The sequence below is a fragment of the Haloferax sp. Atlit-4N genome (assembly GCF_003383025.1).
GTDB classification, from domain to species: Archaea; Halobacteriota; Halobacteria; order Halobacteriales; family Haloferacaceae; genus Haloferax; species Haloferax gibbonsii.
Map to the genome: position 1 here is coordinate 53,971 of NZ_PSYY01000002.1, position 108,932 is coordinate 162,902.

General features: G+C 66.9%; 114 protein-coding genes and 7 tRNA genes (2 of these 121 only partly in view). 74 read left to right on the forward strand and 47 right to left on the reverse strand.

What is annotated here, in order from left to right:
- Window positions 1–1,007 carry the 5' portion of a hypothetical protein gene (locus tag C5C07_RS09385; RefSeq protein ID WP_115804975.1) on the reverse strand. Its footprint begins 343 nt before the window's first position, so 1,007 of the gene's 1,350 nt are visible here — the first part of the coding sequence; it begins with the start codon at window positions 1,005–1,007; the stop codon falls past the left edge of the window.
- Between the two features lie 108 nt (window positions 1,008–1,115).
- Between C5C07_RS09385 and rqcH the strand changes: the two genes are divergently transcribed.
- The 6 genes from rqcH (at window position 1,116) to C5C07_RS09415 (ending at window position 7,281) form a co-directional block, all read left to right on the forward strand.
- Window positions 1,116–3,224 (forward strand): ribosome rescue protein RqcH, encoded by a 2,109-nt coding sequence (gene rqcH / locus C5C07_RS09390; RefSeq protein WP_115804976.1) that lies wholly within the window; start codon window positions 1,116–1,118, stop codon window positions 3,222–3,224.
- Between the two features lie 186 nt (window positions 3,225–3,410).
- Window positions 3,411–4,118, forward strand: a complete 708-nt coding sequence (locus C5C07_RS09395; protein ID WP_115804977.1) for a DUF4013 domain-containing protein — start codon at window positions 3,411–3,413, stop codon at window positions 4,116–4,118.
- Between the two features lie 67 nt (window positions 4,119–4,185).
- Entirely contained in the window at window positions 4,186–4,890 is a 705-nt protein-coding gene (locus tag C5C07_RS09400; protein ID WP_115804978.1) for a DUF4013 domain-containing protein, read from the forward strand.
- Between the two features lie 107 nt (window positions 4,891–4,997).
- Window positions 4,998–6,068, forward strand: coding sequence for an mRNA surveillance protein pelota (locus C5C07_RS09405; protein WP_004974363.1), 1,071 nt, complete (start codon window positions 4,998–5,000; stop codon window positions 6,066–6,068).
- Window positions 6,069–6,130: 62 nt separating this feature from the next.
- Window positions 6,131–6,562 (forward strand): hypothetical protein, encoded by a 432-nt coding sequence (locus tag C5C07_RS09410; protein ID WP_004974364.1) that lies wholly within the window; start codon window positions 6,131–6,133, stop codon window positions 6,560–6,562.
- A gap of 167 nt (window positions 6,563–6,729) precedes the next feature.
- Complete coding sequence (locus C5C07_RS09415) at window positions 6,730–7,281, forward strand: hypothetical protein (RefSeq protein ID WP_115804979.1); 552 nt, start codon at window positions 6,730–6,732, stop codon at window positions 7,279–7,281.
- A 98-nt stretch (window positions 7,282–7,379) separates the two neighbouring features.
- On the opposite strand, the gene C5C07_RS09420 is transcribed toward C5C07_RS09415, so the two are convergent.
- Together C5C07_RS09420 and C5C07_RS09425 are read right to left on the reverse strand one after the other, a co-directional pair.
- The gene (locus tag C5C07_RS09420; protein ID WP_050459811.1) at window positions 7,380–8,378 is read right to left on the reverse strand and encodes an ornithine cyclodeaminase family protein; all 999 of its coding nucleotides are present in this window, start codon (window positions 8,376–8,378) and stop codon (window positions 7,380–7,382) included.
- 72 nt (window positions 8,379–8,450) lie between these two features.
- Complete coding sequence (locus C5C07_RS09425) at window positions 8,451–8,699, reverse strand: hypothetical protein (protein WP_049905039.1); 249 nt, start codon at window positions 8,697–8,699, stop codon at window positions 8,451–8,453.
- Window positions 8,700–8,927: 228 nt separating this feature from the next.
- Here C5C07_RS09425 and C5C07_RS09430 point away from each other — a divergent pair, with 228 nt between their 5' ends.
- Window positions 8,928–10,280: an MFS transporter gene (locus C5C07_RS09430; RefSeq protein WP_004974373.1), complete on the forward strand. Its 1,353-nt coding sequence runs from the start codon at window positions 8,928–8,930 to the stop codon at window positions 10,278–10,280.
- Between the two features lie 61 nt (window positions 10,281–10,341).
- On the opposite strand, the gene C5C07_RS09435 is transcribed toward C5C07_RS09430, so the two are convergent.
- Window positions 10,342–10,758 carry a DUF3054 domain-containing protein gene (locus C5C07_RS09435; RefSeq protein ID WP_115804980.1) on the reverse strand — a complete coding sequence of 139 codons (417 nt, stop codon included), beginning with the start codon at window positions 10,756–10,758 and terminating at the stop codon, window positions 10,342–10,344.
- Window positions 10,759–10,779: 21 nt separating this feature from the next.
- Window positions 10,780–11,361, reverse strand: coding sequence for a class I SAM-dependent methyltransferase (locus tag C5C07_RS09440; protein WP_050459949.1), 582 nt, complete (start codon window positions 11,359–11,361; stop codon window positions 10,780–10,782).
- A gap of 58 nt (window positions 11,362–11,419) precedes the next feature.
- Here C5C07_RS09440 and C5C07_RS09445 point away from each other — a divergent pair, with 58 nt between their 5' ends.
- The 3 genes from C5C07_RS09445 (at window position 11,420) to C5C07_RS09455 (ending at window position 14,476) form a co-directional block, all read left to right on the forward strand.
- Window positions 11,420–12,040, forward strand: a complete 621-nt coding sequence (locus C5C07_RS09445; protein ID WP_115804981.1) for a GNAT family N-acetyltransferase — start codon at window positions 11,420–11,422, stop codon at window positions 12,038–12,040.
- Window positions 12,041–12,067: 27 nt separating this feature from the next.
- Complete coding sequence (gene fen, locus C5C07_RS09450) at window positions 12,068–13,048, forward strand: flap endonuclease-1 (RefSeq protein ID WP_115804982.1); 981 nt, start codon at window positions 12,068–12,070, stop codon at window positions 13,046–13,048.
- Between the two features lie 66 nt (window positions 13,049–13,114).
- Window positions 13,115–14,476 (forward strand): transcriptional initiation protein Tat, encoded by a 1,362-nt coding sequence (locus C5C07_RS09455; protein WP_115804983.1) that lies wholly within the window; start codon window positions 13,115–13,117, stop codon window positions 14,474–14,476.
- A gap of 9 nt (window positions 14,477–14,485) precedes the next feature.
- Here the strand turns inward: C5C07_RS09455 and C5C07_RS09460 are convergent, their stop codons facing one another.
- The gene (locus tag C5C07_RS09460; protein WP_115804984.1) at window positions 14,486–15,838 is read right to left on the reverse strand and encodes an aspartate aminotransferase family protein; all 1,353 of its coding nucleotides are present in this window, start codon (window positions 15,836–15,838) and stop codon (window positions 14,486–14,488) included.
- Between the two features lie 220 nt (window positions 15,839–16,058).
- Here C5C07_RS09460 and C5C07_RS09465 point away from each other — a divergent pair, with 220 nt between their 5' ends.
- Window positions 16,059–17,324 carry an AI-2E family transporter gene (locus C5C07_RS09465; protein ID WP_115805455.1) on the forward strand — a complete coding sequence of 422 codons (1,266 nt, stop codon included), beginning with the start codon at window positions 16,059–16,061 and terminating at the stop codon, window positions 17,322–17,324.
- Between the two features lie 14 nt (window positions 17,325–17,338).
- On the opposite strand, the gene C5C07_RS09470 is transcribed toward C5C07_RS09465, so the two are convergent.
- The gene (locus C5C07_RS09470; RefSeq protein WP_004044685.1) at window positions 17,339–17,626 is read right to left on the reverse strand and encodes a PadR family transcriptional regulator; all 288 of its coding nucleotides are present in this window, start codon (window positions 17,624–17,626) and stop codon (window positions 17,339–17,341) included.
- Window positions 17,627–18,322: 696 nt separating this feature from the next.
- Window positions 18,323–18,469 carry a hypothetical protein gene (locus tag C5C07_RS21675; RefSeq protein ID WP_004974390.1) on the reverse strand — a complete coding sequence of 49 codons (147 nt, stop codon included), beginning with the start codon at window positions 18,467–18,469 and terminating at the stop codon, window positions 18,323–18,325.
- Window positions 18,470–18,611: 142 nt separating this feature from the next.
- Here C5C07_RS21675 and C5C07_RS09475 point away from each other — a divergent pair, with 142 nt between their 5' ends.
- Together C5C07_RS09475 and C5C07_RS09480 are read left to right on the forward strand one after the other, a co-directional pair.
- Window positions 18,612–19,322 (forward strand): hypothetical protein, encoded by a 711-nt coding sequence (locus C5C07_RS09475; RefSeq protein WP_050459805.1) that lies wholly within the window; start codon window positions 18,612–18,614, stop codon window positions 19,320–19,322.
- Between the two features lie 42 nt (window positions 19,323–19,364).
- Window positions 19,365–19,598: a hypothetical protein gene (locus C5C07_RS09480; RefSeq protein WP_004974397.1), complete on the forward strand. Its 234-nt coding sequence runs from the start codon at window positions 19,365–19,367 to the stop codon at window positions 19,596–19,598.
- A 24-nt stretch (window positions 19,599–19,622) separates the two neighbouring features.
- Here the strand turns inward: C5C07_RS09480 and C5C07_RS09485 are convergent, their stop codons facing one another.
- The 5 genes from C5C07_RS09485 to glyA form a co-directional block, all read right to left on the reverse strand.
- Window positions 19,623–20,135, reverse strand: a complete 513-nt coding sequence (locus tag C5C07_RS09485; protein ID WP_004974399.1) for an NUDIX hydrolase — start codon at window positions 20,133–20,135, stop codon at window positions 19,623–19,625.
- Window positions 20,136–20,144: 9 nt separating this feature from the next.
- On the reverse strand, window positions 20,145–21,038 hold the full coding sequence (gene folD, locus C5C07_RS09490) for a bifunctional methylenetetrahydrofolate dehydrogenase/methenyltetrahydrofolate cyclohydrolase FolD (protein WP_004974400.1): 894 nt from the start codon (window positions 21,036–21,038) through the stop codon (window positions 20,145–20,147).
- Between the two features lie 99 nt (window positions 21,039–21,137).
- A complete protein-coding gene (locus C5C07_RS09495; protein WP_004974402.1) occupies window positions 21,138–21,707 on the reverse strand; it encodes a VIT1/CCC1 transporter family protein in 570 nt (189 codons plus the stop codon).
- Window positions 21,707–22,006 (reverse strand): DUF211 domain-containing protein, encoded by a 300-nt coding sequence (locus tag C5C07_RS09500; protein ID WP_004974404.1) that lies wholly within the window; start codon window positions 22,004–22,006, stop codon window positions 21,707–21,709. Before C5C07_RS09500 ends, C5C07_RS09495 begins: the two co-directional genes overlap by 1 nt.
- A gap of 95 nt (window positions 22,007–22,101) precedes the next feature.
- Entirely contained in the window at window positions 22,102–23,349 is a 1,248-nt protein-coding gene (glyA, locus tag C5C07_RS09505) for a serine hydroxymethyltransferase (protein ID WP_004974406.1), read from the reverse strand.
- Window positions 23,350–23,715: 366 nt separating this feature from the next.
- Here glyA and tbsP point away from each other — a divergent pair, with 366 nt between their 5' ends.
- Window positions 23,716–24,543 (forward strand): transcriptional regulator TbsP, encoded by an 828-nt coding sequence (gene tbsP, locus C5C07_RS09510; RefSeq protein WP_049905040.1) that lies wholly within the window; start codon window positions 23,716–23,718, stop codon window positions 24,541–24,543.
- 49 nt (window positions 24,544–24,592) lie between these two features.
- Window positions 24,593–26,281 (forward strand): YcaO-like family protein, encoded by a 1,689-nt coding sequence (locus tag C5C07_RS09515; protein ID WP_004974409.1) that lies wholly within the window; start codon window positions 24,593–24,595, stop codon window positions 26,279–26,281.
- Window positions 26,282–26,498: 217 nt separating this feature from the next.
- On the opposite strand, the gene C5C07_RS09520 is transcribed toward C5C07_RS09515, so the two are convergent.
- The 3 genes from C5C07_RS09520 to C5C07_RS09530 form a co-directional block, all read right to left on the reverse strand.
- Entirely contained in the window at window positions 26,499–27,617 is a 1,119-nt protein-coding gene (locus C5C07_RS09520) for a DUF63 family protein (RefSeq protein WP_004974411.1), read from the reverse strand.
- A 152-nt stretch (window positions 27,618–27,769) separates the two neighbouring features.
- Window positions 27,770–28,240, reverse strand: a complete 471-nt coding sequence (locus C5C07_RS09525) for an Lrp/AsnC family transcriptional regulator (RefSeq protein ID WP_004974414.1) — start codon at window positions 28,238–28,240, stop codon at window positions 27,770–27,772.
- A gap of 93 nt (window positions 28,241–28,333) precedes the next feature.
- Window positions 28,334–29,131 carry an inositol monophosphatase gene (locus C5C07_RS09530; protein WP_115804985.1) on the reverse strand — a complete coding sequence of 266 codons (798 nt, stop codon included), beginning with the start codon at window positions 29,129–29,131 and terminating at the stop codon, window positions 28,334–28,336.
- A gap of 91 nt (window positions 29,132–29,222) precedes the next feature.
- On the opposite strand from C5C07_RS09530, the gene C5C07_RS09535 reads away from it, so the two are divergent.
- The gene (locus C5C07_RS09535) at window positions 29,223–29,492 is read left to right on the forward strand and encodes a hypothetical protein (protein WP_050459798.1); all 270 of its coding nucleotides are present in this window, start codon (window positions 29,223–29,225) and stop codon (window positions 29,490–29,492) included.
- 762 nt (window positions 29,493–30,254) lie between these two features.
- On the opposite strand, the gene C5C07_RS09540 is transcribed toward C5C07_RS09535, so the two are convergent.
- The 3 genes from C5C07_RS09540 to C5C07_RS09550 all read right to left on the reverse strand — a co-directional run bounded on the left by C5C07_RS09540 (window position 30,255) and on the right by C5C07_RS09550 (window position 31,300).
- Window positions 30,255–30,338, reverse strand: a tRNA-Leu gene (locus tag C5C07_RS09540).
- 45 nt (window positions 30,339–30,383) lie between these two features.
- Window positions 30,384–31,043: a sulfite exporter TauE/SafE family protein gene (locus C5C07_RS09545; RefSeq protein ID WP_115804986.1), complete on the reverse strand. Its 660-nt coding sequence runs from the start codon at window positions 31,041–31,043 to the stop codon at window positions 30,384–30,386.
- Between the two features lie 68 nt (window positions 31,044–31,111).
- The gene (locus tag C5C07_RS09550) at window positions 31,112–31,300 is read right to left on the reverse strand and encodes a hypothetical protein (RefSeq protein ID WP_049905042.1); all 189 of its coding nucleotides are present in this window, start codon (window positions 31,298–31,300) and stop codon (window positions 31,112–31,114) included.
- Between the two features lie 89 nt (window positions 31,301–31,389).
- On the opposite strand from C5C07_RS09550, the gene C5C07_RS09555 reads away from it, so the two are divergent.
- Together C5C07_RS09555 and C5C07_RS09560 are read left to right on the forward strand one after the other, a co-directional pair.
- Window positions 31,390–31,875 (forward strand): DUF309 domain-containing protein, encoded by a 486-nt coding sequence (locus C5C07_RS09555; protein WP_115804987.1) that lies wholly within the window; start codon window positions 31,390–31,392, stop codon window positions 31,873–31,875.
- A 120-nt stretch (window positions 31,876–31,995) separates the two neighbouring features.
- Window positions 31,996–32,856 (forward strand): succinylglutamate desuccinylase/aspartoacylase family protein, encoded by an 861-nt coding sequence (locus C5C07_RS09560; protein ID WP_004974426.1) that lies wholly within the window; start codon window positions 31,996–31,998, stop codon window positions 32,854–32,856.
- 26 nt (window positions 32,857–32,882) lie between these two features.
- On the opposite strand, the gene C5C07_RS09565 is transcribed toward C5C07_RS09560, so the two are convergent.
- The 3 genes from C5C07_RS09565 to C5C07_RS09575 are packed head-to-tail and all read right to left on the reverse strand — an operon-like array spanning window position 32,883 to window position 34,418.
- On the reverse strand, window positions 32,883–33,530 hold the full coding sequence (locus tag C5C07_RS09565) for an HAD family hydrolase (protein WP_115804988.1): 648 nt from the start codon (window positions 33,528–33,530) through the stop codon (window positions 32,883–32,885).
- 33 nt (window positions 33,531–33,563) lie between these two features.
- Window positions 33,564–34,013 carry a UPF0179 family protein gene (locus C5C07_RS09570; protein ID WP_004974429.1) on the reverse strand — a complete coding sequence of 150 codons (450 nt, stop codon included), beginning with the start codon at window positions 34,011–34,013 and terminating at the stop codon, window positions 33,564–33,566.
- 24 nt (window positions 34,014–34,037) lie between these two features.
- Entirely contained in the window at window positions 34,038–34,418 is a 381-nt protein-coding gene (locus C5C07_RS09575; RefSeq protein ID WP_004974432.1) for a DUF5820 family protein, read from the reverse strand.
- A gap of 533 nt (window positions 34,419–34,951) precedes the next feature.
- Here C5C07_RS09575 and C5C07_RS09580 point away from each other — a divergent pair.
- The 6 genes from C5C07_RS09580 (at window position 34,952) to C5C07_RS09605 (ending at window position 44,758) form a co-directional block, all read left to right on the forward strand.
- Window positions 34,952–37,024, forward strand: a complete 2,073-nt coding sequence (locus tag C5C07_RS09580) for a PrkA family serine protein kinase (protein ID WP_004974434.1) — start codon at window positions 34,952–34,954, stop codon at window positions 37,022–37,024.
- Window positions 37,021–39,300 (forward strand): PrkA family serine protein kinase, encoded by a 2,280-nt coding sequence (locus C5C07_RS09585; protein ID WP_004974435.1) that lies wholly within the window; start codon window positions 37,021–37,023, stop codon window positions 39,298–39,300. The genes C5C07_RS09580 and C5C07_RS09585 overlap by 4 nt, the downstream gene beginning before the upstream one ends.
- On the forward strand, window positions 39,291–40,610 hold the full coding sequence (locus C5C07_RS09590) for a YeaH/YhbH family protein (RefSeq protein WP_004974438.1): 1,320 nt from the start codon (window positions 39,291–39,293) through the stop codon (window positions 40,608–40,610). Before C5C07_RS09585 ends, C5C07_RS09590 begins: the two co-directional genes overlap by 10 nt.
- Window positions 40,607–42,616, forward strand: coding sequence for a SpoVR family protein (locus C5C07_RS09595; RefSeq protein ID WP_004974440.1), 2,010 nt, complete (start codon window positions 40,607–40,609; stop codon window positions 42,614–42,616). The genes C5C07_RS09590 and C5C07_RS09595 overlap by 4 nt, the downstream gene beginning before the upstream one ends.
- 8 nt (window positions 42,617–42,624) lie before the next feature.
- Window positions 42,625–43,167: a hypothetical protein gene (locus tag C5C07_RS09600; protein WP_004974441.1), complete on the forward strand. Its 543-nt coding sequence runs from the start codon at window positions 42,625–42,627 to the stop codon at window positions 43,165–43,167.
- A 76-nt stretch (window positions 43,168–43,243) separates the two neighbouring features.
- Window positions 43,244–44,758, forward strand: a complete 1,515-nt coding sequence (locus tag C5C07_RS09605) for a DASH family cryptochrome (RefSeq protein WP_115804989.1) — start codon at window positions 43,244–43,246, stop codon at window positions 44,756–44,758.
- A 37-nt stretch (window positions 44,759–44,795) separates the two neighbouring features.
- Here the strand turns inward: C5C07_RS09605 and C5C07_RS09610 are convergent, their stop codons facing one another.
- The 6 genes from C5C07_RS09610 to C5C07_RS09635 form a co-directional block, all read right to left on the reverse strand.
- Window positions 44,796–45,227 (reverse strand): disulfide bond formation protein B, encoded by a 432-nt coding sequence (locus C5C07_RS09610; RefSeq protein WP_050459793.1) that lies wholly within the window; start codon window positions 45,225–45,227, stop codon window positions 44,796–44,798.
- A gap of 429 nt (window positions 45,228–45,656) precedes the next feature.
- A complete protein-coding gene (locus C5C07_RS09615) occupies window positions 45,657–47,018 on the reverse strand; it encodes an MgtC/SapB family protein (protein WP_049905049.1) in 1,362 nt (453 codons plus the stop codon).
- A gap of 351 nt (window positions 47,019–47,369) precedes the next feature.
- Window positions 47,370–47,444 (reverse strand) — tRNA-Glu (locus C5C07_RS09620).
- A gap of 86 nt (window positions 47,445–47,530) precedes the next feature.
- Window positions 47,531–49,507, reverse strand: coding sequence for a 3-hydroxyacyl-CoA dehydrogenase/enoyl-CoA hydratase family protein (locus C5C07_RS09625; protein ID WP_004974449.1), 1,977 nt, complete (start codon window positions 49,505–49,507; stop codon window positions 47,531–47,533).
- Between the two features lie 141 nt (window positions 49,508–49,648).
- A complete protein-coding gene (locus tag C5C07_RS09630) occupies window positions 49,649–50,230 on the reverse strand; it encodes a DNA-3-methyladenine glycosylase (RefSeq protein ID WP_115804990.1) in 582 nt (193 codons plus the stop codon).
- Window positions 50,231–50,363: 133 nt separating this feature from the next.
- The gene (locus C5C07_RS09635; RefSeq protein ID WP_004974451.1) at window positions 50,364–51,725 is read right to left on the reverse strand and encodes a RimK/LysX family protein; all 1,362 of its coding nucleotides are present in this window, start codon (window positions 51,723–51,725) and stop codon (window positions 50,364–50,366) included.
- A 131-nt stretch (window positions 51,726–51,856) separates the two neighbouring features.
- Here C5C07_RS09635 and C5C07_RS09640 point away from each other — a divergent pair, with 131 nt between their 5' ends.
- From C5C07_RS09640 to C5C07_RS09670, 8 genes are all read left to right on the forward strand, one after another.
- Window positions 51,857–52,882: a succinylglutamate desuccinylase/aspartoacylase family protein gene (locus tag C5C07_RS09640; protein ID WP_115804991.1), complete on the forward strand. Its 1,026-nt coding sequence runs from the start codon at window positions 51,857–51,859 to the stop codon at window positions 52,880–52,882.
- A gap of 110 nt (window positions 52,883–52,992) precedes the next feature.
- Window positions 52,993–53,388, forward strand: a complete 396-nt coding sequence (gene sdhC, locus C5C07_RS09645) for a succinate dehydrogenase, cytochrome b556 subunit (protein WP_004974453.1) — start codon at window positions 52,993–52,995, stop codon at window positions 53,386–53,388.
- On the forward strand, window positions 53,388–53,759 hold the full coding sequence (locus C5C07_RS09650) for a succinate dehydrogenase hydrophobic membrane anchor subunit (RefSeq protein ID WP_004974454.1): 372 nt from the start codon (window positions 53,388–53,390) through the stop codon (window positions 53,757–53,759). The genes sdhC and C5C07_RS09650 overlap by 1 nt, the downstream gene beginning before the upstream one ends.
- Window positions 53,759–54,640 carry a succinate dehydrogenase/fumarate reductase iron-sulfur subunit gene (locus C5C07_RS09655; RefSeq protein WP_004974456.1) on the forward strand — a complete coding sequence of 294 codons (882 nt, stop codon included), beginning with the start codon at window positions 53,759–53,761 and terminating at the stop codon, window positions 54,638–54,640. The genes C5C07_RS09650 and C5C07_RS09655 overlap by 1 nt, the downstream gene beginning before the upstream one ends.
- A 55-nt stretch (window positions 54,641–54,695) precedes the next feature.
- Entirely contained in the window at window positions 54,696–56,543 is a 1,848-nt protein-coding gene (locus C5C07_RS09660) for an FAD-binding protein (protein WP_004974458.1), read from the forward strand.
- Window positions 56,544–56,691: 148 nt separating this feature from the next.
- A tRNA-OTHER gene (locus C5C07_RS21280) sits at window positions 56,692–56,789 on the forward strand.
- Window positions 56,790–57,023: 234 nt separating this feature from the next.
- Complete coding sequence (locus tag C5C07_RS09665) at window positions 57,024–57,242, forward strand: helix-turn-helix domain-containing protein (protein ID WP_008094913.1); 219 nt, start codon at window positions 57,024–57,026, stop codon at window positions 57,240–57,242.
- Window positions 57,243–57,688: 446 nt separating this feature from the next.
- On the forward strand, window positions 57,689–58,108 hold the full coding sequence (locus C5C07_RS09670) for a hypothetical protein (RefSeq protein WP_004974462.1): 420 nt from the start codon (window positions 57,689–57,691) through the stop codon (window positions 58,106–58,108).
- A gap of 93 nt (window positions 58,109–58,201) precedes the next feature.
- Here C5C07_RS09670 and C5C07_RS09675 read toward each other — a convergent pair.
- Window positions 58,202–58,275, reverse strand: a tRNA-Thr gene (locus C5C07_RS09675).
- A gap of 11 nt (window positions 58,276–58,286) precedes the next feature.
- Entirely contained in the window at window positions 58,287–58,832 is a 546-nt protein-coding gene (locus C5C07_RS09680) for a GNAT family N-acetyltransferase (protein WP_115804992.1), read from the reverse strand.
- Window positions 58,833–59,160: 328 nt separating this feature from the next.
- Here C5C07_RS09680 and C5C07_RS09685 point away from each other — a divergent pair, with 328 nt between their 5' ends.
- From C5C07_RS09685 to C5C07_RS09700, 4 genes are read left to right on the forward strand one after another with little or no spacing between them, the layout of a single operon-like run.
- Complete coding sequence (locus tag C5C07_RS09685) at window positions 59,161–60,099, forward strand: branched-chain amino acid ABC transporter permease (protein ID WP_004974466.1); 939 nt, start codon at window positions 59,161–59,163, stop codon at window positions 60,097–60,099.
- On the forward strand, window positions 60,096–61,463 hold the full coding sequence (locus C5C07_RS09690; RefSeq protein WP_115804993.1) for a branched-chain amino acid ABC transporter permease: 1,368 nt from the start codon (window positions 60,096–60,098) through the stop codon (window positions 61,461–61,463). Before C5C07_RS09685 ends, C5C07_RS09690 begins: the two co-directional genes overlap by 4 nt.
- Entirely contained in the window at window positions 61,456–62,319 is an 864-nt protein-coding gene (locus C5C07_RS09695) for an ABC transporter ATP-binding protein (protein WP_004974475.1), read from the forward strand. Before C5C07_RS09690 ends, C5C07_RS09695 begins: the two co-directional genes overlap by 8 nt.
- Window positions 62,316–63,077 carry an ABC transporter ATP-binding protein gene (locus tag C5C07_RS09700; RefSeq protein WP_115804994.1) on the forward strand — a complete coding sequence of 254 codons (762 nt, stop codon included), beginning with the start codon at window positions 62,316–62,318 and terminating at the stop codon, window positions 63,075–63,077. Before C5C07_RS09695 ends, C5C07_RS09700 begins: the two co-directional genes overlap by 4 nt.
- A gap of 249 nt (window positions 63,078–63,326) precedes the next feature.
- Here the strand turns inward: C5C07_RS09700 and C5C07_RS09705 are convergent, their stop codons facing one another.
- Entirely contained in the window at window positions 63,327–64,640 is a 1,314-nt protein-coding gene (locus tag C5C07_RS09705) for an ABC transporter substrate-binding protein (RefSeq protein ID WP_049905047.1), read from the reverse strand.
- Between the two features lie 187 nt (window positions 64,641–64,827).
- Here C5C07_RS09705 and udk point away from each other — a divergent pair, with 187 nt between their 5' ends.
- Window positions 64,828–65,523, forward strand: coding sequence for a uridine kinase (gene udk, locus C5C07_RS09710; protein WP_004974480.1), 696 nt, complete (start codon window positions 64,828–64,830; stop codon window positions 65,521–65,523).
- A 36-nt stretch (window positions 65,524–65,559) separates the two neighbouring features.
- On the opposite strand, the gene C5C07_RS09715 is transcribed toward udk, so the two are convergent.
- Window positions 65,560–65,880, reverse strand: a complete 321-nt coding sequence (locus C5C07_RS09715; protein ID WP_004974481.1) for a DUF5785 family protein — start codon at window positions 65,878–65,880, stop codon at window positions 65,560–65,562.
- Between the two features lie 151 nt (window positions 65,881–66,031).
- On the opposite strand from C5C07_RS09715, the gene C5C07_RS09720 reads away from it, so the two are divergent.
- Window positions 66,032–66,763: a GNAT family N-acetyltransferase gene (locus C5C07_RS09720; protein ID WP_004974483.1), complete on the forward strand. Its 732-nt coding sequence runs from the start codon at window positions 66,032–66,034 to the stop codon at window positions 66,761–66,763.
- A gap of 199 nt (window positions 66,764–66,962) precedes the next feature.
- Here the strand turns inward: C5C07_RS09720 and C5C07_RS09725 are convergent.
- The 5 genes from C5C07_RS09725 to C5C07_RS09745 all read right to left on the reverse strand — a co-directional run bounded on the left by C5C07_RS09725 (window position 66,963) and on the right by C5C07_RS09745 (window position 70,183).
- Window positions 66,963–67,046 (reverse strand) — tRNA-Ser (locus C5C07_RS09725).
- A gap of 46 nt (window positions 67,047–67,092) precedes the next feature.
- Window positions 67,093–67,848, reverse strand: a complete 756-nt coding sequence (locus tag C5C07_RS09730; RefSeq protein WP_004974484.1) for a hypothetical protein — start codon at window positions 67,846–67,848, stop codon at window positions 67,093–67,095.
- 96 nt (window positions 67,849–67,944) lie between these two features.
- A complete protein-coding gene (locus C5C07_RS09735) occupies window positions 67,945–68,580 on the reverse strand; it encodes a uracil-DNA glycosylase family protein (RefSeq protein ID WP_115804995.1) in 636 nt (211 codons plus the stop codon).
- Between the two features lie 248 nt (window positions 68,581–68,828).
- Window positions 68,829–69,146 carry a hypothetical protein gene (locus tag C5C07_RS09740; protein WP_115804996.1) on the reverse strand — a complete coding sequence of 106 codons (318 nt, stop codon included), beginning with the start codon at window positions 69,144–69,146 and terminating at the stop codon, window positions 68,829–68,831.
- Entirely contained in the window at window positions 69,143–70,183 is a 1,041-nt protein-coding gene (locus tag C5C07_RS09745; protein ID WP_004974495.1) for an Mrp/NBP35 family ATP-binding protein, read from the reverse strand. Before C5C07_RS09745 ends, C5C07_RS09740 begins: the two co-directional genes overlap by 4 nt.
- A 220-nt stretch (window positions 70,184–70,403) precedes the next feature.
- Here C5C07_RS09745 and C5C07_RS09750 point away from each other — a divergent pair, with 220 nt between their 5' ends.
- The 7 genes from C5C07_RS09750 (at window position 70,404) to C5C07_RS09780 (ending at window position 79,390) form a co-directional block, all read left to right on the forward strand.
- Window positions 70,404–71,669 carry a PQQ-binding-like beta-propeller repeat protein gene (locus C5C07_RS09750; RefSeq protein WP_233510332.1) on the forward strand — a complete coding sequence of 422 codons (1,266 nt, stop codon included), beginning with the start codon at window positions 70,404–70,406 and terminating at the stop codon, window positions 71,667–71,669.
- A 76-nt stretch (window positions 71,670–71,745) separates the two neighbouring features.
- Window positions 71,746–72,708, forward strand: a complete 963-nt coding sequence (gene moaA, locus C5C07_RS09755) for a GTP 3',8-cyclase MoaA (protein WP_050459785.1) — start codon at window positions 71,746–71,748, stop codon at window positions 72,706–72,708.
- A 54-nt stretch (window positions 72,709–72,762) separates the two neighbouring features.
- Window positions 72,763–73,647, forward strand: coding sequence for a universal stress protein (locus C5C07_RS09760; protein WP_115804998.1), 885 nt, complete (start codon window positions 72,763–72,765; stop codon window positions 73,645–73,647).
- Between the two features lie 175 nt (window positions 73,648–73,822).
- A complete protein-coding gene (locus C5C07_RS09765) occupies window positions 73,823–75,448 on the forward strand; it encodes a COG1361 S-layer family protein (protein WP_115804999.1) in 1,626 nt (541 codons plus the stop codon).
- A 21-nt stretch (window positions 75,449–75,469) separates the two neighbouring features.
- Complete coding sequence (locus tag C5C07_RS09770) at window positions 75,470–77,947, forward strand: RND family transporter (protein ID WP_050459782.1); 2,478 nt, start codon at window positions 75,470–75,472, stop codon at window positions 77,945–77,947.
- A 238-nt stretch (window positions 77,948–78,185) separates the two neighbouring features.
- On the forward strand, window positions 78,186–78,653 hold the full coding sequence (locus C5C07_RS09775; protein ID WP_115805000.1) for a zinc ribbon domain-containing protein: 468 nt from the start codon (window positions 78,186–78,188) through the stop codon (window positions 78,651–78,653).
- A 20-nt stretch (window positions 78,654–78,673) separates the two neighbouring features.
- A complete protein-coding gene (locus tag C5C07_RS09780; protein WP_115805001.1) occupies window positions 78,674–79,390 on the forward strand; it encodes a TetR/AcrR family transcriptional regulator in 717 nt (238 codons plus the stop codon).
- A gap of 30 nt (window positions 79,391–79,420) precedes the next feature.
- Here the strand turns inward: C5C07_RS09780 and C5C07_RS09785 are convergent, their stop codons facing one another.
- Window positions 79,421–79,771: a co-chaperone YbbN gene (locus C5C07_RS09785; RefSeq protein ID WP_050459779.1), complete on the reverse strand. Its 351-nt coding sequence runs from the start codon at window positions 79,769–79,771 to the stop codon at window positions 79,421–79,423.
- Between the two features lie 206 nt (window positions 79,772–79,977).
- Between C5C07_RS09785 and C5C07_RS09790 the strand changes: the two genes are divergently transcribed.
- From C5C07_RS09790 to C5C07_RS09855, 14 genes are all read left to right on the forward strand, one after another.
- Window positions 79,978–80,062 (forward strand) — tRNA-Ser (locus C5C07_RS09790).
- Window positions 80,063–80,085: 23 nt separating this feature from the next.
- Window positions 80,086–80,589 carry a 30S ribosomal protein S13 gene (locus tag C5C07_RS09795; RefSeq protein ID WP_004969358.1) on the forward strand — a complete coding sequence of 168 codons (504 nt, stop codon included), beginning with the start codon at window positions 80,086–80,088 and terminating at the stop codon, window positions 80,587–80,589.
- Window positions 80,586–81,113, forward strand: a complete 528-nt coding sequence (locus C5C07_RS09800) for a 30S ribosomal protein S4 (RefSeq protein ID WP_004974516.1) — start codon at window positions 80,586–80,588, stop codon at window positions 81,111–81,113. The genes C5C07_RS09795 and C5C07_RS09800 overlap by 4 nt, the downstream gene beginning before the upstream one ends.
- Complete coding sequence (locus C5C07_RS09805; protein WP_004043027.1) at window positions 81,110–81,502, forward strand: 30S ribosomal protein S11; 393 nt, start codon at window positions 81,110–81,112, stop codon at window positions 81,500–81,502. Before C5C07_RS09800 ends, C5C07_RS09805 begins: the two co-directional genes overlap by 4 nt.
- 6 nt (window positions 81,503–81,508) lie before the next feature.
- Entirely contained in the window at window positions 81,509–82,288 is a 780-nt protein-coding gene (locus C5C07_RS09810) for a DNA-directed RNA polymerase subunit D (protein WP_004974519.1), read from the forward strand.
- A 144-nt stretch (window positions 82,289–82,432) separates the two neighbouring features.
- Window positions 82,433–82,517 (forward strand) — tRNA-Leu (locus C5C07_RS09815).
- A 26-nt stretch (window positions 82,518–82,543) separates the two neighbouring features.
- Window positions 82,544–82,894, forward strand: coding sequence for a 50S ribosomal protein L18e (locus C5C07_RS09820; RefSeq protein ID WP_004043025.1), 351 nt, complete (start codon window positions 82,544–82,546; stop codon window positions 82,892–82,894).
- The gene (locus tag C5C07_RS09825; RefSeq protein ID WP_004974520.1) at window positions 82,891–83,328 is read left to right on the forward strand and encodes a 50S ribosomal protein L13; all 438 of its coding nucleotides are present in this window, start codon (window positions 82,891–82,893) and stop codon (window positions 83,326–83,328) included. The genes C5C07_RS09820 and C5C07_RS09825 overlap by 4 nt, the downstream gene beginning before the upstream one ends.
- Complete coding sequence (locus tag C5C07_RS09830) at window positions 83,322–83,720, forward strand: 30S ribosomal protein S9 (protein WP_004043023.1); 399 nt, start codon at window positions 83,322–83,324, stop codon at window positions 83,718–83,720. Before C5C07_RS09825 ends, C5C07_RS09830 begins: the two co-directional genes overlap by 7 nt.
- Window positions 83,721–83,732: 12 nt before the next feature.
- Complete coding sequence (locus C5C07_RS09835; RefSeq protein ID WP_004061330.1) at window positions 83,733–83,927, forward strand: DNA-directed RNA polymerase subunit N; 195 nt, start codon at window positions 83,733–83,735, stop codon at window positions 83,925–83,927.
- Window positions 83,924–84,100, forward strand: a complete 177-nt coding sequence (locus C5C07_RS09840) for a DNA-directed RNA polymerase subunit K (RefSeq protein WP_004043021.1) — start codon at window positions 83,924–83,926, stop codon at window positions 84,098–84,100. Before C5C07_RS09835 ends, C5C07_RS09840 begins: the two co-directional genes overlap by 4 nt.
- 4 nt (window positions 84,101–84,104) lie before the next feature.
- Window positions 84,105–85,304 carry a phosphopyruvate hydratase gene (gene eno / locus C5C07_RS09845; RefSeq protein ID WP_115805002.1) on the forward strand — a complete coding sequence of 400 codons (1,200 nt, stop codon included), beginning with the start codon at window positions 84,105–84,107 and terminating at the stop codon, window positions 85,302–85,304.
- Window positions 85,301–86,083, forward strand: a complete 783-nt coding sequence (rpsB, locus tag C5C07_RS09850) for a 30S ribosomal protein S2 (protein ID WP_004974538.1) — start codon at window positions 85,301–85,303, stop codon at window positions 86,081–86,083. Before eno ends, rpsB begins: the two co-directional genes overlap by 4 nt.
- A 156-nt stretch (window positions 86,084–86,239) precedes the next feature.
- Window positions 86,240–87,400, forward strand: a complete 1,161-nt coding sequence (locus C5C07_RS09855) for a rhodanese-like domain-containing protein (protein WP_115805003.1) — start codon at window positions 86,240–86,242, stop codon at window positions 87,398–87,400.
- 57 nt (window positions 87,401–87,457) lie between these two features.
- Here C5C07_RS09855 and C5C07_RS09860 read toward each other — a convergent pair whose 3' ends face one another.
- The gene (locus C5C07_RS09860) at window positions 87,458–88,276 is read right to left on the reverse strand and encodes a VOC family protein (RefSeq protein ID WP_004974542.1); all 819 of its coding nucleotides are present in this window, start codon (window positions 88,274–88,276) and stop codon (window positions 87,458–87,460) included.
- A 110-nt stretch (window positions 88,277–88,386) separates the two neighbouring features.
- Between C5C07_RS09860 and C5C07_RS09865 the strand changes: the two genes are divergently transcribed.
- Window positions 88,387–89,349, forward strand: coding sequence for a zinc-dependent metalloprotease (locus C5C07_RS09865; RefSeq protein ID WP_004974543.1), 963 nt, complete (start codon window positions 88,387–88,389; stop codon window positions 89,347–89,349).
- A gap of 264 nt (window positions 89,350–89,613) precedes the next feature.
- Here the strand turns inward: C5C07_RS09865 and C5C07_RS09870 are convergent, their stop codons facing one another.
- A complete protein-coding gene (locus tag C5C07_RS09870; protein WP_004974550.1) occupies window positions 89,614–89,841 on the reverse strand; it encodes a hypothetical protein in 228 nt (75 codons plus the stop codon).
- Window positions 89,842–89,941: 100 nt separating this feature from the next.
- Window positions 89,942–90,517: a hypothetical protein gene (locus C5C07_RS09875; protein ID WP_050459777.1), complete on the reverse strand. Its 576-nt coding sequence runs from the start codon at window positions 90,515–90,517 to the stop codon at window positions 89,942–89,944.
- 121 nt (window positions 90,518–90,638) lie between these two features.
- Between C5C07_RS09875 and C5C07_RS09880 the strand changes: the two genes are divergently transcribed.
- Entirely contained in the window at window positions 90,639–93,293 is a 2,655-nt protein-coding gene (locus C5C07_RS09880) for an ATP-dependent helicase (RefSeq protein WP_115805004.1), read from the forward strand.
- A 63-nt stretch (window positions 93,294–93,356) separates the two neighbouring features.
- On the opposite strand, the gene C5C07_RS09885 is transcribed toward C5C07_RS09880, so the two are convergent.
- Window positions 93,357–96,113: an ATP-dependent helicase gene (locus tag C5C07_RS09885; RefSeq protein WP_115805005.1), complete on the reverse strand. Its 2,757-nt coding sequence runs from the start codon at window positions 96,111–96,113 to the stop codon at window positions 93,357–93,359.
- Between the two features lie 94 nt (window positions 96,114–96,207).
- Between C5C07_RS09885 and C5C07_RS09890 the strand changes: the two genes are divergently transcribed.
- Window positions 96,208–96,954, forward strand: a complete 747-nt coding sequence (locus C5C07_RS09890; protein ID WP_004974559.1) for an MBL fold metallo-hydrolase — start codon at window positions 96,208–96,210, stop codon at window positions 96,952–96,954.
- A 12-nt stretch (window positions 96,955–96,966) separates the two neighbouring features.
- Here C5C07_RS09890 and C5C07_RS09895 read toward each other — a convergent pair whose 3' ends face one another.
- From C5C07_RS09895 to C5C07_RS09905, 3 genes are all read right to left on the reverse strand, one after another.
- Entirely contained in the window at window positions 96,967–97,713 is a 747-nt protein-coding gene (locus C5C07_RS09895) for an isopentenyl phosphate kinase (protein ID WP_115805006.1), read from the reverse strand.
- On the reverse strand, window positions 97,710–98,798 hold the full coding sequence (mvk, locus tag C5C07_RS09900) for a mevalonate kinase (protein WP_115805007.1): 1,089 nt from the start codon (window positions 98,796–98,798) through the stop codon (window positions 97,710–97,712). Before mvk ends, C5C07_RS09895 begins: the two co-directional genes overlap by 4 nt.
- Before the next feature lie 108 nt (window positions 98,799–98,906).
- Entirely contained in the window at window positions 98,907–99,251 is a 345-nt protein-coding gene (locus tag C5C07_RS09905; RefSeq protein WP_050459771.1) for a hypothetical protein, read from the reverse strand.
- 150 nt (window positions 99,252–99,401) lie between these two features.
- Here C5C07_RS09905 and C5C07_RS09910 point away from each other — a divergent pair, with 150 nt between their 5' ends.
- From C5C07_RS09910 to C5C07_RS09945, 8 genes are all read left to right on the forward strand, one after another.
- Complete coding sequence (locus C5C07_RS09910) at window positions 99,402–100,466, forward strand: M42 family peptidase (RefSeq protein WP_004974569.1); 1,065 nt, start codon at window positions 99,402–99,404, stop codon at window positions 100,464–100,466.
- Between the two features lie 94 nt (window positions 100,467–100,560).
- The gene (locus tag C5C07_RS09915) at window positions 100,561–101,040 is read left to right on the forward strand and encodes a 50S ribosomal protein L11 (protein ID WP_050459770.1); all 480 of its coding nucleotides are present in this window, start codon (window positions 100,561–100,563) and stop codon (window positions 101,038–101,040) included.
- Between the two features lie 305 nt (window positions 101,041–101,345).
- A complete protein-coding gene (locus C5C07_RS09920; RefSeq protein WP_004969375.1) occupies window positions 101,346–101,984 on the forward strand; it encodes a 50S ribosomal protein L1 in 639 nt (212 codons plus the stop codon).
- Window positions 101,981–103,030: a 50S ribosomal protein L10 gene (locus C5C07_RS09925; RefSeq protein WP_004974571.1), complete on the forward strand. Its 1,050-nt coding sequence runs from the start codon at window positions 101,981–101,983 to the stop codon at window positions 103,028–103,030. Before C5C07_RS09920 ends, C5C07_RS09925 begins: the two co-directional genes overlap by 4 nt.
- A gap of 21 nt (window positions 103,031–103,051) precedes the next feature.
- Entirely contained in the window at window positions 103,052–103,390 is a 339-nt protein-coding gene (gene rpl12p / locus C5C07_RS09930) for a 50S ribosomal protein P1 (RefSeq protein ID WP_004974573.1), read from the forward strand.
- Window positions 103,391–103,571: 181 nt separating this feature from the next.
- Window positions 103,572–104,855: a tripartite tricarboxylate transporter permease gene (locus C5C07_RS09935; RefSeq protein WP_115805008.1), complete on the forward strand. Its 1,284-nt coding sequence runs from the start codon at window positions 103,572–103,574 to the stop codon at window positions 104,853–104,855.
- A gap of 83 nt (window positions 104,856–104,938) precedes the next feature.
- Complete coding sequence (locus C5C07_RS09940; RefSeq protein ID WP_004042997.1) at window positions 104,939–105,118, forward strand: HVO_2753 family zinc finger protein; 180 nt, start codon at window positions 104,939–104,941, stop codon at window positions 105,116–105,118.
- 2 nt (window positions 105,119–105,120) lie between these two features.
- Window positions 105,121–105,387: an elongation factor 1-beta gene (locus C5C07_RS09945; RefSeq protein WP_004969379.1), complete on the forward strand. Its 267-nt coding sequence runs from the start codon at window positions 105,121–105,123 to the stop codon at window positions 105,385–105,387.
- Between the two features lie 57 nt (window positions 105,388–105,444).
- Here C5C07_RS09945 and C5C07_RS09950 read toward each other — a convergent pair whose 3' ends face one another.
- Together C5C07_RS09950 and C5C07_RS09955 are read right to left on the reverse strand one after the other, a co-directional pair.
- On the reverse strand, window positions 105,445–105,702 hold the full coding sequence (locus C5C07_RS09950) for a hypothetical protein (protein WP_004974577.1): 258 nt from the start codon (window positions 105,700–105,702) through the stop codon (window positions 105,445–105,447).
- A gap of 116 nt (window positions 105,703–105,818) precedes the next feature.
- Window positions 105,819–106,979: a cystathionine gamma-synthase gene (locus tag C5C07_RS09955; RefSeq protein WP_115805009.1), complete on the reverse strand. Its 1,161-nt coding sequence runs from the start codon at window positions 106,977–106,979 to the stop codon at window positions 105,819–105,821.
- A gap of 123 nt (window positions 106,980–107,102) precedes the next feature.
- Here C5C07_RS09955 and C5C07_RS09960 point away from each other — a divergent pair, with 123 nt between their 5' ends.
- The 4 genes in view from C5C07_RS09960 to C5C07_RS09975 are tightly spaced (at most 53 nt apart) and all read left to right on the forward strand, a layout consistent with a single transcriptional unit that may run on beyond the window.
- Window positions 107,103–107,393 carry a 50S ribosomal protein L21e gene (locus C5C07_RS09960; RefSeq protein ID WP_004974579.1) on the forward strand — a complete coding sequence of 97 codons (291 nt, stop codon included), beginning with the start codon at window positions 107,103–107,105 and terminating at the stop codon, window positions 107,391–107,393.
- 3 nt (window positions 107,394–107,396) lie between these two features.
- On the forward strand, window positions 107,397–107,753 hold the full coding sequence (locus C5C07_RS09965) for an RNA polymerase Rpb4 family protein (protein WP_004042989.1): 357 nt from the start codon (window positions 107,397–107,399) through the stop codon (window positions 107,751–107,753).
- Between the two features lie 53 nt (window positions 107,754–107,806).
- Window positions 107,807–108,400, forward strand: coding sequence for a DUF655 domain-containing protein (locus C5C07_RS09970; RefSeq protein ID WP_004974581.1), 594 nt, complete (start codon window positions 107,807–107,809; stop codon window positions 108,398–108,400).
- 42 nt (window positions 108,401–108,442) lie between these two features.
- On the forward strand, window positions 108,443–108,932 hold the 5' portion of the coding sequence (locus tag C5C07_RS09975) for a 16S ribosomal RNA methyltransferase A (protein ID WP_050459766.1). Its footprint extends 374 nt past the window's final position; 490 of the gene's 864 nt are visible here — the first part of the coding sequence; its start codon is at window positions 108,443–108,445; its stop codon lies beyond the right edge, outside the window.

Sequence of the window (108,932 nt, forward strand, 5' to 3'; positions counted from 1 at the left end):
AGCGCGACCTGCGGCCCGACGGTCGCGGCGACGAGACGACGGAATCCGAGCGCTTTGGGGCGGACCGCCGAGACGACGCCGAGCGCGACGAGTTGGAGTGCGAGGAGCCACGCCATCGCGGCGACGCTCCCGGAGAACGCCCGGACGGCGAGGAGACAGAGGCCCCACAGGACGCCGAGTCCCGCGACGACGGGGCCGAACCGCCGCGCCCCCCGGTCGCCGTCGAACCGGCGGTCGAAGTGCCGGATGAGGAGGACGCCGACGGTGAGCACGAGCGTCGGGACGAACGCGACCCACGCGAGGTTCGTGAGGATACCGGGTCCCGAGTCGGCGGCGAGACTGGCGTAGGCCGCGGCCGTGGTCGCGAGTCCCGCGTCGGGGCCGAACGTGAGGTACGTCTGGCTTCCGACGCTGGACGGGTCCCCGTCGTCGGCGCTCCAGACGGCGGCCGTCTCGTTGGTCCGAGTCCCGGGGGGCGCGGTGAGGAGCGCCGACCCCTCGGGACCGCTCACGGCGAATCGGTCGGCGTCGACGTAGACGGTGCCTCTGACCCCGTCGACGTGGAAGTAGTCCACGACTAGCACGTCGCCGTAGCCGCGGTACGCCATCCCGGGCACCTCGAAAGTCACGACCGCGGTGTCGCCGTCCATCCGGGTTTCGAGGCGTCTGCGGTCGTCGGTGAACACGCGGTGTTCTTCGAAGGTCCGGCTGACGACGCGGTCGAGTCGGTCGGGGTTCTCGCGGAACGTCGCGGCCGACTCGTCGTCGAGTTCGACGCGGGCGGTCCACGTCCCGACGCCGTCGTCGTCGACGCGGACCCGGAGCGCGCTCGATTCGACGGTGAGCGGGACGCCCGCGGCGTCGGCCGTCTCCTCGAACGCCTCGCCGCAGACGCCGCAGACGGCTTCGGGCGGCGGTCGCGCCTCGGCGGGGACGCTCCCGACGGGGAGCGCGGCCAGCGCGACGAGGAGGGCGAGGGCGGCGAGAGCGAGGGTACGGGGGCGCATTCACCGAATACATTCCGGTTGGTTGATAAGTATCTTATCCCCGATCCGGGCGGCCGTCGCACCCGCGGAAACGACACCCCTTTTCGTTCGCCGCCAAAAAGCGAGTCCATGGACCCGAAGCGGGAACTCACGAGCGTCGACCTCGCGGCCCTCGTCACCGAGTTGAACCGGTACGAGGGCGCGAAGGTCGACAAGGCGTACCTCTACGGCGACGACCTGCTTCGCCTCAAGATGCGGGACTTCGACCGCGGTCGGCTCGAACTCCTCCTCGAGGTGGGCGAGATAAAGCGCGCGCACCTCGCCGCACAGGAGCACGTTCCGGACGCCCCCGGTCGGCCGCCGAACTTCGCGATGATGCTCAGAAACCGGCTCAACGGGGCCGACTTCGCGGGCGTCGAGCAGTACGAGTTCGACCGCATCCTCACGTTCACGTTCGAGCGCGGCGACGAGAACACGAAAATCGTCGTCGAACTGTTCGGACAGGGCAACATCGCGGTGCTCGACGAGACGGGCGAAGTCGTCCGCAGTCTGGAGACGGTGCGGCTCAAGTCGCGGACGGTCGCGCCTGGGTCGCAGTACGAGTACCCCGCCTCGCGGCTCGACCCCCTTACCGTCAGCCGCGACGCCCTCGGCCGGAACATGGAGCAGTCCGACACCGACGTGGTGCGGACGCTCGCCACTCAGTTGAACCTCGGCGGCCTCTACGCCGAAGAGCTGTGTACCCGCGCCGGCGTCGAGAAGACGCTCGATATCGCCGACGCGACCGCCGAGGACTACGACGCCGTCTACGACGCCATCGTCGACCTCCGCCAACAGGTGCGCTCCGGGGAGTTCGACCCGCGGCTCTACCTCGGCGACGACGGCGAGGTCGTGGACGTGACGCCCTTCCCGCTGCGCGAACACCAGAACGCCGGACTCGACGAGGAGGCCTACGACACGTTCAACGACGCGCTCGACGAGTACTTCTTCCGGCTCGATTTGACCGCCGACGAGCAGGAAGCCACGTCGAACCGGCCGGATTTCGAGGAGGAAATCGCCAAACAGCAGCGCATCATCGACCAGCAGGAGGGCGCGATAGAGGGCTTCGAACAGCAGGCCGAAGACGAGCGCGAGCGCGCCGAGCTGCTGTACGCCAACTACGACCTCGTCGACGACGTGCTGTCGACCGTCCGCGGCGCGCGCGAGGAGGGCGTCCCGTGGGACGACATCGCCGCGAGGCTTGAGGAGGGTGCCGAACAGGGCATCCCCGAGGCCGAGGCCGTCACGAACGTCGACGGCGCGAACGGCACGGTCACCATCGAACTCGACGACGCGACCGTCACCCTCGAGGTGTCGATGGGCGTCGAGAAGAACGCCGACCGCCTCTACACCGAGGCCAAGCGCATCGAGGAGAAAAAGGAGGGCGCGTTGGCCGCCATCGAGGACACCCGCGAGGAGCTCGCGGCGGTGAAGAAGCGCCGCGACGAGTGGGAGGCCGACGACGACGAGGACGACGAGGAAGACGAGGACGAAGAGCCGGAGGAGACCGACTGGCTCGCGCTCGATTCGGTCCCCGTCAAGTCCACGGAACACTGGTTCGAGCGGTTCCGCTGGTTCCACACTTCGAGCGGCTACCTCGTCGTCGGCGGCCGCAACGCCGACCAAAACGAGGAGCTGGTGAAGAAGTACATGAGCAAGCACGACCGCTTTTTCCACACGCAGGCCCACGGCGGGCCGGTCACGCTCCTGAAGGCGACGGGGCCGAGCGAGCCCGCGCAGGCGGTCGACTTCTCCGACGAGACGCTCCGCGAGGCCGCGCAGTTCGCCGTCTCGTACTCCTCCATCTGGAAGGAGGGCCGCTTCGCCGACGACGCCTACATGGTCGAGCCCTCGCAGGTGTCGAAGACGCCCGAGTCGGGCGAGTACATCGAGAAGGGGAGCTTCGTCATCCGCGGCGACCGCGAGTACTTCGAGGACGTGGCCGCGAAAGTCGCGGTCGGCATCCAGTGCGAGGACGAGACGCGCGCCATCGGCGGTCCGCCGTCGGCAATCGAGGCGCGCGCGGAGACGACGCTGACGCTCACGCCGGGGCAGTACGCCCAGAACGACGCCGCGAAACTGTGTTATCGCCGGCTCCGCGAGCGCTTCGCCGACAAGTCGTTCGTCAGAAAAATCGCATCACCCGACCAGATTCAGGAGTTCCTCCCGCCGGGCGGCAGCGACATCGTCGACGAGTGAACGTCGACGCCGTCCCTCGGTAATCAGACGCTAGACGGCTTAATATTCAATTATTCGGTCGCGTCGGGTACAAGATTATATACTTTCTCGTCGTAATGTTGCTTCGAGCGCGCGTGTCAACCCGCGAATCTCACATTCGGCCGAACGGCCGGTGGGTGGGTGGGTGGTGGCGCTCGGTGAATCCCAATGCTTTCAGAATCACTCAATTACCTTCGAAACGGCGAGGACTGGGTAAAGACGGTCCTCATCGGCGGCGTCCTCGGCCTGTTGAGCTTCCTCATCGTCCCGACGTTCCTCGTCATCGGCTATCTCCTTCGGGTCGTTCGCGCGACCATGAAGGGCGACGAGGTGCCCCCGGAGTTCGACGACTGGGGTGACATGGCGGTAGACGGCGTGAAAGGCTTCGCTATCGCGTTCGTCTACGCGCTCGTCCCGGCCATCATCGCGGGCGTGTTCGGCTTCGCCGGCATCGTCGGCGCGGCGGCCGGCGGCTCCGACGCCGCGGGCGCGCTTGGCGGCATCGTGGCGCTCGTGGGCCTCCTGCTCGCGTTCGTCCTCGGCCTGCTCGCCGCGTACCTCATCCCGGCGGCGCTGTCGAACTACGCCGAGACCGACCGCATGGGCGCGGCGTTCGACTTCGGCACGCTCCGGCCCATCCTGACCTCGGGCAAGTACGCCACCGCGTGGCTCACGGCCTTCGCGGTGCTGTTCGCGTCGTCCATCGTGGTCGGCGTCCTCAACGTCATCCCGCTTCTCGGCTTCGTCGTCGGGGCGTTCGTGACGTTCTACGCGGCCGTCGCCGCCTACTACATCATCGGCAAGACGTGGGGCGAACTCCACGACATCGAGATGATGGACGAAGGCGAGACGCCGGGCGAACAGCCCGCCGTCTGAACTGTCAGCGAAAACCCGATTTTTCGACGGAATATCTAAGCCGCTAGCGGCGCGACACCCCAACGGTATGCTCTCCGACGCGCTGTGGTTTCTCAAGCGAAGCGACGACTGGGTTGCGACGACGATTATCGGCGGGGTTCTCTCGCTGCTTTCGGTTCTGGTACTCCCGGCGATTATCCTGCAGGGCTACTTCGTCAGGGCGATGCAGGCGGCCGCGAACGGCGAGCGGGCCGCTCCCTCGTTCACCGACTGGGGCGGCCTGTTCGTCGACGGCCTGAAACTGTTCGTGGTGACGTTCGTCTGGGCGTTGGTGGCGGTTATCCCGGCGATGCTCCTCTCGGTCATCATCGGCATCGGCACCTTCACCGTCTCCGAGGCGGCGACGGGGAGCGCTGCGGCGTCCTCCGCGGGCGGCGTCGGACTCGGCATCGTCTCGGTCGTCCTCGGGCTCCTCGTGTTCGCGCTCAGCCTGCTCGCGGCCTACCTCGCACCGGCCGCCGGGGCGAACTTCGCCATCGAGGGGAACCTCGGTGCCGGCTTCGACGTGCGCACGATTCTCTCGGGCGCGCTCACCGGCGAGTACGCCGTCGCGTGGTTGCTCGCGCTCGTCGTCGCGGTCGTGCTCGGCTTCATCGGCGGTCTTCTCTCGGCCATTGTCGTCGGGTTCTTCGTCCTGTTCTACGTGCAGGTGATGACGTACTACCTGTGGGCCCGCGGCTTCGCCGACGCCACCGGCAAGGGCCAACAGTCGACGCAGTCGACCGGATGGTAAGCGGCGCAGGGCGGTAGGCGGCGACCGCGCTGGCATCCGCGACGCCGACTCGCGCCGGGTGACCGCGATAGCAGGACTCTTTTCCGTTCCCCGACGACCGGACGTGTATGCGCATTTCGAGCCGCGGTCGCGGCGAGGAGGGGCGCGAGCGAATCACGCTCGTCCCCGAGAACGTCGACGACCTCTGGCACCTCTCGTACGTCCTCGAACCGGGTGACCTCGTCTCCGGCGATACCACCCGCCGCATCCAGCGCGACGACGAGCAGATGCGGGACACCGGCGGCGAGCGCGAGCACCTCAACGTCACCATCGAGGTCGACGACGTGGAGTTCGCGCGCTTCGCCAACCGCCTCCGCGTCGGCGGCGTCATCGTCTCCTGTTCCCGCGAGGACCAACTCGGCCACCACCACACGCTCAACGTCGAGGAGCGCGCCGAGATAACCATCGAGAAGCACTTCAAGGCCGACCAGATAGACCGCATCGAGACGGCCGAACAGGCCGCTGAGAACCCCGACGTCGCCATCGCGACCGTCGAGGAGGGCGCGGCCTACATCCACACCGTCGCCCAGTACGGCACCGACGAGTACGCCTCGCTCACGAAGCCGACGGGGAAAGGCGAGTACGCCCGCCCGCGGTCCGAACTGTTCGACGAACTCGGGTCCGCGCTGTCGCACCTCGACGTGGACGCCATCATCCTCGCCGGCCCGGGCTTCACGAAGAACGACGCGATGGACTACTTCGAGAACAACTTCCCCGAGGTCGCAGAGACAATCGTCACGACCGTCGACACCGCTGGCGTCGGCGACCGCGGCGTCCACGAGGTGCTCAAGCGCGGCGCGGTCGACGACGTGCAGAAACAGACCCGCATCGCCGAGGAGGCCAACCTCATCGACGAACTGATGGAGAACATCTCGACGGGCGCGAAGGCGGCCTACGGGGTCGAACAGGTCGCCGAGGCCGCCGACTTCGGCGCGGTCGAACATCTGCTTCTCCTCGACTCTCGGCTCCGCGCCGAGCGACAGGGCGACGGCGACTGGGACGTGGACGTGAACGACATCATCGACTCGGTCGAACAGAAGGGCGGCGAGGTCACCGTGTTCTCCGCGGAGTTCCAGCCCGGCGAGCAGTTGAAGAACCTCGGCGGCATCGCCGCGGTCCTCCGGTACCGACTCCAGTAGCCCGCCTTCGCCGCCACCGCCGGAGAAACCGTTTAGCCGCCGGAAACCAACGTCTAGTCGTGATGCGGAGGGGGCTCTCGGAGGCGACGAGGCGGGTCGACCGCTGGCTCGACCAGGTGTTTTTCGCCGCGTGGGAGGTGTCGGTACTGGCGATTCCGACGCTCTGGCTCCTGCTTTTCGCGACCCCGAGAGCCGCGGTGTCGCTGTCCGGTCTCACCGCCCTCGCGGTGAGCGCCGTCGCCGTCGGCACCTTCCGTGGCGGCTACGTCGGAACCGGGTCGTGGCCGCGGCCCGGCCACCTACCGACGCTCCCGATTCGCTCGGCGTACTACAGCCTCGTCGTCGGCGGTGCGGCGCTCCTCGGTGCCGCAGCACAGGTCCACACCGGGTGGTTCTGGGCGGGCATCGTCGTCCCCGTGTTCGCCGTCGGGGCGTTGGCGATGCTGCCGTCGGTCGTCGCCGCCGTCGAACAGACCGCACGACTGACGCTGTGATTCGATATCGACAGTGAGGCGACATTCACTCCGAATTTGGAAGAAACCCGGCACAGAGTGGTGTGAGATATCGAAAAACCACTATCTGCTTTCTCGTCCCTCGTTCACTCGAATCGTCGGGCCGGGCGCGGTCTCGCCCGACTCGTCGATTTCGAAGGAGAACGACTATGACGAACACAGAACATCGAGACGGCCCGACCCGTCGCCGGTTCCTCCGGGCGTCCGGACTGCTCGTGGGCGGACTCGCCCTCGGCGTCGGCGCGACTGGAACCGCCGTAGCGGGAGTCTCGGTCGCAAACGGGTGGTACGAAGAAGAAGAGATATACTACGTCGCTCACGGGGTGGAGGAGGGAGTGACGGAACGCGGAGAAAACGACATCTACCTCATCGGCGGCGACAGGACGTTGCAGGCACAGGTCGTCGAGTTCATCCCCGGGGAGTCCGGGTACTCACCCCACTGGAACGCAAACCTCGTCAATACGGCCGCAGGGAAGACGGTGGCCGACATCGTCGCCTCGCCGTACGTCTCGGACCACTATCCGGAGGCGCTGTTCGACGACGTCGAAGACATTCGGGCGGCGGCAGACGCTGGGCTGGTCACGATATCGAAACCCGGCGTCGTCGTCCTGTGTCCGATCGTTCCGGAACGCGTCGCAGATGCACCCGGAAACTCCGAACTTCCCGAGGCGTTCCCCCGTCCGTGGCCGACGACGTTCTGAGCGAGAACGAACGCCGGTGACGGTCGCTTTTTGTCACGACTGCGCGGCGACCGTCTCGGTGAGACTCCGCTCGTCTATCGAAACTCCGCCCGTCCGTTCTACTCGCCAGTCAGCGACTCGCTCGCCGGCGAGAAGTCGATGGTCGTTCCGAGCCCCTCCTCGCGCGCCTTCTCGTAGAGCATGTGCGCCGCGGCGACCGTCTCGATGCCCGTGCCGCCGCTGTCGAAGACGGTTATCTCCTCGTCGTCCTCGCGCCCGGCGGCGACGCCCGCGACGACCTCGCCGAGTTCGGCGTGGATGTGGTCCTCGTCGACGACGCCGGCCTCGACGGCGGCGAGGAACGACCCGGCGTCCATCGTGGCGCGCTCGCGGAGGTCGGGGACGTACGTCGCGCGCTCGATGGTCGTCTCGTCGAGTTCGCGCTTTTCGGGGTGGTACTGACCCATCGCGGTGACGTGCGTGCCGGGTTCGAGCAGGTCGCCGTCGAACACCGGCTCCGCGGCGGTCGTGGCGGTGACGACGATGTCGGCTCCCTCGACGGCCGCGGCGCTGGAGGCGACGGCGGCGACGCTGGCGTCGAGCGTGCGGTCCATCTCGCCCGCGAACGACTCGCGGCTCTCCTTCGTCGGCGAGTAGACCCAGACGGTGTCGAGGTCGCGGACGGTCGCGGCGGCCCGGAGCTGTCCGCGGGCCTGCGCGCCGCTCCCGATGAGCGCGAGCGTCGAGGCGTCGTCGCGGGCGAGGGCGTCGATGGCGACTCCGCCCGCCGCCCCGGTCTTGAAGGGATTCATGCTCGCGCCGTCGAGGAGCGCCAGCGGCTCGCCGCTCTCGGCGTCGAAAAGCGGCGTCATGAACCACGCGTCCTCCGCGCCGAAGCCGGCGGAGTACATGTAGCCGCCCATCGCGCCCGTCTCGGGGAGCACGGCCGCGTAGGAGGTGAGCATGCCCGGCGGCTCGCGGTTGAACAGTTTCGTCCGCGGCTCGGCCGGCGCGCCCTCGCCGCGCTGTCTGTAGCCCTCGCGGACGGCATCGACGTACTCGGCAGGGGTCGCCAGTCCGCTAACCTCGTCGCTCGTGAGGAACAAGGTCGCTGTCATGGTCGGAAAAACGGGACCTGCGGTCAAAACCCTGCGGGCCGGCGAACCGACCGGACGGGCGCGGGTTGGGGGTTAGTCTGCGTCGAGGACCGAAGGAGAGGGCGCGTCAGCGGCGTTGGGACCGGCGTGTTCGTCGAGGCGGGCGGGGGACGGCGACGAGGGCCCGTTCACGAAGAGCGCGTGGCCGGTGAGGAGCGCGGCCATGCCCGCGGCCATCGGCACTGCCGTGGTCAACTGCAACCCGGCGACGGTAAGCGTGCCGGTGATGCCGAGGAGTGTGAGCGGGATGAGCCCAAGAATGTAGTCGTAATATCCGGTCATAATATATAACATACTACGGACGTAAGTGGTATAATTCTTTCCCATAGATGACTGATACTGTTTTTGTGGCATTCGGATACCTTCCTCATAACTTATAGCGAGATAATCGCAAGACGACGGAGGGGTTGTAGCCCCAGAAGAACATCACGAATTCGATACTGTGGATTGTGCCTCTCGCCCGAACAGTCGGGCCGGCGCTCGCGTCGTCTGCCGGAACTCCACACGATTATGGGAGTCGGTGCCGTGGCCGGAGACGTGAACCGTAACGACCGCTCAATCGTCGCGTTGGTGATGCTCGCCCACGGGATGGTCCACACGTACGAACTGTCCATCCCCATCTTCGTGGCCATCTGGCTCGGGGAGTTCGCGAGCATCGACCTCGGCATCGCGACGATTCCCGTCACGACCGCCTCGCTGGGCGTGATGACCGGCCTCGGATTCGCGCTGTTCGGCCTCGGGGCGCTCCCCGGCGGCATCCTCGTCGACCGCGTCGGTTCCAAGCGCCTCATCGTCGCCTGTCTCCTCGGCATGGCCGGGTCGTTCGTCCTGCTCGCGCTGTCGCCGAACCTCGTCGTCGTCGCCCTCGCGCTCGTCGTCTGGGGCGCGGCGGCCAGCGTCTACCACCCCGCCGGGCTCCGGCTCATCAGCACCGGCGTCGAGGAACGCGGGACCGGCTTCGCCTACCACGGCATCGCCGGGAACCTCGGCATCGGCTTCGGCCCCTTCCTCACCGCGCTCCTCCTGTTGTTCTTCGACTGGCACCTCGTCGCCGGCGTGCTCGCGCTCCCGGCGCTCGTGGCCGCCGCGCTCGCTACCCGCGCCAACTTCGAAGAGCAGGCCGCGGTCGCCGCGACCGACGGCGGCGACGGGAGCGACACCGGCGGCGACGACAAAGCCGGCGCGGGCGTCTCCTCGTTCGCGGAACTGGTCTCGCAGTCGAAGCACCTGTTCGCCGGCGGGTTCGCGCTCGTCTTCGCGCTCGTGATGTTCTCGGGGCTCTACTACCGCGGCGTCACGACGTTCCTCCCGGACCTCCTCGGCTCGGTCATCGGCATCGAGCCGATACCCGTCTCCGAACTCCTCCCCGCCGCCCTCGCGTCCGGGTCGGCCGGTGGCGCGCCGACGCTCGACGTGGAACTGTTCGTCTACGCCGGTCTCCTGACGGTCGGCGTCTTCGGGCAGTACGTCGGCGGGAAGCTCACCGACCGCATCAGGACCGAACGCGGTATCGTCGCCGGCTTCGGCGCGCTCGCCGTCATCGCCGTCGCCTTCCTCCCCGTGGCGAGTCTCGGCGTCGGCCCGCTCCTCGCAGTCTGTGCGCTCCTCGGCTTCTTCCTGTTCATGGTCCAGCCGTTCTATCAGGCGACCGTCGCGGAGTACACGCCCGCCGGGCTCCGCGGGCTCTCGTACGGGTTTACTTACCTCGGCGTGTTCGGCGTCGGCGCGCTCGGCGGTGCCGTCGCCGGCTACATCCTCACCGTCGCCGATTCGACGGCGCTGTTCTTGGTCCTCGCCGGGTTCGCGACGGCCGCGACGCTCCTCGGCGTGACGTTGTTGCGACGGCGGCCGACGCCCGCCTGAGGGCGGTCGATCGGCCGAAAAAACAGTTTTTGACGGACGGGTTCGGTCCGGTCTCCGCGTCTCAGAAGAGTCGGAAGTAAATCGTCCGCCAGACGCCGAGCGCGACGGAGCCGAGCACCAGCATGACCGCGACGAACGTGAGTTCGACGCCGCCTTCGAAAAGCGGCGTCCAGCGAATCGCCATGCCGATGACGGTCGCCGCGAGCCACGAGCGAATGCCGAGCGGGACGGCCGACTTCGCCGACTCGGCCGCGCCCGGCGAGTACGCGCCCAACAGCGGGGCGGTGACGAGCCATCCGATGAGGAACGGGACCGAGGTGAGTACCCAGCCGACCGGGTCGGCCGAGAGGTACGACACCCCGTTGTGCTGAACCACGCCGACGGTGACGAGGAGGAAGATGGCGAGCACGTCGCCCACCGCGATGGGTAACGCCCCGGCATCGAGTCGCTCCTCTAAGAACGAAGTCGAGGTTGCCATAGGCGAGGATTCGTCGCCCCCCTAATGGCTTTCCCGCTTTTTTCCGACCACCGTGTACTCGAAGCCCCGTTCGACCACGTCGGCCTCGAACCCGACGCGTTCGAGAAAGCGCACGAGCTCGTCGGGCGCGGCGAACGCCGAGCCGAAGCCGACGACGCGCTCGGCGGCGACGAGCCCCCGCCCGAGGAGCGTCTCGGGGTCGAACTCGTTGACGGCGAACACCCCGCCGGGCGCGAGCACGCGGAAGACCTCCTCGGCGACCCCCCGCTGGTTCGGCATGTGGTGGAAGGCGTCCACGACGGTCACGGCGTCGAGGGAGTCGTCGGCGAAGGGAAGCCCTCGGGCGTCGCCGCGGACGCAGTCGAGGCCTCGTTCGCGCGCCCGACGGAGCATCCCGGCCGAGCGGTCGAGGACGATGCGCTCGGGAACGTCGAGCGCGAGGGTCGCCCGCCCGGAGCCGCCGCCGATGTCGACGACGCGCTCGACGGGGCGGTCGGCGCGGTCGAGCGCGGTCCCGAGCGCGCCGGGGTCGGCGGGCGGCATCACGAGGTCGTAAACGGGTGCGAAGCGGTCGAAGAACCGAACGTCGCCAGCGCCGTGCATGCCCGACTCCACGGCTCCGCCGGGGAAGGTTCTTGCGCGCGGCGGTCCCATCTCGGCCATGGAGTTCGACCTGCTCGGGTGGCCCGAAGACGGGCCGCGACTCCGCCTCGACTACCGGCGGTTCGCCTACGCGGGGAAGTTCGTCACCGCGGGGACGGGCAAGACGGTGTTCCGCGACCCCGACGCGCCCCTGCCGGCGCTCGACGACGACCGACCCGCGCCGACCGGCGGCCCCGATTCTCTGCCGCCGCTGGCCGAGGACGTGGTCGCCGCCGTCGCGTTCAACGAGGACCGAACGGACCCGACGACGCTCTGGCTCCGGTACGTCGCGGTCCGGCGGGACCGCCGGGGCGACGGACTCGGTCCCGACCTCCTCCGCCGGACCTGCGAAGCCGCCGCGGACCGCGGCTACGAGACGGTCCGCATCGCCGCGAACAACCCCTTCGCCTACGAGGCGTGCCACAAGGCCGGGTTCGGCTTCACGGGCCGCGAGACGGGCGTCGCCGAGTTGGTGCTGGAGCGCCCCGCCGACGCGCCCGTCGCGGTCTCACGCGAGACGTACCAGTCCGGCCTCGACCGCTACCGCGCTCGCGACCTCGGCGACCCGGAGCGGTTGTTTCTCGCGGCGCGCGAGGGGGCGGAGCCGCCCGGAGTCGGCGGCGTTCACTCGGACGATTGAAACCCTCGGCCCCCGAAGGCCGAGCAAATGGGAAACGCAGACCTGCGGACGCTCGCCGCGCTCTCCGAGGTGTCGTTCGACGAGGTGGCCGGGAGCGTCGTCGCCGTCGACGCCCACAACTGGCTGTACCGGTATCTCACGACGACGGTCAAGTGGACGAGCTCGGAGAAGTACACGACGAGCGAGGGGAAAGAGGTCGCCAACCTCGTCGGCATCGTCCAGGGGCTCCCCAAGTTCTTCGAACACGACCTGACGCCCGTCTTCGTCTTCGACGGCGGCGTCACGGAGATGAAAGACGACGAGGTGGCAAAGCGCCGCGAACAGCGCGAGAAGGCCGAAGAACGGCTCGAAGCGGCCCGCGAGGCCGGCGACGCGGTCGAGGCCGCCCGGATGGAAGCGCGCACCCAGCGACTCACCGAGACGATTCAGGACACCAGCCGCGAACTCCTCTCGCTGCTCGACGTGCCCGTGGTCGAAGCGCCCGCCGAGGGCGAGGCGCAGGCGTCCTACATGGCCCGCAAGGGCGACGCCGACTACGTGGGCAGCGAGGACTACGACACCCTCCTGTTCGGCGCGCCCTACACGCTCCGACAGCTCACGAGCAAGGGTGACCCCGAGCTGATGGACCTCGACGCGACGCTCGACAAGCACGACATCACCTACGAGCAACTCGTGGACATCGCCATGCTCTGCGGGACCGACTTCAACGAGGGCATCACGGGAATCGGTCCGAAGACCGCCGTGAAAGTCGTCAAGGAACACGGCGACCTCTGGTCGGTCCTCGAAGCCCGCGGCGACAGCATCCCCAACGCCGACCGAGTGCGCGAGTTCTTCCTCGACCCGCCGGTCACCGACGACTACGACTACGACACGGACATCGACCCGGACGTGGCCGCCGCCCGCGAGTTCGTCACCGAGACGTGGGAGGTCGACCCTGACGAGGTCCACCGCGGCTTCGAGCGCATCGAGGAGTCGGTCACGCAGACCGGCCTTGACCGCTGGACGTAGGCCGCGCTCGCGCCGAGCCAACAGCCCGCCGACACGTTTACACGGGCCGGTTCGGAACTCCGGCGTGTGTCCCCCGACGACGCCCCTCCCACAGACGACTCTCCCTCCGACGAACCCTCCTCGCTCTCGCGTCGCCAACTGCTCGGCCTCGTCGGCGGCGCGGGCGCGGTCGGCGGAATCGGCTGGTTCAGGCCGACGTGGCTCCCCGACCCGATTACCGACTGGCTGACGACGCTGTATCCCAATCCACCGAGTAACTACGTCTGGCAGCCGCCGGTGAGCGACGACCACGCCGACGCGGCGGTGCAGCGACTCGAAGAGACTGTCGAGCAAGCGACGGAACTGCGTTCGCGAATCGACCTCGATTCGGTGGGCGAGGAGATGCGGTTTCACCTCCGCGGGTCGCCGGCGGGGGGTCACCTCGAATCTGCCAAAGAGGAACGAGACACCCGTGACCGTCTCTTCTCGGCAACCTACGGAATGCTGTTCGCCGGCGAAGCCGTCGGCTACGCGAAGATTGCACTCGGAGAGGAGGACCCGGAGGCCCGTCTCGAACGCGGCCGTGAACTGCGGGAGGCGAGTGACGCGGTTGCGGACTCCATCTCTGCGTACCGTGTCTCCGCCCCCGGCCGTGACCTCGGGTATCTCTACGCCATCGAACGCGAACTGGCCTTTGTGCGAATCAGTTCGAACTGGAATGGGACGTACGTCGGCAGCGACCCCGACTCGGTAGACGAGTACTCGCCCCACGGACTCGCGAACACGTGGGGGTCGCAGTTGCGGGCGGAACAACGACTCGAAAACGCACGACACTACCGAGAGCAGTATCGCTCGGGTCTCGGAGACGACCCACAGCCGCATCGCGAGCGACTGGACGACGCGCTTCTCGGCCTCCTCGCCGAAACCAACCGGTTCCCGAGACGTGACGAGATGCGGACGAAACTCGAAGACGAACTCGAACTCGACCGGTCGTCGCCCTACGGTGCTGCCCGCTGGGAGTTGTACACGCTCTGCTTCGACAACGGCTTCAGATTCTACGGCAACGACCTCCGACGAGACCTGACGGTCTTTCGCGTCGTGAAGACCGGTCAGGCCCTCCTCGCGCGACAGGCCCACGACTTCGCGCTCGACGCCCTCGACGTGGAACCCGGCGATACCGACTACGACTCCGGCCGGTCGTTCCGAGCGAAACGCCGAGCGATGCGCGACTTTCGGGCGACGCGCGACGAATACGACTCGAACTTCGCGGGCGTCGTCGCGAACGAGGCGGCGAGCATTATCCGCGGCGGCGACGTGGGTCTCGAAATCGGCGACGGGCCCGCGTGGAAAGAGCGCGTCGAATCGGCGGTGTACTACCTCGTCGGTGCCGGGATGATGCGCGAACTCGGGAACGTGGTCGAACCCGTCGTCAACCGCGACGCGACCTGACCGGCCGCGTTACGACACGTCCTCGATGGCATCCAGCAGCATCGTCGCGCCGAGGTCGATTTCGCGGTCCGTCACGTCGAGCGGCGGGAGGATTCGAAGCACCTTGTAGCCGCACGAGAGGGTGAGGAGGCCGCGCTTGAGGGCGGCTTCCTGCACGGCGTCGCGGCGTTCTTTGGTGTCGAACTCGACGGCGAGCAGCAGGCCCTTGCCGCGCACGTCGACGACGGTGTCGGGCGCGTCGTCGCGCAGCCGCTCGATGAACTGTCGGCCGCGGGCGACGGCGTTGTCGAGCAGGTCGTACTCCTCGATTGCTTCGAGGGTGAACACGCCCTGCATCGCGGAGACGATGTCGCCCGCGCCCCACGTCGAGGAGAGCCGCGAGGTCTCGTCGGGGAATATCTCGTCGTTCGAGATGGTCGCGCCGACGCGGAGGCCCTTCGCGCCGGTGATGATGTCGGGCTCGATGGGGTAGTGGTCGGAGCCCCACAGCTCGCCGGTTCGGCCGACGCCGGTCTGAATCTCGTCGGCGATGAGCGTCAGGTCGTAGTCGTCGACGACGGCGGCGAGCTCTTCTGCGAAGGCGTCCGACGGGAAGCGGTAGCCGCCCTCGCCCTGAATCGGTTCGACGATGACGTAGGAGGCCTCGTCGGCGTCGATGTGGCCCTTCTTCGGGTGGAGCTTCTGCCGGAGCTTGGAGACGGCGGAGTCGCCGTCGGGGAAGAAGCCGCAGGAACACGTCTCGGGCGAGCAGGTCCGGTCGTCGCAGAACGGCACGTCGAGGACGCCCGAAATCTCGGGGAACTTGCGCCGGTAGACGGACTTCGAGCGGTTGAGCGAGAGCGCGCCGAGGGTGCGGCCGTGGAACGCGCCCTCGAAGGTGACGCCGTACTTCGCGCCGTCGGCGTGGTCGTAGGCGATTTTGATGGCGTTCTCGACCGCCTCGGCCCCGGAGTTCGACAGGAACACCGTGTCCATCCCGTAGTGGCTCGTGAGGTCGGTCAGTTTGTCCATGAGCGCCGCGGGGCCGGGAAGCCGCTCCTCGCCGGGCGCGGAGCCGTCGCTGACGTAGAAGTCCTGGCCGGCGATTTTCGTCGGGTCGACGAGGTCGAACTCGGCCATGCGGTCCATGACCTTCGGGTTGTTGTAGCCGAGCGGGGCGGCCGCGACGTGGCTCGTGAAGTCGAGGAGGACGTTGCCGTCGACGTCGGTGCAGAAGGGCCCCTCGGACTCCGCCGTGATGTCCCAGACGAAGTCGTAGACGTACGTGCTCGGCGCGGCGTGCTCGTGGTGGTACTCGACCCACTGGCGCGCTTTCTCGCCGGGCATCGAATCGACGCGTGGCACCGCCGTCTCTCGGTCCATGCGGCTCGGTACGGAGACACGTGTGTTAAGATATTCGTTATTAATGGTGCAATATCGGCCGGGGCGCGGTCCAGTCGGTCGGTTTCGCCGCGCGAGAGGACGCCTTCGACGGCCGAACGTGACGGTGTGGCGTCGTGACCTGTCGCTCCCGCGATAGGCTTTTGACGCCTCCGCGTCCGTGTTGGGTATGGCTCTCCCCGACATCCAGCGTTCCCGCGCGATGTGGTGGTCGCTCGCGTTGGTCCTCGCGGGCGCGCTCGCCTACGTCGTCTACTCTTTTATCGGGACGTTCGTCTTCGGTCTCTTCATCTACTACGCCACGCGACCCATCTACCGGCGGATTCGGAGGCGGGTGAAGCCCCCAAGCCTCGCGGCGGCTGTGGCGCTTTTCGCCCTCGCGCTCCCCGCGCTCGGACTCGTCGTCTACGCCGCGACCATCGCCCTCCGCGAGTTCCTGAAATACGCCGACCAACTCTCCTCCGACGAGGTGCCCATCGACCTCGAAGCCTACGGCATCGACCCCACGCTGCTGGAGGGAATCGCCAGCCCGCAGGCGCTGTTGGAGTACGACTTCCGGTCAGTGTTGACTCCCGAAGCGATCAGCTCGGTGTTCGATTCGCTGAGCGTCGCCGCCAACACCTTCGCGTTCCTCGGTATCGGCGCGATTCACCTGTTCGTCATGATCGCGTTCGCGTTCTATCTCCTCCGCGACGGCCACCGACTCCGCCGGTGGGGCCAGTCGATGTTCGCCGACGACCACGGTATCCTCGAAGCCTACATGCGCGGCGTGGACCGCGATTTCAACAACATCTTCTTCGGCAACATCCTGAACGCCATCCTCACGGGCACCATCGGGGTCATCGCGTACTCGCTTTTGAACGTTATCGCGCCCATGGGCGTCAACATCCCCGCACCGGCGCTTATCGGCCTGCTCGCCGGCGTCGCGAGCCTCATTCCCGTCGTCGGGATGAAGCTCGTCTACGTCCCCGTCGCTGCCTACATGGCTCTCGAAGCGACGATTGCCAACCCGCCCGGGTTCTGGTTCGTCCTGCTTTTCGCCGCCGTCTCGTTCGTCATCGTGGACACGATTCCCGACCTCGTGCTCCGGCCGTACGTCTCCGGACGGAGCCTCCACGTCGGGGCCGTGATGCTCGCCTACACGTTCGGCCCGCTCCTGTTCGGCTGGTACGGCATCTTCCTCATGCCGATGATACTCGTGCTGTTCGTGAACTTCGTCCGGCTCGTTCTACCGGAGCTCCTGGCGGGAAAGCCGATTCGGCCGTACATGGTCGACCCCGGACATCTGGTCGACGGCCCGCCGGTCGAGGAGTTGACGGCCGACGAGGCGGACGACGAACCGCGAGAAACAGCCGCGACCGACCGGCCGGAAGTGAGCGAATCGGACGAGCTAGAGACGTTTACCGACCGAGACGAGAAATCGAGTCGTGACTCACGGTCGCCGTCCGACGCCGGCGTGGACGGGTAGTCCGAGTCGCCCGCTCACGCTTCGAAGTCTTCGGGGACGTACTCCGCTTCCCACTCGTCGCGGGCCTTTATCTCGCGGCGACCGCGGCGGGTGAGCGTGTAGTAGTTGGTCCGGCGGTCGCGCTGGCCCTTGTCGACCAGCCCCTTCTCGACGAGCGTGTCGAGGTTGGGGTAGAGCCGCCCGTGGTGAATCTCCTTTTCGTAGTAGGCTTCGAGTTCTTCTTTGATGGCGAGTCCGTGCGGCTCTTCGAGACCCGCGATGACGTACAGCAGGTCTCGCTGGAATCCTGTCAGGTCGTACATCGGTAAATTCGACTCGTATGTTACTGTCTAATTCAGATAAGCATATCGGCCTCGACCGACGATTCTCCCTCGAAAACCCGCTAGTCTCCGAGATACTCCGTCAGCAATCATGTAGTCCAAATTACTAATCTCCCGAAGTTGCCGTTTCGATGTCCGGATATGTCCACAACTGGACGGCTCGGGCGCAGTAAGCGAGTAGATTGTTAAGTGTTATCAATGAACAATCACACGACTATCCAAAACGGAAATCCGAGGCGAGATGGCGGCGTCACCGCTCTCGGAGCGACTGGCGGCGGGTCGAACACGTAGCTCGTGTGATGAGACCGAGTTGACGACTCGGATGGCCACCGAGAACGGCTGGGGCCGGCGCCGGGACCGGAAGCCGGAGCCGGAGCTCGGATGTGACTCGAACGCGGCACGAATGGAACAGTCGCTCTCGGGTCGTAGCTTCGCGCAGAAGGAAAGCAAGCCGTGCCGGAAATCTCCGGCACGGCATGCCGCCCTGAATTGGTCCCCGCTGACGCTTCGGCCCTCCAAAGCGAAGCGTCACTATCGGCTACTGTTCGGTTTCACTTAAAGATAACGACGCGTGCCAAACATTGACAATTCGGCTAACTGTCCGTCTGAGTGGCACGCACGCGCCGAATTCCGGAAACGATGCGGTTCCGCTCTACTCGAAGATTTATGTTATGAAACTCACATGTGTTCCTCTTCCAGGACCCAGCCGAGCGCCCGCTTATAATGGGTCATGAGCTTTCTGACCCCCTCGTGTCGCATCTCGTCGGAGTCGAGTTCGTCCTTCAGGAACTCGTACTGCTCTCGGACCTCGGATTCGCTTCGCATATGCCGACGGTGGGCCGCCGGACGTATGTAGCCCGGCGGTCATCTCGGCTGGCGACCGCTCGCGGCCGCGTCGACTCGCCTCGCCCTGATGCCCTCGCGTCGGGTCGCCGTGCTTTTGCGCCGCCGGGTCGAATCCAGTCGCATGGAGATACGCGGCGAGCGCGAGTGCAAGGAGTGCGACCACCGGTGGTCGTACTACGAGACGGGAAGCGTATCGTGCCCGCAGTGCGGGAGCCTCCGGAGCGTCGGCGTCGGCGACAGGGAACGCCACACCGCCATGCAGGTCGACCTCGACCTCTCGGCGCACCGGTCGGCCGTCGGCGACGGGTCGATTCGCGACGCCGCCCCGGCGTTGAAGTCCGACCTCCGCGACTACATCCGGCAGACGGGCTACATCCGCGGGGGCGAACTGCTCCCCCTCGACGACACCCCGCTGGCGGCTCACGAACTGCTCCACGCGGTCGACGTGGTCGCCCGGTCGAACCGCCCCACGGACGACGAACAGTTCTACGTCATCACCCTGCTCCGCCGCGCCGACGAGGGAGAGCGCCCCGACCCCGACGCCGTGCCCGACTCGATGGCCGACGCCCGCGGCCTCGCCTACGCCGAGGCCATCGACGCCTACTGCCGCGACCTCTCGACGTGGCTCGACGACAACCCGAACCCCGAGGTCAGGACGACGCTCGAAACCCTCTCGAACCATCGCAAGCGCGTCGAAGCGCTCGACGGGGCCGTCTCGCTTTCGGAGTCCGAGGCGCTCGTCGCGGCCGCCCGCGAGATACACACCGCGCTCGTCGACGACGACCTCGACGCGCTCGCGTCGGCCCGCGACACGCTCGCGGCGCTGTTCTGACGCTCCCGAACGTTTTTCCTCCACGACGACCCTTCGCCGACGATGACTGCCGGATTCGACATCCACGACGTGCGCCACCGGGTGAAACTGCTCCGCGACGACGGCGACACGATGCTCGTCGAGAACCGCGATGGCGTGGCCTGTCCGGCCTGCGGCGACGACTTCTCGCAACTGCTCATCTCCGACCGAAACGCGCACAGTTTCGACGTGGACGCCGACACCCGGTTCTGCGTTCGGCGGGACGACGACCGACTGCTCGTGGCGACCCACGAGTGAGAAAAAATCGCGGTCGAACGGGCGTCAGCGTCCGAGCAGAAACCGAATCAGCCCGCGGTCCAGTGTGTCCTCGGGGAGCGTCTCGAACCACGCCACGTCAGCGATGGCCTCGTCTTCGAGGCCGGGGTCGTCGGTGAGGTCGCCCGCGACGGTCGCCTCGTAAATCGCGAATCGAAAGCTCGCGGCGTCCCCACCGTGGTGGAACGACTGCTCCGTGACGACTCGGAGCGCGCCCGCGTCGGCGTCGAGGCCGGTCTCCTCGGCGACCTCGCGGACCAGCGCCTCGCGCCTCGTCTCGCCGGCTTCGACCCCGCCGCCGGGGAGGACCCACTGGCCGTCCTGCCGGACGAGAAGCACCGCGCCGTCACGCTCGCGCTCGCAGAGCGCGCCGACGCCCCATTCGAGGCCGCCTTCGATACGCTCGACGGCGCTGGCGAACGCCTCGGCGTCGAGGTCGTGGCGGTTCCGACGCCGGATGACGCCGTCCACGTCGTACGTCCACTCGCCGTCGATGTCGGCGTCTGACGGGGGACTCACGTCCCGAACTCAGGGAAGGTCCACGTCGACGTCCTCGGCCTCGGCGGCGGCCTTCACGGTGTTCCAGAGGAGCATCGCGCGGGTCATCGGGCCGACCCCGCCGGGGACGGGCGTGATGGCGCTGGCCTTCTCCTTCGCGGAGTCGAACTCCACGTCGCCGACGAGTTCGTAGCCCTTCTCGTTGTCCGCATCGACGCGGTTGACGCCCACGTCGATGACGACGACGCCCTCCGAGAGCATGTCGCCGGTGACGAGTTCGGGGACGCCCGCGGCGGCGACGACGATGTCGGCCTCGCGGGTCTTCGCGGCGAGGTCGTCCGTGCGCGAGTGGCAGACCGTGACCGTGGCGTTGCCGCCCTCGGCCTTCTGGATGAGCAGGTTCGCCATCGGCTTGCCGACGATGTCCGAGCGGCCGACGACGACCACGTCGGCGCCCTCGGTCTCCACGTCGGCGGCGGCGAGGAGCTTCTGGACGCCGTGGGGCGTACAGGGCTTGAAGCGGGCGTCGCCGGCGACGAGGCGGCCCACGTTCTCGGGGTGGAAGCCGTCGACGTCCTTGGCGGGGTCGATGCGGCGGAGGACCGTCCGGTCGTCGACGTGGTCGGGGACGGGCATCTGGACGAGGATGCCGTGGACCTCGTCGTCGTCGTTGAGGTCGTCGACGAGCGAGTACAGCTCGTCGGCGGGCGTCTCGGGGTCGAGTTCGTAGTCGAACGCCTCGATGCCGACCTCCTCGCAGTCGCGCTGTTTCATCGAGACGTACGTCTCGCTCGCGGGGTCGTCGCTCATCAGCACGGTCGCGAGCCCCGGCTTCACGCCGGCCTCGTCGAGCGCGTCGATGGCGTCGGACAGCCCGTCGCGAATCTCCTCGGCGACGGCGTTGCCGTCGATGATGGTCGTCATTGTCTCAGACAGCGCGCCCCGCCCATTTCAAAGATTCGGATTCGTGCGTATTCTCGGTCGTGATGGAGTCAAAATATGCACGAATGTGGGCACAAACGGTCACCCGAAAAGTAAGTTTACGGCGGCCACCGCGACGCCCGCGAGCGCCATCCGCAGGCCGGCGACGTACCACCGCTGGTCCGATATCGACCCCATGTACGCGCCGAACGAAAAGAGGATGCCCGTCCCGAGGCCGACCGAGGCGAGCGTCGCCCACGTCATCGACAGCAGCGTGCCGACCGCGAGGAACGGTAGCAGCGGGACGACGATGCCGACCAAGGGCCCGAGTCCGCTCGCGGCCGCGTTGATTCCCCGCGCGGCGACCTTGTCGCGTTCGACCGCGGTCCCGCCGAGGTCGGTCAGCATGGCGTCTTCGATGCGGCCCAACTCGGCTCGCTTCTCGGCGCGCTCTATCTCCCAGACGCTCCAGACGCCGGAGGTCGTCAGGCCCACCGCCGCGCCGACGCCGATTTTCACGACCGTCAGCCCCTCCGTGACGCCGGTGAGGTACGCGCCGATGACGAGCCCGATGCAGGTCAGCGCCCCGTCGAAGCCGTTCGAGACGAAGTACCGGCGGGAGATGGCGCGGACGCGGTCGTCGCGCAGGAGCGAAGCGAGGCGAGCCGACATCACGACGACGACGGGTCCTGCGGCTGGTCCCGGTACTCGACCAGCGTCTCGCCCGCAACGACCTCGTCGACGGAGTGGACCGTCCCCCCGAGGTCGCGAATCCGTCGTTCCACCTCGTCGTCGTCGACGGCCTCTCCCTCCACGACGAGTCTGAGGTTCTGGACCTCGCGGTCGGTTTCGAGGAGCGTCGCGTTCACGCCGGCCACGCCGGCCGCGTCGGCGACCTCGCGGGCGAACTCGACCGTCGACGGCGAGTGCGGTTTCAACACGTCGAGAACGAGCCGACGAATCGGAGCCATGTCGAGTGGCGATACGGCGGCGCGGCTAATAGTGTTACTCGACAGAGGGGTTTGAAAACCGGGCGAGCGGAACCGCGATAGTTCCGTCTGGACCCTTACTCGTACAGCGGGTTCGCGTCGCAGAGTTCCTGCACGCGCTCAGAGACGTCCGCGAGCACGTCGTCGTCCTCGGGGGCGTCGACGACCTTCACGATGAGTTCGCCGACTTCGCGAATCTCCTCCTCGCCGAAGCCGCGGGTGGTGAGCGCGGGCGTGCCGGCGCGGATGCCGCTGGGGTTGAACGCCGAGCGCGTCTCGCCGGGGACGGTGTTCGCGTTCAGCACGATACCCGTCGATTCGAGGGCCTCCTCGGCGGTGCCGCCGGTGAGGTCGGGATGCGAGTCGCGGAGGTCGACGAGCACGAGGTGCGTGTCGGTGCCGCCGGAGACGACGCTGAGACCGTGGTCCTGGAACGTCTCCGCGAGGACCTTCGCGTTGTCGACGACCTGCTGGGCGTACTCCTCGAAGGCGGGTTCGAGCGCCTCTTTGAAGCCGACCGCCTTGCCGGCGATGTTGTGCATGAGGGGGCCGCCCTGACCGCCGGGGAAGACGGCGCTGTCGATGTCGGAGGCGTACTCCTCGTCGCACATGATGATGCCGCCGCGACCGGCGCGGATGGTCTTGTGGGTCGAGCCGGTGACGAAGTCGGCGACACCGACCGGCGAGGGGTGGACGCCGGCGGCGACGAGGCCCGTGATGTGGGCGATGTCGGCGAGGTGGAGCGCGTCCACGTCGTCTGCGACCTCCTGAATCGTCTCCCACTCGACGGCGCGCGGGTACGCTGAGTAGCCGGAGACGATGATGTCCGGCTCGAATTCCGCGGCCTTCTCGGCGAGCTGGTCGTAGTCGATGTAGCCGCTTTCGGCGTCGACCTCGTACTGTTCGACGTCGTAGAGCTTGCCCGTGAAGTTCGCGGGGTGACCGTGGCTCAGGTGGCCGCCGTGGGTCAAGTCCAGCGAGAGAATCTTGTCGCCGGGTTCGAGCATGGCGAGGTAGACGCCCATGTTGGCCTGCGTGCCGGAGTGCGGCTGCACGTTGACGTGCTCTGCGCCCCACAGTTCCTTCGCGCGCTCGACGGCGAGGTTCTCCACGTCGTCGGCGTACTCACAGCCAGCGTAGTAGCGCTTGCCGGGATAGCCCTCGGCGTACTTGTTCGTCAGCGCGCTCCCCTGCGCTTCGAGGACCGCTTCGCTGACGTGGTTCTCCGAGGCGATCATCGCGAGCGTGTCGCGCTGGCGTTCGACCTCGCCGTCGAGGGCGTCTGCCACGGCGGGGTCGACGTCGCGGACGTGGCTGTAGTCCATACGTAGTATCCGGTCCAATTACGGCATAAATGTGTCCCATTTGGCTACGCCTGCCGGTGTTGTGTTGCACGCCCGTGTATATTCTGTGGTGTGCTACCGTGAACAGATACACGAACGCGCGATACCGACCGTCTCCGACGTGTTCCCGAGCCGAACTGACTGCCGAGGCCGACCGCCGCAGGCGACAACTCCCGGACGCACGGGGTTCTCGGTTCGCCATCGATTTTCCCGCTCGCCGATAGGGGTAAAATTTCTGAAACGAAATGCTCAATTCGCGCGATACAGCGTTGGTACAACTCGATTTCGAATACGTTCTGCCGGTCGTCTTGCGTTAATATTAAATATATTACTGGCGATATTCAAGCTATGGCTATTCGTTCTAATCTACTCGCTGAGGGGGTAGGAGACATCATCAAGTCCGTCCTTTCCTCGTCGGAAGACGAGGTGTTGGTCGCGAACCCGACCGCCGAGGTCATCGAAGGGCTCGTCGCCGTGGCGACCGACATCGACGGCGACCTGCCGGAGATCCGTCTCGTCGCCGACGAGGGCGTCCTGAAGGACGTGCTCGACGACTTCATCGTCGCCTCCAACGCCGCGAACCTCGTCGCCGATGGCGCGCTCTCGATGCGGACCGCCGACGACGAAGTCGAGAACACGCTGTTCGTCACGCCGAACTCGGTCGTCGCGCTCGTCGCCGCCGGTGACAAGGTCGCCGGCCTCGTCACCGACGACGAGGCGTTCGTCGAAACGGCGTTCGAGGCCCATCAGGCCCACTGGGAAGCCGCGCCCGAATTCAAGCTCCGGACCCCGCCGCTCTCGCGCGTCCGCGAGACCCTCGGCGAGGACATCGGCGAAGAGACGCTCGCCGACTTCGACGCCGTGCTCGCTTCGCTGTCGTCGGCTCGCGGCGACGGCGACGGCCTCGACGAGGTGACTATCTCGCTTCTCGTCGCCGCCCGCAACGAAGTTCTCCTCTACGACATCTCGAAGTGGGGCGAGGACGTGGGCATCGCCAGCAAGGCGACGTTCTCCCGGACGAAGACGAAGCTCGAAGAACTCGGCCTCATCGACACCGAGAAAGTACCCATCGACGTCGGTCGCCCGCGGCTCCGCCTGAAGCTCGGCGCGGACGAGCTCGTCGCCGCCGCCGCCGACGAACTGGCCGACGAGGCCCAGAAACTGCTCGACGCGTAGCCGACCGCGACCCCCTCGCTTTTTCCCGCCGCCGCCCCTCGTCGCGCGCATGAACATCGGACTCGTCGGGAGCGGTCCCGCCGCCGAGTCGATTCGCGCGGCGTGCGCCGACATCGACGCGACGGTCTCGGAGACGACCCCCGACTCGCTCGGTTCGTTCGACCTCGGCTTCGTCGTCGCCGCGGCCGGCAGCGACGCCTTCGACGCGGCCGACGAAGCCGCTTCGAGATGGCTCGCCGTCGAAATCGGCGGTGTCGGCGGCCACCCCGTGGACGACCTTGACGCGGCCGTCTCGGCGTTCGACCCCGGCAGCGCCGACTTCGCGGACCTCCGGGCGCGCGTCGCGTCCACCACGGAGTCGGAGGGACGCCCCGGCGGTGACCGCGCGGCCGTCCGACTCGCCGGCGCGGTGGCCGGGCGGCGCGGTATCGCGCTCCTCTCGGGCGACGACGTGGCCGGGACCGTCGTCGAAGTCCCCGGTCCCGAGCGGTCGTTCCTCCCCGCGCCGTCGCCGATGGAGCGGGACCGAACCCTCGACCGCGACTTCCGCGCCGTGGAGTTAGACGACGCGCTCGCGCGGGCCGAATCGGCCGTGGACGACCGCGTCGGCATCGTCACGCAGGTCGGCGAGCGCGAGTCGTTCCCGCTGCCGTACTACGTCGCGCAGACGGCGGACACGACGGTCTACGCCGACGCTCGGGCGGCCGAACTCGCCGGCGGCGCGGCCGCCGGCTGGGACGAGGCCTACATGAAGGCGCTCGGCGAGGCGCTCGAACGCTACTCGGCGGGCGTCTACCGCTCCAGCGAGTTCGCCGTCGCGCCCGCGGCGTCTCGGCCGGCCGCGGTGCCGCCGAGTCGCTTCGTCAGACCCGACTCCTTTCGCGACCCCGACCCCGAGGAGCCGATTCAGTGGGTCGAAGGCGAGGACCTCGCGACCGGCTCGACCGTCTCGCTCCCGGCGGAGTTCGTCCACTACCCGCCGCCGTCCGAGCGACACAAGCCGTCGATTACGACCGGGCTCGGCCTCGGCAACTCCGGGACCGAGGCGATTCTCTCGGGGCTCTACGAGGTCGTCGAGCGCGACGCGACGATGCTCGCGTGGTACTCGACGTTCGACCCGCTCGGACTGGACGTGACCGACGAGACGTTCGAGACGCTGGCGGCCCGCGCCCGCTCGGAGTCCCTAGAAGTGACCGCGCTCCTCGTGACGCAGGACGTGGACGTGCCGGTCGTGGCGGTGGCCGTCCACCGCGACGGCGAGTGGCCGAAGTTCGCGATGGGCTCCGGCGCGGACCTCGATGCGAACCGCGCCGCTCGCTCCGCGCTGGCCGAGGCGCTCCAGAACTGGACCGAACTGCGCGGCATGGGACCGGAGCAGGCCGCGACGCAGGGCGGCGCGATTGCGACCTACGCCGACTTCCCGAAGCCGGCTCGGACGTTCGTCTCGCCGGACGCGACTATCCCAGCGGACTCGGTCGGCCCCGACGAGGTCCCCGAAGGCGCGGCCGAACTCGACGCGGTCGTCTCGGCGGTCACGGACGCCGACCTCGACGCGTACGCGGCGCGGACCACCCCGCGCGACGTGGAACGACTCGGCTTCGAGGCGGTCCGCGTGGTCGTTCCGGCCGCACAGCCGCTTTTCATCGGCGAGCCGTACTTCGCCGACCGCGCCGAGTCGGTGCCGCGAGACCTCGGCTTCGAGCCGCGACTGGACCGCGAGTTCCACCCGTTCCCGTAGCTGGCGGGTCCCGGGGGTCGCGGGCGTCAGAGCTGACAGCCGGCACGGGCGGCCGCGTGGCAGGCGGGGGCCTTCGTATCCGCGCGCCGGTGTGCCGGACACCCGCAGGCCGCCGCGCGGCGTGAGTCACAGAATAGCGGCGTTGGCCGCGGCTCGGTACTTGAAGCTTCGCCGGAGGAGAAAACGAGGGGTCGGAACGCGGGAGACTGCGGGGCGGTTAGACGCCGAACGTCGCGCGGAGCATGTCGCGGCTCCCCGGTCCGAGGCCGACCGCGAGGACGGCGATGAGGAGCAAAATCGCGTAGCGCGGGCTGTCCTCGAATATCTGCTCGTCGAACACCCAGACGACGGCGGTCGCGGCCACGAGCTTGACGAGCAGGAACGGCCACGCGTCGCCCGTGACGGCCAGCACCGACTCGGGGAGCGTGGAGGCCGTGAAGTCGACAACCGCTTGATTCACCGGGTGCTTCGGGACGAGGTTGTTGCCCGCGCCGAGCGCGACCATCCAGTCGAGGCCGATGACGTTCGCCACGCCGTCGATGGCGTGGCCCCAGATGACGACGAGGCCGATGTATCCCGTTCCCTCGTTGACCTCGGGGGCGAAGCGCTCGACGAGCCACCACGTCGCCGCGGTGACGAGCGTCGCGCCGACGAGGATGACGACGAGCACCTGCGGGTAGAACGTCGCGCCCTGCGCGCCGGTGAGGCCGGCCCACAGGAGGTAACCGACCGCCACCGCGAGCACCGCGAGGCCGGCCCCGAACAGCGGTTTCACGTAGTCGTCGACGAGCCCCCGCCGTTCGGCGAAGACGCTCGCGACGACGGCGACGAGCGTGATTGCGAAGACGGTCACGTAGATAACCGGGCTGATGACGAGCGTGTTCAGCGGGTAGCTGATGAGCGCGTCGGCGACGCCGGGCGAGTCGTTAGCGTCCTCGACAACGCGGAACGCGCCGCCGAACAGCATGAACGGGAAGAGCGCGTAGAAGAACCGGGGGCTCTCGCCGATGTCGAGGCGGCGGAGGAGGAACACGACGCCCGAGAGCGCGATGACGAGCGTGACCATGTAGCCGACCTCGGAGACGAGGGTGTAGCCGGGGTACGCGACGGGTTCGGCCGCGGCGGCGCAGGCCGACGCCGTGTCGAGGTACTGCGTGGCGCCGTTCGCCCGAATCGCACAGACGGCCGAGTTCGCGTCGGCTTGGACGGGGCCCCAGAAGTAGTGCCAGATGAAGCCGTCGTAGACGACGCGAGGGAACGCGAGCGACCCGCCGACGAGGGCGACGAGGATGGCCGCGACGCCGAGCCCCCAGAGGCGCTCGGGGTCGAGACCCATTCGCTCTGCTACCGTTGCCATAGGCGATACCCCGACGGCGGGCCTGTTGAGGGTTCCGGTCTCTCGCATCCGTCGCGCACGCCTCGGCGCGGCGAGTCCGCGTCGTGGCGAGTCCGCGTCGCAGCGAGGTGGCGCTCCGCGGCGGGCGTGGTTCAGTCCTCGTCGTCGGGGTCGCGAATCGGAAGCACCGGGTCGTCGTACTCGGTCCCGAGGATGACCATCGTCTGGGACCGCGAGAACCCGTCGAGCTCGGCGATGTGGTCGAACATGAGCTCGCGCAGGGCGTCTGTGTCCTCGGCGTACACTCGGAGCATCACGTCCCACTCGCCGGTGGTGAGGTCGATTTCCTGGACGCCCTCGATGTCGCGAAGCTGTTGGAGCGCCTCCTTCTCGCGACCCTGCTTGACCCGGAAGCCGACCAGCGCGGAGGTGCCCAGGCCGACCTGCCGCGGGTCGACGTGGGCGTGGTAGCCCTCGATGACGCCGGCGTCTTCCATCCGACCGACCCGGTCGTGAACCGTCGCGCTCGACATGTCGATTCTGCGGGCGATTTCGCTGAACGGGGTCCGCGCGTCTTCCATCAGAATCCGGAGAATCGCCCGGTCCGTCGCGTCGAGGTCCATGCTATCCTTTCTGATGGGGGGTGACTTCGCACTTGCGGATGGGAAGCACGCTCGCGCCCGCGGCGAGCGCGTCCGGTTCCGGGTTTCGTCCGTCTACCGCTCGTCGATTTCGCGGGCCGCCTCCAGCACGACGTCGTGGACGCGCCCGTTCGAGGCGACGAGTCCCGCCGAATCGTGTCGCCACTCGTTGCCGTCGAGGTCCGTGACCGTCCCCCCGGCCATCCGGATGAGGTGTGCGCCGGCGACCGAGTCCCACGGGTTCGCCCGCTTGTTCGTGATGACGCCGTCGAGCGACCCGTCGGCGACGTACGAGAGCACGACCTGCATGCTCCCGTAGCGACGGAGGTCGCCGAAGCGCGTCACGATGGCGCGGGCCGCCGCGGCGTACTCGTCGCGGACGTCGTAATCCCACCAGAACGTCGGACAGACCGTACACGTCTCGGGGTCGTCGCGCTGGCTCACCGAAATCTCCTCGCCGTTGCGGTAGGCCGCCTCGCCGTCGGCCGCGTAGCAGTCGTCGAGGGCGGGCAGGTAGTTGGCCGCCGCGACGGGGTCGCCGTCGCGGACGGCGGCGACCGAGGTCGCCCAGACCGGCACGTTGCGCACGAAGTTGTTCGTCCCGTCGATGGGGTCGACGACCCACGCCGGTCCCGACTCGGGAACCGACTTGAGTTCGTCGTCCTCCTCGCCGACGATTGGGTCCTCGGGAAACGCCCCGCGGATTCGCTCGACGACGCGGCGCTGGGCGTCCTTGTCGGCCTGCGTGACCACGTCCGTCTTTCCGTCTTTCGTCTCGACGGAGATGCCGGTTCTGAAGGCGCGCCGCGCGACTGCGCCGCCGTCGCGGGCCGCGCGCTGTGCCCGGTCCGCCCGGGCGTCGAGTTCGTTCATGGGCGTGACAGGACGGGGAGGCGCCTATATCCACCGACCCGACGCCGACGCGGCCCGGTGGCTTATGTCGATGGACGGTTTACCTCGTGTCGTGTCAGACGCTATCGACCTCCCGGCGCGGGTCCGCGAGTCGCTCGCGGCGTCCTTCGACGACGCCAGAGCGGCGGTCAGAGCCGGCGACGCCGAAACCGCGCTGGAACACGTCGAGACGGCGTCCCGCGTGCTCGGCCACAAGGTTCCGCCGAGCCCGCTCAAGGAGAAACTCCGGCACGGCGTCGCGGCCGTCGAGCGCACCGCGGCCGACGAACCGCTCGTCGCCTCGGAGTACCTCCGGCTCATGAGTCAGTTGGTCCGGCCGTAGCGTCGCCGCCATGGCGACCCGAGCCCGACGCGTCGCGGAGTGCGTCGTCCCGCCAGACGGCCGGCTCGCTCGGGGGTCGGAAAACGGGAAAAGCCAGAATCCGCAATTAGAACCCGGACGGAAGACGTTTTCCGCAGCCCTCACGACCGTTTCGGCTTGCGCCGAGTTCCCGAACTCCGATTTCTCGTGGTCCGGTACTTGGTCTTCCCGCCGCTCGCTCGCAGAGCGGTTTACGGGGCTGTTTCGGTTCCTCTTCGGCACTTTGACCTCGTCTTCCTGTTACGAAAGACTCGGTGTTCGTGTCGATTCCATTCCTCCGCGTCTTGCGATGCGTACCGTCGTCGACGCCTTTCACGTCGTCCGACAGATTCGGTTTGGTCGTCCGGTGCGTCCTTGCGCTTCCGGCAACACTACAGTAGGCCCGGGAATATAATGAATGTTTCTGATAGATTCTGGACTGTCCGGAGAAGCTGATAGTTCGGTCGACGGAACAGTGGTCACGCTCGTCGCCGAACGTCGTCCTCGGTCGGCCCCCTTCCGGCGCTTTTCACCGGAAACCCGGTCTGTTCATGATGAATCGTTCGGAATGTGGGCGGCGGCGCTGTGGTGGCGACGTAACCGGGAGACGACGGAGACAGAAGAGAACGCGTCCGCGGTCGAGCGACCGGGTTTATACCGGGGTTGCGGGCCGCCTCGGCGTCCCGCTTTTCTCCCGCGGGGTGAGATGCACTCGCCGCTCGGCACGTCGTTTCTCGCGATAAGTGCGAGGGGAGGGATTTGAACCCACGGACCCCTACGGGAGCGGATCTTGAGTCCGCCGCTTTTTCCTGACTTAGCTACCCTCGCGCGTACTCAAGTACGACAGGGGGACCGCTAAAACGTTGCGAAACGTCAGACGAGACCGCCGAACTGCTCGACGACGAGGAGGCCGCCGACGGCGATGCCGACGACGCCGGCCGCGGCGCGGAGGACCCGCGTTCCGCCGACCGCCATCGAGCGGCCCCAGAGGTACGAGACGGTCGCCATCGTGGCGATGGTCAGGAGGCTGAACGCCGCGAGGAACGCGACGGCCTGCCCCACCGCGGGCGCGGTCGAGACCATCGCGATGACGAGCGCGCCGCTGCCGGCGAAGCCGTGGAGGACGCCGACCCCGAACGACTCGTCGTGGACGTGCGTGTGTTTCGTCCCGAACGCGACGTTCCCGAGCGAGAGGTGTCGGTGGACGCCGCTGTCGTGGTCGTGGTCGCGGAGCGTCGGCACGGGGACGCCGGCGGCCCGGAGAAGCATCCGCGCCCCGAGGAGGACGAGAATCGCACCGACGACGACTTCGAAGAAGTGCGTCACCGACTCGGGCAGGCGGACGCCGAGCGCGACGAAGGTGAGACCGACGACGGCAATCGGAATCGAGTGCCCGACGCCCCACGAGGCGCCGACGATGCTCGGTCGGTCGTCGTCTTCGACCATCGTCGCGACGGCGGCGAGGTGGTCGGCTTCCAGCGCGTGCCGGACCCCGATAACCCCACCGGCCACGAGTGCTGATGCGAGTGCCATACGCTCGAAAGGACGAATCGCGGTAAATAGGTCAGGGGTCCCGGCGGGTACTCCGACCCGGTCGGAGCCTACTCCGGCCGCCACTCGCAGGACGCGCCGGTCGTCAGCCCCGCCGCGTCGATGTGCGACGAGAGGCACGCGTAGTTGCAGAACGCGCCCGCCGGCACGCGCTCGCCGGCTTCGAGTTCCGCCACGAAGACGGGGTCGTGACGCCGAACGTCGCTTCCGCAGTAGGTGCACTCGATTGCGTCCGTCACGTCCGACCGTTGTCGCGCTCGCACGAAAAAGTTGAGCGCCCGGTGTCGCCACCGATGGAGTTACCGGCTTCCCGGTCGCCCTGACTCACATGGACGAACACACCCGCGACCCGAGCGTCGCCCCGCCGCTCGGCAACCCGACGGGGTGGAACGACGAACTGCGGCTGTGGGAGCACGCGACGCTCCGCCGGGCGGTCGAACACGGCGTCCGCCTGTTCAACTCGGGTGATTTCCACGAGAGCCACGACTGCTTCGAAGACGAGTGGTACAACTACGGCGCGGGGACCGCGGAAAGCGCCTTCCTCCACGGGATGGTGCAGGTCGCCGCCGGCGCGTACAAGCACTTCGACTTCGAGAACGACGCGGGGATGCGGTCGCTGTTCGAGACGGCGCTTGAGTACATCCGCGGCGTTCCGAGCGACTTCTACGGCGTCGGCGTGGACGACGTGCGCGAGACCCTCCGGGCGGCGCTGGACGACCCGACGGCGCTCCACGGCTGGCAAATCGAACTCGACGGCCACCGGGCGACCGCCTACCCCGCCGACTACGAGTACGTCGAGGGACTCGACCACTAACCGCGTCGGGCCGCGGTCTTCGCCCGCCACGAACCGTCCCCGCCGACTAACACGTCCGCGAAAGCGGCGCGAACCGGGAGAATCTAAAGGTCCATTAGCGTCCAGTTCTAGGAACCGGCAATGCGAATCTACGAACTCGGTGACGGCACGCCCGAAGTGTCTGTCGTCGGGTCGATCCACGGCGACGAACCGTGCGGCGCTCGCGCCATCGAGCGGTTCGTCGCGGAGGACCCCGACGTCGAGCGTCCGGTGAAGCTCATCGTCGCCAACGAGGAGGCGCTGGCGGCGGACGAGCGCTACCTCGACGAGGACCTCAACCGGGCGTTTCCGGGCGACCCAAACGCCGAGAGCCACGAGCGACGCCTCGCCCACGACCTCGGCCGCGAGGTCCGCGGCACCACCGCGTTCTCGCTTCACTCCACCCAGTCGTACGCCGAACCGTTCGCCATCGTGGACACGGTCGACGCCATCTCCCGGTCGATTCTCCCCCGGCTCCCGGTCGACGTGGCCGTCGAGACGAACCACTTCGCGGAGGGCCGACTCATCGAGCACGCCCACACCATCGAGGTCGAAGCCGGCCTCCAGAAGTCCGACGAGGCGGCCGACAACGCCTACTGGCTCATCCGGGCGTTCCTCACCGCGACCAACGTTCTCCCCGCCCCCGCGGTTGCGAGCGACGGGAGCGGCGAGCTCGACGAGGAGTCCGAGTCGCAGACCGAAGACGACCGCCTGAAACTCGCGATTCCGGAGGAGAACAGCATCGACGTGTTCCGCCTGCTCGAACGGCTTCCCAAGCCGCCGGCGGACCAGTACGAGGTCCACGCGACCAACTTCGAACCCGTCGCCGCCGGCGAGACGTTCGCCCGCGCCGACGCCGAGCAGTTCGTCGCAGACCGCGACTTCTACCCCATTCTCCTCTCCGCGTACGGCTACGCGGACATCTTCGGCTACGCCGGCGACAAAGTCGGCACGCTCCCGTAGTCGGCAGACCGTCTCGTCTCTCCGCGCTACGCGTCGTCCTCGCCGAGGATTCGAGCGGCCGCCTCGGCGACCGATTCGACCGCCGCCGGGTCGTCGCCGGGACCGTCGTCGCCGACGTGGTACGCCTCCCACCCGGCGTCTCGCGCCCCGACCACGTCCTCGTCGTAGGTGTCGCCGACGTAGACGTAGTCGTCCGCGGGGAGCGCGGTCTCCGCGGCCTCGAAGATTCCCGAATCGGGCTTCCGAGAGGCGACCGCGGGGTCGTTCGAGACGACGACGGCGTCGACGACGCCCGCGAGGTCGTGGCGTTCGAGCTTCGCCCGCTGGACCGCCGGCGCGCCGTTCGTGAGAATCCCCGTCGGTCGGCGGTCGGCGACGCGGACGAGCGCCTCGCGGGCCGACGCGGGGACCGTCGTGGCGGCGAGTTCGGCCTCCGCGTAGCGCGCCACGAGCGCCTCCGGGTCGTCGCCGATGTCGAACTCGTCGGTGATCGCCTCGAAGCCGACCGCGTAGGGGTCCACGGCGAGGTCCTCGAACGCGTCGAAGAAGACGGAGAGATACCGGTCGTAGGCACCGTCCGGAGCGTCCGGCACCGCGCGGTCGAAGATGGTCTCGAAGTCGGCGGTGTAGCGGAGGAGCGTCAGGTCGAGGTCGAAGAAGACGGCGGTCGTCATATCAGGGCCAGCGGCCGGGAACCACAAAAACCCCTACTCGTCGGCGGGCTCGAACTCGACGAGCGTCAGGTTTCGGTCGAGGTGGCAGTGGTCGTGCGGCGGGTCGCCGAGCACGTCGCTGATGCGGTACTCCTGGTCGAACTCGGCACCCTCGGGGACGCAGTACTCGTGGCTGGGGCACTCGGTGTGCGGACACGGGCCCTGCAGGCTGGCCTTGCTCCCGGCGTACGCCCCCTTCGAGGGGACGTTCGCCGTGACCGGTGCCGGTTCGACCTCGACGGCGCGGACGCCCTCGTCGTGGACGGCGCAGTCGAGGACCTGCGTGTTCTCGCGCACGCCGAGGACCCGGTAGCGGACGCCCTCGGTGAGGTTGAGGCACTGCTGGCGGTATGGACACCCCTCGCAGGCGCTCGATTCACCGTGGTAGACGAACTCGGTGCCGGGGTCGGTCAGGCGGGCACCGACAAGCGTGACGGAGGTCATAGCGGTGGTTCTCCTGCGAGGTGGTTAAGGCTCCCGCCCGGTCAGCTCGTCGAGCTTCTCGAAGTAGTCCTCCCGGGGGACTTGGTAGGCGCTCCGGTAGTCTATCTCGCCGTCCGAAAAGCGCCCGGCGATGTCGGTCGCGCCCTCGACGGCCGCCTCGCGGGAGTCGAACTCCTCGACGACGACCTCGATTTCCGGTTCGAGATAGAGCACCGCGTGCCACGTCTCGGTGCGTATCTGCGTCGCGCCCGGGCGGTTCGCCCGCGACCCGTTCCACACGAAGACGGTCGGCATGCACTCGGCGGGAAAGGCGCTCTCGTTGAACACGTCGGGGCGGAACGCGAGGATGCGCCGACCCTCGTGTTCGTCGTTCCAGAGGGTCCACCCGTCGGGGAGGTCGGTCATGGGTGCGCTAGTCCGCCGCGCGTCCTAAGCCTTCCCGCTTCCGCGCCGAGGGGCGGCCGTCTCGACCCGGCTCGAAGCGCGTGGTTCGGGCCTCGAACGCGACCCATCGGAGACGACATGAATCCCAACCGACCCGATTAACGACACCGACAGTCGACTGAACCGCCGATTAAATCGACACACTTCGGCTGGTTGGAGGGTCACGGGACGTGGTACGTATCTGGATTGGTTGGCGTTCGAGACAATTTGTTGACTACTTTCAGAGAAAGCGTTATATGTTAACGTCTCTCATTGATTGGTAGTCTCGGTCCCCGGGCCGAGCGAGCCGTCGCGCATCGTCCGCAAATTGCCGATTCTGTCGCCAGTCGCCGACCCGTCGTAAGCGCGCAGCGGCGGCGACGCACTTCGACCTACCGCCCGCGGTCTGCGCCGCGGGTCCGTGGTTCGCGGTGTGTCGTCTGCGACCCGCGAACGCGGGCGCGTCGCCCTCGGTCGTCTAACCGGACGGCTGGTCCGACGAGGCTCCACGAACAATGACCGGCGAAATTGAAACACTCGCAGACCTGAGCAAGCACTACAAAGACTCCGTGCCCGCGGACCTCCGCGAGGCGAAGAGCTTCGAGTGGTACTTGGAAGAGGTCTACGCTCACCCAAAGATCGCTCGCAACGCCCACCAGCGCGTGGCGGACATGTTCGACTTCTACGGCACCCGTTACGACGAGGACGCGGGCGTCGTGGAGTACCTCATGGCCTCCGAAGACCCCCTTCACGACGGTGAAAACGTCTTCTACGGTCGCGAAGTACACGAGTCGATCCACGAGTTCGTCAACAAGGTGAAATCGGGGGCCCGCGGCCTCGGCCCCGAAAAACGCATCAAACTCCTCTTGGGTCCCGTCGGCTCCGGGAAGTCCCACTTCGACTGGATTTCCCGGCGCTACTTCGAGGATTACACGATGTCTGACGAGGGGCGGATGTACACCTTCCGGTGGACGAACCTCGGCGACGTCATCCGCGACCAGGACCCCTCCGACGACGTGGTCCAGTCGCCGATGAACCAGGACCCGCTCGTGTTGCTCCCGCAGGAACAGCGCGACGTGGTCATCAAGCAGTTGAACGAGAACCTCGACGCGCCGTACACCATCCGGAACGACCAGGCGCTTGACCCCGCCTCGGAGTTCTACATGGACCGGCTGCTCGCCCACTACGACGACGACCTAGAGGAGGTCGTGGCGAACCACATCGAGGTCATCCGGCTCGTCGCCTCCGAGAACAAACGGCAGTGTATCGAGACGTTCGAGCCGAAGGACAAGAAGAACCAAGACGAGACCGAACTCACCGGCGACGTCAACTACTCGAAACTCGCGGTGTACGGCGAGTCCGACCCGCGGGCGTTCGACTACGCCGGCGCGTTCTGTAACGCGAACCGCGGCATCTTCTCCGGCGAGGAACTGCTGAAGCTCCAGCGCGAGTTCCTCTACGACTTCCTGCACGCCTCGCAGGAACAGACCATCAAGCCGAAGAACAACCCCCGAATCGACATCGACCAGGTCATCGTCGGGCGGACGAACATGCCGGAGTACAGAGAGAAGAAGGGCGACGAGAAGATGGAGGCGTTCAACGACCGGACGAAGCGCATCGACTTCCCGTACGTCCTCGAGTACGAACAGGAGGCCGAAATCTACCGGAAGATGCTCCGGAACGCGGACGTGCCCGACATCCACGTCGAGCCGCACACCTTAGAGATGTCCGGGCTGTTCGGCGTTCTGACCCGCATCGTCGAACCCGACTCCGACACCATCTCGCTCGTCCAGAAGGCGAAGGCCTACAACGGCGAGTTGGACGACGGCGACGACGTGGACGTGCGTAAACTCCGCGAGGAGGGCGAGAAGAAAGCCGACATCGCCGAGGGGATGGACGGCGTCTCCGCCCGGTTCATCGGCGACGAAATCGCCGAGGCCATCATGGACGCGACCCACCGCGGCCGCGGCTACCTCTCGCCGCTGTCCTCGTTTACCCACCTCGAAGAGAACCTCGAGAACCACGGGTCGATTCCCGAGGAGAACCTCGAACGCTACCACCGCTACCTCGAGATGGTCCGCGAGGAGTACAAAGAGCGCGCCATCGAGGACGTGCGCCACGCCCTCGCCTACGATATCGACGAGATTCGCCGGCAGGGCGAGAAGTACATGGACCACGTCATGGCCTACATCGACGACGCGACGGTCGAAGACGAACTGACGGGCCGCGACCAAGAGCCCGACGAGAAGTTCCTCCGCGCGGTCGAAGAGAAGCTCAACATCCCCGAGGACCGCAAGGACGACTTCCGACAGGAGGTCTCCAACTGGGTCTCTCGGCGTGCCCGCGAGGGGACGTCGTTCAACCCGCAGGACAACGACCGCCTCCGCCGCGCCCTCGAACGCAAGCTCTGGGAGGACAAGAAGCACAACATCAACTTCTCGGCGCTCGTCAGCGCGAACGAGCTGGACGACGACGAACGCAACGCGTGGATAGACGCGCTCGTCGACCAGGGCTACTCGCGCGACGGCGCACGGGAGGTGCTCGAGTTCGCCGGTGCGGAGGTGGCGAAGACCGAACTCGAAGGGTGACCATGCGAGACTACATCCGCGAGGCGGACGAGGCGCTCCGCGGCACCTACGAGGAGCCGATGAGCCTCGGCGAGTACGTCGACGCCGCGTTCGAGTCCCCGTCTATCGCCTCCCACGCGTCGAAGTACCTCTTGGAAGCCATCGAGTCGATGGGGACCAGACAGGTGGTCGAACAGGGCGAGGAGAAACAGCGCTACCGCTTTTTCGACGACCCCGCCAACGACGGCGAGCACGCGGTTCTCGGCAACACGGAGGTGCTCAACGCCTTCGTCGACGACCTGCGGACCATCGCCGCCGACCGCGGCAAAGCCGAGAAAATCGTCTGGTTCGACGGCCCGACGGCCACGGGGAAATCGGAGTTGAAACGCTGTCTCATCAACGGGCTTCGGGAGTACTCGAAGACCGACGCGGGGCGGCGCTACACCGTCGAGTGGAACGTCGCCAACGCCGACGACACCCGCGGGCTATCCTACGGCGGCGAGGTCGATGCCGCCGACGAGGACTGGTACGAAAGCCCGGTCCAGTCGCACCCGCTTTCGGTGTTCCCCGCGGAGGTTCGCAAGCGGCTGCTCGCCGACCTCAACAGCAGGAACGGCGACCACATCCCCGTCGACGTCGACGAGGACCTCGACCCGTTCTGCCTGGAGGCGTACACCTACCTCGAAGAGGAGTTCCGCAGAGCGGGCAAGCAGGACCTCTTCAGCGCCGTCACCGACCCGAAACACCTCCGGGTGAAAAACTACGTCGTCGACGTCGGCCGCGGCGTCGGCGTCCTCCACTCGGAGGACGACGGCTCGCCCAAGGAGCGACTGGTCGGGTCGTGGATGCCGAGCATGCTCCGCGAACTGAACTCCCGGGGGCGCAAGAACCCGCAGGCGTTCAGCTACGACGGCGTGCTCTCGCAGGGCAACGGCCTCCTCACCATCGTCGAGGACGCCACCCAGCACGCCGACCTGCTCCAGAAGCTCCTGAACGTCCCCGACGAGGGCCACGTCAAGCTGGACAAGGGAATCGGGATGGACATCGACACCCAGCTCGTCATCATCTCGAACCCGGACCTCGACGCCGAACTCGACAAGTACGCCGACAGGAACGGCCGCGACCCGCTGAAGGCGCTCAAGCGCCGGCTCAACAAACACGAGTTCCGCTACCTGACGAACCTCTCGCTGGAGGCCGAGCTCATCCGCCGCGAGCTGACCAACGAGACGAGCGTCTGGACCGACGACCCCGAGGCGATGGCCGACCGCGTCGCCGAGGCCGTCTCGCTGGACGTCCGCGAGGGGCCGGGCGAGGTCCGCACGCGAGAACTCGCGCCCCACGCCGTCGAGGCCGCGGCGCTCTACAGCGTCGTGACCCGGCTCGACGGCGACGACGTGCCGCGCGACCCGGACATCGAGTTCGACCTCGTCGACAAGGCGCTGTTGTTCGACCGCGGCTACCTGCAGGTCGGCGACCAGCGCCGCGAGGTGTCGGCGTTCGAGTTCGTCGGCGACTCCGAGGGGACTCACGGGATTCCCGTGACGTTCACCCGCGACGTCATCGCCGACCTCCTGCACGACCGCGTCGACCGCAGACACCCCGACCTCGACGTGTCGTCGGTGGTGATGCCGACCGACGTGCTCGACGAGATGGTCGCCGAGCTATCGGACGCGCCCGTGTTCTCGCGGGCGGAGTCCTCGGAGTACGAGGGCCGCATCGCCATGGTCAAAGAGTACATCTTCGACCAGCAGGAGGCGGACGTGCTCGACGCGCTTCTCGCCGACAAAGGCGTCGAGCGCGAGACGGTAGAGGAGTACGTCGAACACGTCTACGCGTGGGCGTCCGACGGGCAGATAGAGACCGAGCGCGGGCCGGTCGACCCCGACCCGCTTCTCATGAAGCTGTTCGAGACCGAGCACCTCGGGCGCTTCTCGCCGGACGACTACGAGGGCAACGACCCATCCGAGACGGTCGAGGACTTCCGAAACGAGAAGGTCATCACCGCGCTCAACCGCTACGCGTGGGAGAACCGCGACGAGGGCTTTACCGTCTCCGACGTGGACCTGACCGAGATTCCGGTCATCCGGACGGTGCTCGAAACCCACGACTGGGAGGACGTGCGCCGGCTGTTCTCCGACCTCGACCCCCGCCAGTGGGACGACCCGCCGGCGAACACCGAGACGGCGCGCGTGAAAGCACGCACCATCGACGAGTTGGTCGACCGCGGCTACACCGCGGCGTCGGCCGAACTGACCAGCCGTGCCGTGATGAAGGAGGTGAGCCACACATGGGACTGAGAGACGACCTCGAACGATTCCGCGAAGTGGGCGAAGAACGCCGCGAAGACCTCAAGGAGTTCATCTCCTACGGCGACCTCGGCGCGTCCGGCTCGAAAGACATCAAGATACCCATCAAGGTCGTGGACCTGCCGGAGTTCAAGTACGACCGCCTCGACATGGGCGGCGTCGGGCAGGGGAAAGGCGGCACGCCCGACGTGGGCCAGCCGCTCGGCCAGCCACAGCCCGGTGACGGCGAGGGCGAAGACGGCGAGCCCGGCGAGGAGGGGGCCGAACACGAGTACTACGAGATGGACCCCGAGCAGTTCGCCGAGGCGCTGGACGAGGAACTCGGCCTCGAACTCGAACCGAAGGGCAAGGAAGTCATCGAGGAGGTCGAAGGCGACTTCACCGACATCACCCGCAGCGGCCCCCACAGCACCCTCGACTTCGAGCGCCTGTTCAAGGAGGGCCTGAAGCGCAAGCTCGCGATGGACTTCGACGAGGAGTTCGTCCGCGAGGCGATGAAAGTCGACGGCACCTCGGCCCGCGAGGTGTTCCGGTGGTGCCGCGAGCAGAACATCCTCGTCTCGATGGCGTGGATCGAAGACGAGTGGAGCCGCATCCCGGACGACGAACGCGGGACGTGGGCCTCCTTCGAGGAGATGGAGGAGAACGTCGAGCGGACGACGGCCATCCAGCGCATCCGACGCGAGGGACTCCGCGAGATTCCGTTCCGCCGCGAGGACGAGCGCTACCGCCACCCCGAGGTCATCGAGAAGAAGCAGTCGAACGTCGTGGTCGTCAACATCCGCGACGTGTCGGGGTCGATGCGGGAGACGAAGCGCGAGCTCGTCGAACGCACCTTCACCCCGCTGGACTGGTACCTCACGGGCAAGTACGACCACGCCGAGTTCGTCTACATCGCCCACGACGCGGAGGCGTGGGAGGTCGAACGCGACGAGTTCTTCGGCATCCGCTCGGGCGGCGGGACGCGCATCTCGTCGGCCTACGAGCTGGCGAAAGAGGTGCTGGACGAGCGCTACCCGTGGCGCGAGTGGAACCGCTACGTCTTCGCCGCGGGCGACTCCGAGAACTCCTCGAACGACACCAAAGAGCGGGTCGTCCCGCTCATGCAGGAGATAGACGCGAACCTCCACGCCTACGTGGAGACCCAGCCCGGCGGGACCGCCATCAACGCCACGCACGCAGAAGAGGTCGAACGGAGCCTCGGCGAGCAGGGTAACGTCGTGGTCGCGTACGTCTCGGAGCCCGACGACGTCATCGACGCCATCTACACCATCCTCAGCACGGAGGCGACAGCAGAATGAGTTTCAGACGACACCGCAGAGACGCACAGCGCGAGGCCGCCAGACTCGACGAGCCCGTCCGGGAGGCCGGCGCGCTCGCGAAGAAGCTCGGACTCGACCCCTACCCGGTGAACTACTGGGTGGTCAACTACGACGAGATGAACCAGCTCATCGCCTACGGCGGGTTCCAAGAGCGGTATCCGCACTGGCGGTGGGGGATGACCTACGACCGCCAGCGGAAGACCGACCAGTTCGGCATGGGTAAGGCGTTCGAAATCGTCAACAACGACGACCCGGCGAACGCCTTCCTCCAAGAGTCGAACTCGCTGGCCGACCAGAAGGCCGTCATCACGCACGTCGAGGCGCACTCTGACTTCTTCAAGAACAACCAGTGGTTCGGGCTGTTCTCCGACGAGGGCCAGTTCGCCGCTGCGGCGATGCTCGAACGGCACGCCCAGACCATCGAACGGTACGTGGAAAACCCCGAAATCAGCCGGGACGACGTGGAGAAGTTCATCGACGCCGTCCTCTGTCTGGAAGACACCATCGACCAGCACCGGACCATCCGCGAGGCCGCCGCCGACGAGGACGGTCGTATCCCCGGAGACATTCGCGCCCAGTTGGACAGTCTCGACATCTCCGACGACGTGCGCCGCGAGGTGTTCGACGAGGCGTGGCTCGAGGGGGTCGAAGAGGCCGAACGCGAGGCCGCGAAGCTCACCGACCCCCGGAAGGACGTGCTCGCGTACGTCCGAGAACACGGGATGCGGTACGACGAGGAGACGGGCAAGGCCGAAGAGATGGAGCCGTGGCAGAAGGACGTCCTCGACATGCTCCGCGAGGAGGCGTACTACTTCGCCGCCCAGAAGATGACGAAGGTGATGAACGAGGGCTGGGCGGCCTACTGGGAGTCGCTCATGATGGGCGACGAGCGCTTCGCGGGCACGGACGAGTTCATCACCTACGCCGACCACCAGTCGCGCGTCCTCGGGTCGCCCGGGCTCAACCCCTACAAGCTCGGCAAGGAGCTGTGGGAGTACATCGAGAACTCGACGAACCGCGCGGAGGTCGCCGACAAACTCCTGCGCGTGAAGGGCGTCACGTGGCGCAACTTCCACGAGACGGTCGACTTCGACGAGGTGCAGACGCTCCTCCGGGCGGACCCCGCTATCGACGGCGTCAGCGCCGACTCCCTCGACGAACTGTCCGAACTCGGCCCCGACGAACCGAGAGTCGACCACGAGACCCTCGACAGGGCGCTGTCGGGCGACGAGTCGCTCGACCTCGAAGCGTACCCGTGGAAGCTCCTCACCTACGAGGGGCTCGCGGAGCGACACTACTCGCTGGTCAAGGCGCAGAACCGCGGGTTCCTCAGCCGGATTCGGCGCTCCGAACTCGAACAGCTCTCGCGGTACATGTTCGACGACGAGGTGTACGACAGCGTCGAGGAGGCCGTCGCCGACGTGGACAAGACCGCCGGCTGGGACCGGATGCGCGAGATTCGCGAGAGCCACAACGACGTGACGTTCCTCGACGCGTTCCTCTCCGAGGAGTTCGTCCGCGCGAACCACTACTTCGCCTACGAGTACTCCCAGTCGTCCCGGCAGTTCCGCGTCTCCTCGTCGGAGTACCGAGACGTGAAAAAGAAGCTCCTGTTCCAGTTCACGAACTTCGGAAAGCCGACTATCGCGGTGTACGACGGCAACTTCGACAACCGCGGGGAACTCCTGTTGGGACACCAGTACAACGGCGTCATCCTCGACATGAAGCAGGCGAAGGGCGTCTTGGAGCGCGTCTATCACCTCTGGGGCCGCCCGGTGAACCTGATGACCATCACGAAGGAGTTCGACGAGCACGAGGTCGAAGTCGCCCGTCGACGGGGGCGCGAGCCGACGCCGGAAGAGCGAGCCATCCGCGTCCGCTACGACGGCGAATCGTTCGACGAACACGACCTCGACCCCGAACTGGAGGCGCGTATCGCCGCCGGCGAGGTCGACTACGACACGAAGCCCGATGACTGGCTCTGAGCGGGGCGATGGCCGAGCCTGACTCGCCGACCGTCTCCGGCGAGCAGGCGGACGGCTCGCTCGACGAGGCCGACATCCACGACGTGCTCAGAAACGAGCGGCGGCGGCTCGCGCTCGAACGACTGCGCGACGGGGACGGTCCGGAGTCGGTCGGCGACCTCGCGGAGCACATCGCCGAGATAGAGTCCGGCGAGTCGCCACCTCCCAAGAACGTCCGTCAGAGCGTCTACATCTCGCTCCACCAGACCCATCTGCCCAAGCTCGACTCGCTCCGAATCGTCGCGTACGACTCGCGGGCGAAGACCGTCTCGCTCGGGTCGAGCGCGGCGGAGCTCGACCACTACTTGGCCGACGAGGAGCCGACGCAAGCTCCCTTCGCGCTCCTGTCGCTCGCGACGTGTCTCGCCGGGCTCGCGCTCCTCTTCGCCGGCTGGATGGGCGTCCCCGTCATCGACCGCGTTGACCCGCGACTCGTCGCCGGGCTCGCGCTCACAGTCGCCGCCGTCGTCGCCGGCGCGGAACTCGGCCTGCAGACGCGAAGCCGGACGTAGACCCGGCGACACGGCCGGGGGTCGCCCCAGGACCGCCGTTCGACTCAAGTCATCCCCATCCTAAGCGCCGCCGACGATGTCCGAGTCAACTTCGCTCGCGTGGTTCCGCCGCGACCTCCGCCTGCACGACAACGAGGCGCTCGCGGCCGCCTGCGACGCCGGCGGCGTCCTCCCGGTCTACTGTCTCGACCCCCGCGAGTACGGCGACCGGCCCTTCGGCGGGCCCGACTCCTTCGACTTCGACAAGACGGGCGCGCACCGCGCCCGCTTCCGCCTCGAATCGCTGTCCGACCTGCGGTCGTCCCTCCGAGAGCGCGGAAGCGACCTCGTCGTCCGCGAGGGGACGCCCGAGTCCGTCCTTCCGGAGTTGGCGGCGACCGTCGACGCCGACTTCGTGACGGTCCACACGCGTCCGACCCCCGAGGAGTCGAGCGTCGAGTCGGCGGTCGAGCGAGAACTGGGAGGCGACGGCGTCGACCTCCGGCGCTTCTGGGGCCACACGCTCACCCACCTCGACGACCTCCCGATGGCGCTCTCCGAAGTTCCGGACACGTACACGACGTTCCGGAAGGCGGTCGAATCGGCCGTCGAAGGCGACGAGGGAGGCGACGCAGGGCGAAGTGGCGAGTCAGCGGGCGACGGCGACCCCGCCGGTCGTGACCCGATTTCCGAACCGGACGTCCCGCCGCTCCCGGTCGACGCACCGGTCGCGGGCGACCTCCCCTCGCTTTCGGACCTCGTCGGAATTTCGGACGCCGAGTCCGCCCGCGCCCCCGACGACCGTGGCGTTCTCCCCTTCGACGGCGGCGAGACGGCCGCGCTCGACCGCGTGGAGTCGTACATCTGGACGGGCGACCACCTCCGCGAGTACAAGGAGACGCGAAACGGACTGCTCGGGGCCGACTACTCCTCGAAGCTCTCGCCGTGGCTGAACGAGGGCTGTCTCTCGCCGCGGTACGTCAAGGCCGAGGTGGACCGCTACGAGGACCGACGGGTCGCAAACGACTCGACGTACTGGCTCGTCTTCGAACTCCGCTGGCGCGACTTCTTCCAGTTCCAGTTCGCCAAACACGGGAGCGACTTCTTCCGCCGCGGGGGCATCCGCGAGCGGACCGACGTCGACTGGCGGGCCGACGAGACGCAGTTCGAGCGCTGGACGGCGGGCGAGACGGGTATCCCCTTCGTCGACGCGAACATGCGGGAACTGAACGCGACGGGTTACATGTCGAACCGCGGGCGGCAGAACGCCGCGTCGTTCCTCGCCAACGACCTCAGACTGGACTGGCGACGTGGTGCGGCGTACTTCGAGACGCGACTCGTCGACTACGACCCCGCGTCGAACTACGGCAACTGGGCCTACATCGCGGGCGTCGGCAACGACTCGCGGGACCGCTCGTTCGACGTGCGCTGGCAGGCGAACCGCTACGACGAGAACGCCGAGTACGTGAAGACGTGGCTCCCCGAACTCGACGCGTTACCCGCCGAGTACGCCCACGAACCGTGGAAACTAAGCGACGAAGAACAGGCGACCTACGGGGTCGAGTTGGGCGTGGACTACCCCGAACCGATGGTCGAACTCGACGGGAGTTAGGGCGACGACGGCGCTCGGAGTGCGGTCCCGAACCCGGTCACATCCCCCACGCGTCGTCGGCCGACCCGCCGAGGCGGGCGGCGGCGAGCGCGAGGACCGTCACGAGCGCGAACCCGATGAACGCGAGTCGCGGAATGGTCAGGAGGCCGCCGAGCACGGGATACTGGATGGACGTACACGGGCCGCCGACGGTACAGGTCGCGCCCGGTGCGACCTGCAGGTACGAGTGGTAGCCCGAGAGGGCGAGCCCTCCCAGCGAGAGGGGAAGCACCGTCTTCCAGACGCCGGGTCGGTCCTCCACCGTGGCGACGCCGAGCACCACGACGAGCGGGTACATCAGGATGCGCTGGTACCAACAGAGGTCGCAGGGCGTGAGCCCGAGACCGAGGCTGAAATAGAGACTCCCGCTCGTCGCGGCGAGGGCGACGAGCGTTCCGGCGGCGAGCGCGGCGCGCGTCGTGTCCGACACGGTCAGGCGCTCCCGAGGCCGTTTCTCGCCCGGTTCGGCTTCGGGGCCGACTGCTGTCGCTTCGCGTGCGGTTCACCACGGTCTCGTCGGGTCGGGTCGCGTATCATCGCTCGGTGGACGTAGAGCCACGATAGACGCCGGCGAACCTCAAGCCATCGGCTTCGCAGTCGAGCTGTCGGCGCGAACGGGGGCGGTCGGACGAATCGGGCCACTCAGACGAGCGCAGTCGCTCGGGAGGGTGGATACGCGGAGTGACCCTCGCCCGTCGGGGGACGACCGACGGGCGAATCTTCGTGGGCCGCTCGGTCACGGGATACGCGCCGAACCAGTGCGATTTGATTGCCGCAGCACGGTGTTATCAATGTTGTGTCGCTGACTGTTGTGTCGGCCAAGTTGATTCCGCGTGCGCGGACCTCCGTGCCGCTCGCCTTACGGACGAAAGACGACGATGGCGACGCCGGCGACGCCCGCCGCCACGAGGAGCGCGCTCCGCCGGGCGACCGGCCCGAGGAGTTCGCGGTCGACGCTCGCCGCGAGAGCCACCTTGACTCCGATGCTCGCGGCGGTTCCGGCGAGGACGCCGACGACGGCGGTCGTCTCGCTGATGGTGCCGCCGCCGTAGAGCGTGACGGTGGTCGTGACGACCGACCCGCTCGACACCAGTCCGCCGAGGAAGCTCGTCACGACGAACCCGGCCGCGCCGAAGTACTCCTGCGCCGCCGCGGACGCGAGCAACACGAGGAGGAAGAACACGCCGAACCGGAGGGCGCTTTCGAGGCTGAACGGCGACTCGAACGCCACGTCGAGGTCGACGCCCCACTCGCGGGAGTGCAGCGCGTAGCTCACACCCACGAGCGCGACGAGTCCAAGGGGAATCCCCACCTCGACCGCGAGCTCCGGGATGAACACGACGACGAGCGAGAGGTTTCGGAGCGCCATCGCCGCGTCGGCCATCAGAATCGCGCCGGCCGCGAGCGGTCGAATCGACGGGTTCCGGCTGGTCCGACCGGCTATCTCGCCGATGACGGCCGTCGAGTTCACCAGCCCGCCGAAAAAGCCCGTGATGGCGATGCCGCGTTCGCCGTACCGTCGGATGATGACGTAGTTGACGAAGCCGATTGCGCTCACCGCGACGACGAGCAACCAGACCGTCCGGGGATTGACGGCATCCCACGGACCGATTCGCCCCTCGGGGAGCAACGGGTAGACGACGAACGCGATGATGGCGAACTCGACGGCGCTCCGAACCTCGTCGGTCGTGAGCCGCCGGGCGAACCCGTGGAGTTCGCGCCGCAGGACCAACAGGAGCGACGACGTGAGCGCGACGACGACGCCCTCGATGACGAAGCCGCTCACCACCGCCGCGCCGACCGCGTAGGCGACTAACAACGACGTCGACGTAGTGAGTGAGAGGTTCACGCCGAGGTCGTCCAGGCGAACGACCTCGGCGTCACCGCGGCGGCCGTCGTCGGCTTCGGCGTCAGCGTCCGCGTCGAAGTCGAGTTGAGAGTCGGCTCGGTCGTCCTCGCTTTCGTGCGACCCGCGTTCGACGAGTCCGCGACTCCCGAGCAACACCGCCTGTGCGACCACCAACAACCCGCCGACCGCGAGGAGGATGTCGCTTCCGACCACGACGGCGACGCCACCGAGGAGGCTCGTCAGCGTGAACGTCCGCACGCCGGCGCTCTTCTTCGACCGCTCGCGCTCCAACCCGAGGAACATCCCCAACGCCGCCGCGACGAACAGGCGGACGACGACGGGGTCGATTTGGGAGACGAACTCTTCGAGCATCATCGAACTCCCGTCCCGGGACGCTCGTGTTCCATGCTATCGTGTATATTTTAATTGCTATCGTTAAAAACGTGTAAGCTAACTACCGCGGGCGGGAGTCGAGTCGTCCGGGGTGAGAGAACTGCTCGGGAGAGGAGTTGAATTCCACTCGCAACAAGTTGCTCGCTAGTTCGAATATCCCGCTCATATCCGCACCTTCGCGGTCTAGGCGACATGTACAGCGGTCGCTTGGAAGGTAGTTCAGCAGAGAAGTGCTCGGTCAGGGATTTGAACCTCAGTCGCAGCAAGCTACTCCCTGATTCAAATCCCTACACTGCGCGCTCTTCTTCGTCACGTTGTTCCTTAGAGAAGTGCTCGGTCAGGGATTTGAACCCTGGTCCTCGGCTCGAAAGGCCAAGATGATTGGCCGGACTACACCAACCGAGCGTCTGCATTCACGAGTGGTCGTTGGACTATTTTAAGCGTTGCGTTCCATCGTGGGTGAGTGAGAGGAACCCACCCACGGCGGCGGCTTACTCGCCCGTGAACTCGGGGTCGCGGTCGCTCGTGAAGGCGGCGATGCCCTCCATCAGGTCCGAGGTGGTAAACAGTAGGCCGAACGCCTGCGCTTCGACCTCCAGTCCGGAGTCGGTGTCTTCCCAGCCGTTGTGCATGGCGCGCTTGGTGTAGCGCTGGGCGACCGGCGGGCCCTGTGCGAACCGCTTCGCGTACTCGAAGGCCCGTTCTTCGAAGCCGTCGTTCTCGACGACCTCGTTGATGAAGCCGTAGTCAGCCATCGTCTCGGCGTCGTAGCGGTCGGCGCTGAAGATAATCTCCTTCGCGCGGCCGGTGCCGACGATGCGCTGGAGGCGGACCGTGCCGCCCCAGCCGGGGAGGAGCCCGAGGTCGTGCTCCGGCTGGCCGAGTTCGGAGCGCTCCGTGGCGATGCGGAGGTCGGCGCACATGGCGAGTTCCATCCCGCCGCCGAGACAGAAGCCGTCGATGCCGGCGATGACCGGCTTGTCGAGTTCCTCGAGCTTTCCGAACGTCTGTTGGCCCTTCCGAGAGATTTCGACGCCCGAGACGGCGTCGCCGCCGCCCGCGGCGATACTCGTCACGTCGGCTCCGGCGGAGAACGCGCGGTCGCCGGCCCCCGTGAGGAGCACGGCGCGGACCTCGTCGTCCTCGGCGAGGGTGTCGAGCGCTTCGGAGAGTTCGTCCATCAGTTCGATGCTGATGGTGTTGAGGCGGTGCGGGCGGTCGAGGGTGATGTGACCGATGCCGTCGCGCACCTCGACGGAGATGTCGTCGAACGCGGGTGCCTCGTCGGATTCCTCCGCGCCGCCGTAGAAGCCCTCGCCGGACTGGGCGAGGTCGCGGAGGTACTGGACGGCCTCGTAGCGCTCCTCACCGGTCTCGTCGTGGTGCTTGTCGAGCGCGCCGACGAGGGTGGCGATGCCCGCGTTGTCGGCCATCTTCGCCGGGCCGTCGGGGAAGCGCCCGCCGAGTTTGACCGCGCGGTCGATGGCCGCCGGGTCGGCCACGTCGTTTCCGACGAGACCTGCGACTTCGTTCGCCATGACGCCGAGGAGGCGGTTCTTGACCGCTTCGCTCCCCTCGTCGTGGGGGACTTCCGCGCCCTCGCCGTCCTCGTAGTCGTAGAAGCCCGTGCCGGTCTTCTGACCGAGGTCGCCTTCCTCGACCTTCTCGGAGAGGAGCGGACACGGCTCGTAGGCGTCACCGAGCACCTCGTGCATGTATTCGAGGACGTGATAGCCCACGTCGATGCCGACGTAGTCGGCGAGTTCGAAGCTCCCCATCGGGAGGCCCATGTCGTACTTCGTCGTGGAGTCGACCTCGGCCATCGTCGCGTCGCCCGAGTGGACAATCCACGCGGCCTCGTTCATCAGCGGGACGAGGATGCGGTTCACGATGAAGCCGGGGCTGTCCTTGCGGACGCGGACGGGCGTCTTGCCCATCGCCTCGGCGAGGTCCTCGACGAGTTCGAGCGTCTCGTCGGCGGTGTGCGCGCCGGAGATGACCTCGACGAGGTCCATGCGGACCGGCGGGTTGAAAAAGTGCATTCCGCAGAAGCGCTCGGGTCGCTCCGTCACTTCGGAGAGTTCGGTGATGGAGAGACTGGAGGTGTTGGTGGCGAACACCGTGTGGTCGGGGGCGTGTTCCTCCAACTCGGTGTACACCTCCTTTTTGATGGACATCTTCTCGGGGACGGCCTCGATGACCACGTCGGCGTCGACGACGGCCTCGCCGAGGTCCACCGCCGTCGAGACGCGGGCGAGCGCGGCGTCGGCGTCGTCCTGCGACAGCCGGTCCTTCTCGGCGAGTTTGTTCAGCGACCACTCGATTTGGTCGTAGCCCTTCTGAACGAACTCGTCTTTGATGTCGCGCAGCACGACGTCGTAGCCGGCGAGGGCCGCGACCTCCGCGATGCCGTGGCCCATGTTGCCCGCTCCGAGAACGGTGATACTGTTGACGTCATCTACGTTCATGGACGAACGTTATAGTGCGCGGCGGTTTCAACGTTTCCCTCGCGCAGAATATAAACGTAACAGATGTTTATTTTCTCGGTTAGAAATACCGGCGCAGTCTGTCGATTATTCGTCTCGGCTTTGCTTTCCACCCGTTCGAAGTTAGTCCACGCACCGCCAGAGATACCGGCTGGCGTAGCTCCGATAGGGGGCCCAGCGCTCGGCGCGTTCGCGCATCTCGCCGCGGGAGACGGCGTCGGGTTCGAACCCGAAGACGTGTTCCATGCCGCGTCGAATCCCGAGGTCCTCGACCGGGAACACGTCCTCGCGGGCGAGCGCGAAGATGAGGAACATCTTCGCGGTCCAGTCGCCGACGCCGCGAATCTCGGTGAGCGCCGCGACGACCTCGTCGTCGTCCATCTCCCGGAGAGATTCGGCCGAGAGGCCGTCTCGGAACGCGTCGGCGACGTTGCGGACGTAGCCGACCTTCTGATTCGAGAGGCCGCAGTCGCGCAGGACGGCCTCGTCGGCGGCCAGTATCCCCTCGGGCGTGACCTCGACGCGGTCGAACAGGCGGTCCCGAATCGTCGCCGCCGCGGTCGTCGAGAGCTGTTGGTTGACAATCGAGACGACCAGTCGCTCGAAGGGGTCGTCGGCGGGGTCGAGCGAGAGCGGGCCGTGTTCCTCGACCACGTCGCCGAGGTGCGGGTCCGCCCGGAGTTCGCGGTATGCGTCGTCGCTCATCGACCCGTGGTTGGGTCGTCGGAGAGAAAAGTGCGCGTGTCTCGGGTGCTCGGATGCGGTCACCGGTCGGAGCGACGGCGGTCGTCGCGCCGATGGCGAGCGCGCCGGTGGCCGTGGCGTGGCGCGGGCCGACTTACTCTTCGAGGAGTTCCTCTTCCTCGTCGTCGCTGTCGTTGCGGTCGGCGTTGGCGCGGCGGCGCACGTCCACGCGGTAGTGTTCGAGGATGTCGCGCCCGAGCAGCAGCGGGTAGTCCATGTGCGAGCGGTCCTCGACGCTGGCGGTCACGGTGTGCTGGGTGCCGCCGATACCGATGACGAGGTCGACCACGGGGCGGGCCTTCCCGCCCTTGAGGCTCCCGGACTTCACGCGCGTCATGCTCTTGATGGGCCCCGCGCCGATTTCGGCGGCGAGGCTCGTGTCGATGCTCGTCCGGGTCGCGCCGGTGTCGGACTTCGCGAGGGTCTGCTGGGAGCCGCTGGTCCCGTTGACGACGACCTCCTCGATGTAGCCGATGATGGGCGCTTCGCCGTCGATGATGGGCGACTCGTTGGGGGCACACGAGGGGACGGAGTCGTCGAGCGTCGCGGACAGTTCCTCGACGCGTGCCTCGTCGACCTCGCCGCCCGCGCGCTCGATTGCGAGCTTCGCGATGTGCGGTGCGGGGCTCTTGCCCGTCGCCTGATAGAGGCCCTTGAAGCCGGCGGTCGGGTTGGCTTCGAGGACGAACCAGCCGTCTTCGCCCTCGACGAGGTCGACGCCGACGTAGTCCATCTCCATCACTTCGGCCGTGTAGAGCGCCGTCTCCCGCGCTTCCTCGGGCATCTCGTCGGTCGCGTTGAGCACGTCGCCGCCGAGGGCGACGTTGGTCCGCCAGTCGCCGTCCGGGGCGTAGCGGTACATCGCGCCGATGATTTCGCCGTCGACGATGTAGACGCGCAGGTCGCGGTGGCGGTCGCCGTCGCGGTCGATGAGCTTCTGCAGGAACGCCTGTCGGTTGCCGACCTTCGGGTTCACGGGCTCGGTCAGGTCGACCTTCCACGTCCCGCCGCCGTGGGTGCCGATGGCGGACTTGTAGACGCCGACGTCGCCGAAGCGCTCGCGGCCCTTGTTCAGCCGGTCGTTCGAGAGCGCGAGGAGCGCGTCGGGCACCTGGATGTTCCAGTTGGCGAGCGTCGCGGCCGTGGCGAACTTGTGGATGGCCGCGAGAACCGCGTCGGGCTCGTTGAGCATCGGTCGGATGCGGTTGAACGTCGTCGCCAGCCCGAGCAGTTCCGCGGGTTCCTCGGTGTTCGACAGGAGCAGTCGATTCGCGATGATGTCCACCTCTGGCTCGACCGTCACCTCTCCGTCTTCGATGCTGACCGCCGCGTTCTCCCGGCGGAGCCACACCGGCTCGTGACCGAGGTCTTCGACCGCGTTGAGGATTGCCTTCGTCTCCTTGCTGTTGTGCAGAGAAAGCACGCCGACACGCACGGCGTCGTCTGTGGTGGACATACTCAGTTGATATCCTCCCGGTTTCAAAGACATGACGGTCGAGAGCCGGCCGCCCGCGGTTCGCGGCCGCGAGGACGGCGTCGGGCGGTCCGTCGCGACCGTTTATAACCCCGGCCCTCCCATCGCATCACATGGCCGACAACGAGGCCTTCACCTACAACGGCGGGAAGGTCGAGCCGGGCGAGACACAGGACATCCGGTACGGCATCTCCGAGACGTATCTCGGCGACCCGGTTCGCATCCCCGTCACCATCATCAACGGGGAGCGGCCGGGGCCGACCGTGTTCCTCTCCGCCGCCGCCCACGGCGACGAACTGAACGGTATCGAGGTCGTCCGCGAGGTGGCCTACGAGTGGGACCTCGCGGACCTCGCGGGCACGCTCGTCTGCATGCCGGTGATGAACGTCCCCGCGTTCCTCGCCCAACAGCGGTACCTCCCCATCTACGACCGTGACCTGAACCGGTCGTTCCCGGGCTCCGAGACCTCGACGGGAGCAAAGCGGATGGCACACCGCATCTACCAGAACTTCATCGCGCCCTGCGACCTCGGCATCGACTTCCACACCTCCACGCGGGGGCGAACTAACATGCTCCACGTCCGCGCGGACATGTCCGACCCCGCCGTCGCGCGACTCGCCAACGCCTTCGGCTCGCACGTCATCATCGACAGTTCGGGGTCCAGCGGGATGCTCCGAACCGAGTCGTCGGCGAGCGGGACGCCGGCCATCACCGTCGAGATGGGCGAGGCCCACCGCTTCCAGCGCGAACTCATCGACGAGGCGCTCGCGGGCGTCGAGAGCGTCTTCGCCGAGTTCGGCCTCCGGGGGACCTCGACGGTCAACTGGCCGGGCTGGCGGACCGTCATCTCGGACGAAAACGAGAAGACGTGGCTCCGCGCCGACGCTGGCGGCATCGTCGACATGCACCACGACCGCGGCGCGCTCGTCCACGAGGGCGACCGCATCTGCACGATTACGAACCCGTTCAAGGACGACAACGTCACCGTCGTCGCCCCCTTCACGGGCCTGCTCGTCGGCGTCCTCGAGAACCCGGTCGTCTACCCCGGGAACCCGCTTTGCCACCTCGTCGAACTGAAGGACAAGGTGCGGCGCGTCGTCGAGCGCGAGCAGTCCGGCACCCCCGAGCCGACGCTCTGAGACCGGCCGCCCCGCCCCGAGATATTCGGGGTCCGGCGACTTTTGCCAACCCTCACGAAACTCCATACACGTAAGTTCTATACCCTCCCCTTCCCGACACTCACAAGAGCATGAGTCAGTCTTACAATCGGGGCCTCATCGAGGACTTCAGCAGATGGCGGGAGTTCTCGGCCGGCATGTGGGCCTGGATATTCCACAAGTTCACCGGCTGGGTGCTTGTGGGTTATCTCTTTACCCACATCGCCGTGTTGTCGACGGCCCTCTCGGGCGCGGCGGCGTACACGAACACGATTCAGGCGCTGGAGAGTCTCTTGGTCGTGCGTATTCTGGAAGTCGGGCTGCTCGCGGTGGCGGTGTTTCACATCCTCAACGGACTGCGGCTGCTGTTCGTCGACCTGGGCGTCGGGCTGGAAGCACAGGACAAGAGCTTCTACGCGTCGCTCATCCTGACGGGTGTCATCGTCGTCGCGAGCGTTCCCACGTTCCTCTCGGGGGTGAGCATCTAATGGCAGAGCGATACACGTCCTTCGAGCCGGGCGGCCGGCGGTGGCTCTGGCAGCGGCTGACAGCCGCCTTCCTCGTCGTGGTGCTGGCGTTCCACTTCTTCCTGCTCCACTTCGTCAACCACGCCGACGAAGTGACGTTCGCCCTCTCGCAGGCGCGCATGGAGCAGCTGACGTACTTCTCGCTGATGATCCTGTTCCTCGTCACCGCGACGTTCCACGGGGTCAACGGCGTCTACAACGCCCTCGTCAACCAGGGCCTCACGGGCACCCGGAAGACGGCGGTCAAGGCGATTCTCGGTCTCGCGAGCGTCCTCCTCATCGTGCAGGGCGTCCGCACGGCCCTCGCGTGGGCCGGAGGTGTTCCCATCTAATGAGCACGCAAGTTCCCGAAGCAGTCGAAGAGGAATCGGCCACGGAGACGGCGTCCGCCGGCAAGCAGAAGCGCGACGCGAAAAAGCGCGAGCGGGCCGAGCGAGTCCAAGAGCAGCGCGAGGCCGAGGCGGCCGAGAAGGCGCGCTCCGCGGACGACACCTTCCACCTCAAGGTCTTCCGCTACGACCCCGAGGTGCCGGAGAAGCAGGAGCCCCGCTTCGACGACTTCCACGTCCCGTACAAGCAGGGGATGACGGTCCTCGACGCGCTCATGTGGGCGCGGGACCACTACGACTCCTCGCTTACCTTCCGGCACTCCTGCCGGCAGGCCATCTGCGGGTCCGACGCGCTGTTCGTCAACGGGTCGCAGCGACTCGGCTGCAAGACCCAGCTGTCGGACCTCTCGGAGCCGATTCGGGTCGAGCCGCTCCCGCACGCCGACGTGGTCAAGGACCTCGTCGTCGACATGGAGCACTTCTACGACCAGATGGAGTCGGTCGAGCCGTACTTCCAGACGAACTCGCTTCCGGACGGCGAACTCGACGAGCAGCGCCAGACGCGCGAGAACCGCGAGAAGGTCAAGATGTCCACCCGCTGCATCTGGTGTAGCGCGTGTATGTCCTCGTGTAACATCGCCGCCGGCGACAACGAGTATCTCGGTCCCGCGGCCATCAACAAGGCCTACCGCTTCGCCATGGACGAACGCGAGGGCGAGGACATGAAGCAGCGCCGCCTCGAAATCCTCGAACAGGAACACGGCGTCTGGCGCTGCCAGACCCAGTTCTCCTGTACCGAGGTGTGCCCGAAGGACATCCCTCTCACGGAGCACATCCAGGAACTCAAGCGCGAGGCGATTAAGAACAACCTGAAGTTCTGGTGAACTTCCCGGTGAAACCCTGAAGTTCGACCAACCCTACGACACACCCAAACACACCATGTACGAACACGACGTTATCGTAGTCGGCGCGGGCGGGGCGGGCCTGCGCGCGGCGATTGCGGCACACGAGGAAGGGGCCGACGTGGCCATCGTGTCGAAGCTCCACCCGGTCCGAAGTCACACGGGCGCGGCGGAGGGCGGCATCAACGCCGCGCTCCGCGAAGGCGACTCGTGGGAGGACCACGCCTACGACACGATGAAGGGCTCGGACTATCTGGCCGACGCGCCGGCGGCCGAGACCCTCTGTAAGGACAGCCCGAAAGAGACCATCAAGCTCGAACACTGGGGGATGGCGTTCTCCCGGGACGACGACGGCCGCGTCAGTCAGCGACCGTTCGGCGGGCTCTCGTTCCCGCGGACCACCTACGCGGGCGCGGAGACGGGCCACCAGCTGCTCCACACGATGTACGAGCAGCTCGTCAAGCGCGGCATCAAGGTCTACGACGAGTGGCACGTGACCCGACTGGCCGTCTCCGACGAGGAGAAGCCGGAGGACCGGAACTGCCACGGCATCGTCGCCTACGACGTTCAGACCGGACAGGTCGAGGGCTTCCGCGCCCGCAACGGCGTCATCCTCGCCACCGGCGGCCTCGGGCAGGTCTACGACCACACGACCAACGCGGTCGCCAACACCGGCGACGGCGTCGCGATGGCCTACCGCGCCGGCGCGCCGATGGAGGACATGGAGTTCATCCAGTTCCACCCGACGACGCTCCCCTCGACGGGCGTTCTCATCACCGAGGGCGTCCGCGGCGAGGGCGGCATCCTCTACAACGAAAACGGCGAGCGCTTCATGTTCGAGTACGGCTACGCGAACAACCTCGGCGAACTCGCCTCGCGCGACGTGGTCTCCCGGGCCGAACTCACGGAGGTCAACGAGGGCCGCGGCATCGAAGACGAGTACGTCCACCTCGACATGCGCCACCTCGGCGAGGAGCGCATCATCGACCGCCTCGAGAACATCATCCACCTCTCGGAGGACTTCGAGGGCGTCAACCCCCTCGACGCGCCGATGCCGGTCAAGCCCGGCCAGCACTACGCGATGGGCGGCATCGAGACCGACGAGAACGGCGAAACCTGTATCTCCGGTCTCTACGCGGCCGGCGAGTGCGCCTGTGCCTCCGTCCACGGCGGCAACCGCCTCGGCGGCAACGCGCTCCCCGAACTCATCGTCTTCGGCAAGCGCGCCGGCCACCACGCCGCGGGCAAGGACATGGAGGCGGCCAAAATCACGACCGGCAAAGAAGGCGAGTACGAACTCGGCGAGGTCGACTCGCCGGTCGAACTCGGCGAAGCGGGTATCGGTGAGGACGCCGTCGCCGACGGCGGGACGGCGGCGGACGCGGGCGCGTCCGTCTCCGGAGCGGACCTCGTCCAGCGCGCCGTCGAAGACGAGCGCGAGACCATCGACACCCTCCTGGAGCGAGAAGACGGCATCCAGCAGGCCGAGATTCGCGAACGCGTCCAGAAGTCGATGACGCGCAACGTGAACGTCTTCCGCGAGGAGTCGGCCCTCAAGGACGCGCTCCGCGACATCCGCGAGGCGCGCGAACTCTACCAGGACGTGTTCGTGGCCGACAAGTCGCGGACGTTCAACACGGACCTGCTCCAGACGCTGGAGACGCGCAACATCCTTGACATCGCCGAGGCCATCACGCTCGGCGCGCTCGCGCGCAACGAGTTCCGCGGAGCCCACTGGCGCAAGGAGTACCAGGAGCGCCGCGACGAGGAGTGGCTCAAGCACACGATGCTCTCGTGGAACGACGGCCGCCCGGAACTCTGGTACAAGCCGGTCATCCTCGAAGGCGAGGACAAGACGTACGAGCCGAAGGTCCGGAGCTACTGAGTCGACCGCGACTCGTCCGAGTCGCAGACGCCCTTTCTTTCGACGTCGACTCCCGAGCGGTGCACCGACGCGCACAGCGCGCCGAATCGCGCGACCGCGGCCGGAGCCCACCAACGGCTATTTGCCCGCTCGACCCCTACAGCCGCCCGGAAGGGTGGCTCAGTGGTAGAGCACACCGGCGCAGGCCCTCGCGGTCGGTCCGGTGGTTTTCAATGGCTTCGCGTGGTTCGACTCCCGCCCCTTCCGTCTCGGAACCGCGCGCCGCCGGGCCTCGCCGCCCGCCGGCCCGCGACCCGCTCCCTTCGACGACAGTCGAAGTCGGCGGCGTCGAACACCGACAATTATCCGATGTACGTTCGTGACGAATACAACGATTCTCTCGAATTCGGGACGTTCGCGGCCTCACCCCCGACCTCGGTTCTTCGACGATTGTTGTAAGAGAGTTTTATTATCGTCGAAGCAAAGGGGATGACAACGACCATGCAACAGACGGTTCCGACCATCGAAGTCCCTGGCGAACTCGAATCGCCCTCGGCCAAGCTCGTGTACCTCTATCTCACCACGCACGACGGCGCGTCCATCACCGACCTGCAAAACGGGCTGGAGATGAAGAAAATCGCCCTCTACAGCATCCTCAGTACGCTGTCGAAGCGCGGCTTCGTCCGACAGGACGCCGAACGCTACCACGTCGCTCAGTGACGGCTCGGCGAGTCAGTGATTCCTCGGCGACCGCGCCGCCCGGACCTGTGCGCCGTCGCGGACCATATCCTCGCAGTTCGGGCAGACACGCGGATTCTCCATGCCATCGGGAGTGAAGACTCGGGCGTATGCGGGCGTCACGAACGAACCACAGTTCTGACATTCCGGCATGGTATCTAGTATCCTCCATGAATATCACATAAGTTTTCTCCCTAGACGAGTGCGAGAAGGAGGCCGACGAGGAGGAGCGCGAAGATGAGAAGCGTCACGGCGAACATGAATTGATCGGTCCCGTTCATACCGAACACGACGTTCCGGATAAAGATAAAATTCCGTCTCGACGCCGCGTCCCGCCGCGCTCGGCGGGATTCTCTGATTTTCGACCGCGATAACGAGGGGGGTAGAACTAAATTCATCGCCCCCGTCGGTCCCGTAACGGTCCTCCAATGGAGTTCGTGTACGCGTTATCTGGGTTGTTCGCCGGGCTCTTTCTCGGAGCGGTGGCAGTCGTCACTGCGCTCACGTACACCCCCTACGGCGCGTCGCTGTTCGACACCGCGATAACGGCGCTGACCGGTGTCACGCTCCAACTGGGAAACCTCCTGTTCATCTCGGCGCTCACCGCCCTCGCGTTCGAGGGGCTCGCGATGAGCGGCATCCGGTATCCGGTCGTCGTCCCCGCGGCGTTCGCGTACGTGCTCACTCACGTCACAGTCTACTACTCGTGCATCCGCATCACCGACCTCCAGTCGGAGCCGCTCGACCCCGACGTTATCATCAAGCATAATCCGTTTCGGGCGCTCGTCCTCGGCGTGCCGGGGTCGCTTCTCCTCATTCGGGTCCGGCCGCCCGCGAGGCGGAACTGAACCCGTCTCGACGAACCGCGGGCGTGGCTCCGGCTCGCGACGACTGAACGCGGGGCCCGCGTGGGCGCAGAAAACGGTCGAACCGGCGACAGAAGCCAGGAGTGGGATTTGAACCCACGAAGTCTCGATTACAAGTCGAGTGCATGAACCGCCCATGCTCTCCTGGCGCGTCCGTCGATTACCGGTCCTCCTTTGAGTGTGTATCGTTTCGCATCGATTTCTCCAGTTCGACGCGGTGCGGTCGGTAGCCGTGCCGCCGGTAAAACCGACGGGCGGCGTCGTTGTCCGCCAGCACGTCCAACGCGACGGTATCCGCGCCGGCGTCTCCGAGCGCGGTCTCCGCCGCCGCCAGCAGTCGCGCGCCGACCCCGGCGTCTCGGTACGCCGGGCGGACGAACAGGTTCCGAATCATCCCGCGGGTCGCGTCCTGCTCGTACGCCCCCGCCTCGATGTCGAACATGACGAAACCGACGATGTCGCCCGTCTCCGGTCCCTCCGCGTCGTTCCCGTCGTTCCCGTCGTTCTTCTCGGCCCCATCGGTCCCCTCCTCACGGGCGACGAGCACGCCGTCGGCGGCGACGTGTCGCGCCAGCGCCTCCCGTATCGGCGCCCGATTGGCGTCGGCGCGGAGGTGCGACCCGAACGACCGCTGGTCCGCGGCGAGTTCGACCCACAGGTCGGCGAGGTCGTCGAGGTCGGAAAACGCCGCCGAACTGACGCGCATGGGCCCTGTCGGGGCTCTATCCGCTTTTAAGTGTCGGCGATTCGGACCGAAATCGAGGAATCGCGGCCCTGCGGGGTGCCGAGCGGGGTCAGTAAAGACGACCGATGAAGAAAGATTTATCTATGTTTATCGTCCGCACATATCATGAGGATAGTTATCAATGGGTATTGCCGAAACCTACTCCCGTGGCAGGCAGTTCGCCATCGAGCGTCCGTTCGCGCTCGTCTTGGCGGTCATCGTAGTCGTACTATTCGGTGACTTGCTTCGCGGGTTAGCAACAGGGCAGACGCAGTTTGCCGACATTGGCACGCTGGTCTGGGATGGTCTGATGCGGGGGCTCGTAATCGGCCTCGCGGGCATCGGGTTGTCGATGACGTACAGTATTCTAAACTTCGCTAATTTCTCGCACGGCGACTACATCACAGCGGGGGCCTTCTCGGGGTGGGCAACGACGTACCTCATCGCCGGACTGGGACGCGCCGACATCGGCGCGCTCCTGCTCGTCGGGGCCGGGGGGTCGGTCTACGGCGGGACGCTCGGTATCGGAATGCTCTCGACGCCGCTCGCGGTCGTCGCCGGCATCGTGGTCTCCGGCGGCTTCGCCATCGCGCTGTCGCTCGCGGTCGACCGGACCATCTTCAAACCGATTCGGAACGAGGACGGTATCACCCTCCTCATCACGAGCATCGGGGTCGCGTTCGCGCTGCGCTACCTGATGCAGTTCGTCTTCGGCTCTGACGTGCGCGGCACGACCGCGCAGCCGCCCTCGGTGTCGCTGTACTTCATCGACGGCACGGTCTTCATCAACGCCCACGACATCACGCTTCTCGTGGTCGCCTCGGCCCTGATGCTCGGCGTCCACGTCCTCTTACAGCGGACGAAACTCGGGAAGGCGATGCGCGCGATGGCCGACAACAAGGACCTCGCGCTCATCACCGGTATCTCGACCGAGCGCGTCGTCCGCGCGACGTGGATTATCGGCGGCGGGCTGACCGGCGTCGCGGGGTACATGTTCATCCTCTGGAAAGGGACGCTCGGGTTCAACGACGGGTGGCTCCTCTTGCTTCTCATCTTCGCCGCGGTCATCCTCGGCGGCATCGGCTCCATCTACGGGGCCATCGCCGGCGGCCTCGTCATCGGACTGACGGCGTCGATGTCGGTCCTGTGGATTCCCTCGGCGTTCTCGCGGGCCGCGGCCTTCGTCGTCATGATCGTCATCCTCCTCGTGAAACCGTCCGGGCTGTTCAGCGGGAGGGCGACCGCATGAGCGTCCGCGACGACTTCACCGCCCGCATCCCGGGCGGCGACGCGGGCCTCATCGTACTGGTCCTCCTCGGGACGTACCTCGCGTACGTCCTCGCGGGGTTCGTCCTCGGATACACGCTCCGCGGTCAGCTCAACTCCATCGCGACGCTGACGTTCTACATCGGCGTCTTCGCCATGCTGTCGCTCGCGCTCAACCTCCATTGGGGGTACACCGGGCTGTTCAACATCGGCATCGTCGGCTTCATGGCCGTCGGCGTCTACGTCACGGCAATCGTGACGAAGCCGACGTACGTCGCCGGCGGCGCGGCGCAGGTCGGCGGACTCGGCCTGCCGCTTTGGGTGGGCATCCTCGCCGGCATGACCGCGGCCGCGCTGTTGGGACTCGTGGTCGCGCTCCCGGCGCTTCGGTTGCGAGCCGACTACCTCGCAATCGTCACCATCGCGATGTCGGAAATCGTCCGGTTCAGCTTCCTCTCCGGCGAACTCCAGCAGTTCCAGCTGTTCGGTAACCGCGTCGGCTTCGGCGGTGGGTCGGGTCTCATCCTCGACTTCGCCCCGCCGCTGGAGGCGCTGCTTCGCGGCGTCGGCCTCTGGAACGGATACCTCGGCTTCGTCGACGCCTTCCAGGTCCTCGTGCCGAGGAACCCCAAGCCGGTCGTCGACGGCCTCGTCTACGGGCTGTTGCTCCTCGGGTTCGTCGCGGGTTTCTACTGGCTGCTCAAGCGCACCGGCGAATCGCCGTTCGGTCGCGTGCTGAAGGCCATCCGCGAGGACGAGGACGTCGCGAACGCCCTCGGCAAGAACACCGACCGGTTCAAAATCAAGTCGTTCATGCTCGGCTGTGCGCTCATGGGGCTCGCCGGCATCCTCTGGCTCGTTCCGCAGGGCGCGGTGACGCCGAACTTCTTCCGGCCGCGCGTGACGTTCTTCATCTGGATCGCGCTCATCATCGGCGGGGCCGGTTCGAACACGGGCAGCGTCCTCGGTGGGGCCGTCTTCGCGGCGGTGCTCTACCAGGGGCCGAGGTACTTCCAGAACCTCGTGTCGGCGGTGTTCCCCAACCTCGACTCGCCGTCCGGCTTCGGGCAGGCAATCTCGCCGCTCATCTCGCAGTTCGACCCCGTGCCGTTCCTCCTGTACACGGTCGACAGCATCCGGCAGCTCCAACTGGTCGTGATGGGGCTCGTGCTCATCTGGCTGATGCACAACCGGCCGGAGGGGATGCTCGGCTACCGCAAGGAGACCGCGTCAGTCATCCCGCTGTCGCGGCCGAAGTCGATGGCCGTCGACGGCGGCGACGACGACTCGGTCCGCACCGACGGCGGCGTCGACGCCGCGGCCCAGGGAGGTGAGACCGATGAGTGACGCCGCGGACCAGCCGGTCGAAGACGTGGCGAACAAGGTCGACGAAGACGCGCTCGGCGCGTTCGCCTCCGGCGTCGACACGTCGGTCGACTACCCGCTCCGAGTCGAGGGACTGGAGAAGTCCTTCGGCGGCATCACCGCCGTCGACGGTGCGACCTTCGAGGTCGAAGCCGGGTCGCTCACGGGTCTCATCGGTCCGAACGGGGCCGGCAAGTCGACGACGTTCAACCTCATCACGGGCATGCTCAAGCCCGACGCCGGCACGGTCACGTTCAACGGCGAGGACATCACCGGCGAGGAGCCGCACGAAATCGCCAACCGCGGGATGGTTCGGACGTTCCAAATCGCCCGCGAACTGAGCGAGATGACCGTCCTCGAAAACATGATGCTCGCGCCGAAACACCAGCGCGGCGAGACGCTGTGGCGCTCCGTCATGCCGGGCGTCCGCGACGACGTCCGCGAACAGGAAGAGGAACTCCTCGAACGCGTCTGGGAGGTGCTCGACTTCTTCGACATCGCCCACATCGCAGAGGAGTACGCGGGCAACCTCTCCGGCGGGCAGCGCAAGCTCCTCGAGATGGCGCGGGCGCTCCTGACCGACCCCGACATGCTGCTCTTGGACGAGCCGTTCGCCGGGGTCAACCCCACGCTCGAGAAGAAACTGCTCGAACACGTACACGAACTCCGCGAGCAGGGCTACACGTTCCTGCTCGTCGAACACGACATGGACCTCATCATGAACAACTGTGAACACGTCATCGTCCTCCACCAGGGCTCGGTGCTCACGGAGGGGACGCCGGACGAGATTCGGAGCAACGAAGAGGTCATCGAGGCCTACCTCGGTGGTAACGTATGAGCGTCGACGCCAACACCGACGCGACGAGCGGCGCGGGCGTCGAAGGACGCGACGACGTGCTCCTTCGCGTCCGCAACCTCGACGCCGGCTACGGCGACCTCCAGATTCTCACCGACGTCGACATGGACGTGTTCGACGGCGAGTACGTCACCATCGTCGGCCCGAACGGGGCCGGCAAGTCCACGACGATGAAGTCCGTCTTCGGCCTGACCGCCCACATGGGCGGGACCGTCCGGTTCAAAGACGAGGACATCACCGGGCGTCGACCCGAGGACATCATCCACGTCGGCATCGGTTACGTCCCGCAGAACGACAACATCTTCCCGACGCTGACGGTCGAAGAGAACCTCGAAATGGGCGCGTACATCCTCGACGAGGTGCCGCAGGACGCCATGGAGGCGGTCTACGAGCGGTTCCCCATCCTCAGAGAGCGGAAAGACCAGAAGGCGGGCACGATGTCCGGCGGGCAACAGCAGATGCTCGCGATGGGTCGCGCGCTCATGCTCGACCCCGACCTGCTGCTCCTCGACGAACCGTCGGCGGGGCTCGCGCCCGACCTCGTCGAGGAGATGTTCGACAAAATCGACGAGATTAACGAGGCCGGCACGGCCGTCCTGATGGTCGAACAGAACGCGAAGGAGGCGCTCCGGCGCTGCGACCGCGGTTACGTCCTCGCCAACGGGCAGAACCGCTACATGGACACCGGCACGGCGCTCCTCGAAGACGAACAGGTCCGGCAGGACTTCCTCGGCGGATAGCCCGTCTCGGCGGTCCACGCTATTTTTCCGCCGTCAATCGCAGACGTACTGGAACGACTCGACCGAGAGGCCGCCGTCTCTGTCGTCCGAACCACCCGATGAGCCACCGTCGAGGGTCACTACCGTGTTCGTGTCGTGTGAGTGTCTTGTGTCGGTCGCGGGGGTGCGGTGGGAGACGGATGGTAGAAGATGAGCGCAACCGCTCGCGTCGGTGGCGACGAAAGAAAAGTCGGGTCTGCCGAGTCGGTCTTAGTTGTCCGGGCCGGAGAGCGCCGTCTCGATGACGGAGGAGTACGACGACTCGCCGATGTTGAACGCGACCTGGTTGTACACTTCGCCGTCGAACGAGTCGCTGAACACGTTCGAGAAGCGCTCCGAGAGCTGCTGGCCGTAGTCGTTGTTGACGTACAGCGTCGAGACCGAACTGACTTCGAGGCGCTCGGCCATGACCTGCGCCATGACGCGGCCCTGCAGGAAGTCGGACGGTGCAGTCCGGAAGATGAAGTCGTTGTCTTCGAGGTTCGAGACGGACAGCGCCGTCGAGGACGGCGAGCAACCGACGATTTCGTTCGGGATGAACGCCTGCTTCGAGACGGGGACGTTCACGCCGGAGGACGCGGACCCACAGACGGACGGAACGCCCGCGGAGACGAGCGACTGCGCGGCGGAGACACCGGCGTCCGGGGACGTCTGGGTGTCTTCGATTTGCGCGTTGACGGAGAGCCCGGCCGGGTTGGCGTCGTTGACCTGCATGACCGGAATCTGCGCGGCCTGAATCATCGGCGCACCGACGGCCGCGAGGTCGCCGGTCTCGGGCAGGAGGATGCCGACCGACATCTCGCGGTCGGAACCGCCCGGACCGCTGTCCGCGGACGGGCCGTTCCCGTCGGGGTTCTCGCCGGCGAACGACTGCGTCTCGACGCTCGACGTGGCGTTGTTCTCGGCGTCGAACTCCCAGATGGCGTACGCGGCTTCCGCCGGGTCGCCGTTCTCGTCGAAGTTGACGGACGAGGACGCGCCCTGGTAGTCGATGTCTTCGCCGTTCGCGGCCGCCTCGACGCCCTCGACGAGGTTGTCCGGTCCGACGGTCATTCCATCGGGGTTCGCCATCCGGCGCATCTGGTCTTTGATGGCCGGGCCGGAGTTCTCCCCGGCGGCGGCGTTCGCGAGCAGCTGAATCGCGACCGAGTCGTAGGTCTGCGACGTGAAGACGCCCGGAGCCGCGCCGTACTCGTCTTCGAACAGTTGATTGAACGTGTCTTGGTTCGGACCGCCAGCGGCGGGTGCCGTCCCGGTCACGTTCGCCATGTCGTTGCCGACCTGTCCGGGCATCGACCCGGAGCGCATCCCGTCGGGCACGAGTATCTCCTCGCTCCCGTCGGACGCGCTGTAGTAGTCACGGAACAGTTGAATACCGCTTTCGGGGTAGCCGATGACGACGAGTCCTTCGGGACCGCCGCCACCGCCGCCGCCACCGATGCATCCGGATAAGCCAGTCAAGCCTGCCGCGCCCGCGGCTCCCACTCCCTTGAGGAAGTCGCGGCGTACGATATCACGTACCATGTGAAAGGCAATGGCAACTCCCGCTTATAAAATTTACTCCCTGCGTTTGAAAAGCCATGATAATTGCGACCGACGGCGGTGCGAGAATCGGCTGTGTGAGAACGTCAGACATCGTGCTTTATATACCCAACGCGCCGAAGCCGGAGAACCGCTGCGTTCAAACCCGTTCGCGGGCGTCTTTGGGACAATGACTATCCCGTCGTTCGTTATCGGTATCGCGGGGGGGAGCGGTGCCGGCAAGACCACCGTGGCCCGACTCATCACGGAGAACGTCGGCGAGTCCGTGACGCGGATTCCGATTGACAACTACTACAAAGACCAGAGTCACCTCGAGATGACCGAGCGCGAGCAGGTGAACTACGACCACCCCTCGGCGTTCGAGTGGAACCTCCTGTACGAACAGCTCTCGGAACTGCTGGAGGGGAGAGCGGTCGAGATGCCGCAGTACGACTTCGAGATACACAACCGGAAGCCCGAGCGGAACACCGTCGAACCGACCGACGTCATCATCCTCGAGGGGATTCTCGCGCTCTACGACGAGGACGTAAACGAGATGCTCGACCTCCGGCTCTACGTCGAGACCGACGCCGACGTTCGCATCCTCCGGCGCATCCAGCGGGACGCAATCGACCGCGGACGCGACCTCCAGGGCGTCATCGACCAGTACCTCTCGACGGTCAAGCCGATGCACGAGCAGTTCATCGAGCCGACGAAGAAGCACGCGGACCTCATCATTCCCGAGGGGGCCAACAGCGTCGCCGTCACGCTGCTCGAAGAGAAAGTCCAAGCGGAAGTCGAAGGCGACGAGACGCGCACCTGGGAGCGCGACGCTATCGAACGGAAAGTCCAAGAGCGGACCTCGTCCCGCGGGCCCGACAACTAACGCGGCGTCGCGGGTCGAAAATCGGGGCCTCGAAGATTACGCGTTCTTGCCGGTGACGAACTGCGCTGCGCCCTCGTAGAACCAGAAGTCGTTTTCGCGCATCGCCTTGCCGACTGCCTTGTGCAGTTCGACGAAGTCGCCGAACTCCTCGCCTTCGACGTGCTCGAAGATGTCCGCGAGCGAGACGACGCGCTCGTAGTCGAGTCGGATGGGGTGGTCGCCGAACTCCTCGACGAACTCCGCTTTGTTCAGCGGGAAGTCCTCGTCTTCGTCGATCTTCTTCGCGATGACTGCCTGGCCGTACTTGCGTCCGCCTTCGCTCCCCTCTTCGCCGTCCGGGTCGTGTGGCCAATCCATACCCGAGTGTTGGCAGGCCGATTCAAAGCCGTTACGCATTTGTGGGAATTTGTCACGCGGAACGTCGCGGCCGAGTCGCCCTCGCCTCTTCGTGTCGCTTGCTACCGATGAACAAGAAATATACGCGTGGCACGCCATCGTTCTTGGAGTCATGCGAGCGACCGAGCGGCCGACGTTCGAATCCGAGGCCAGCAAGCTGATTTACGAGTACGTCGAGCGGCACGGCACCGCGAAACGGAACGTCCTCCTCGACGTCGCGCCCGTCTCGTCCGACGAGTTCAGAACCGAACTGGAGCGACTGAAATCCCGCGGTTATCTCCAAGAAGACGGCGGCACCCTCCAGTTGGCGCTCGACGTGGGCGCTATCGAGGAACACGAGACCGACGCGGGAATCGTCACCATCCGACCCGCCCGTCAGCGCGACTTCGAGGGTCTGGTCGACGCCATTCGCGACGTGACGTCCGAAGAGACGTACGTCGTCGCCGAGACAATCGCCGAACAACTCCTCTACGACGAGGCGGTCACGCGCCACAACCGGGTGGAGTCTCGGGTGTTCTTCGTCGCCACCATCGGCGAGGAGGTCGTCGGCTGGACGCACCTCGACCTCCCGCAGGTGTCGCGCATCCGCGAGACCGCCCAGCAGACCGTCGGCGTCAAGGGAGAGTACCGCGGTTCGGGCATCGGCAGCCTCCTGCTTCGCCGCGGCCTCGACTGGGCCGAAGCCAACGGCTTCCGGAAAGTGTACAACAGCGTTCCGATGACGAACGACCGCGCGCTGGAGTTCCTCGGCGACCACGACTGGGAGACCGAGGCGATTCGCAGGGACCACTACACTATCGGCGACGAGCACGTCGACGAAGTGATGATGGCGTACCGGTTCTGAGCGGGTCGGCGGCGGTGGGTCGGTTTTTGTGGGGTTGTCGGTCGATTCTCTGAGAATGCGGTGGGACTGGGATTTGAACCCCACTCGCTCCGCTCACGTCGTTCGCGTCGCTCCCTGCTTCAAATCCCAGTCTGTCTCCGCGTCACGTGTTCACCGGAGACGCGCAGCTAAACCTGCGCGTCTCGGTTCTCTGAGAATGCGGTGGGACTGGGATTTGAACCCAGGATTCCGTGAGGAAACCTGCTTTCAAGGCAGGCGCGTTAGGCCACTCCGCCATCCCACCTTCGCACGACAGTTTTGAGTCGGATACCTAAGTGTTGTCGCTTCGCTCAGTCGCGGACGAGTTCCAACACGCCGTCGGTCGGTTCGACCCGAAGCCCCCTCTCGAAGACGAACGTCGTCGTGTGCTCGGGGACGACCCGCTCCGACTCGACCCGCGAGCGGAGCATCGGCACGACCGTGGCGAGGTCCGCACCCGTTTCGAGGACGGGAAGCATCGGGACGTAGTCGAGGCCGTGGCCCGCGTCGTCGGCGCGCTCGGCGAGCGTCTCGACTTCCGGCTCCGCGTAGGCGTCGGTGAAATCGATGGGGTCGAGGAAGCCCGAGAAGTAGACGCGCCCTTCCGTCGAGGGGCCGAGGACGACGGGCGTGCTCCGGAGCTTCATCGCCGCGCTGTCGATGTGGGTGCGCCCGAGAAGCGGCGCGACCGGGCGGACGATAGCGGCCGAGTGGACCTCCTCCTCGTTGAGGAGATGCGAGACGGTGTTGCCCGCGCGGGCGGAGAACGACGAGCCGACCTGCGGTTCGAACCGCACGCCGTCGGTGCCGCCGAGGGCGTCGGCGACGACGCTCCGAATCTCGGCCTCCGAGTCGTGGTCCCCGGCGAACTCGTCCGGGAGGTCGTCCTCGGTACGGTAGTTGACGAGGAGGTCGCCGCCGGAGCGCTCGACGGCGATACAGGCGTCTTTGAGCATCGCGGCGTAGAGCTCCGCGGCTTCGGCTTCGGTGAGCGGACTCGTCTCCGCGAGTTCCGAAAGCACCAGTCCCGGCCGCGGCGGTTCGGCGAGTACGGCGATGACCGTCATACCCTCCCCTCGCGCCGGGGAACCCTTGAACCCGCCGCTTGTGACCCGTCGAATCGGGGGGCCGCGGGGACGGAACGCTCCGCGCGCCGTCCCGTTTCAGCGACTCTGCCGACCCTTCGTCTGCCGGTAGTCCCGGCCGAACACCGACTCGCGGACGTGTTCGACGAACGCCTCGGCGTCGGCGTCGGTCAATCGCTCCGGCTCCTTCATCGGGACGAGTTCGAAGCCGCGGCCGCGGATGGTCGTCGCGTGCTCCGCGTCGACGTCGAAGCTGTCGGCCGCGCGCGTGGTGTAGTCGAACGCGAGCGCCTCCAGCGCGGCCTGCCCGACGGGGACGATGATGTGCGGGTTTATCATCCGAATCTCCGCGTTCAGGTAGGGCTCGCAGGTCGCGACCTCGTCGTCGGTCGGCCCGCGCTCGGGATGGCGACAGCGCGTGAGGTACGTGAAAAAGACGTTCTGCACGTCCGGCTCGTCGGCGTCCGGTTCGGACCGGACGAACCCGAGGTCGACGAGGATGCGCTGGACGCGCTGGCCGGCCTCGTCGCCGGTGAAGGGGACGCCCGTCCGCTCCGCGGCCGCGGTCGGAGCCTCGCCGACGAACAGGAACTCCGCGCCCACGTCGCCGTAGCCGTGGACGACCTGCTCGCGCGTCTCGCAGAGCGCCGAGCAGTTCGTGCAGTCGGTGTCCATCGAGAAGGGGTTCCGGAACTGGCGTTGGTGTGCGTCCACACCCTCGAATTCGGCTCCGGAACCAAAACCCGCCCGGTCCGCGCAGATAATCGAGTCGCACCCTCGCTGGCGGGGGGCAACCGAGTCGGCGAGTGCGTGGTGAAAGTGAACACGGGGCGAATCGGAGGAGACGCGGGCAAAGAGGGCGCAGTCGCTCGAATCGCGGAGTCGACAAAAGCGGAAGTGAACCGAGCGGAGGCGAACGCGAGTCGGACGGTCAGCGGTGTTCGGCAGTCGGGGGAGTCAGTTCAGCGGTCGATGCCGCCCTGCGCCTTGATGTCCATGATGTGGCGGACGTTCAGGTAAATCTCCTCGGGCGAGGTGTCGCCGTCGGGGTCGTAGAGGTCGCTGACGCGGTAGAGGATGGCCGACACCTGCCGGCTCTCGGAGGACTCGCCGTAGATGTCGTCGGCGATGTCGCGGAGGAACGCGACGCGTTCGGGGTCCGCGGGGAAGTCGGCGTCCGAGTCCGGAGCCATCTCCCAGTCGACCTCGTCGGGGTCCGCCTCTGGGCTCGCATCCGCATCGGCGTCCCCGCCCGCGTCGGGCCGTCCGTCGTCGCTCATCGCTCGCTGACGGTCCGCCGCTGGACGACGCCGACCATGTCGGCGATGTTCTCGGTCATCACGCGGAACGCGTCGGCCGTCTCGTCGCCGTCTTCGAGGACGATGGGCTTGCCGCCGTCGCCGCCCTCGCGGACGGCCGGGTCGAGCGGGAGCGCCCCGAGGAACGGCAGGTCGTTCGACGCGGCGAACTCGCGGCCGCCGCCCGCGCCGAAGATGTCGTGGCGGTTCCCGCAGTCGGGACACCGGAACGTGCTCATGTTCTCGACGATGCCGAGGACGTTCGTGTCGTGCTTGCCGAACATCCGAAGTCCCTTGTTGGCGTCGTCGAGAGCGACGTTCTGCGGGGTCGTGACGATGACCGCGCCCGTGAGCGGGAGCGTCTGAAGGATGGACAGTTGGGTGTCGCCCGTGCCCGGCGGGAGGTCGAGGACGAGGTAGTCGAGGCTGCCCCACTCCACGTCCTCGACGAGCTGGGTGAGAAGCTGGTGGACCATCGGGCCGCGCCAGATGACCGGGTCGTCGTCGCCGACGAGGAAGGCCATCGACATGAGCTTCATGCCGTACTTCTCCGGCGGGACGATGGTCTGGTCTTGGGTCGCCTGCGGCGCTTCCTCGGCGGCGACCATCCGCGGGACGTTCGGCCCGTAGATGTCGGCATCGAACAGGCCGACGCGCGCGCCGAGCTTCGAGAGGCCGGCCGCGAGGTTCACGGCGACCGTCGACTTCCCGACGCCGCCCTTGCCGGAGGCGACGGCGATGATGTTCTTCACGCCGGGGAGGACCTCCTCGTCGGGGTCGCGGTCGCTCGGAATCTTGGCGGTGAGGTCGGCCTCCAGTCCGTCCTCGGCGAGGACCTCGCGGATTCGACGGCCGATGTCCGTCTCCGCCGGGGAGTACGGGGCACCGAGCGCGAGCGAGATGCGGGCGGTGTCGCCGTCGACCTCGACGGCGTTCACCAGTCCGAGCGAGACGATGTCGTCTCCGAGTTCGGGGTCCTCGACCGCACGCAAGCGGTCGCGTACGTCGGCTTCGTCCATGTCCGTCACTCCGGCGGTGCGGCCGATAAGAGTTTTGTAAGGGCCGGTCGGGGATGGCTACCGAGACGGCTGCACCCGAAGACGTATATATCCTGTCTGGGAACAAACATTAGTGTCCTCTTCTCACGGTCCCGGTGCCGACGGACAAGCCCTCTCCAGACGCCGACTCCTCGCAGCGCTCGGAACCGGCGCGACGGTTTCACTCGCGGGGTGTTCGGCGATGAATCGTCGCACGACTGTCTCCGGGTCGTGGCAGACGCGCGGGTACGGCCCCGCTCGTACCGGCGCACCTGCAGACGTGTCTGGACCGAAACCTCCACTTAAGCGGCGGTGGAAAGCCGATTTCGTCGGTGACTGGAATCAATCTTCACCGGTCGTCGCCGGTGACACCGTCTACCTCGGGTCGATGACCGGAGGAATGTCTGGGAGGGAGGCCGAAACCTACCTCAACGCCTTCGACGCCAGCACTGGCGAGGGTCGGTGGACGCGGTCCATAGAGCAACACACCCCGAAACACAACAGTTCGTACGCTGACTCCCTCACCGCTAGTGACGACGGCCTCTTCATTCAGACGTTCCGTGGCCTCCGCGCCCTTGACTTCGACGGCACCGAACGATGGAAATTCGAGAATACTGGCCCTCGATTTCTCGCGGATACCTGCCACCCGGCCATCACCGACGGCGTCGTTTACACCGGAACCTACGGGTCAACACGAGTTCGGGATGACGACGACGAGTACAGCGGCTCAGAAGGTCTATTTGCTCTCGACGCCTCAGACGGGAGTCTCCTGTGGGAGTACAGACCGGACGAGTACGCGACCGACCTGACGTTCAGTCCGACTGTCGCCGATGGAACGGTCTATCTCTGCTTTCTCGGACGCGCCATCGTCGCACTCGACACCGCCGACGGCGAGGTGCAGTGGACGAGAGCGGTTCCTGTGGACACACCCGCAACCGTGCGAAACGGAACGGCGTACGTCGCAACGCAAGTCTTCCACGAGCGTGACGACACGCATGAGTACAGACTGTACGCGCTAGACGCCGAAACCGGGGAGACGGTGTGGGACCGACCCGTCGGTGGTGCGTGGTCGTCACGGGGAATCTCACACGACGGGTCTGCGCTCTATCTCTCGAGTGACCGCTACCTGCTGTCGCTCGACGCCGAGACCGGTGAGGTGCGGTGGCGTGCCTTCGGCGATGCGAGCGACTGGCACTCCGAGATTGGATGGTTCGACGATGACCACGCACCGATTTCCGGCTGGGGCGTCCCCGTCGTTATCGATGATGTGGTCTACGCGGGCGACGGCGAGTACGGAACGCTCGTCGCACTCGACAGTGAGACAGGTGAACTCCTCGATGCCGCACCGAAACGACGATGGGGAGCGAGCGGCACAGAAGGTTCACCTGCAGTCGCAGACGGTGTCGCGTTCTACACGACACCGCACTTCCTCCACGCTGTCGACACGAACGTCTTCGAGTTTTGGTGAGTTGTAACTAATACCAGTTACGCCGCCCCAGTCATCGACAGCGAATTTATCAACGTACGCTCCCAGGATTCGGTATATGGTGCTGGTGGACGACTTTGGCCGCGAGGTAACCGGCGTTCGAATCTCTCTGACCGACCGGTGTAACTTCGACTGCGTCTACTGTCATAACGAGGGCTTGGGCGACACGCGCGGGCCGATGGACCCCGCGGACGAGGAGATGAGCACTGACGACGTGGTCCGTTTTCTCGAAGTCGTCGAGGAGTACGGCGTCGAGAAGGTGAAGTTCACCGGGGGCGAGCCGATGCTCCGCTCGGACCTCGAAGAGATTATCCGCCGGACGCCGGACTCGATGGAGACGTCGCTCACCACCAACGGGACGTTCCTCGGCGACCGAGCGGAGGACCTCGTCGCGGCCGGACTCGACCGCGTGAACGTCTCGCAGGACGCCCTCGACCCCGAGGCGTTCGCGCAAATCACCAAGTCCGGCGCGTACGACAAGGTGATGGAGGGCGTCAAGGCCGCGGTCGACGCCGGTCTCACGCCCGTGAAGCTCAACATGGTCGTGTTCACGAAGACCGCGGGCCACGTCGAGGAGATGGTCGAGTACGTCGCCGAGAACGAGGGGCTACAGCTCCAGCTCATCCAGTACATGCCCGAACTGACGGGCCGCCCGGAGTGGAACATCGACATCGAGCGGGTCCACCGCTGGCTGGCCGACCTCGCCGACGAGGTGGAGGTCCGCGACATGCACCACCGCCGCCGCTACTACGTCGGCGAGGGAATGGTCGAAATCGTCGACCCCGTGGAGAATCCCGAGTTCTGCGCCAACTGCCACCGCGTGCGCGTAACACACCAAGGATACCTCAAGGGCTGTCTCAACCGCAACGACGACCTCCGTCCGATGGGCGAGATGACCCGGGAGGAAATCCGCGAGACGTTCGAGGCGGTCGTCGCCAACCGCGTGCCGTACTACGGCGAGTACCTCGTCCGCGACGGCGACGACGGCTGGACCATCAACGAAGAGTACATCGGGGCCTGAGCGGCGACCGTCCCGACGCGCGAGCTTTTCTCTTCTGACGACTTTTCGGAGCCCATGACTGTCATCGTCGAGCGCGTGGTCCTCGCGACGGACGGAAGCGAACCCGCGAGAACGGCCGCGACCCACGCGCTGTTTCTCGCCCGCGTCCTCGACGCGCCGCTCCACGTCGTCTCCGCGACCGGCACGTCGTCGGCCGCCGCCGAGACCGCCGAACCGTCCGTAAGCGCCGCCTTCGAAGCGGAGGTGGCCGTCAGCGCGGTCGTCCGTCGTGCGCTCCTCGCGGACGTCCGAGCGACCTCGGAAGTCGCCGACGGTCCGGCCGCGACCGTAGTGGAGCGCGCCGTCGGCGAGGGAGACCTGCTCGTCCTCGGGCGGCGCGGACAGACCGGTTCCGGTCGGTTTCTCGTCGGGTCGGTCGCGGAGCGGCTTCTCGGCGCGCCGCCGGTCCCGACGCTCGCGGTTCCGGCGGCGGCCACCGACCCGGACTACCGGACGGTTGCGCTTCTCGCGGACGGCGAGTCGTCGTCGGGGTCGGCTGCGCCGCTCGCCCGCCGCATCGCCGCGGCGACCCGCGCGACGCTCCAACCGCTCGCCATCGTAGACGGCCGCGATGCCGCAATCGCGTCGCCGGAGGCCCTCCGAGCCCTCGAAGCCGAGGCGCGAACCCGACTGAACGACGTCGTCGCCGCGGCCGCGAGAGACGCCGTCGAATCCGGCGGAACCGTCCGAACCGGCGAGCCCGCGGCCGAACTGCTGGCGCACGTCGAACGGGTGGGGGCCGACGTGGTCGTCGTCGGCGTCGGGGGGTCCGGCGGCGAAAACCGACGACCCCGGCCCACGGAACACCGCGCCGGCGGGGTCGTCGCCAGTCGGGTCGTCCGCCACGCGGAAGTTCCGGTCCTCGTCGTCCCGAGCGTGAGCGACAGTGTAAAACGCTGAACTAGTTTTTAGAAGTTCCATTCAATTTATACGTCCCCACTACTCAGGGTAGCGTGTTGATTGTACGTTCAGTCAGCCGGCGTTCGGCGTGGGCGTACGACCGCGTTCGTCTCTCCCCCATCCCCACCGGCGGACGCGATTCAACATCCGAACCCCACCACCCCCTCTACACTCCATGAAACTCTCACGTGCACTTGTGGTCTTGCTGGTCGTCTTGGTCGCCGTACCGAGCCCAGCGATGGCCGGTATCGTCGGCGAACCGAACCTTCAGGCGTACGCGCCGAGCAACAAACTCGTTCCCGGGCAGGAGACCTCCCTGAACGTCGTCGTGACTAACTACGGCGGCGACAGCGAGTACCGGAAGTTCTCCTCGTCGGAGAGTTCGGGAACGCTGAGCGACCAACAGCGCTCGGCGCTCGAAGCCCAGGTCAAATCGACGCGGAACGTCAGGCTCACACTCGAATCCGGTGAGGCGCCGGTCGAGGTGAACACCGCGACGCTCCCGGTCGGCGACATCCCGCACGCGACCCAGCGGGACGCCTCGTTCTCCGTCTCGGTCAAGGAGAACGCCACGCCGGGGACCTACGAGATGACGCTCGTCGCGAAGTACGAACACGACTCGTCCGTCCGCGACGACGGTGACGTGAAGAACGAAGAGGAGAAGACCGAGGAGATTCCCGTGACCGTCGTCGTCGAGCAGGCCCCGCGCTTCGAGGTCGTCTCCGTGAACACGACCGCGCAGGTCGGCGGCAGCGGGACGACCACCGTCACGATGCGCAACGTCGGGTCGCTCCCCGCGTTCGACTCGTCCGTCACCGCGACCTCGCAGAACCCCTCGATAACGTTCGGTCAGTCTGCCTCCGCGACCCGGTACGCCGGCTCGTGGGGCGTCAACGAGACGCGCCGGCTCGAATACGAGACGAGCGTCGCGTCCTCCGCCGCCGTCCAGCAGTACGCCCTCTCGCTCGGCGTGAGCTACGAGGACGAAGACGGCGTCGCCAAGCAGTCGAAGAACATCGCCACCGGCGTGAGGCCGGTGGCCGAACAGGAGTTCTCCATCGACGCCGAGCAGTCGACGCTCCGCGTCGGCCGCGAGACCACCGTCAGCGGAACGCTCACGAACGACGGCCCGCAGACGGCCCGCGACGCCGTGCTCACTATCTCCTCGAAGTCGCCGAACACGAACATCAAGGAGACCGAGTACGCGCTCGGCACCCTCGACGTCGGCGAGTCCTCGGACTTCTCGTTCTCGGTCGAAGTGACCGACTCCGCGGACGCCGGCCAGCGGCAACTGAGCTACACGGTCGAGTACCGCAACTCCGAGGGCGACACCCAGCAGTCGAAGGCCCTCTTGATGAACGCCGAGGTGAAACCCAAGCAGAACCTCTTCGGCGTGACCACGAAGAACGGGAGCATCGAGGCGGGCGGCTCGCAGACCGTCACGCTCGTCGTGACCAACAACGGCGACGAGACCTACCGCAACATCGACGCGAAGGCCTTCGCCGACAGCCCGCTGACGCTTAACGACGACACCGCGTTCATCCAGGAGCTCGAACCCGGCGAGTCGACCGAGATTCCCCTCGAACTGAGCGTCGGTTCCTCGGCCAACCCGAAGGCCTACTCCTTCGACATCGACTTCCAGTACGAAAACGAGGACGGCGAACGCAAGCTCTCTGACCAGTATCCGGTCGCCATCGACGTCACCGAATCGAGCGGCGGCGGCGGCCTCTCGACGCCCCTCGTCGGCGGTCTCATCGTCGTCGGACTCGGCGTCGTCGGCTTCCTCTGGTACCGCCGCTAACCGCCCCACTTTCCCCCCACAATGATAGACTACGAAGTGTACGTCGACCGCCTCGGCGGGTTCATCGTCGAGAACCCCGGGAGAGTCGTGGCGCTGTTCTTCGTGCTGACGCTCGTCTTCGGGGCCGGTCTCGGAAACATCTCGACCGACTCCGGCACCTCGCAGTTCACCGAGGACTCGCCCGCACAGGAAGCGCTCGACGACGTCAACCGGGAGTTCTCACCCGCGTTCGAGACGAGTTCGGGGAGCACCCAACTCATCCAACGGGACGATAACGTCCTCTCGAAACCGGCGATGCTCGACATGTTGCGGCTCCAAGAGCGCATCTTGAGCCGCCCCGACCTCCGGGCGACCTCCGCGTCGAGCGTCGCGTCCACGGTCGCCCAGACGCTCGACCCGTCGGCGACGACCATCGACGAACAGATAGGCGCGCTCGAATCGGCCTCGCCGAGCGAGGTCCGCGCCGCGGCCAAGCAGGCGACCGCGAGCCCGCAGGTCTCGTCGCTCCTGAGCGACGACTTCAACCGCCAGTCCGTCGAGGCCTCCTCGACTATCGGCGTCGTGAGTCACGAGGTCCCCGGCCTCTCGTCGAGCGCCGGTACCTCCGGAACCAGCCCGATGACGGGCATCCAAGAGGAGATTCAGACGATGACTTCCGTCTCGAACAGCGACATCCGCGTGTTCGGGAGCGGCATCATCTCCGGCGAGTTAGGCAACGTCATCGCCGACTCGCTCCTGCTCGTGGTTCCGGCGGCGGTGCTCCTCATCTTCGGGTTCCTCGTCGTCGCCTACCGCGACCCCATCGACCTGCTCCTCGGCGTCGTCTCCCTCGTCATCGCCGTCGTCTGGACGTTCGGCTTCATGGGCCTCGCGGGCATCGCGTTCAGCCAGATGCTCATCGCGGTGCCGCCGCTGTTGCTCGCGGTCGGTATCGACTTCGGGCTCCACGCGGTGAACCGCTACCGCGAGGAGCGCGTCAAGGACATCTCGCCGGTCCCCTCGATGCGGACCACCATCAAACAGCTCTCGGTCGCGTTCTTCATCGTCACCGGCACGACCGTCCTCGGGTTCCTCGCGAACGCCACGAGCGACCTCGCGCCCATCCGCGACTTCGGTCTCGTCGCGGCGGTCGGCATCATCTTCACGTTCCTCGTCTTCGGGGTGTTCCTCCCCGCGGCGAAGCTCTACGCGGACGAACTCCGCGAAAAGTACAACGTGCCCGAGTTCGCCTCCGACCCTCTCGGAAGCGAGGGTGGCATGCTCGCGCGGGTCCTGTCGGGCGGCGTCGTCGTCGGGCGGAAGGCCCCGCGGGCGTTTCTCGTGGTCATCCTGCTCACGACGGTCGTCGCGGGCGCGTACGGGACCGGCGTCGACACGACGTTCTCCCAGGAGGACTTCCTCCCGCCGGAGGACCAACCCGCCTACCTCCAACAGCTTCCCGAGCCGTTCAAGCCCGGCGTCTACACCGTCACGAAGGACCTGAACTACCTCGAAGACAACTTCGAGAGCACACAGGGTGACAGCGTGACGATATACGTCGAGGGACAGTTACGACAGGACTCGTCCCTCGAGATGATTCACCGCAACGGCGAGGACCCGCCGGAGTCGTTCGTCACGGACGACCGCCGCGCGGAGGCGACGAGCATCGTCACGGTCATCCAGAGCTACGCTGAGCAGGACCCCGAATTCGCCGCGCTCGTCGCCCGGAACGACGCCGACGGTAACGGCGTCCCCGACGACAACCTCGAGACGATATACGACGAACTCCTCAGTTCGCCGGTATCGAACCAGGCGTCGTCGTACATCACGGAGGACTACCGGCAGACGCGCATCGTCTACACCGTCGAGGGCGACGCCACGCAGGACGAAATCGTCGCCGACGGGAAACTCGTCGCCGAGCGCCTCCGCATGGACGCCACGGCGACCGGGAGCACCGTCGTGTTCAAAGGCGTCTCCGACACGATCTTGCTGTCGGCCATCGAGAGCCTCACCGTCGCGCTCGCCGCGACCGCGCTGTTCTTGGTGGTCATCTACCAGCTCCTCGAAGGGCAGTGGACCCTCGGCGTGGTGAACCTCGTGCCCATCGTCGTCTCCATCGCGCTCCTCGCCGGGACGATGCGCTATCTCGGTATCCCGCTGAACGCGCTGACGGCGACGATTCTCTCCATCGCCATCGGGCTGGGTATCGACTACTCGGCCCACGTGGTCCACCGGTTCGCCGACGAGTACAACGCCGAAGGTCACGACCTCGACGAGGCGCTTCGGCTGACCGTCGGCGGGACCGGGGGCGCGCTCACCGGGAGCATGCTCACCACGACCACGGGACTCGGCGTCCTCGCCATCGCCATCACGCCCGTCCTCGGTCAGTTCGGGGTCGTGACCGCGCTGAGTATCTTCTACTCGTACCTCACCGCGCTCCTCGTCACGCCCTCGGCCATCGTCCTGTGGGAGCAGTGGACCCAGCAGGACACCGCCACCGCGGCACCAACGTCCCCCTGACGCATCGCCTTCCAACCCCCACGCTGACGCATCGCCTTCCCAAATTCAGTTTGCCCCTGCCCCGGCCCCCACGCCCGCATCGCTCGCAGACCAGCCCACACGGACGAACCGCACGCCAACCGGCCCGCGAGGAACCGCGCGTCGAACAGCCCGCGACGAATCGCACGCGACCCGCCCACGACTCCCACGACACACCACGAACGGAACCCTCATGAGCGAGAATCAATCGAGTCCACGTATGTCCGCACTCACGAAGCTCCGTCCTTGGCTCGCCGCGATACTCGGACTGATATTCACCGGGTTCGGCCACATCTACCTGCGTCGCTGGCGACGGGCCGCCATGTGGGTGCTCCTCGTTCTCGCGGTGGCCGCGCTGTTCGTTCCTTCGGGGACGCTCGAGGCGTTGGACGCCGCCGAGACGATGTCCCCCTCGGAGTTCACCTCGGTTCTCACGGAGCTGTTGCCCCTCCTCGCGGTGAGCTTTGCGAGCGTCCTCGACGCGTTCGTCATCGGCTTCCGGCAGGCCGCCGAGGCGCAGGCGCAGGCGGCGCGCTCCACCGTCGACGACGCCGACGACTCGGCGGCGGCCGTTTCCGACCCCGACTCGGACGCCGTCACGTGCCCCGAATGCGGCCGCGAGGTCGACGCCGACCTCGACTTCTGTCACTGGTGTACCACTCGCCTCGACGAACCAACTGACGACTGAGAATCCCAACGAGACACATCATGGACGACGACCGAATCGACACCGGCCGAAGCGAGACCGAGCAGGCGATTATGGACGCCACGCTCCGGGCGCTCGCGAAACACGGCTACGCTGACCTCTCGATAAAGAACATCGGCACGGAGTTCGAAAAGAGCACCTCGCTTCTGTACTACCACTACGAGAACAAAGACGAGCTGCTCCTCGCGTTCCTCGACTACATCATCGACCTGTTCGTCGAGACCATCGACCCGGAGGCCGACGACCCCGACGCCGAGCTTCGGCAGTTCGTCGAGTACGTCCTCCCCCCGGAGGGCGACCTTTCGACCTGCGAGTCGGTCCCTCCCGGCGTTCCGGAGCCGGTCGCGGACAGCGGCAGCGTCGACCCGTTCCAGCGGGCCATCTTCGAACTCCGCACGCAGACCGTCCACGACGAGCAGTACCGAGAGAAGTTCCGGCGCATGGAGACGCACATGGTCGAGACGGTCGCGACGCTCATCGCTCGGGAGATGGAGTCGGGCCACTACCGCGAGATGAACGCCGAGATGATGGCCGAGAACCTGATGGCCTTCCTCTTTCGGAGCCTGGACGTGCGCGTCACCGGGACGCGGCTCGAATCAGCGTACGCGATGCGCGACTCGGTGTACTTCCTCCTCGACAACGTGATGCCGAAAGGGAGCCACCCGGGCGAGGCCGCTGCACGCGACGCCGACGGTAACGACGCGGATTACGACGCGTAACCGGCGTCGCCACCGTACCGAACCGACTCCTCACCGCTCGTCGTTCTCGACGAAGTCGACGACCGCCTGCGCGCCCTGAAACCCGTCGGCGAGGCGGTCGACGAGTTCGCCGTCCTCGAACAGGAGGAGCGTCGGGACGCTCCGAATCGTGTACCGTTCCGCGACCGACATGTCCGTCTGCGGATTTATCATCGCGACGACCACGTCGGTCGCCTTCGCGACGTTGCCCAGCACCGGCTCGATGCTCTGACACAGCGTGCAGCCCTTGGTGTAGATGTCGAGGAGGACGCGGTCGTGTTCGGCCACGAGGGCGTCGAGCTCTTCGACGGTCTCGATTCGGACCGGCTTCGTCGCCTCAGGAGCGGACTCTGTCGAACTCATTGACCAGAATACGTAACCGTAGTTATTATGATTTTGGTGAGATTGTGTAACACCCCACAGTTCGCCGGCGAGCGACGGTGACTCGGGGTCTCACGCGAGGTCCCTTTCGTGATGTTTAAGTAATGCCCCCGTCTCGTAACGGATGCAATCGATGTAGGGGAATGTCGTCCCCGAGTCCGGAAGGGCGAAACTAACACGAACGAAGTGTTGCGGTAGCCAAGCCTGGCCCAAGGCGCTGGGTTGCTAACTCAGTGGCGTCAAGCCCCCGGGGTTCGAATCCCCGCCGCAACGCTCACAACACGACTTCCAAAGTCATGAGTGCAGAAGAACCACAGGACGGCTCTCCGGAGGAGGAAGAGGACCTCCGTTACTTCATCCGAATTGGTCAGACCGACCTTGACGGAACGAAGACGGTAGAGCGCAGTCTGACGGACATGAAGGGTATCGGCAAGCGCACAGCGCGCATCATCGCCGACGCCGCGGAAGTGAACCGAACGGCGCTGTTCGGTAAGCTCCCCGAAGACGAGATCGACTCCGTTGTCGATGTCGTCGAGAACTTCGAGGACCACGCCCCCGAGTGGATGGCAAACCGACGGAAGGACTTCTTCTCCGGTGAGACCGACCACATCACGGGTTCGGACCTCGAAGAAAAGCGGCGGCATGATATCAACCGCATGAAGATGATCAGCTCCTACAAGGGCGTTCGACACCAGCGCGGCCAGAAGGTTCGCGGCCAGCGGACGAAGTCCACTGGACGTACCGAAGGCACCATCGGTGTCAACGTCGAGGAGATCAAGGAGGCGCAGGCTGAAGAATGACGACGGGTAACAACACCAAGTTCTACGAGACCCCGAACCACCCGTTCCAGGGCGAGCGTATCGCGCAGGAATCGGACCTCCTCTCTCGGTACGGTCTCAAGAACAAGGAAGAACTCTGGCGCGCGCAGTCCGAACTGCGCAACCTCCGCCGCGAGGCGCGACGCCTCCTCGGCGAGGCCCAGGGTGACGTCGAAGAGGCCGAGTCGCTCGGTGCCGAGTTCATGGCGCGCATGCGCCGCTACGGCATCCTCTCTGCGGAGGACGACATCTCCCAGACGCTGCGTCTCGACGTGACCGACATCCTCGAACGTCGGTTCCAGACGGTCGCCTACCGCAAGGGGCTCGCACAGACGCCCCAGCAGGCCCGTCAGTTCATCGTCCACGGTCACGTGGCCGTCGGCGGTGCTCGGACGACCGTCCCCTCCCGCAAGGTCGAGGTCGACGAAGAGGACACCGTGGCGTTCGACGAGACGTCGAAGCTCGCGGACGAACTGCACCCTGAGCGCGCGGAGGCCCAAGAATGAGCGAATCCGAAACCGGTGACAAGTGGGGCATCGCCCACGTTCACGCATCGTTCAACAACACGCTCATCACGGTGACTGACATCACGGGCGCCGAGACGATCGTCAAGTCGTCCGGCGGTTCCGTCGTCAAGCAGAACCGTGACGAGGCATCTCCGTACGCGGCCATGCAGATGGCAGAGAGCGTCGCCGACCAGATTAAGGCGGCCGGTATCGCCGGTCTGCACGTCCGCGTCCGCGGTCCCGGTGGCAACGGTAACAAGAGCCCCGGACCCGGCGCACAGGCAACGATTCGCGCCCTCGCTCGCGCCGGTCTCGAGATCGGTCGCATCGAGGACGTGACGCCGATTCCGCACGACGGAACTCGCGCGCCGAAAAACAGCCGACTCTAACACACCATGGTAAACGACTTCCAGGTCGAGTTCATCGAACGCGAAGACCGACGCGCCCGTTTCGTCGCGCGCGGTCTGACCCCGGCGCTAGCCAACGGCATTCGCCGGGCGATGGTCGCCGACGTGCCGACGTTCTCCATCGAAACCGTTCGGTTCGTGGAGAACACCTCGGTCATGTTCGACGAGATGATCGGGCTTCGTCTCGGTCTGGTTCCGTTGACCACGCCTCTCGACGACTTCGAGCCCGGTGACACCGTCACCGTCGCGCTCGAAGTCGACGGGCCGGCAACCGCCTACTCCGGGGACATCGAATCCGCGGACGACATGGTCGTCCCGGCGGACGAGAACATCCCCATCATCGAGCTGAAGGAGGGCCAGCGCCTCGAGTTCGAGGCCGACGCCGTCCTCGGCTACGGAAAGGACCACGCCAAGAACCAAGGCGGGGTCGCCGTCGGCTACCGACACCTCCAGCGCGTGGAGGTCGTCGGCGACGCCGGCGAGTTCGATGAACAGGAACCGAACATCCTCCGCGGCGTCATCGAAGAGGCCGCGGCGGAGCACGCCGAGGGGGACGCCGAAGACGGCGACCTCGTCGCGACGGAGACGTTCGGGAACGACCTGACGGAGCGGTACCCCGGTAAAGAGGTCGAAGTACACGACGTGCCCGGAGCGTTCGTCTTCAGTGTGGAGACGGACGGTTCGTTCGACGTCGACGAGCTCGTGACCCGCGCAGTCGCCTCCTTGGGTGACCGCGCGGCCGAGCTCGAAGAGAAGGTCGCACTGTAAGAATGAACACTGCCCCGTCTCAACACCGACGTTCGCCCGCCCCGCGAGGGGTCACGACCACCGATAGCGTGGCGTGTGACTCCCTCACGGCGGCGGGTCGGACCGAAGGTGTTTTTACGGGGCATGAAGTACAGCGGAATGCTTGCAGGGATAGCCAAGTCTGGCCAACGGCGCAGCGTTCAGGGCGCTGTCTCATAGGAGTCCGCAGGTTCAAATCCTGCTCCCTGCACTCCGCTTTCTCTCTGGAGGTAGACAATGAGTAAGACGAACCCGAGACTCAACAGTCTCATCGCCGAGCTGAAGGCGGTCTCGCGTGAGTCCGGTGCCAACGTCTGGCAGGATGTCGCGGACCGTCTCGAAAAGCCACGGCGCACCCACGCGGAAGTCAACCTTGGTCGTATCGAACGATACGCTCAGGAAGACGAGACCGTCGTCGTGCCCGGCAAGGTGCTGGGTAGCGGTGTGCTGCAGAAGAACGTCACAGTCGCGGCCGTGGACTTCTCGTCCACCGCTCGAAAGAAGATCGAGCAGGTCGGCGACACCGTGACGCTAGAACAACTCGCTGAACAGAACCCCGACGGGTCCAACGTACGGGTGATCCGATGAGCCTCGCAGAATTCGACGCAGACGTCGTTGTCGACGCTCGAAACTGCATCGTCGGCCGCGTCGCCTCGGAGGTCGCACAGCGCGCCCTCGCAGGGGAGACGGTCGCCGTCGTCAACGCTGAAGACGCCGTCATCACGGGCTCGGAACAGGACGTGATGGCCAAGTACAGAAAGCGCGTCGAAGTCGGTTCGGACCAGGGTCCGTACTACCCGAAGCGTCCCGACCGCATCTTCAAGCGTGCCATCCGCGGCATGCTTCCGTACAAGAAGCCCCGCGGCCGCGAGGCGCTCTCGAACGTCCGCGTCTACGTCGGCAATCCGTACGACGAAGACGGCGAGATGCTCGAAGACACCTCGCTGGACCGACTTTCGAACATCAAGTTCATCTCGCTCGGAGAGGTCTCCGAGAAGCTGGGTGCTAACGTCACATGGTAACGAACACGTCCGGTAAGAAGAAGACCGCAATCGCTCGCGCCACCGTGCGCGAGGGCGAAGGTCGAGTCCGAATCAACTCCCAGCCGGTCGAGCTGGTCGAGCCGGAGATGGCCCGCCTCAAGATGCTGGAACCGTTCCGCATCGCAGGCGAGGACCTCCGCTCGCAGGTCGACATCGACGTGCGCGTCAACGGCGGCGGCGTGGCCGGTCAGGCCGACGCAGTCCGCACCGCGCTCGCTCGTGGCCTGGTGCAGTACCTGAACGACGCGGAGCTTCGCGACGCGTACATGGAGTTCGACCGCTCGCTTCTGGTCAACGACGTCCGCCAGTCCGAACCCAAGAAGTGGGGCGGACCGGGCGCGCGCGCTCGTTACCAGAAGTCCTACCGCTGAGGTGATCTAACCATGATGATTCCCGTCCGGTGTTTCACCTGCGGCACAGTGATCGGCGAACACTGGGACGAGTTCAAAGCCCGTGCTCGCGAGGGAGACGAGGACCCCGCTGACGTCCTCGACGACCTCGGGGTCACCCGTGCTTGCTGCCGGCGGATGATGGTGTCGCACAAGGACCTCGTGGACGTCGTATCTCCCTACCAATGATGCAACGGTACAACCGATACGAGAAGGCACGCATCCTCGGCGCGCGAGCGCTGCAGGTCTCCTACGGTGCACCCGTACTCGTCGATTCGGAACAGACCGAACCGATATTAATCGCCGCTGAGGAGTACGACGCAGGTGTACTTCCGTTCACCGTCAAACGAGAGGGTAAGTGACAACATGACTCGAATCACATCCGTAGCTCTGCGCCGCGTGCTCGACTCCCGTGGAAACCCGACGGTCGAAGCCGACGTGCTCACCGAATCCGGTGGGTTCGGTCGCGCTGCGGCCCCGAGCGGGGCGTCCACCGGCGAGTACGAGGCAATCGAACTGCCGCCGACTGAAGCCATCGCCGCCGCGCGGCGACACGCCGTTCCCCGACTCGTGGACGAGGTCCACGCGGGCAACCAGCGTGAGGTCGACGCGACGCTCCGCGCCGCAGACGGCTCCGAGAACTTCTCGGAAATCGGCGCGAACAGTGCGGTCGCCATCTCGATGGCGGCCGCGAAGGCCGGTGCCGACGTGCTCGGTGCACCCCTGTACCAGCACCTCGGCGGCGCGTTCCGCGGCGACAACTTCCCGACGCCGCTCGGGAACGTCATCGGTGGCGGTGAACACGCCAAGGAAGCGACGAACATCCAGGAGTTCCTCGCCGCGCCCGTCGGCGCGCCGAGCGTCTCCGAAGCCGTCTTCGCCAACGCGAAGGTCCACGCCCGCGCGTCCGAGATTCTCGACGAGCGCGGCGTGCCCGCCGCGAAGGGCGACGAGGGTGCGTGGGCACCGCCGGTTTCGGACGCCGACGCGTTCGAAATCATGTCCGAAGCGGTCTCCGACGTCGAGGACGAACTCGGCTTCGAGATTCGCTTCGGCCTCGACATCGCGGCCTCGGAGATGTTCGAAGACGGCGTCTACCACTACGGTGACGAGACGAAGACGACCGACGAGCAGATCGACTACGTCGCCGAAATGGTCGACGAGTACGACCTCGTCTACGTCGAAGACCCCCTCGACGAGAACGACTACGAGGGCTTCGCGGAACTCACAGAGCGCGTGGTCGACCGCACGCTCATCTGCGGTGACGACCTGTTCGTCACCAACGTCGACCGTCTGCAGGACGGCATCGACGTGGGCGCCGCGAACTCCATCCTCATCAAGCCGAACCAGATCGGGACGCTGACCGACGCGTTCGACGCCGTCGAACTGGCCTCCCGAAACGGGATGGACGCCGTCATCTCTCACCGGTCCGGTGAGACGGAAGACGCGACCATCGCACACCTCGCCGTCGCAACCGACGCGCCGTTCATCAAGACTGGCACGGTGCAGGGCGAGCGAACCGCCAAACTGAACGAACTCATCCGCATCGCGGACGACGCAGTATGAGCGACAACGAAAACGACGCGGTGGAGGTCGCCGACGAGGAACCCGAGACGGAGACCGAAGCGGTCGCCGAGACGGAACCCGCCGAGGCCGCCACCGAAGACGAGACAGCAGAGACCGCCGAGGCGGCCGACGAAGCCGCCGAGGCCGAAGAAGCAGAGCCGGAACCGGCCTTCGACGAGGACGTTATGCCCGACGAAGACGCCGACCTGCTCATCCCGGTCGAGGACTACCTGGCCGCCGGTGTCCACATCGGTACCCAGCAGAAGACCAAGGACATGGTCCGGTTCATCCACCGTGTCCGCGACGACGGGCTCTACGTGCTCGACGTCAGCCAGACGGACTCGCGAATCCGCACCGCCGCGGACTTCCTCGCGAACTACAGTCCGGAGCAGATTCTGGTCACGTCCTCCCGTCAGTACGGTCGCTTCCCGGCCGAGAAGTTCGCCGACGCCGTCGGCGCTCGCGCCCGCACGGGCCGCTTCATCCCGGGAACCCTGACGAACCCCGACTACGCCGGCTACATCGAACCCGACGTGGTCGTCGTCACCGACCCGATCGGTGACGCGCAGGCCGTCAAGGAGGCCATCACGGTCGGCATCCCGGTCATCGCGATGTGCGACTCCAACAACCAGACGTCGAACGTCGACCTCGTCGTCCCGACGAACAACAAGGGTCGACGCGCGCTGTCGGTCGTCTACTGGCTCCTCGCCAACGAGACGCTCGACCGCCGCGGCTCCGACACGGTCTACGCCCTCGAAGACTTCGAGGCCGAACTGTAGTTCGGGACGACATTTCGATTCGACTTTTCTGACACCCGCCCGGTGAGCGGCGGCACGTTCTCTCGGTTCGATAGCGGTGCAGCGACGCCGACCCGAGAGCCGCGCGCGTCGCTCCCGCCGCAAACGGTTTTGTGCGTCGTTCCCATAGCTAACCACATGAGTAAACTCCTCCACCAGCTCACCGTGAGCGAACTCGCTGACCGGGTAGACGCGGGAGAATCGTTCACCGTGGTCGACACGCGACCGCCCGAGAGCTTCGAGTCGTGGCACATCGAGGGCTCGGTTAACGTTCCCTTCCACCCCGTCGACGGACTCGGCGGCGACTGGGATTGGGAGCGCGTCGACGACCTCGCCGAGGAAGGGCCGGTCGTCGCCATCTGCGGGAAGGGGCTGTCCTCTACGTCGTTCGGGTTCGAACTCGCGTCGCGGGGCTACGACGACGTGGAGGTCGTCAAGGGCGGCATGGAAGACTGGAGCAAACTGTACGAGGTGGTCGAACTCGACACCGGCGACGACGACCTGTTCGTCGCGCAGGTCCAGCGGCGCGCGAAGGGCTGTCTCGGCTACGTCGTCGGCTCGCGGTCGGCCCGCGAGGCGGTCGTCGTGGACGCGACGCGGCAGGTCCACGAGTTCGAACTCGTCGCCGCCGACGCCGGCATGACGGTCTCGGGTGTGCTCGACACGCACGTCCACGCCGACCACGTCTCGGGCGGCCGGGCCCTCGCCGACCGACTCGGCGTGCCGTACTACCTCGGTTCGGAGGCGGCGGACCGCGACGTTGCATACGAGTTCACCGCGCTCGACGACGGCGAGACGCTGAGCGTCGGCGACTACGGTATCGAGGCGATTCACGCGCCGGGCCACACCTCGGACATGACGAACTACCTCGTCGACGGTCGGTTCCTCCTCACCGGCGACACGCTGTTCGTCGAGTCGGTCGGCCGGACGGAACTCCAGTTCGGCGACGCCGACGCGGCGACGGGCGCGGAACTCCTCTACGAGACGCTCCACGACACGCTGTTGTCGCTTCCCGACGAGACGCGCGTCCTCCCCGGGCACGTCTCGGTCGGGGCGGACGGGCGCTACGGCGTCGCCGCGCCGGGCGAACTCGTGAGCGCGACGCTCGGCGACCTGCGCGGGGAACTCGACTTGCTGTCGATGGACGAGCAGGCGTTCGTCGACCGGGTGGCCGGAGATACGCCGGAAAAGCCCGCGAACTACGAGCGCGTCATCGCCATCAACACCGGGCGGGCCTCGGTCGGCGACGAGGAGGAGGCGACCGAACTCGAACTCGGACCGAACAACTGCGCCGCCTGAGCCGACCGTCGGACCTCGACTCGCGATTCAGGGCGATTCGGGCCGATTCGGGCCGATTCAGGGGAGTTCCACCACGCCCAGTCGCCCCTCGAACAGGTCGTGGTCGAACCACGCCATGTGGCGGTCGCTGTAGCGAATCTCGGGGCCGAGCGACAGCGAGTTCCGCGCCCGGTCGAGGTCGGTGACGCCGACGAGAAACGCGCACGGTCCCTCGCCGACCGCGTCGATGCGCGCTTCGAGCGCGCCGCCGCCGGGTTCGCACAGGGCGAGCGGCGTGCCGGGGAGGACGGCGAACTCGGAGAACGGCCCGTTGATGTCGACCGGCGAAGGGTAGCGGTGCCGTCGGGCGAACAGCGCCGCGGTCGCTTCGCGGTTGCGGGTGGCGACGACGACGGTGTGGAGTCCGCGGACGGCGGCGTTTCGCGCGGCTTTCGGGACGCGGTAGCTCCGCGGGGTGCGGTCCCGGATGAAGAAGGGGAGCCGCTGGTCCGCGCCCTCGAAGCTCATGTCCCACTCGACGAGGCGGCCGTCCGGCCGAGCGCGGGAGGCCTCGTGCGGACCGTCGACGGGAAGGCCGGCGTCGATGGCGGCCTTGGCGGTGGCGGCGGCGTCGTCGGTCTCCAGACACCACGATGCGGGGCCGGCGTCGGCCGCGAGGTGGTCCGGCCAGAAGCCGGCGTCCGCCGCGTCGGTTCCGAGCGTCGGCGCGATGAGTTCGAGGTACGACCCGTCGGGGAACGGGACGACGGCCATGTGAGTCGTTCCGGTCCCGTGTTCGCCGCCGTAGGTCGGGGTGAGACCGACCTCGTTCGCGGCCGCCCGGAGTTCGTACAGCTCGGTACCACCGAACGCGACGTGGTCGATGGTTCGGTCCATACGCCCCCCACGTTCGACTCGGTATAGTGTTTAGGGGCGTCGTGTCTGCGAATTAGAGGGTTCGTTTCGCCCGACCGAAGCGTTTTGCGTCCGGCCCGCCACGATACAGTATGAACCTCTTTCGGAGCGTCAGAGCGGTCGCGGACGCTTCGGCGACCGGCTCCGGCACCATCGACTGGGACGCCGTCGCCGAGGCCGCGAAAGCCGCGACCGACCCCGGCTCGCTCGACCTCTCGGAGGCGGAGCGAGCGGGGTACGCCGCGGACGTTCGCGACGCGCGCGACCGCCTTTCGACCGTCGCCGAGGTGGAGTTCGACGTGCCCGAAGTCGTCGAAGTCCAGAACCGACACCACTGGATAGACGCGAACGTGGCGACGTTCCGCCGGGTGATGGTCCCGTTCGAGGAACACGGCCCCGCGCTCCTTCCCGGTGTCACCCGCGCCGTCAACACCGGCTCGTTCGCCTTCGTCCTCTCGTTCCTCGGGAACAACGTCCTCGGGCAGTACGACCCGCTGCTCCTCGCCGAGGGCGACGACGACCACGGCCTGTACTTCGTCCACCCGAACATCCGCCGGGTCGCCGACAGCCTCGACGTGGACTACCCGCGGTTCCGCCGCTGGATCGCCTTCCACGAGGTGTCCCACGCCGCGGAGTTCGGCGCGGCCCCGTGGCTCTCGACGCACCTCGAATCGCGGATGCAACGCGGCGTCGACGCGCTCGTCGAAGGCGACATCGACCGCGACGCGTTCCGCGAACTCGACACGGCGATGACCGCCGTCGAGGGCTACGCGGAACTGCTGATGGACCGGGCGTTCGACGACGACTACGAGGACCTCCGCCGGAAGCTCGACGAGCGACGACAGGGCGGCGGTCCCGTCGCGAAGCTCGCGCGGCGGCTCCTCGGACTCGGCCTCAAGCGCCGGCAGTACGAACGCGGCGCTCGCTTTTTCGAGCACGTCGCCGACGAACGCGGCGTCGCGGCCGCTTCGCGAGTGTGGGACCATCCGGAGAACTTACCGACCGACGCGGAATTGGACGCGCCCGAGCGATGGATCGCACGGGTATCGCCCTGAGGAGACTGCAACTCCATCACATGCGTACCCGACACCCGAACCGTGTCCGGGTCGCGCACGCACCTTGGGTAGGACGCCGCGTTGCACCGAAGGCCCAATTCCGGTGTCCCACAGCGTCTTCCGGTGAATAACCAGGTCATTGCCCCTGCCCTGGTTACCGGCGAGAAACTGTCCTCAGAGGACAGATATATACCCTGCGATTCAGTGCCACGCGTTTAATCTGAAATATGTGTTTGTGTTCGAATTTCACAACAGACGATACGTCTAGCGTCGGTTCACCGCGGTGAACTCCTTGGCCCAGCGGCCCAGATACCACGTGAGGACCCCGCCGACGGCCACCCCGGCGAGGAGCGCGATTGCGCTCTGAACGAGCGTCGCTCCGGCTTGGACGGCGACGAGCCCGGCCGACACGCCGACCAACAGGACGAATCCGATTTTGATTCGGTTGTTGGCGAGCCGCGTCTCCTCGTCGCTCATGCTGGAACCGACCATCGTTCCTCCGAAATCGCGCCGTGGGGCGGTTTTCGCGACCGCCCGCGGAATCTATCGTCCATAGCAGTCCATTGGGTTGGGAGGGTTTGAAACCGGTGTCTCACTGGAACCCGCGGTCGACGCCGTCGGACTCGATGAGGTCGTCGAGGTCCGTGGACAGCAGTTCGTCGGCGTCGGCGAACTCGTCCGCGAGGTCGTCGAGGCGGTCGGGCCGGGCGTCGAACTCGTAGTCCATCGGGCCGAACGCCGGGCTTTCGAGCGCCTCCATCACGTCGGTGAAGAAGTCGTCGGCGGTGGTCGGCGCGTCGGCGTGGACTTTCACGGTCTCTTCGAGTCGCCGCGCCATCGATTCGGCCTGCGACTCGTCTTCGGGCGGTTGCTGGACGGCGAACCGGCCGGCGTCGTTCTCGCCGTCGTCGCCGCGCCGGCGCGGGAACAGCGGGTCGAGGTCGTCGTCGATGCGACGGGCGACGCGAGCGCCGACGCCGCGGACCTCGTAGGGGTTCTTCGCGTACGTCTTCAGTTGGTAGACACCGGCGTTCGGATGGGCGAGAAAGAGGTCCTCACCGAGGCTCCGTCGCCGGGTGCCCGCGACGGCCCGCCACGCGTCGGGGTCGCGGCCGCGGCCGTCTTCGACGACCTCCGAGAGGATGTCCTGCCAATCTCTGACGCGCATGGTTGGGCGTACCACGCGGGAGAGAAAGAGCGTGACGGTCGGGGAGAGTCGCGCACGCGAACCGCGCGGGACTCACACCCCACCGACGGCTATTTGGCCGCGCCTCACCGACGGTTCGGACGTGAACCTTCGCGGTCCGCTCGTCGAGGTCGGCGAGCCGCGTGACGTCGAAACGAAGTACGGCGAGCGGTCGCTGGCGGAGGTGACGCTCCGCCCCGAGCGCGGGACCGGAGACCCCGTGACCGTCACCCTCTGGGGGAAGTGGACCCACGCCGCCGAACACGCCGAACCGGGGATGGACCTGCTCGTCACCGACGCCGAGGAGTCCGAGTACCGCGGCGAGACGACCTATTCGACCGGCTCGGAGTCGTTCGTCGTCGTCGAACCCGACTTCCTCGTCGACGTGACCGACATCCGCTCGTGGGTGCAGTGCTCGCGGATGTACTACCTGAACAAGCTCTCGGGTATCCCGCTGAACTACCCGGTGGTGAAAGGGACCATCGTCCACGATGTGTTCGGCGACCTCCTCCGCGGCCGCGACCTCGACTCGTCCATCGACGAGCGCATCGACGAGCGCGGCCTCGAACTCGGCCTGCTCGGCCGCGAGGTCGACGAGGTCGCGGACGAGGTCCGCCGCAACGCCGCCGCCATCGAGGGCTGGCTCTCGCAGGGCGTCCTCACGGACGAAGACGAGTGGCGCTCCGAGTACACGCTCATCTCGCCGACGTTCGGCATCAAGGGCCGCGCCGACGCCCTCCGCCGAGGGTCGCCCGTCGAACTCAAGACCGGCAAGAACCTCAACCGCGACCCGCGGTTCCAGGACAAGATTCAGGCCGCCTCCTACGCGCTCATCCTCGAAGAGCGGGGCGTCCCGGTCGACACGGGGACGCTCCTCTACACGAAGAACACGACGCTCGACCGGACCGAGGAGTCCGGCGACCTCTCGCCGGCGAAGGACTTCTCCATCGGCCGCGGCCTCCTCGAGTTCGTCGTCCGCACCCGCAACGAAATCGCGGCGATGGAACACGACGCGTCGGTGCCGACCGGCTACGAGGTGAACTCGAAGTGCGAGTACTGCTTCGAGAAGGACACCTGCATGGTCGTCTCCGGCAGACTCGACCAGGAGTCGAAAGCCGGCGCAATCGGGAATCCGGTCCCCGAGGAGGAACGCGACTACTTCGACCGCTTCTACCGCGCCGTCGAGGAGGAGCGACGAGCGGTCCACAAGGAGTACCGCAAACTCTGGGACCAGAGCGCCGAGGAGCGCGCCGACGACGACCGGGCGCTCATCGGCCTCGAACCCATCGGCCAGACCGAGCGCCCCGACGGCACGTGGGAACTCCGGGCGAAGCAGACCGACGACGCGGTGTCGAAACTCCGCGCCGGCGACGTGGCGCTCGCCAGCGACGGCCACCCCGTCGAGGGGCACGCCGAACTCGCGCGCATCGTCGAACTCGGCGACGAAATCGTCGTCACGACCGACGAACCCGTCCCGCTCCGCCGCCTCGACGTGTACCCCTCCGAACTCACCGTCGACCGCCTGCTCACCGCGCTCCACGACGCGGTGCTCAAGGGCTCGCCCGACCGCAAGGACGTGCTGTTCGACCGCCGTGACCCCGACTTTTCGGACCGCTCTGCGGGCCGCACGTTCATCGACAACAACGACGCGCAGGACGACGCGGTCCGCCTCGCCGTCGACGCCGACGACCTCGCGCTCATCCACGGGCCGCCGGGGACGGGCAAGACCTACACCATCGCCCGGACCATCCGCGCGCTCGTCGAGGACGGCAACCGCGTCTTGCTCTCGGCCTTCACGAACCGCGCGGTCGACAACGCGCTGGAGGCCCTGCGCGACCAAGGATTCGAAGATATCGTCCGCGTCGGCACCGAATCCGGCGTCCGCGAGGACATGCAGGACGTTCGGCTCTCCCGGAGCGGCGACCCGAACGCGCTCGCCGCCGCTCTCCACGACGCGCCGGTCGTCGCCGCGACCACCGCCTCCTGCGGGTCGCGCGTGATGCGCGAGCAGTCGTTCGACGTGGCGCTCGTCGACGAGGCGTCGCAGATAACCGAACCGGGCACGCTCGCCGCCGTCAACCTCGCAGACCGGTTCGTCCTCGTCGGCGACCACAAACAGCTTCCGCCGGTCGTCCGCGCCGAAAACGACCTCCAGAAATCGCTGTTCCAGCGACTCATCGAGACGTACCCGGACGCCTCGGTCATGCTCGACCGCCAGTACCGCATGTCCCAGCGGATTCAGGCCTTCGCCTCCAAGGAGTTCTACGACGGCGCGCTCCGCCCGGCCACGGGCGCTGTCGCGTCTCAGCACCTCCGCGACCTCGGCGTCGACACCGCGGACCTCCCCGCGGAACTTGCGGACCAAGTCGCCTTCGTCGACCCCGACGGCCGGCGCGTCGGCAACACGAACCCCATCGAAGCCGACCGCGTGGCGGAGGTCGTCGCCGCCTACGAGGCCGCCGGCGTCGACGCCGACGACATCGGCGTCATCGCGCCGTTCCGGGCGCAGGTCGCAGAAATCTCCCGCAGAACCAACGCGACCGTCGACACGGTCGACCGGTTCCAGGGCTCCTCGAAGGAGGTCATCGTCGTCTCCTTCGTCGCCACCGGCGACTTGGACGGCCCGCTGTTCGAGGACCACCGCCGCATCAACGTCGCCCTGACGCGGGCGAAGAAGGCGCTGTGTCTCGTCGGCGACGCCGACGCGCTCGAATCCGACCCGTTCTACGACCGGATGCTCGCGTGGGCGCGCCGGTAGGTCGTCTCGGCGGCGCACCGACCGTCGGCCCGCCGCCCCGCCGACTCGCCGACCCGTCGCCCGTCAGTCCACGTCGATGCCGAGGTCCGCCTCGTCGTCGCCGATTTCGGCCTTGACGCGCTCGTGGAACTCCCGGAGCGCCGCGCTCTCGTCTTCGGCGAGGACCACGTCGCTCGCGGTCAGCGTGGCGAGGCCGAACGCCCGCGGCGTCGGCGACGAGACCTGGTGGCCGACCACGTCCACGTCGCCCGTTTGAATCGCCGCAACCGCGTCCTCGATGGCGGCGAGGTTGAGTTTGTCTTCGAGGATCTCACGGTAGGTCTCTTCTATCACGGCGAACTCGTCGAGGTCCTGTGCGAACGACAGCAGCATCTCCGAGGAGACCTGCTGTTGGGCGGCGGACTTCTCGTAGCCCTTGTAGCGCTTGAGAATCATGAGCGAGCGCGTCGCGTTGATGCGGAAGTAGCGCTTCAGGAGGTCGGTCCCGTCGAGGGCGGCCCGCAGGTCGGCTTCGACTTCCTCGGGTGTCAGGTCGCGGAGGACGCCCGCGAGGTCGACTTTGCGGTTGAGCGGCATCGAGAGCGAAAAGCCGTTGTCGGCGACGGCGACCTGCACGTTCGCGTTCGTCCGGCGGGCCGCGTGGTACGCGAGGAGCCGCGAGAGGCCGTCGTTGAACCGCCGGCCGTAGGTGCAGTGGACGTAGAAGTGCCGGCGGTAGGTGTCGCGGTCGAGTTCGGTCTCCACGACGAGTCTGTCCGGAGTCGCCACGCTCTCGGGGCCGGCGTACCTGACCTGCTCGTCGAACATCCGCGTGACGGCGCGGACGCTGTTCTCGTCGAGCGGGAACTCCCGGAGCCACGACCTGACGGCGGGCGCGCCGCCGGCGTCGAGTCGGTCCACGAGGTCGGCCTGGAACGCCGCGAGTTCGCGGCCGAGGTCGTACGAAAGCGGCAGGCGCTCGGAGAACCACGAGGGGACCGTCGGGCGCTGTGCGGTGCGGTCGACGTACACCTTCGACCCGCGGCGGTAGCGGTACGCGAAGTGGTCGCCGCCGAGGACGAACACGTCGCCTTTCTCCAGCGTGTCGAGGTAACCCTCGTCGAGCGTGCCGACCCACTGGTCGGCCCCGCGGACCAACACGTCGCAGGTAAACGAGTCCGGAATCGTGCCGATGTTGGTCATGTAGATGACGCGGGCCATCCGACCGCGCTTGCCGATGAGGTGCTCGCCGACGGGGTACTCCTCGTAGTGGTGTTCGCCGTCCGGCGGGTCGTTGGTGTCGCGCCAGATTTTCGCGTAGACGTTCTTGTCTTCGAGACCGTCGTAGTCGGCGGTGAGATAGCGGAACAGGCGCTCGAAGTCGTCGTCCGAGAAGTTCCGATACGGGTAGGCCCGCCGGAGCGTCTCCCGCAGTTCCGACTCGGGGCGAATCGCGTTGATGGCCATCCCGTACACCTGCTGGGCGGCCACGTCGAAGGCGTTCTCGGGGATGAACACCCGGTCGACGAAGCCAGACTCGGCCTTCGAGAGCATCACCGCGCACTCGACGAGTTCGTCCCTGTCGAGGGCGATGACGCGCCCTTCGACCGTCTGGCCGAGCTGGTGGCCGGCCCGACCGACCCGCTGGAGGAGCGCGGCGACGGATTTGGGTGAGCCGACCTGCACGACGAGGTCGATGTGGGGCATGTCGATGCCGAGTTCGAGGCTCGTAGAAGTTGTGACGACGCGTAACTCGCCGGCTTTCAGCTTCGACTCTATCTCCTGTCTGCGCTCTTTCGAGAGGCTCCCGTGGTGACAGCCGGAGTTCGACTCGTCGATGTCGTCGAACCCCTCGCGGAGGTTGTGGAGGACGCGCTCCGCGCCCGACCGCGTGTTGGTGAACACGAGCGTGTTCGTGTGCGAGGCGACGAGGTCGTGCAGGCGGTCGTAAAACCGGCTCTGGACCTCGCTTCGGGGCGTCCGAATCAGGTCGTCGGTCGGACACTCCAGCTGCACGTCGAAGTCGCGGACGAACCGCGTGTCGACGAGTTCGTAGTCGCGGGGCTCGCCGTCCTCGCGGCCGACGAGGAACTCCGCGACCGTGTCGAGCGGTTCGACGGTGGCCGAACAGCCGATGCGCGTCGGCGACGACTCGGCGAGGTCCTCCAGCCGCTCTAACGACACCGACAGATGAGTGCCGCGTTTGTTCTCCGCGAGGCTGTGAATCTCGTCGACGACGACGTACTCGACGGTTCGGAGCTTCTCTTTGAACTTCGGCGAGTTGAGCAGAATCGCCAGCGTCTCGGGCGTCGTGTTGAGGATGTGCGGCGTCTCCGAGAGCATCTTCTGGCGGTCCGCCGAGGAGGTGTCGCCGTGGCGGATGGCGTGTCTGATGTCGACCGTCTCGCCGCGGTCGGCGGCGATGTCGGCGATGCCCTCTAACGGCTCGGTCAGGTTCCGGTGGATGTCGTTGGCGAGCGACTTCAGCGGCGAGACGTAGAGGCAGTACACCGAGTTGTCGAGGCCGTCGGGCGACTCGCGCTCCCGGCGGAACAGCTCGTTGATGATGGCCGTGAAGGAGGCGAGGGTCTTGCCCGACCCCGTCGGCGCGCAGATGAGGGCGTTGTCGCCGTCGTGGATGCGCGGGATGGCCCCGCGCTGGGGCGGGGTGAAAAAGCCGCCGTTGCCGGGGACGAACTCCCCGAACCGGTCGACCCACCACTCCTGGACGGCGGGCTCCAACAGGTCGAGGACGTCCTCGTCGGCGACCGTCACCGACTCGGGGTCGAACTCGTAGTCGCCGCCTCTCGACGCGAGAAGCGAGCGGCCGCGCCGGGTCATTACCTCGGGGTTAGCCTGCGCGGGTATGAGGGTTGTGCCCGCGGCCGAGCCAGCGGGCGCAAGGACTAACGCCGCCGCCGTGGTATCTCGGCGCATGCGCGTCACGTTCCTCGGAACCGGTAGTGCGATGCCCGTCACCGGCCGCGCCCAGACCGGGCTCCTCCTCGAATCGGACAGCAACGCCCTCCTCGTGGACTGCGGGTCGGGCGTCCTCGCCCGACTCGCGGAGACGGAGGTCGGCTACGAGGGCGTCTCGTCTGTCCTCCTCACGCACCACCACCTCGACCACGTGTCGGACCTGATGGCGCTCGTGAAAGCCCGGTGGCTCGCCGGACAGGACCGACTCGAAATCGTCGGCCCCGAGGGAACCGAGGACCTCGTCGAGGGGCTGTTCGACGTTCACGACTACCTAAAGGGACGCCTCGACGTGCAGGTTCGGGAGGTCGGGCCGACCGAGTTCGGCGTCGCCGGCTTCGACGTGATGGGGTTCGAGGTCCGCCACTCGATGCCGACGCTCGCCTACCGCTTCAGCAACGAGCGGGGCGAGGCCGACTTCGTCTTCTCGGGGGACACAGAGGCGTTCTCCGCCCTCGGCGACTTCGCCGACGGCGCGAGCGTCCTCGCGCACGACTGCTCGTTCCCGGACGACGTGGACGTGTCGAACCATCCGACGCCGTCGCAGGTGGGCGAGGCGCTCGCCGGCTGGGACATCGATTCGGTCTACCTGACGCACCTCTACCCGCACGCCGACCGCGTCACCGACGACCTCCGAGCGAGCGTGAGCGAACGGTTCGACGGCGAGGTTCGGGTCGCAAAAGACGGCTTGGTCGTCGAACTCTGAGTTCGAGTCCGACTATTCTCCGCGGATGACGGTCCCGGGCGACTCGCCGGCGACGAACGCCGACAGCCCCTCGGGGCCGAAGACGTGCGCCGGCGCGCCGAGCGCGAGCAGTTTTCTGACCTTCGCGGCCATGCCGCCGGTCACGTCGGTCGACTCCGACCCGCCGAGCGCGTCGGCCGCGTCCGCGAACGCCGTAATCTCGGGAATCACGTCGCCGCCGGCGTCGAGGACGCCGGGGACGGTCGAACAGAGCCCGACGCGGTCCGCGCCGAGTCCGGACGCGAGCGACACCACGAGGTCGTCGCCGCTGACGATGGTCGCGCCCTTGCCCGCGTGCGCGATGACATCTCCGTGGAGGACCGGGACGAAGCCCTCGTCGAGCATCGTCTCGGTCGCCGCGAGGGGAAGCGACAGCGAGCCGTCGGCCTCGCGCGCGCCGGCCGAGAGCGGATGGACCGGCAGGGCCGAGACGCCGCGGTCCGCGAGGGCGTCGAGGACGGCGTCGTTGAGTCGCTTCATCGCGTCGTGGATGGCGCGCACGCCGCGGGCGTCGTGGCTTCCGGACTCCGAGGAGACGCCGTGTTCGGCGGCGTGGTGGTGGCCGAAGCTCCCGCCGCCGTGGACGACGACGATGCGGCCCGACTCGGCGAGGGTCGCGACCGCGTCCGCCGCGGCCGCCAGTCCCTCCTCGTCCACCGTCTCCGGTTCGTCCTTGTCGGTGACGACGCTCCCGCCGAGTTTGAGGACGACGAGACTCACGCCGAGTCCTCCCCGTCTCCGTCGCGCTCGGGGTCCGTTTCTGCCTCTGCTTCCGCGTCCGCTTCGGGCGGGACCTCGACTCTGACGCCCTCGGTGGCGAGTTCGGCGCGGAAGGCGTCCTCGCAACCGGGGGTGAACCGGAGCGCGGTCTGGGTCTCGGGCGTCGGGTCGAGAGAGACGATACAGCCGCCGCCGCCCGCGCCGGTCAGTTTCGCGCCGTACGCGCCGGCCTCGCGGGCGGCCCACACCATCGAGTCGAGCGAGCGCGAGGAGACGCCGAGGGCTTCGAGCAGGCCGTGGTTGAAGTTCATGAAGCGGCCGAGTTCCGAGAGGAGCTCCTCGGGCGGTTCGTCGGCGTCGGGGTCCGACTCGGCCAGCAGTTCCTCGCCCCGGCGGACGATGTCGCCGACGGTCGAGACCGTGTCGGCGGCGAAGTCGTACTCCTCGCGGAGCGCGCGGACGCCGGAGACGAGCGCGCCGGTGTCGCCCGCACCGCCGTCGAAGCCGATGACGAACGGGAGGGGCGGCGCGTCGATGGTCCGGCAGTCGTCGCCCTCGACGCGGACGGCCCCGCCCATCGCGGAACAGAAGGTGTCGGCGCGGGAGGCCTGTCCGTCCTGGACCTCGTGTTCGGCGCGGTAGGCGCGTTCTGCGATTTCGCGGGGCGCGAGTTCGACGCCGAGTTCGCGGGTCGCGGCGTCGATGCCGGCGACGACGACCGCCGCGGAGGAGCCGAGGCCGGCCCCGAGCGGGATGTCGCTTTCGACGGTGATGTCGAAGCCGGCGTCGGGCGCGTCGGCGGCCTCGCGGGCCTGGTCGACCGCGGCGTCGATGTAACCCATCGCGGCCTCCACGAGCGGTGCCGGAACGTCCACGTCGGGCCGGTCGCCGGTCGAGCCGCGGTACTCGACGGTGAAGCCGTTGAGACTCAGGTCCTCGGCGCGGACGCGGACGTGGTCGTCGTCGCGAGCGGCGACGGTGACGGTCGCCCGGCGCTCGACCGCGCAGGGGACCGCCGGTTCGCCGTAGACGACTGCGTGCTCCCCGAACAGGTACACCTTGCCGGGAGCGCTCGAAACGGTCATACCCCGGAGTTGCTACGGGATTCGCTTAAGGGTATCCGACCGCGGCCGAACCCGGCGGTGGTCGTCGGTGGGAACGGTCGCGGAAAAACGGTGTTCGGAGCCGCCGGCTTAGGCGTCGATTTCGACTTCGTCTCGCTCCTCGTCGTCGAGGTCGGCCAGTTCGTCGAGGTCGTCGCCGCCGCCGCGGATGTAGCGGACCGCCGCGGCGATGCCGACGAGGAGGACGAACCCGACGAGCAGCGCCATACCGGGGCCGCCGCTCGACTCGGATTCGTCGGTCTCGTCGGCGTCGAGCTCCGCGTCGTAGTCGTCGTAGTCGTCGTACGATTCGTCCTCGGTTTCGAGTGCCGCCGCCTCGTCGCCGCCGCGCTTGGAGAGGAGCGGCGCGCTGTTGGTCGGGCTGAACTCGAAACCGTCGTGCAGGTGGACCTCGAAGAGGGTGAAGTCGGCCATACCCATCAGTACGCTCACAAGATGGATATGCCTTGTGGCGACGGGACGACGCGGGTCGCCGTGAGACGCGACGACCTCGCCCCGCGGTGACACCCGGTGGGGTGTGCTGGATTCGCTGTGTTCTTGTTCCGCCGCCCGCGAATCTCCCGTATGGACGACGACCGACGCGCCTTCCTCGAAGACCTGCTCACCACACCCAGTCCGTCCGGCTACGAGGTCGCCGGCCAGCGCGTGTGGGTGGACTACGTCTCGCAGTTCGCCGACGACGTGACGGTCGACGACTACGGCAACGCCGTCGCGGTCCACGAGGGCACCGGCGAGGGCCCCGAAATCGCCTTCACCGGCCACGCGGACCAAATCGGCTACATCGTCCGCGACATCGACGACGACGGCTTCGTCCGTATCGGTCCCATCGGCGGCGCGGACCGCACCGTCTCGAAGGGCCAGCACGTGACGGTCCACGGCGACGGCGGCGACGTGGCCGGCGTCATCGGCCAGACCGCCATCCACCTCCGTGACGTGGGAAGCGAGGAGTACGACGACCTCGAAGAGCAGTTCGTCGACATCGGCGCGACGAGCAAGGGCGACGCGAAGGACCACGTCGAGGTCGGCGACCCAGTGACGGTCGAAGCGCGGGTCCGCGACCTCGCGGGCGACCGGGTCGCGGCCAACGGGATGGACAACCGCGTCGGCACCTGGTCGGCCGCGGAGGGCCTCCGCGCCGCCGTCGAGGCCGACGTGGACGCGACGGTGTACGCCGTCAGCACGGTTCAGGAGGAAGTCGGCGTGCAGGGCGCGAAGATGGTCGGCTACGACCTCGACCCCGACGCGATGGTCGCCGTCGACGTGACCCACGCGACGGACAACCCCGACGTGCCCGGCAAGCGCAAGGGCCCGGTCGAACTCGGCGAGGGGCCGGTCGTCTCCCGCGGGAGCGCGAACCACCCCAACGTCGTCTCGCTCGCCCGCGACGCGGCCGGGGACGCCGACATCGGCGTCCAACTGCAGGCCGCCGGCATCCGCACGGGAACCGACGCGGACGCCTTCTACACGAGTCGCTCCGGTATCCCCTCGCTCAACATCGGCATCCCGAACCGCTACATGCACACGCCCGTCGAAGTGGTCTCCACGAGCGACCTCGACGACGTGGCCGAACTGCTCGGGTCGATGGCCGCGCTCGCGGGCGACGTGGACTCGTTCGGCGTCGAACTGTAGGCGGGCGGACGGCGCCCCCGCGCTGTGCGTAGTTGTCGCACACGCCTCCGGGCGAAAGAAAACCGTTAAAAGTCGCCACACGGTGTTTCCACGTATGGCTGGAACTATCGAAGTACTCGTTCCCGGCGGGAAGGCGAACCCCGGTCCGCCGCTCGGCCCGGAACTCGGCCCGACCCCCGTCGACGTGCAGGACGTCGTCAACGACATCAACGAACAGACGGCTGCCTTCGACGGCATGGAAGTCCCCGTCACCGTCGAGTACGACGACGACGGCTCGTTCAGCATCGAGGTCGGCGTCCCGCCGACGGCCGCCCTCATCAAGGACGAGGTCGGATTCGACACCGGCAGCGGCGAACCCCAGAAGAACTTCGTCGCCGACATGTCCATCGCACAGCTGAAGAAGGTCGCAGAGCAGAAGTCCTCTGACCTGCTCTCGTACGACCTCAAGAACGCCTCGAAGGAAGTCGCCGGGACGTGCGCGTCCCTCGGCGTCACCATCGAGGGCGAAGACGCCCGCACGTTCAAGCAGCGCATCGACGGCGGCGACTTCGACGACCACTTCGACGACGAGTAATCGTCTCGGAACCGTCTCGGCGGTTCGAACCGCCCTTTCCGTCGGGCCGAGTCGACTCGGCCCGCTTTCTTCTCTCCACGGACCCGACTCGACCCGGAGCGACTCGACCGTCGACGACCGCACATTGCTCGCGTGCTCGCCAGTTCGCATGTGTGGCTGTGGCACGCGAAACCCCCGAATTCGGGGGTTTCGGCTCCCGTGGTTCGACGGACTTAAGTTGAGCCTACTCGTCCTGCCGGACGAGGCAGGCAGTAGCCTGTTTCACTGACCCGTAGGAGCAATCCTGCGTACTACGGAGGTGAATAATGGCAGACACAATAGTTGACGCAGTCTCTCGCGCACTCGACGAGGCACCCGGGCGGAACTTCCGCGAAACGGTTGACCTCGCCGTGAACTTGCGAGACTTAGATCTTAACGACCCGTCGAAGCGTGTCGACGAGAGCATCGTGCTCCCGTCTGGCACCGGCCAGGACACCCAGATTGTGGTGTTCGCGACCGGTGAAACCGCGCTCCGCGCAGAGGATGTCGCCGACGAAGTTCTCGGGCCCGACGAGCTCGAAGACTTCGGCGACGACACCGATGCGGCGAAAGACCTTGCCGACGAGACCGACTTCTTCGTTGCCGAGGCTGGACTGATGCAGGACATCGGTCGCTACCTCGGTACCGTGCTCGGTCCCCGTGGTAAGATGCCGACCCCGCTTCAGCCCGACGACGACGTCGTCGAGACGGTGAACCGGATGAAGAACACGGTGCAGCTCCGCTCGCGCGACCGTCGCACGTTCCACACGCGCGTCGGCGCAGACGACATGACGCCCGACGAAATCGCGGAGAACATCGACGTCATCGTCCGTCGTCTCGAGGCGACGCTCGAAAAGGGCCCGCTCAACATCGACTCCGTCTACGTGAAGACGACGATGGGGCCGTCCGTGGAGGTGCCCGCATGAGCGAGTCCGAGGTTCGGCAGACCGAGGTTATCCCGCAGTGGAAGCGTGAAGAGGTCGACGAGCTCGTCGACTTCATCGAATCCTACGAATCCGTCGGCGTCGTCGGCGTCGCGGGCATCCCGAGCCGCCAGCTCCAGGCCATGCGCCGCGAGCTTCACGGCTCGGCCGCGGTGCGCATGAGCCGTAACACGCTCGCGAACCGCGCGCTCGACGAAGTCGACGACGGCTTCGAGGAACTCAAGGAGTACATCGCCGGGCAGGTCGCCCTCATCGGCACGAACGACAACCCGTTCGCCCTGTACAAGGAGCTCGAGGCGTCGAAGACGCCCGCGCCCATCAACGCCGGTGAAGTCGCCCCGAACGACATCGTCATCCCCGAGGGTGACACCGGTGTCGACCCGGGTCCGTTCGTCGGCGAACTCCAGCAGGTCGGGGCGTCCGCCCGCATCATGGACGGCTCGATCAAGGTGACGGAAGACTCCAACGTCCTTTCCGCGGGCGAGGAAGTCTCCGAGGAACTCGCGAACGTCCTGGCGGAACTCGGCATCGAACCCAAGGAGGTCGGTCTCGACCTCCGCGGCGTCTTCTCCGAAGGCGTCCTGTTCGAGCCCGACGAACTCGCCATCGACGTGGACGAGTACCGCGCCGACATCCAGTCGGCCGTCTCCGCCGCGACGAACCTCTCTGTCAACGCGGTCTACCCGACCGCTCAGACCGCGCCGACGCTCATCGCCAAGGCGACGAGCGAGGCCAAGGCCGTCGGCCTGTTCGCCAACATCGAGAGCCCGGACTTCATGCCCGAGCTCATCTCGAAGGCGGACGCCCAGCTTCGGGCGCTCGCGGCGAACATCGACGACGAAGAGGCGCTTCCCGAGGAACTCCGCGGCGTGTCCGCGGCTGACACGGGTGCCGCCGAGGAAGAAGAATCGACTGACGAAGAAGCAGCGGACGCCGACGAGGCAGACGCCGACGCCGACGAAGACGCCGCCGAAGACGACGGCGACGACGACGAAGACGCTGGCGACGCCCTCGGCTCCCTGTTCTAACAACACACAAGGTACACAACAATGGAATACGTCTACGCTGCGCTCATCCTGAACGAGTCGGACGAAGAGGTCAACGAAGAGAACATCACCGCGGTCCTCGAGGCCGCCGGTGTCGATGTCGAGGAGTCCCGCGTCAAGGCGCTCGTCGCCGCGCTCGAGGACGTCGACATCGAAGAGGCCATCGAGACGGCCGCCGCTGCCCCCGCGCCCGCCGCGGGCGGTTCCGCCGGTGGCGAGGTCGAGGCCGCTGACGACGACGACGAGGAAGACGCCGAAGAAGAGGCCGCTGACGAAGGCGGCGACGACGACGACGACGACGAAGAAGCCGACGGCGAGGGCCTCGGCGCGCTCTTCGGCTAACTCCTGCGAGACTCAGCCGCATCCGCGGCGACGCTCGCTTCGAAACTCCGATTTCTTTCGACGCAACTCACCAGCGGCAGTTCCGGTCGCGTGTTCGCCGATTCGGACGCGGGCCGCGCCACCGTCAGCGCCGGTGCCGAGCGCGTAGCTTCATATCGAAAGCCGCGGCCACTCCGGCGCGATGTTCCTCACCGGCGGGGCAGTCGTCTCCCTGTTCGCTCGAGCGGCGGCGCTCGCGTCGCCCGTCGCGGCCGACCCGACGACCGCCGCCCTCCTCGGCGTGGTCGTCGGCGTCTTCCTCGGGACCTGTTCGGGCCTCATTCCCGGCCTCCACGCGAACGCGTTCGCTCTGCTCCTCGCCGGCGTCGCGTCCGAGTTCCCCGGCCCGCCGGTCGCCGTCGCGGCCGCCGTCCTCGCCGCGTCGACCGTCCACACCTTCCTCGACGTGGTGCCGGCGCTGACGCTCGGCGTGCCCGACGCCGCGCTCGCGCCGGGGGCGTTGCCGGCGCACAAACTCGTTCTCGGCGGGCGGGGACGCGAAGCGCTCAGGCTGTCGGCGCTCGGTAGCGGCGCGGCGCTCTGTCTGGCGGTGCCGGTCGCGGTGCCGCTCACCGAGGTACTGGTCGAGGGCTATCCCGTCGTCCGGGACCACCTGTGGGTGGTGCTCGCCGCCGTCGCCGCCGCGCTCGTCTGGACCGAACCGAGTCGGCGGGCCAAACTGGCGGCCTGCGTGACCATCGTCGCCTCGACGGGGCTGGGTCTCGCGGTTCTCGACCGGCCGTTCGGGGGACCGCTTCCGGTCGGTGGCGTGTTGGCCCCGCTCTTGGCCGGGCTGTTCGGTGTTCCGGTCCTCTTGGCGGCGCGACGCGGGGCCGGCGTCCCACCGCAGGGTGACGCCGCGCTCGCGACCTCGCCGCGTTCGGTCGCGCGGAGCGTCGCGGCGGGTGCCGGCGGCGGGGCGTTCGTCGGCTACCTCCCGGGCGTTTCCGCCGGAGTCGCCGGCACGCTCGCGCTCGCGGCGCTCCCCAGAACCGACCCAGACGAGTCGACCCGGGCCTACGTCACGGCGACGAGCGCCGCCACGACGGCGACGACGGTGTTCGCGCTGTTCGCCCTCGCCGGGTTGGGGACGCCCAGAACGGGCGCGCTCGTCGCACTCACGGAGGCGAAGCTCCCGACCGGCCTCGGCCTCGCGGTGCCGGTGACGGTCGTCTCGGGTCTCTGCGGGGCGGTGTTGGTGCCTGTCGTCGGCGACCGGGCGCTCGCGTTCGTCGGGAGACTCGACCAGCGCCGACTCGTCACCGCCGTCTGCGCCCTCCTCGTCGTTCTCTCGTGGGCGTTCGCTGGCGTCGGCGGCGTCGTCGTCCTCGCCGTCGCCGGGACTGTCGGCCATCTCCCCGTTCGGTTCGGCTGTCGGCGCGTCCACCTGATGTGCGTCCTCATGGGGCCGCTGGTACTCGGGTGAGTCGTGTCCACGCGGGACACGGATTTCCCCCAGCAGAACCCGGAAAGACAACGGTTAAAAGTCGCGCGCCGGTTTATGAGCGTATGAGCGAGTCCGAACAGCGACACGCGCACCAGTGTGTGTCCTGTGGCATCAACATCGCCGGCATGAGCGCGGCGACGTTCAAGTGCCCCGACTGTGGCCAGGAGATTTCGCGTTGTTCCAAGTGCCGCAAGCAGAGCAACCTCTACGAGTGCCCCGACTGCGGATTCATGGGTCCATAATCATGGGAAAAGTAGCTGCTAAAATCAAGGTCATGCCGAACAGCCCCGAGCTCGACCTCGACAACCTCGAGGACGCGCTCGAAGACTCCCTGCCCGAGGGTGCGAAGATCAAGGGCTTCGAACGCGACGACGTCGCGTTCGGACTCGTCGCCCTCCTGCCGACGGTCATCGTCCCCGACGACGCCGGTGGCACCGAGGCCGTCGAAGAGGCGTTTATCGAAGTCGAAGGCGTCGAGAGCGTCTCCGTCGAGAACGTCGGCCGTATCTGAACTGACGACCGACCTTTTTCGAAGTCTCGTCCCCGGAGCGACCGCGTTCGACCGCCGTCAGCGGCGCTCCATGAAGTAGACGCCGAGGACGACGCCGAACGTGAGCCCGAGCATCACGCCGATGGCCAGGGAGTCGCCGATGACGCCCGCGACGCCGCCGAGAAGGAAGCCGATGGCCAGCCCGATACCGAACTGCTCGGCGCTGTGGCTCGACCCCTCGTGGTCGTCGGAATCGACCATCACGCGGTCGGTCGGTTCGGCGTAGCTCTGTCGCTGTACGGACTCCGCGCTCAGGGTGACTGACTCCTGGGACATACCTCATTATTCTTCGTGCTATTCAATAACCCTTGCCCGCGTTCTCAACTTTCGGCAACGACCGGCGTGCGAGCGCGCGAGGGCGCGTGAGGACGAGTCGACGCGGACTCCGACGCTCAGAACGCCGCGTCGAACGCTCGCTGAAGGTCGGCTTTCATGTCGTCGATGTGCTCGATGCCGACCGAGACGCGGATGAGGCCGTCGGTGAGGCCCGCTTCGAGTCGCTCCTCGCGGGGGATGGCCGCGTGAGTCATCGCCGCGGGCTGTTCGATGAGGCTCTCGACGCCGCCGAGGCTCTCGGCGAGCGTGAACACCTCGGTCTCCTCGACGACGGTCGAGGCCTGTTCGAGCGAGCCGTCGAGTTCGAACGAGAGCATTCCGCCGAAGTCGTCCATCTGCTCGGCCGCGAGGTCGTGTTGCGGGTGGGAGTCGAGGCCGGGGTAGAACACCTCGGAGACCGCCTCGTGGTCGTCGAGCCACGCGGCGAGTTCGCGGGCGTTGTCGCAGTGGCGGTCCATCCGGACCGGGAGCGTCTTGGTCCCGCGGAGGACGAGGAAGCAGTCGAACGGCGAGGGCGTCGCGCCCACGGAGTTCTGGTAGAACGCTATCTCCTCGTCGAGGTCCGCGTCGTCGGTGACGAGCGCGCCGCCGACGACGTCGGAGTGGCCGCCGAGGTACTTCGTCAGCGAGTGCGAGACGATGTCCGCGCCGTGGTCGAGCGGGCGCTGGAGATACGGCGTGGCGAAGGTGTTGTCGACGGCGCACAGCGCGTCGACCTCGTGGGCGATGTCGGCGAGCGCCTCGATGTCGTTGACGCGCATGAGCGGGTTCGTCGGCGTCTCGACCCACACGAGCTCGGTCTCGTCGCGGACGGCGTCGCGGACGGCGTCGTGGTCGGTGGTGTCGACGAAGTCGAACTCGAGGTCGTACTTCTCGTAGACCTGCGTGAAGATGCGGTGGGTGCCGCCGTAGACGTCGTTGCCGGCGACGACGTGGTCGCCCGCTTCGAGGAGGTTGAGCACGGTGTTTATCGAACCCATCCCCGAGGAGAAGGCGCGGCCGTGCGAGCCGTGTTCGAGCGCCGCGAGGTTCGATTCGAGGTCGGTTCGCGTCGGGTTCCCCGTGCGGGAGTACTCGTAGCCGCGGTGGTCACCCGGCCCGTCTTGGGCGTACGTCGAGTTCGCGTAGATGGGCGTCATGAGCGCCCCCGTCTCCTCGTCGGGCTCCTGTCCCGCGTGGATGGCGCGCGTCTCGATGCGTCGCTCGTCTTCGGACATACGAGAAGCGCCGCACCGACTCGGGTTAAGTCCGTCCCTCCCGCGCGACCACGCGGGGGACACACACGCGCGGTTCGTAACGTGCAATTTATAATGGCGACGCAAGTATTCGTTCTCACGACTATGCCGAGCTCCAACGGTCCGATGAAGGGGACGCGAGGAAAGCTCTCGAACAAGCCGCGCGAGCGCGGCACTTCGCCGCCGCAGCGCGCTATCGCGGAATTCGAGGAGGGCCAGAAGGTCCACCTCAACATCGACCCCAGCGTTCGCGAGGGTCGTTTCCACCCGCGCTTCAACGGTCTCACCGGCGAGGTCCTCGGGAAGCAGGGCCGCGCGTTCAAGGTGCAGATCAACGACGGCGGCAAAGAGAAGACGGTCATCGTCCGACCCGCTCACCTGCGCGCCCAGCAGTAAGCGATGACCATCTTCAAAGAAAAGCTCGACGAGGAGTATCTGACGACCTCCGAGGTCAAGGAACTGCTCGCCGAGGTTGAGGCGGAACGCGCCGCCGACGAAGAGCGCGAGATGCGCTACGAACTGGCCCGTGCGATAGAACACGTCAACCGGTTCGCCCACCTCGACCCCGAGGAATCTCGCGAACTCGTCGAGGAGCTCGCCGAGCTCGAGAAGGTCGACGGTCCGACCGCCATCAAAATCGCGGACCTCCTCCCGCAGTCGCGCGACGAACTTCGCGCGGTGTTCGCCCAGCAGCGCTACGCGCTCTCGGGCGACGAACTCGACGAAATCCTCAACGTCGTCGCGAAGTACGTCTGACCGCGTGACAGCGCGGCCAACTATTTAAATATCGGCTCGCCGTAACTACTGGCATGACACGTACGGAGAGCGGTGACGCCGACGCCACGACCGAGTACGTCGTCGTACTCGACGTACTCCGCCACGGGCGTCAGGGAGACGACCGACGGCGCTTCGACGCGGCACCCATCGCGTACGCGCTCGGAGAGTCCGACTTCCGTCTCCTCGAGTTGACCCTCGTCGAAGACGCCGACGTGAGCATCGGCGACCGGCTCGTCGTCTCGCCGGTCGCCGACCGCGAGCTGATTCAGTCCGTCGAAGAACTCTCGTACGGCGACCTCTCGAACACGGCGACGGCCGAAGTCGACTACGTCGTCGAGGACATCGTCGAGGCCGACGAACGGCGGTTCGTCGACTTCTACAACGACGCACAGCCCATCACCCTGCGGCTCCACCAGCTCAACTTGCTTCCCGGCATCGGGAAGAAGCTCCGCGACAAGATTCTCGAATCGCGCAAGCGGCAGGGACCGTTCGAGTCGTTCGAAGACCTCGAAGAGCGGGTCTCCGGGCTTCACCGCCCGAAGGAGGTCATCGTCGAGCGCATCCTCGACGAACTCCGCGACAACGACGTGAAGTACAAGACGTTCGTCGGACGCGACGGGCGGTAGCGGAACGGGACTTTTACCCGCTCCCGCACGATACCTCTCCCAATGACGAGCGACGGCAGCGAACAGGTCCGCGGGGCCGGCGCGCGCGACCCGGACGCCCTCATCCGGCGGGCGGGCGCTCGCGGGAACCCGGACCACGACCAGCACTTCCTCGTCGACGACCGCGTCGTCGACCGCATCCCGACGTACCTCCCCGAGGACGCGGACCGCTCGCACGTCCTCGAAATCGGCGGCGGGCCGGGCGTCCTCACGGACCGACTGCTCGGCGTCGCCGACCGCGTCACCGTCGTCGAACAGGACCGGACGTTCGCCGAGCACCTGCGCCGCGAGTTCGCCGACGAGGTCGAAGCGGGACGGCTCACCGTCGTCGAGGGCGACGCGCTCGAGGTCGACCTGCCCGAGTTCACCGCGTGCGTCTCGAACCTCCCGTACGGCATCTCCTCGGAGATTTCGTTCCGGCTGCTCCCCCGCGGGAAGCCGCTGGTGTTGATGTTCCAAAAGGAGTTCGGCGAGCGGATGGCCGCCGAGGCGG

What these genes read in the sequence shown, in the direction of transcription:
- C5C07_RS09605 (WP_115804989.1), top strand. Translation starts at nt 43,244, where the DNA reads ATGTCCGAGTCAACTTCGCTCGCGTGGTTCCGCCGCGACCTCCGCCTG.
- C5C07_RS09415 (WP_115804979.1), top strand. Translation starts at nt 6,730, where the DNA reads ATGACGAACACAGAACATCGAGACGGCCCGACCCGTCGCCGGTTCCTC.
- sdhC (WP_004974453.1), top strand. Translation starts at nt 52,993, where the DNA reads ATGAGTCAGTCTTACAATCGGGGCCTCATCGAGGACTTCAGCAGATGG.
- C5C07_RS09700 (WP_115804994.1), top strand. Translation starts at nt 62,316, where the DNA reads ATGAGCGTCGACGCCAACACCGACGCGACGAGCGGCGCGGGCGTCGAA.
- C5C07_RS21675 (WP_004974390.1), bottom strand. Translation starts at nt 18,469, where the DNA reads ATGCGAAGCGAATCCGAGGTCCGAGAGCAGTACGAGTTCCTGAAGGAC.
- C5C07_RS09575 (WP_004974432.1), bottom strand. Translation starts at nt 34,418, where the DNA reads ATGACCGACCTCCCCGACGGGTGGACCCTCTGGAACGACGAACACGAG.
- C5C07_RS09545 (WP_115804986.1), bottom strand. Translation starts at nt 31,043, where the DNA reads ATGGCACTCGCATCAGCACTCGTGGCCGGTGGGGTTATCGGGGTCCGG.
- C5C07_RS09635 (WP_004974451.1), bottom strand. Translation starts at nt 51,725, where the DNA reads ATGTCCACCACAGACGACGCCGTGCGTGTCGGCGTGCTTTCTCTGCAC.
- C5C07_RS09740 (WP_115804996.1), bottom strand. Translation starts at nt 69,146, where the DNA reads ATGAGCGACGACGGACGGCCCGACGCGGGCGGGGACGCCGATGCGGAT.
- C5C07_RS09855 (WP_115805003.1), top strand. Translation starts at nt 86,240, where the DNA reads ATGAGTAAACTCCTCCACCAGCTCACCGTGAGCGAACTCGCTGACCGG.
- C5C07_RS09650 (WP_004974454.1), top strand. Translation starts at nt 53,388, where the DNA reads ATGGCAGAGCGATACACGTCCTTCGAGCCGGGCGGCCGGCGGTGGCTC.
- C5C07_RS09680 (WP_115804992.1), bottom strand. Translation starts at nt 58,832, where the DNA reads ATGCGCGTCAGTTCGGCGGCGTTTTCCGACCTCGACGACCTCGCCGAC.
- C5C07_RS09395 (WP_115804977.1), top strand. Translation starts at nt 3,411, where the DNA reads ATGCTTTCAGAATCACTCAATTACCTTCGAAACGGCGAGGACTGGGTA.
- C5C07_RS09775 (WP_115805000.1), top strand. Translation starts at nt 78,186, where the DNA reads ATGTCCGCACTCACGAAGCTCCGTCCTTGGCTCGCCGCGATACTCGGA.
- C5C07_RS09705 (WP_049905047.1), bottom strand. Translation starts at nt 64,640, where the DNA reads ATGGTACGTGATATCGTACGCCGCGACTTCCTCAAGGGAGTGGGAGCC.
- C5C07_RS09515 (WP_004974409.1), top strand. Translation starts at nt 24,593, where the DNA reads ATGAACATCGGACTCGTCGGGAGCGGTCCCGCCGCCGAGTCGATTCGC.
- C5C07_RS09445 (WP_115804981.1), top strand. Translation starts at nt 11,420, where the DNA reads ATGGAGTTCGACCTGCTCGGGTGGCCCGAAGACGGGCCGCGACTCCGC.
- C5C07_RS09685 (WP_004974466.1), top strand. Translation starts at nt 59,161, where the DNA reads ATGCGGGGGCTCGTAATCGGCCTCGCGGGCATCGGGTTGTCGATGACG.
- rpsB (WP_004974538.1), top strand. Translation starts at nt 85,301, where the DNA reads ATGAGCGACAACGAAAACGACGCGGTGGAGGTCGCCGACGAGGAACCC.
- C5C07_RS09430 (WP_004974373.1), top strand. Translation starts at nt 8,928, where the DNA reads ATGGGAGTCGGTGCCGTGGCCGGAGACGTGAACCGTAACGACCGCTCA.
- C5C07_RS09640 (WP_115804991.1), top strand. Translation starts at nt 51,857, where the DNA reads ATGGCCGACAACGAGGCCTTCACCTACAACGGCGGGAAGGTCGAGCCG.
- C5C07_RS09885 (WP_115805005.1), bottom strand. Translation starts at nt 96,113, where the DNA reads ATGACCCGGCGCGGCCGCTCGCTTCTCGCGTCGAGAGGCGGCGACTAC.
- C5C07_RS09870 (WP_004974550.1), bottom strand. Translation starts at nt 89,841, where the DNA reads ATGGTCGGTTCCAGCATGAGCGACGAGGAGACGCGGCTCGCCAACAAC.
- moaA (WP_050459785.1), top strand. Translation starts at nt 71,746, where the DNA reads ATGGTGCTGGTGGACGACTTTGGCCGCGAGGTAACCGGCGTTCGAATC.
- C5C07_RS09960 (WP_004974579.1), top strand. Translation starts at nt 107,103, where the DNA reads ATGCCGAGCTCCAACGGTCCGATGAAGGGGACGCGAGGAAAGCTCTCG.
- rqcH (WP_115804976.1), top strand. Translation starts at nt 1,116, where the DNA reads ATGGACCCGAAGCGGGAACTCACGAGCGTCGACCTCGCGGCCCTCGTC.
- C5C07_RS09970 (WP_004974581.1), top strand. Translation starts at nt 107,807, where the DNA reads ATGACACGTACGGAGAGCGGTGACGCCGACGCCACGACCGAGTACGTC.
- C5C07_RS09400 (WP_115804978.1), top strand. Translation starts at nt 4,186, where the DNA reads ATGCTCTCCGACGCGCTGTGGTTTCTCAAGCGAAGCGACGACTGGGTT.
- C5C07_RS09915 (WP_050459770.1), top strand. Translation starts at nt 100,561, where the DNA reads ATGGCTGGAACTATCGAAGTACTCGTTCCCGGCGGGAAGGCGAACCCC.
- C5C07_RS09950 (WP_004974577.1), bottom strand. Translation starts at nt 105,702, where the DNA reads ATGTCCCAGGAGTCAGTCACCCTGAGCGCGGAGTCCGTACAGCGACAG.
- C5C07_RS09690 (WP_115804993.1), top strand. Translation starts at nt 60,096, where the DNA reads ATGAGCGTCCGCGACGACTTCACCGCCCGCATCCCGGGCGGCGACGCG.
- eno (WP_115805002.1), top strand. Translation starts at nt 84,105, where the DNA reads ATGACTCGAATCACATCCGTAGCTCTGCGCCGCGTGCTCGACTCCCGT.
- C5C07_RS09805 (WP_004043027.1), top strand. Translation starts at nt 81,110, where the DNA reads ATGAGCGAATCCGAAACCGGTGACAAGTGGGGCATCGCCCACGTTCAC.
- C5C07_RS09780 (WP_115805001.1), top strand. Translation starts at nt 78,674, where the DNA reads ATGGACGACGACCGAATCGACACCGGCCGAAGCGAGACCGAGCAGGCG.
- C5C07_RS09500 (WP_004974404.1), bottom strand. Translation starts at nt 22,006, where the DNA reads ATGGCTCCGATTCGTCGGCTCGTTCTCGACGTGTTGAAACCGCACTCG.
- C5C07_RS09860 (WP_004974542.1), bottom strand. Translation starts at nt 88,276, where the DNA reads ATGGACCGAACCATCGACCACGTCGCGTTCGGTGGTACCGAGCTGTAC.
- C5C07_RS09820 (WP_004043025.1), top strand. Translation starts at nt 82,544, where the DNA reads ATGAGTAAGACGAACCCGAGACTCAACAGTCTCATCGCCGAGCTGAAG.
- C5C07_RS09660 (WP_004974458.1), top strand. Translation starts at nt 54,696, where the DNA reads ATGTACGAACACGACGTTATCGTAGTCGGCGCGGGCGGGGCGGGCCTG.
- C5C07_RS09475 (WP_050459805.1), top strand. Translation starts at nt 18,612, where the DNA reads ATGGAGATACGCGGCGAGCGCGAGTGCAAGGAGTGCGACCACCGGTGG.
- C5C07_RS09435 (WP_115804980.1), bottom strand. Translation starts at nt 10,758, where the DNA reads ATGGCAACCTCGACTTCGTTCTTAGAGGAGCGACTCGATGCCGGGGCG.
- C5C07_RS09920 (WP_004969375.1), top strand. Translation starts at nt 101,346, where the DNA reads ATGGCAGACACAATAGTTGACGCAGTCTCTCGCGCACTCGACGAGGCA.
- C5C07_RS09940 (WP_004042997.1), top strand. Translation starts at nt 104,939, where the DNA reads ATGAGCGAGTCCGAACAGCGACACGCGCACCAGTGTGTGTCCTGTGGC.
- folD (WP_004974400.1), bottom strand. Translation starts at nt 21,038, where the DNA reads ATGACGACCATCATCGACGGCAACGCCGTCGCCGAGGAGATTCGCGAC.
- C5C07_RS09670 (WP_004974462.1), top strand. Translation starts at nt 57,689, where the DNA reads ATGGAGTTCGTGTACGCGTTATCTGGGTTGTTCGCCGGGCTCTTTCTC.
- C5C07_RS09865 (WP_004974543.1), top strand. Translation starts at nt 88,387, where the DNA reads ATGAACCTCTTTCGGAGCGTCAGAGCGGTCGCGGACGCTTCGGCGACC.
- C5C07_RS09440 (WP_050459949.1), bottom strand. Translation starts at nt 11,361, where the DNA reads ATGCACGGCGCTGGCGACGTTCGGTTCTTCGACCGCTTCGCACCCGTT.
- C5C07_RS09460 (WP_115804984.1), bottom strand. Translation starts at nt 15,838, where the DNA reads ATGGACCGAGAGACGGCGGTGCCACGCGTCGATTCGATGCCCGGCGAG.
- C5C07_RS09715 (WP_004974481.1), bottom strand. Translation starts at nt 65,880, where the DNA reads ATGGATTGGCCACACGACCCGGACGGCGAAGAGGGGAGCGAAGGCGGA.
- C5C07_RS09965 (WP_004042989.1), top strand. Translation starts at nt 107,397, where the DNA reads ATGACCATCTTCAAAGAAAAGCTCGACGAGGAGTATCTGACGACCTCC.
- C5C07_RS09405 (WP_004974363.1), top strand. Translation starts at nt 4,998, where the DNA reads ATGCGCATTTCGAGCCGCGGTCGCGGCGAGGAGGGGCGCGAGCGAATC.
- C5C07_RS09925 (WP_004974571.1), top strand. Translation starts at nt 101,981, where the DNA reads ATGAGCGAGTCCGAGGTTCGGCAGACCGAGGTTATCCCGCAGTGGAAG.
- C5C07_RS09935 (WP_115805008.1), top strand. Translation starts at nt 103,572, where the DNA reads ATGTTCCTCACCGGCGGGGCAGTCGTCTCCCTGTTCGCTCGAGCGGCG.
- glyA (WP_004974406.1), bottom strand. Translation starts at nt 23,349, where the DNA reads ATGGACTACAGCCACGTCCGCGACGTCGACCCCGCCGTGGCAGACGCC.
- mvk (WP_115805007.1), bottom strand. Translation starts at nt 98,798, where the DNA reads ATGACCGTTTCGAGCGCTCCCGGCAAGGTGTACCTGTTCGGGGAGCAC.
- C5C07_RS09955 (WP_115805009.1), bottom strand. Translation starts at nt 106,979, where the DNA reads ATGTCCGAAGACGAGCGACGCATCGAGACGCGCGCCATCCACGCGGGA.
- C5C07_RS09810 (WP_004974519.1), top strand. Translation starts at nt 81,509, where the DNA reads ATGGTAAACGACTTCCAGGTCGAGTTCATCGAACGCGAAGACCGACGC.
- C5C07_RS09655 (WP_004974456.1), top strand. Translation starts at nt 53,759, where the DNA reads ATGAGCACGCAAGTTCCCGAAGCAGTCGAAGAGGAATCGGCCACGGAG.
- C5C07_RS09625 (WP_004974449.1), bottom strand. Translation starts at nt 49,507, where the DNA reads ATGAACGTAGATGACGTCAACAGTATCACCGTTCTCGGAGCGGGCAAC.
- C5C07_RS09905 (WP_050459771.1), bottom strand. Translation starts at nt 99,251, where the DNA reads ATGGCCGACTTCACCCTCTTCGAGGTCCACCTGCACGACGGTTTCGAG.
- C5C07_RS09890 (WP_004974559.1), top strand. Translation starts at nt 96,208, where the DNA reads ATGCGCGTCACGTTCCTCGGAACCGGTAGTGCGATGCCCGTCACCGGC.
- C5C07_RS09565 (WP_115804988.1), bottom strand. Translation starts at nt 33,530, where the DNA reads ATGACGACCGCCGTCTTCTTCGACCTCGACCTGACGCTCCTCCGCTAC.
- C5C07_RS09720 (WP_004974483.1), top strand. Translation starts at nt 66,032, where the DNA reads ATGCGAGCGACCGAGCGGCCGACGTTCGAATCCGAGGCCAGCAAGCTG.
- C5C07_RS09560 (WP_004974426.1), top strand. Translation starts at nt 31,996, where the DNA reads ATGCGAATCTACGAACTCGGTGACGGCACGCCCGAAGTGTCTGTCGTC.
- C5C07_RS09785 (WP_050459779.1), bottom strand. Translation starts at nt 79,771, where the DNA reads ATGAGTTCGACAGAGTCCGCTCCTGAGGCGACGAAGCCGGTCCGAATC.
- C5C07_RS09770 (WP_050459782.1), top strand. Translation starts at nt 75,470, where the DNA reads ATGATAGACTACGAAGTGTACGTCGACCGCCTCGGCGGGTTCATCGTC.
- C5C07_RS09530 (WP_115804985.1), bottom strand. Translation starts at nt 29,131, where the DNA reads ATGAACGAACTCGACGCCCGGGCGGACCGGGCACAGCGCGCGGCCCGC.
- C5C07_RS09590 (WP_004974438.1), top strand. Translation starts at nt 39,291, where the DNA reads ATGGGACTGAGAGACGACCTCGAACGATTCCGCGAAGTGGGCGAAGAA.
- C5C07_RS09910 (WP_004974569.1), top strand. Translation starts at nt 99,402, where the DNA reads ATGGACGACGACCGACGCGCCTTCCTCGAAGACCTGCTCACCACACCC.
- C5C07_RS09840 (WP_004043021.1), top strand. Translation starts at nt 83,924, where the DNA reads ATGATGCAACGGTACAACCGATACGAGAAGGCACGCATCCTCGGCGCG.
- C5C07_RS09875 (WP_050459777.1), bottom strand. Translation starts at nt 90,517, where the DNA reads ATGCGCGTCAGAGATTGGCAGGACATCCTCTCGGAGGTCGTCGAAGAC.
- C5C07_RS09760 (WP_115804998.1), top strand. Translation starts at nt 72,763, where the DNA reads ATGACTGTCATCGTCGAGCGCGTGGTCCTCGCGACGGACGGAAGCGAA.
- C5C07_RS09525 (WP_004974414.1), bottom strand. Translation starts at nt 28,240, where the DNA reads ATGGACCTCGACGCGACGGACCGGGCGATTCTCCGGATTCTGATGGAA.
- C5C07_RS09835 (WP_004061330.1), top strand. Translation starts at nt 83,733, where the DNA reads ATGATGATTCCCGTCCGGTGTTTCACCTGCGGCACAGTGATCGGCGAA.
- C5C07_RS09695 (WP_004974475.1), top strand. Translation starts at nt 61,456, where the DNA reads ATGAGTGACGCCGCGGACCAGCCGGTCGAAGACGTGGCGAACAAGGTC.
- C5C07_RS09745 (WP_004974495.1), bottom strand. Translation starts at nt 70,183, where the DNA reads ATGGACGAAGCCGACGTACGCGACCGCTTGCGTGCGGTCGAGGACCCC.
- rpl12p (WP_004974573.1), top strand. Translation starts at nt 103,052, where the DNA reads ATGGAATACGTCTACGCTGCGCTCATCCTGAACGAGTCGGACGAAGAG.
- C5C07_RS09555 (WP_115804987.1), top strand. Translation starts at nt 31,390, where the DNA reads ATGGACGAACACACCCGCGACCCGAGCGTCGCCCCGCCGCTCGGCAAC.
- C5C07_RS09795 (WP_004969358.1), top strand. Translation starts at nt 80,086, where the DNA reads ATGAGTGCAGAAGAACCACAGGACGGCTCTCCGGAGGAGGAAGAGGAC.
- C5C07_RS09830 (WP_004043023.1), top strand. Translation starts at nt 83,322, where the DNA reads ATGGTAACGAACACGTCCGGTAAGAAGAAGACCGCAATCGCTCGCGCC.
- C5C07_RS09600 (WP_004974441.1), top strand. Translation starts at nt 42,625, where the DNA reads ATGGCCGAGCCTGACTCGCCGACCGTCTCCGGCGAGCAGGCGGACGGC.
- C5C07_RS09750 (WP_233510332.1), top strand. Translation starts at nt 70,404, where the DNA reads ATGAATCGTCGCACGACTGTCTCCGGGTCGTGGCAGACGCGCGGGTAC.
- C5C07_RS09425 (WP_049905039.1), bottom strand. Translation starts at nt 8,699, where the DNA reads ATGACCGGATATTACGACTACATTCTTGGGCTCATCCCGCTCACACTC.
- C5C07_RS09825 (WP_004974520.1), top strand. Translation starts at nt 82,891, where the DNA reads ATGAGCCTCGCAGAATTCGACGCAGACGTCGTTGTCGACGCTCGAAAC.
- C5C07_RS09945 (WP_004969379.1), top strand. Translation starts at nt 105,121, where the DNA reads ATGGGAAAAGTAGCTGCTAAAATCAAGGTCATGCCGAACAGCCCCGAG.
- C5C07_RS09730 (WP_004974484.1), bottom strand. Translation starts at nt 67,848, where the DNA reads ATGACGGTCATCGCCGTACTCGCCGAACCGCCGCGGCCGGGACTGGTG.
- C5C07_RS09630 (WP_115804990.1), bottom strand. Translation starts at nt 50,230, where the DNA reads ATGAGCGACGACGCATACCGCGAACTCCGGGCGGACCCGCACCTCGGC.
- C5C07_RS09570 (WP_004974429.1), bottom strand. Translation starts at nt 34,013, where the DNA reads ATGACCTCCGTCACGCTTGTCGGTGCCCGCCTGACCGACCCCGGCACC.
- tbsP (WP_049905040.1), top strand. Translation starts at nt 23,716, where the DNA reads ATGGCTATTCGTTCTAATCTACTCGCTGAGGGGGTAGGAGACATCATC.
- C5C07_RS09495 (WP_004974402.1), bottom strand. Translation starts at nt 21,707, where the DNA reads ATGTCGGCTCGCCTCGCTTCGCTCCTGCGCGACGACCGCGTCCGCGCC.
- udk (WP_004974480.1), top strand. Translation starts at nt 64,828, where the DNA reads ATGACTATCCCGTCGTTCGTTATCGGTATCGCGGGGGGGAGCGGTGCC.
- C5C07_RS09465 (WP_115805455.1), top strand. Translation starts at nt 16,059, where the DNA reads ATGTGGTGGTCGCTCGCGTTGGTCCTCGCGGGCGCGCTCGCCTACGTC.
- fen (WP_115804982.1), top strand. Translation starts at nt 12,068, where the DNA reads ATGGGAAACGCAGACCTGCGGACGCTCGCCGCGCTCTCCGAGGTGTCG.
- C5C07_RS09765 (WP_115804999.1), top strand. Translation starts at nt 73,823, where the DNA reads ATGAAACTCTCACGTGCACTTGTGGTCTTGCTGGTCGTCTTGGTCGCC.
- C5C07_RS09410 (WP_004974364.1), top strand. Translation starts at nt 6,131, where the DNA reads ATGCGGAGGGGGCTCTCGGAGGCGACGAGGCGGGTCGACCGCTGGCTC.
- C5C07_RS09580 (WP_004974434.1), top strand. Translation starts at nt 34,952, where the DNA reads ATGACCGGCGAAATTGAAACACTCGCAGACCTGAGCAAGCACTACAAA.
- C5C07_RS09595 (WP_004974440.1), top strand. Translation starts at nt 40,607, where the DNA reads ATGAGTTTCAGACGACACCGCAGAGACGCACAGCGCGAGGCCGCCAGA.
- C5C07_RS09480 (WP_004974397.1), top strand. Translation starts at nt 19,365, where the DNA reads ATGACTGCCGGATTCGACATCCACGACGTGCGCCACCGGGTGAAACTG.
- C5C07_RS09800 (WP_004974516.1), top strand. Translation starts at nt 80,586, where the DNA reads ATGACGACGGGTAACAACACCAAGTTCTACGAGACCCCGAACCACCCG.
- C5C07_RS09420 (WP_050459811.1), bottom strand. Translation starts at nt 8,378, where the DNA reads ATGACAGCGACCTTGTTCCTCACGAGCGACGAGGTTAGCGGACTGGCG.
- C5C07_RS09470 (WP_004044685.1), bottom strand. Translation starts at nt 17,626, where the DNA reads ATGTACGACCTGACAGGATTCCAGCGAGACCTGCTGTACGTCATCGCG.
- C5C07_RS09520 (WP_004974411.1), bottom strand. Translation starts at nt 27,617, where the DNA reads ATGGGTCTCGACCCCGAGCGCCTCTGGGGGCTCGGCGTCGCGGCCATC.
- C5C07_RS09665 (WP_008094913.1), top strand. Translation starts at nt 57,024, where the DNA reads ATGCAACAGACGGTTCCGACCATCGAAGTCCCTGGCGAACTCGAATCG.
- C5C07_RS09615 (WP_049905049.1), bottom strand. Translation starts at nt 47,018, where the DNA reads ATGCTCGAAGAGTTCGTCTCCCAAATCGACCCCGTCGTCGTCCGCCTG.